This window comes from Faecalibacillus sp. H12, from assembly GCF_013361255.1.
GTDB classification, from domain to species: Bacteria; Bacillota_I; Bacilli_A; order Erysipelotrichales; family Coprobacillaceae; genus Faecalibacillus; species Faecalibacillus intestinalis.
Genome location: NZ_JABWDK010000006.1, coordinates 1 through 93,501, shown reverse-complemented (window position 1 = coordinate 93,501; position 93,501 = coordinate 1). Strand labels below are relative to the sequence as shown.

Here is a 93,501-nt window from a genome sequence, read left to right as displayed (position 1 = left end):
AAGCAAAACCAAATTAAGAAAAGAAAGAATTATAAAAGAAATCAAGAAAATCCATTGTTATCTGAAAAATATGAGGATTATCATGCAATTTGTGCATTTGCATATATTCTTGAAAGATATTTATGTAAAGAACAACTGTCAGAAAAAATATATTGTTTATCACAAAGAAATTTAGAATTATTAAAGAGAAATGAAAAAATATTTGATGAAATAGTTAAAAATTCATATAAAAATTGATAAGTCAAAAGAGTTACTTAAGACAAAATAGAGAAAGAAGAAATCCGAGAATAAACAGCTAAAATAGATATTGTATATTTTAGCTATTTCATTTATTATATTAGTACTATGTGTTTGGAGGTCTTATATGAAGATAACATTATTGTCAAAACCAGGTTTTTCAGGGAATATGCTGGTTCGTAAAATAGAAGAAGTAGCTAAAAGTCAATTAATGGATATTGAAGTGTTTTTAAATGAGCATTTACAAGAGGCCGATGTGGTTTTACTTACACCACAAAGATGTGAAGATTTAAAGGAAATTAAAAAGGTGGTTAAAGTGCCAGTAGGCGTAATTTCTTTAAAAGATTATGGTTTGTTAGATGGAAGTAGTATTATAAAATATGCAAAACAGTTGATTCAAAAATAGAGTCAACTGTTTTTTTATGACATTTGTCATATTTACATAGATGACAAAAATCATTAAAATTAAATAAAGGGAGAATAGGAGGAAAACGCATGTCTTTTTATAAAAATAAAGCTTTAAAAATAACATGTATTGTAAGCCTTATTATGATTTGTTTTGTCTATCACCATTATTTAAACACTGATACTAAACAAATAAAATTTGGAACAACTTATATGACAATGAATAATACCTTCTATAAAGCTGTAAACAATGAAATAGAAAATGTTGTTAATAATCATGGGGATGTTTTATATACCAGAGATCCAGCTTTGGATCCTAAAAAACAAAATGAACAAATCAAAGACCTTGTTTCTTTAGGAATCGATGTTTTAATTATTAATCCTGTTGAATCTTCGAGTATTAATAAAACATTAAAAGAAGTCAAAAAAGCAGGAATTAAAATTATTGTAGTCGATGCTCCTATTAGTGATGATCAAATTGCAGATTGTACAGTTGTTTCAGATAATTATGATGCAGGAGTACAGTGTGCTAAAGATATGATGCAACGCTTTGATCATGCACGTATTGCTTTACTTGAACATTCTAAAGCCTTATCAGCGGTTGATCGTATCAACGGCTTTAAAGATACAGTTGCTTTAAATGAGAATTATCAAATAGTAGGAAGTGAAGATTGTTTAGGACAAACGGAACTTGCTTTACCTGCTTTAAATAAAATTATTCAACAAGGAATTGATTTTGATGTTGTCTTTTGTTTGAATGATCCAACGGCTTTAGGAGCACTGGCTTCTATAAAAGAAAATGATTTAGGGCATGATGTTTTTATTTATGGAGTTGATGGTTCACCAAATATTAAGAAATTGGTGGCAGAAACGAAAGCAATTGTGGGGACATCTTCACAATCACCTACTTCTTTAGGAAAAGAAACAATCAAGGTTGCTTATAAGATGTTACATCATAAAAAGTATAAACGCTCAATTATTGTGCCAACAAAATTGATTACCAAAGAAAATATAGAAGAATATGATATAACGGGGTGGCAATAATGAATCATCTTACAAGAGAATATGTTACAAAGTTAAAAGATTCATTATTGTTTATTAATGCGGTTGTTATTATCTATAATGCTTCTTTATTTTTACTTTCTACCAAATATATTTCAGTGCATTATTATGCACGTGATTTCTTAAATAAAGTATCTTATATTACTAGAACACCACAAAATATCTTTTTTGAATCTATTTTTCTTTTTATCATTATTGTTTTATTAATGAAATTAAGAGAAAAAGATAATTTAAAAATGGCGAATGGTCTTGTTTATATCGAAATTATTCTTTCATTTTTATTAATTATTCGTTTAAATGGTTCCTATAATGGAATTTTACTCTTTGTTTTTGCTGATTTACTTTATAATATGAGAAATATTAAACATTTGGCTTTACTTTTATTAATTGCCTTTGGTTTATTACTGATTTCAGATTTTAATATTTTATCAAATATTATACATATGCCAAGTATTGAATCTTATTTATCATTTTATCCAAATTCAAGTCGTACATTTATGTTATTTGCTAAAAATATTTTAGCTTCATTAAATGTTGTTGTTTTTATTCTTTATCTTATTTGCCAAGTTTTAGTTCAACAAGAAGAAACAAAGAAAATCAGTAAAGAACTTCAACTTGCTTCAAAAGTCAATGATGAATTAAAAACGTATTCTGCTTTATCTGAAAAAATGGCAAAAGATAAAGAAAGAAAAAGAATTTCAAGAGAGATACATGATACTTTAGGGCATGCCTTAACAGGTATTTCGGCGGGAATTGATGCTTGTATTGCTTTGATTGATATTGATCCACAGAAGTCAAAAGAACAACTTTTGGTAATTAGTAATGTTGTTCGTGAAAGTATTAAAGATGTTCGCCGTTCTTTATATAAGTTAAGACCGGGAGCACTTGATCAAAGAACTTTAAAAGATGGTTTGATTAAAATGATTGAGGAATTTCAAAGTGTTTCTCATTTAAATGTTGACTTGTATTATGAATGGGAAAATGTTGATTTTGAAAATACGAAAGAAGATATTATTTTTAGAATTATTCAAGAAACGATGACAAACGCTTTAAGACATGGACATGCTTCTCATATTGAAATTCATCTTTTTGACGAAGAGGAAAAATATATGATTATTATGCAAGATAATGGAAGTGGCTGTAAGGAAATTCATTATGGATATGGCTTGAAACAAATGCATGAACGTGTTGCCATATTAAATGGAACGATATATTTTTATAGTGAAGAAGGATTTAGAACAGTTGTAGAAATACCAAAAATAGGAGGAAAAAAAGATGATTAAAGTGATGATTGCAGATGATCAAGAACTTATTAGACAGTCTTTACAAATTGTTTTATCAACACATGAAGATTTAAAAATCGTAGATGCTGTTGAAAATGGTTTTGCAGTTCTTGAGAGTATAAAAAAAGAAAGACCAGATGTCATTTTAATGGATATTCGTATGCCAGAAATGGACGGTGTTTATTGTACAAAGGCGGTCAAAGAAAAATATCCAGATATTAAAATCATTATCCTTACCACTTTTGATGATGATGAATTTGTCTTTAGTGCTTTAAAATATGGAGCAAGCGGTTATTTATTAAAAGGCGTCAGCATGGATGAACTTTATCATGCCATTTGTACAGTTTATAATGGTGGAGCGATGATCAATCCTGATATTGCGACAAAAGTATTTAAACTTTTTTCCAAGATGTCTATGAGTAATTATGCTATCCAAGTCGATGATTCTTTATCAAAAGATTTGACATAGGCTGAATTGAAAGTCATTCAACAAGTTGGTTTTGGTTTATCTAATAAAGAAATTGCTCAAAAACTTTATTTATCAGAAGGAACTGTGCGTAATTATGTTAGCATTGTTTTGTCAAAATTAGAATTACGTGATCGTACGCAACTTGCCATCTGGGCTGTTCAAACAGGAGTCACAATGCAAGAATTTGGTGACGATAATGACTAGAATAAAAAAGGGTATTCTTACATTAATAAGTCTTTCTTTAGTTCTTATTTATTGCTTGATCAATGATCCAAGTCGTGATATTACTCTTACTTTAGGACTTTATGCAGGAAGTAGTTGGGATGTGCCTAATGGGGAAAGTTATCAAGTTATTGATCAAGCAATCAAGAAATTTGAAAAGAAATACCCCAATGTTCATATTGAATATAAAAGTGGAATTATAAAAGATGATTATTCTTCGTGGCTTGCTAATGAAATTACCAAAGGAACAATACCTGATGTGTTTATGGTACTTCCTGATGATTTTAATACGTTATCTTCTATTGGTATTTTAAAGAATTTAGATCGGCTTATTAAAGAAGAACGAATAGATACTTCTCTTTTTTATCAAAGTGCTTTATTTGCTGGAAATAATGGAAGTCAATATGCACTTCCTTATGAAATCAATCCAACAATTATGTGTATCAATCATGATTTACTTACCAAAGAAGGTATTGCTATTCCTTCAAGTAATTGGACTATTGATGATTTTTATAATATTAGTAATCAAGTTACAAAGGATACAAATAATGATGGTGTCATCGATCAATATGGCTGTTATGGCTTTGATTGGCAAGATGTTCTTGATTGTTATGGGTTACAAGTTTTTAAAGAAGATAATTGTCATCTTGATAAAAAAGAAGTCAAGGAAGCGTTTTTATATTTGACAAAACTTAAAGCTTTATCAAATGGCTATCAAGTTTCATCAGAAGATTTTGATCAAGGGAAAGTCGCTTTTTGTCCTTTGACCTTTGCTCAATATCGTACCTACCAACCTTATCCTTATCGTATTAGTAAATATACATCTTTTAAATGGAGTTGTATTTCAATGCCGGGGACAAAATCAAATACGATTACAACACATTTAGACACTTCGTTAATAGGAATGTCTTCACAAACAAAGCATCAAGAAATAGCGTGGGAATTTTTAAAAATGTTGACGATGGATGAAGATATTCAACAATCTCTACTTGATAATTCGAAGGGAGCCTCTCCTTTAAAGAAGGTCATGTTATCAAAGAAAACAAAGGAAATCTTAGTAAAAGATACAGTCTCCTATGCTTCTTTAGATTCAGATGTTTTAAATAGAATTTTAGAAAACACGTTAGTAGAACCAAAGTTTAAAGAATATGAAAATATTCTAGAAAAAGCAGATTATTTGATTAATCAAAGTATTGATCAAGGAACGATTGATAATGATCTTAATAAGATACAGAAGAAATTAGAAAATGAATTGAAATAGATAGCTTTTGGCTATCTTTTTTATTTATGACAAATGTCATAGTAGGAATGATATTTGTCAATTTTTTTATGATTTTTGTCACTTAAAAGTCATGATTGAAGACATGTTGCAAGTGCTTTCATATTTGGTATTCTATAGGTGCAAGGAGGGAAGGACATGAAATATTTAGTATTGGTAAGTCATGGTGAATTTGCAGCTGGTTTAAAAACATCATTAATGATGTTGGCAGGACAAAGAGATGATGTGATTGCTTCAGGTTTACCTGATGGAAAGACAGCAGATGAATTTGCGGAAATCTTTAAAGAAAGTGTTAAGGACATTCATGAAGATGATGAAATTGTTTTATTAGCGGATATTGTAGGAGGGTCACCACTTACAACTGCTTTAAATGTTTTAGCTGAAAAAGGTTTAATGGAAAAGACAACAACAATTGGTGGGATGAATTTACCTTTAGCCCTTACTTCAGTATTAATGAAAGATACTTTACAAGGGGATTCCTTTGTACAAGCTGTCTTAAGTGAAGCAACAACAGCTTTACAAGAATTTAAAGTCGTAGAAGACGACGAAGATGATATTTAAGGAGGAAGAAAGATGTCAGTATCATTTATTAGAATTGATGATCGTATGATTCACGGTCAAACATGTACACGTTGGGCAAGAGAATACCCATGCGATGGTTTGGTGGCTGTAAACGATAAAGCAGCAAATAATTCAGTATTAAAAGCAGCTTACAAATCAGCCAGTGGAAAGAAAACATTTGTATGGACAATGGAAGCTTGGCAAAAGAAAAGTCAAAAGGTTTTAGATAGTCAAGATCAATATTTCTTAATTACTAAAAATCCTATTGATATGAAAAAAATTCTTGTTGATCAAGGTTTTGATTGTGGTATTAAAACAGTCATTGTTGGACCTTGTAATGATCGTGAAGGAGCAACAAAACTAGGAAACAACCAATCGATTACACAAGAAGAAGCAGAAGCTTTTGAAGCTTTAGCTAAAGCAGGTTATACAATCAAATTTGCTTTATTACCAGATGTTTCAATTGGAACATGGGATGATTTTAAAGGAAAATTTGGTTTTTAACAAATATATAAATAAAGGGGAAGAAAAATTATGACAATTAGTTGGTTACAAGCGGCATTACTTGGTTTATTTGCTTGTTTATCAAGTATGCCAGGATTAGGTGGTACTTCCTTTGGTAACTACACATTAGGTCGTCCTTTAATTGGGGGACTTGTTTGTGGGATTATCTTAGGAGATATCAAAACAGGTATTTTAGTAGGGGCAGCAATGCAAGTTGTCTACATTGCATTAGTTACTCCAGGTGGAACCGTTTCAGCAGACGTTCGTGCTGTAAGTTACATTGGGATTCCACTTGCTATGGTAGCGTTAAATAGTTATGGTTTATCTGCTGCCACAAAAGAAGGAGCAGCTCTTGCAACTTCATTTGGAACAATGGTTGGTACTTTAGGTACAGTATTATTCTATGGAACAGCAACAATCAACTTAGCATGGCAACATGTTGGATGGAAAGCTGTTGAAAAAGGGAATTATCACAAGTTATATATTGTAGATATGGTATTACCTTGGATTTCACATATTTTATGTTCATTTATTCCAGCCTTAATTATGTGTAAATTAGGGGCAGATGTTGTTGAACTTATTAAAACAACATTACCTATGGATGGTTTAGCTATGAAAACTTTATTTACAGTTGGATCATTATTACCATGTGTCGGAATTGCAATTTTATTAAAACAAATTGTTACAAAAGCAGTTGATTTCATTCCATTTTTCTTTGGATTTACTCTTGCTGCTTCAATGGGAATCAATTTAGTTGCAGCAACAGTGATCGCTGGTATGTTTGCTTTAATTAACTACAAATTAAAAATGTTACAAAATCAAAGAGTAGCTGCACCTGCAGGAGACTTTGATGATGAAGATGAGGAGGATATTTAAGATGGAAAAGAAACTATCTAAAAAAACATTAACTAAATCCTTCCACAATTGGTATTATGGAAACTTAACATGCTTCTCTCAAGAACATATGCAAACTTTTGGTTATCTATGCTCTATGTTACCAGTAGTAGAAGAACTTTATGATAAAAAAGAAGATCAAGCAAGATCAATGAAAACATATACTGCTTTCTTTAATACAGAACCTCAACTTGGTACTGTTATTGTTGGGATGACAGCTGGGTTAGAAGAAGCACGTGCCAACGGAACAGAAGATGTTGATGATGAAACAATCAACGGTTTAAGAGCTGGTTTGATGGGACCAATCGCCGGTATTGGGGATTCCCTAGTTGTCGGAACAGTTATTCCTATTTTACTTGGTATTGCTTTAGGTATGTCTACAGGAGGTTCTCCTCTTGGAGCTATCATGTACATCATTGTATGGAACTTATTTGCTTACTTTGGAATGAAATTCTTATATTTCAAAGGATATGAATTAGGTGGAAAAGCGGTTGATTTCTTAGTTGGTCCTCAAGGGGAAGCTTTAAGAGAATCAGTCACAATGTTAGGTGGTATTGTTATCGGTGCTGTATCAGCAACATGGATTTCAGTAACAACTTCATTTACGATGACCGCAGCTGGAGCTAAAAAACCTTTCATAGATTTACAAAAAACATTAGATGGTGTTTATCCAGGATTATTAACAGCTGTCTTTGTTGTTGGATGTTGGTATTTATTATCTAAAAAGAAAATGTCACCAATTAAAGTAATGTTATTATTAGTTGTTGTTGCCTTTATTGGTGTACTTGTTGGATTCTTCAATCCAGGATTATCTTATTAAAAGGAGAAAAAAGATGAATAGTCAAGAAAAACAAGGATATATAGATGAAATTAATTATCAAAAGAAAATGATTCATAATCTTATAAAATGGTTACGCAATTTGTTCTTCCTTTCCTCTCTGGGAGTCTTGTTGATGTATTATTTTTCAAATATCTTATTTGTAAAAATCTTTGCAATCATATTAATAATAATATCTATATTAGCGATTATCCTTGTTGGAAAGGCTATTTACAGTGGTAAGAAAAACATAAATAAAATTGTTGATCAGTTTTCCTTCAAATATAAAAACTCTCTATAACTCATACAAAAAACCGCTTAGGCGGTTTTTATGTTATACTTTATCTGGTGATATTATGATAACAAATAAAATCAATACAATTTTAAATAACAGTCAACAAGGTGATATCGATTATACGATCTGTAACTATATTAAAATGAATTTAAAAGAAGTTGCTTTTATGTCCATTGAAGAACTTGCAAGAAAAAGCTATGTTTCAAAAGCAAAGATCTCTAAATTTATCAAAAAATTAGGTTATGATAATTATATTGCCTTTAAAGATGATTGTTTATTAGAATTAGAAATTAGAAAACAAGTAACAAATACCAACTATTTTCTTACAAAGAAGCATCTTCATGATTCATTATCTTGGATTGAAAAGAATTTAATGAAGATTGAACAAAGTCAAATCGATTACTTTGTAAGAAAAATAAAAGAAGCTAAGCATATTTATCTTTATGGAGTTGCTTATTCACATTTACTTTGTCAATATGTTCAATACGAAGGAGATCTTTTTCAAAAAAATATTCTTGTTTTAGATGAAAATGAGGTAGCTATTGATCGGTTAAAAGAGGATGATTTATTGATTGTTATTGGTGTAGAAGAAGATGCTTTAAGTAAACAATCTTCACGTTGTTTACGAAAGCTTTTAAGAAATCAAGGAAATAAACTTTTGCTTTCAACCCAATTGATTGATCAAACAATGTTGAAATCTTTTGAAGGGATTTTGCTTGTATCTATCGATCATTTAGAAATGAAAGAAAGAAGACTTCTTTTTCGTTATTTAATAGATATGTTGGTATCACGTTACTTTGAGTTAGAATGTGCTTAAGGCACATTTTTTTCATCTTGTCAAGAAAGTTTATGAAATATAAAAAAGAAAAGAAATTTATTTATTTTAAAGTAAAGTAATCCATAAGGAGGGCTTATGGAAGAAAAATTAACTATTAAACAATTATTCGCTATTTTAGCCGCAGGTTTGTTTTCTTTTTGTGGTGTTTTGATTGAAACAGCGACAAATATTACTTTTCCTACATTGATGAATGAGTTTCATATTTCAACATCACTTGTTCAATGGATGACTACAGGAAATTTATTAATGATGGGAATTCTAATTCCTATTTCATCTTATTTAAAAAGAAGATTTCAAACAAAAAAATTATTTTTAGTAGCGGGATTTTTATTTTCAATAGGATTGATTGTTGATGTCTTTGCACAACAGTTTACTTTATTGCTTATAGGAAGATTTATACAAGGAGCGGGGGTAGGAATTGCACTTCCTATGATGTATAACATCATTTTAGGAGAATCACCGGAAAGACTTCTTGGTTTAATGATGGGATGTGGTTCTTTTGTGACGGCTGCAGCACCCGCTATTGGACCAACTTTTGGGGGAATTATGACACAATATTTTACTTGGCGCTATATTTTTATTTGCGTTTTACCAGTTATTGTTCTGGCAAGTTTTATAGGTTATTTTTGTATGAGTGAACAAATAATTAATAAACATGAAAAATTTGATCTTTTAAGTTTTATAGCGGTAGCGTTAGCTTTTGTTTCTTTAATTATGGGGTTTTCTAATTTAAATCAGATAGTTGATGATTTAGTATTTGTTTTGGGTTGCTTTATTATTGGAATAATCAGTTTATATTATTTTACTAAAAGACAACTGCATATTAAAAATTCCTTAATTCGTATAGAAATATTTAATCATAAAGGTTTTACGTTTCATACTTTAGCTATTATGTTTCTACAAATGACAACACTTGGATATGGTTTATTGTTACCGACATTTGTTCAAATTGTTTTAAAACACCCAGCAACAGATGCAGGGGTCGTTTTACTTCCAGGAGCCATTGTTGGTGCTGTGTTTGCGCCAATAGGTGGATTGATACTTGATCGACTTGGTGCTAAAAAGCCAATTGTTCTAGGGTTATGCTGTAGCTTTATTGCCACATTTTGTTTCTTGTTCTTTTTTAAAAATCTTACATACCAATCATGTATCTTATTCTATTTTATTTATAGTTTAGGCATTGGTTTAATTGTTGGTAATACCATGACATCTGCGATGTCTCATTTACCAAAAAATCTACAGGCAGATGGGAATGCTACGTTACAAACATTGATGCAACTTTCAGGGGGAATAGGAACATCCATTACAGCAACTATTTTAGCGTTTGTACAACAAGGAACAAACTTATATGATGGGACAAATAGAGGTGCATTGTTTGTTTTGATTTTTTTAATGTTTAATATTAATATTGTTATTTTAAGTCAATATTTTGCTTTTAAAGGAGGAAAGAAAAATGAATTTTAAAGATAAAGTGGTTGTAATTACCGGAGGAACAAGTGGTATTGGAAAGCAAGCAGCTATTGAGTTTTCAAGAAAAGGAGCCCATGTTGTTGCTTTTACTGTAGATAAAGAAGAAGTATGTAAGGAAGCTATTAAAGAAATAGGAAATGATGCATCTTATATTCATTGTGATGTTTCTAAAGAAGAAGATGTAAAAAAAGCTATTGAAGAAGTTGTTTTAAAATATGGACGTCTTGATTGTGCATTTAATAATGCGGGTATTGGACCAGATGGTGTACGTATGCCTTATGAATCATTAACAGAAATTTCTGAAAAAACATGGGATTTAGTAGTTGATGTGGATATGAAAGGTGTTTTTCTTTGTTTAAAATACGAATTATTACAAATGCAAAAACAAGGTTTTGGTACAATTGTTAATACGGCTTCTATTGGAGGGTATAAAATGGCACCTGGATTTGCTGCTTATGGTCCAGCTAAAGCAGCAGTTATTGCTTTAACAGAAATGGCAGCTTTAGAAAATGCGGCATTTGGTATTCGTGTCAATGCCATTTGTCCAGGTCCAACCATGGGAACAGAACTTACCAAAAATTCACTTTCAACTAATCCTCATGAAGAAGCAATGTTGAAAGAACATGTGATTCCTATGAAAAAACTAGCGACGACTCAAGAAGTCGTGAACGCTGTCTTATGGTTAAGTAGTGAAGAAGCAAGTCATACAACAGGACAAAAACTATTTATTGATGGTGGAATGCATATTGCATAGGAGGAAAAAAGATGATTAAACATGTGTCAGTATTTACTTTAAAAGATAAAATGGAAATAGATCATTTTATTACTTTATTAGAAGAAGTAGGAAATGATTGTTCACTTATTGTAAACAGTGAAGTTGGGTGCAATATCAGTAAACAACCAGCGATAGGACCTCATTTTGGGGATATTATTCAAATTATTGAATTTAAAGATGAAGCTGATTTGAAAGCTTATCCAACTTCTAAAGAACATCAAAGATTATTAAAAGAAGGTCCAGAGATGAAAACTGTTACTGCTATCGATTATTACATTTAAAAGCCTCGTTTAAGAGGCTTTTAAATGTTTATGATAAAGTAAACTACAAAGAAGTGCACCAATCGGAACGGTTAAAATAATACCTAATGTTCCTGTAATTCCTTGAGCTATTTCAATTGCAATAAAATCAGAATTCATTAATTGAGGATATTGAATTTGATAAGCAAAAAATGCAAGTAAAATTGTCATTGAACTTCCAGTAAAAGCTAGAATCAATGTATTACACATCGTTCCAATCATATCTTTTCCAATATTAATACCAGATTTAAATAATTGTGATTTAGTAATTTGTGGATTAAGTGCCTTAACTTCATATAAAGAAGAAGCGATTGACATACCTACATCCATGACTGCTCCTAATCCAGAAATTAAGATTCCAGAAAATAAAACTTCATTAATTTTTAGTCCTGTTTGTTGAGAAATAATAATCAAGGCTTCAGCTTGATCAGTATTAAATCCTGAAATATGAATAAGCTGACTTAATACTAAAAAAGAAAGTCCACTAATAATAACACCTAGCGATGTGGCGATTACAGCTACCCAAGTTTTTATAGAAGCTCCATTAAGCATGAATAATGAATATCCGGTTGTTAAAATAACAATAAAGATAGTTGAAATAATTGGTGAAAAGCCACTAAAAATCATTGGCAGCAATAAACCTACAATGGCATAGAGAGTAAAGGCTAAACTGATAATCGTTCGCATTCCTTTTGATTTGCCAATCATTAAAATAATGATTAAAAGTAAACCTACAAAACCATAAATATATGGAGTACGATAATAATTATAAGCTGTAATTAAAGTATTATCAGATTCGGGATTATCAATACAAGCAATAAATGTTTCTCCATTTTTAAGACGTACATTATGTGTTGTTGAAAGATAATTATCGATATAAACTTTTTTATTTTTATAAGATCCATCCAGTATCTCAACATATAAACTTTGTACACCATAATATCTATTTGTTGTTTCATCTTTTTTTGATTGATCATCAATTACACGCAGTACTTTAGCTTTACTATAACTTAAAGATGACGAATTTTGAATTGCAACAGGACTATAAACCTGACTATGAAAAAAATAGACACCAAGTGTAAAAATAAAAGTAATGATGAGAAGGATAAGATCACATTTATGAATTTTTTTTAACATGATATCTCCTTATGAAAGAACCTGTTTATGATAAACAGGTCCTGTTTTAATATATATTATTTTAAATAATTAGTTTTCTTTTTTCTTTGTTTTAATAACAATGATAGCTCCAGCAATAATGGACATTGTTGAGGCGATTTCTAAAGCAAGAAGTGGAGTATCATCACCAGTTTTTACTTTAGAAGATGTTGAGTTATCTTTTTTATTTGTAGATGAAGTATTATCTTTTTTATCAGTTGTCGAAGAAACAGATTGATTTGTTTCTTTTTTAACTAATTGATCTTTAGCTTCTTTTAAAGTGTTATAAGCTGTTTCAACATCTTGATTTGTAGCATCATTCTTATTAAGAACTGTTTTAGCAGCTACTAAAGCATCTTGTAATTTAGTAAATGATTCTTTTGTATAAGTTGAATCATCGATTTGACTACATTCATTAATTAATTTTCCTAATTCTGTTTTATCAACAGTTTCAGTTGATGTTTTATTGATTGTAAAATCATCAACAACAGATAAATCAGAAGTACGATAAGTTACAATCTTTAATTGATTATCTTTAACATCTAATTTTGTAATATTTGGTGTATGTTCTTGATTTTTAACAGCAATATAATCACCACTTAAATTAGAAGTAAATTCATAATATTTACTACCACTTGCTGAGTTAGCAGTAATATAAGTAAGACCTTTAGGATCAGTGACTTCATGAATTGGATTACCATTTTGATCAAATGATTCATCTTTTAAAGCAGTTGTACCATCCATTAACATACTACGTGTATAAACGTGGTCATGTCCCATTAAAACTAAATCAATACCATTTTGACTAAACATAGGAGCAAGAGTATCTCTTCTTGCTAAAATATCATTATCACTTGCATGAGATGCTGATGAATAAATTGAGTGATGGAAGACAACGATTTTCCATTTGATATCTTGATTATCTTTTGTTTTAGCAAGAGTATTTTTAATGAATTCTTCATGTTCAGCAGTACTTCTGTTATTTGAGTTTAAAACAAGCATTAATGCATTGTTATAAATATAATAGTAATCTCCTTGGGCATTTCCTTGACCACTGCTTCCTAAGTTGCTGACATTTGGTAAGTTAAAGTGATCATTATAAGCAGTACCTGCATAATCATGGTTTCCTACAGCATTTGCAAATGGTGTAGAGTAAACCACACTTCCTTGATAGTTAGATAGATAAGCATCGTATTGAGATTCATTTTTACCAGCTTCTACGTGGTCACCAGCATTTTGAATAAAGTGTACATCTTTAAATAATGGATTTGTATTGACTAAATCTAAAGTGTTTTTCCATCCATCTTTATCAGAGGCTAAATCACCAGAAGAACCTAATTGTGGATCTCCCGCAAATAAGAAACTAAAATCACCTTTAGATTTCGTTGTTGTTGTATAAGTATCTGACCAATGACCATTATTTCCAACACGATAAACATAAGCAGTATTTTCTTCTAAATCACTCATTGTTGCTTTATTAGCGTAATATCCATCAGCTTGTGCTTTTTCAATTTTAGAGTTTACTGTTTTCGCTTTAGCTTTAGGAAATTCATTTCCAGTCATATCTGCTTTTTTAGCAAATTGAATTTGTCCATTTGTACTATCTGTTGAAAACCAGTTTAAATTAAGTTCAGTTGGTGTACTTCCTACAGATAAAGAAATAGCTTTTAGACTTTCTCTTTCAGGTAATAAGCTTTCATCAGGATTGATTCCTAATTCATTAAGTTTAAAATATCCTTCACTGGTTTCATTACTTTTATGAATTTCAAAGGCAATAACATTTTTACCATTTGTAAGCATATCTTTAATATCTCTAAAATAGAGATCTGCAGTTTTTACACTTGAAGAAGTTTCTTTACTTCCATATCCCATGTTATCTTTATGATTACCATTTCCACCATCTTGGCTGCGGTAACCTTCATCAGGTACATTTAAGGCAGTTAATTGTTGACCGTTGATATAAACAATCACAGCATCTTTATAATTAAAACTTAAATGAATACCATTGACAGCACTTGCTTGATCAACATTAAAATAACCTCTAAAGAAATAAGCACGAGATGTTTTATTTAATGTTCCTTTTTCTGTAGAAAATTCTCCTGTTTGTTCTTTCCATTCATTGTCATTGTATTGACCATTTAAAGAAGCGTTATCGCCATCTTTATAAGTACGTGTCCATCCCGTATATTGTCCCCATTTATCTTTGGCTTGTGTGCCATCGGCTGGATCAGTGTTTGTATCTAAATATTTAATTGTTGTGTCTTGATTCATGACAACAGTTCCTTTGTTGACTGTTTGATCACCTTGAAGTGCTATAACATTTGAAAAACTGTTAATAGCTAATGGTGAAACGGATGTCAATGACATCGCTGATAATACAGATAATGCAATTAATTTGTTTTTTTTGTTCATAAATTTTCTCCTTTTTCTATCGAAATTATAGAGGAAATCAGAATAATCAAAAATCAAAATAGAGTAAAAGATTGTTTAAGAAAATGTAAATTAAATTATCATTCAGTCAAAATATATGACCAAACATTCAAAATATGATTGACATAATGAATGAACGGTCATATAATGAACACGTAAGAGGTGATCAGTATGGATAATCAGCGCCATCAAATTATTTTAAATGAATTAGATAAAAAAGGAAATGTGACTGTAGCTTCCCTTGTTGAACTTACAGGAGCGAGTGAATCAAGTATACGAAGAGATTTAGTAGAACTTGATCATCAAGGATTCTTAAAAAGAGTTCATGGGGGTGCAACCCTTATTCCTAAGGTAACACAAACGATTGAAGATCCATTAGGGAAAAGACAATTATTAAATGCTGATGAAAAGAAAAAAATTGCAAAGTATGCAGCAGGAATGATTGAAGCCAATGATGTGGTTTATTTAGATGCAGGTTCATCAACTTTAGAGTTGATTGAATATTTAGATCAAAAAGAAGCACACTATATTACTAATGGTTTAATGCAAGCTCAACAATTGACCCTTAAAGGATTTCATGTAGTATGTCTTGGTGGAGAAGTGAGAAATATTACAGGGGCATGTGTGGGTGCTAATACGATGAAGTCATTAAGTCGTTATCATTTTTCTAAAGGTTTCTTTGGAACAAATGGCATTGATTTAATGAATGGTTTTACGACACCAGATAGTGAAGAAGCTGCTATTAAGGAATTGGCTATGGAACGTTGTCAAATGAGTTATGTTTTATCGGATCATAGTAAATTTAATAAGGTATATCATGTGACCTTTGGTCAAATAAATGATGCGGTGATTATTACAGATCATTGTGAAAAAGAAATTAAAGAACAAGCGACAGTTGTGGAGGTTAGAGATTAATGATTTATACAATTACTTTTAATCCATCTTTGGATTATATTATGCATGTTGATTGTTTTGAAGAAGGGGAAACAAACCGTTCAAAGCAAGAAGAAATTTATCCTGGAGGAAAAGGATTCAATGTTTCAACAATTTTAAGTCGTTTGAATCTTGAAACAACAGCTTTAGGGTTTGTTGCAGGATTTACAGGTGAAGAAATTGTTAAAGAATTAAAAGAAAGAGGATTTACTTGTGATTTATGTCAGTTAGGAAATGGTCTTTCAAGAATTAATGTGAAGATGAAAGGGGCTAAAGAAACTGAAATTAATGGAAGTGGTCCAGATATTCCTCAAGAAAAACTAGATGAATTATTTGATAAATTAAATCAATTACAAGAAAATGATATTTTAGTTCTTGCTGGAAGTATTCCATCATCATTACCTAATGATATTTATGAACAAATTATGAAAAAACTCGATCAACAAGGAATTAAAATCATTGTTGATGCAACGAATGATTTATTAAAGAAAGTATTACCATACCATCCTTTCTTAATTAAACCAAATCATCGTGAACTAGAAGAATTGTTCAATGTCAGAATTGAAAATAAAGAAGATCTTATTCACTATGCTCGAAAACTTCAAAAACAAGGAGCAATCAATGTGCTTGTTTCTCTTGGAAAAGATGGTGCTATTTTAGTCAGTGAAGATGGTCATGTTTATTATTGTGCTGGTGCTAAAGGAAAATTATTAAATAGTGTTGGTAGTGGAGATAGTATGGTTGCTGGATTCATTGCTGGATATTTAAAAGATAAAAAATATGATGAAGCTTTAAAATTAGGAAGTGCTTGTGGTGGCGCTACTGCTTTTAGCGAAGATTTAGCGGAAGCTTCCATGATTCAAGAAGTCTATAAACAATTACAAGTGGAGGAACTATAAATGAAAATCTTAGATTTATTAAAAAATGTTTCGATTGATGTTAATGCTACATGTTCAAATAAAGATGAAGCCATTGATACATTAGTTTCATTAATGGCAAAACAAGGAAACTTAAATGATCAAGATGTTTATAAACAAGGAATTTATGCCCGTGAAGAATTAAGTACAACAGGAATTGGAGAAGGAATTGCGATTCCTCATGCTCAAAGTGAAGCTGTAAATGCCCCAGGACTTGCAGCCATGGTTGTTAAAGACGGTGTCGATTATCAATCTTTAGATAATCAACCAGCAAAACTTTTCTTTATGATTGCAGTTCCTAAAACAGGTGGAAACGAACATCTACAAATTCTTGCTATGTTATCACAAATGTTGATGGATACAGACTTTAAAGATTCTTTAATTAATGCACAAAGTGTAGAAGAATTTATGGATTTGATCAATCAAAAAGAAGCTGCACAAAAAGCTAAAGAAGAAGAAAAAGAAGAAGCGCAAAAAGAATTTACAGGAACTTATCGTTTGCTTGCAGTAACTGCTTGTCCAACAGGTATTGCACATACTTATATGGCAGCTGAAGCTTTAGAAGAAAAAGCAAAACAAATGGGAATTACAATCAAAGTCGAAACTGATGGTAGTGGCGGAACTAAAAATGCTCCAACTGCTAAAGAAATTGAAGAATGTGAAGCGATTATTGTAGCTGCTGATAAAAATGTTGAAATGGCTCGTTTTGATGGAAAACCTGTCATTCAAGTCAAAGTGGCAGATGGGATCAATAAAGCAGAAGAGTTAATTAATGAAGCTTTAAGTGGAAACACTCCAATCTATCATACAGATCATGCATCAACAACAGTTGAAAGTGAAAGTGATGAAAGTGTTGGTCGTCAAATCTATAAACATTTAATGAATGGTGTCAGTCATATGTTACCATTTGTTATTGGTGGAGGTATTTTAATTGCTTTAGCTTTCTTATTTGATGATTATACAATTGATCCAAGTAACTTTGGTAAAAATACACCATTAGCTGCTTTCTTTAAAACAACAGGAGATACAGCCTTTGGATTTATGTTACCAATCCTTGCAGGATATATTTCAATGTCAATTTCAGATCGTCCAGGTCTAGCTGTTGGATTTGTTGGTGGAGCCTTAGCAAGCCAAGGAAATTCAGGATTTTTAGGAGCACTTGTTGCTGGGTTTGCAGCTGGGTATTTAATGAAGGGGTTACGTAAATTATTTGATTATTTACCAGATGCTTTTGAAGGATTAAAACCAGTTCTTTTATATCCATTCTTTGGATTATTATTAATGGCATTACTTATGACATTTATTATCAATCCACCAGTTGCTGCTATCAATACAGCTCTTACAAATGCTTTAAATTCAATGGGTGGTTCAAGTAAAGTTATTTTAGGAATGTTACTTGGTGGTATGATGGCTATTGATATGGGTGGTCCAATCAATAAAGCAGCTTATGTTTTCGGAACTGCATCGATTGCTTCAGGAAACTATGATATCATGGCAGCTGTTATGATTGGTGGGATGGTTCCACCTCTAGCTATTGCGCTTGCAACATTCTTCTTTAAAAATCGTTTTACTAAAAAAGAACAACAAACAACACTTACAAATGTTATTATGGGATTATCATTTATTACTGAAGGAGCAATTCCATTTGCAGCCTCTGATCCATTACATATCTTACCTGCATGTGTCGCTGGTTCAGCAGTTGCTGGTGCTTTATCAATGTTCTTTAACTGTACATTAATGGCTCCTCATGGTGGTATCTTTGTAATCGGTGTTATCTCTAATCCTCTTGGATACTTATTTGCCTTAGCTGTTGGTTCAGTTGTTGGAATGTTTGGTTTAGCTTTATTGAAGAAACCTTTAAAATAATAATGAATTCTAGGTGAAAACCTAGAATTTTTTTTGTTAAAAGGGGAATCCTATTTTTGAAAGGAACATATATAATGAATAATGATACAATTTTATTACTTAAAGAATGTGATTCAGGATTAAAAATGGCAATTTCTTCTTTAGATGAGGTACTCGATGTGATAAAAAATCAAAAATTCAAAGAAATCTGTATTACTTCAAAAAATAAACATCAAACTTTAAAAAATGAAGTAGATCATTTATTAAAAGAACATCATCTTCAAGAAAAAGAACCTTCATTACTCGCAAAAAGCATGTCATGGTTAAAAATGAATTTTAAAATACAAATGAATGATGATGATCAAACAATTGCTTCACTTCTTTTTGAAGGATGTTCTATGGGAATAGAAACACTTTATAAATATTTGCATCAATATGAAAATGCTTCATCAAAAATAAAAGAAGTGACAGAAAAACTTATTGAAATTGAAAAAGAACTATCGCAAAATATACAAAATTATTTATAAATAACTACGAAACAAACTCGTTTCGTAATTTTTTTCTTAATAAACCATATGACACATCTTTTTAAATAAGATTTGAATTCATAAAATTTAAACCATAATTTTATAAGTAAAATTATGGCTTTTACATGTACAAAACTTTACACCTAATCACCAACTGTTTCAGATGGTCAATTAAGAATGTTAATAAAATGTAAGAAAAAAGTCGAAAAGTGTTGAAATCATCGGGGGGGGGGGTACTAAAATTAGAATGATGGATAATATATAAGGTGGGATAATTATGAATTTTCAGGAAAAAATAGAAATATATAAAGATATTATTGTTTCTTTAGATTATTGTGTAAATGATTATTTATATATTTTAGATGTTGAAAATGATGAATATTTTATTTCACCTCATGCTGCAGTAAGATTTAAAATGGATAATGCTTATTTTAAAAATCCTGTTAAAGAATTTAAAAAATTTGTTTATTATAAAGATTATGATTTAGTTGTAGAGGATCTAAATAAGATTTTATCTGGAGAAAAGACCTATCACAATATGCAGTATAGATGGCTAAATGATGAAAGTTTACCTGTTTGGATCAATTGTCGAGGACAGGCAATTATTGAAAATCATCAAGTAAAATATTTAATTGGGTGTATTAATGAGATTGGTAAAAAACAGTATGCTGATAATGTAAGTGGATTGTTAGGAGAAGAAAGTTTTAAAAATTTTATTTATCCAATTGATGATGATTTTGAAAAGGGTTTTGTTTTAAGACTAGGAATTGATAATTTTAAGAATATTAATGAAAATTATGGATTAAAGTTTGGAGACGAGATTCTTAAACGAGCAGGAAAGTATATCAAAGATCTTTTAAATGAGTATCAAAAACTTTATCATATTGTTTCTGATGAATTTATTATATTTGATTCAAATGGGACAGTTGATGATGCAATTTATCTTTATAAAAAGATTCAAGAAAGAACACTTGATTTTATTGAGTCTACAAACTATGAAATTTATTATACTTTTTCAGCAGGAATCCTAGATTTTTATAGTCATCCAACAGCTAGTTATATTGAAATTATGAAATGGACAGAATTCTCTTTAAATAATGCAAAAGAAAGTGGCAAAAATACATATGATATTTTTGATAACTGTGATTATCAAAAATTTCAAAGAGAATCAGCGATTATTAGATATTTACACCAATCTATTGATCATGATTACGAAGGATTTGATGTGTATTTTCAACCTATAGTCGATGTAAATAAAAAAGAAGTAACACATTTAGAAACATTACTACGTTTTAAATGCGATGAATTTGGAAGAATATCACCAATGGAGTTTATCCCATTACTTGAAAAAAGTGGTCTTATTATTCCTGTAGGTAAATGGGTTTTAGAAAAAGCAATTCAAGCATGTTTATCATTAAAAAAATATCAATCTCAATTAAAAGTAAATGTTAATATTTCATATGTGCAAGTTTTAAAATCAGCGATTTTAAATGATATTTTAAGTATAATGAAAAAATATAATGTTGATCGAAATAGATTAGTTATTGAACTTACAGAAAGTGGCTTTATAGAATCAGATCGCTCTTTTGTTAATTTTTGTAATCAATTAAAAGAAAATAGTATTCTTTTAGCTTTAGATGACTTTGGTACAGGGTATTCTAACTTTCATTATTTATATAATTTAAAACCAGATTGTATTAAAGTAGATCGTGGACTTATGAAGAATGCTTTAAGTAATGATTATGAAAATTTATTATTAAAGCATATGATCGACATGGCTCATAGTGTTGGGGTCAATATGTGTATTGAAGGAATTGAAACGGAAGAAGAACTTCATAAAGTATTAGAAATGGGAAGTGACTTTATTCAAGGGTTTTATTATAGTAAGCCACTGCCTTTTAATGAGATAACAGACTATTTGAAAAATTTTAAGAAGATCATCTAGGATGATCTTTTTTTATGGGCTATAATAAAAGAAGAAAAATTAAAGGAGAAGTTTATGGAACGATTAGTTGAAATATGTTGTGGAAGTTATGAAGATGCTTTAAATGCTTATTATGGAAGGGCAAAGCGTATTGAATTAAATAGTGCTCTTCATTTAGGTGGTTTAACGCCTTCAATAGCTTCTTTGAAATTAACAAAAAAGAATACAAATTTAAAAATTATTACAATGATAAGACCAAGAGGTGCAGGATTTTGTTATAACGATATTGAATTTGAAGTTATGAAAGAAGATGCACGTTGTATGCTTGAAAATAAGGCAGATGGGATTGCTTTTGGATGTTTAAATCAAGATGGTTCAATTAATGAAAAACAAACAAAAGAAATGATCGATATTATTAAAGAGTATCAAGGAGAGGTTGTTTTTCATCGAGCATTTGATTGTGTAGCTGATCCCTATGCTTCAATTGAATTATTGATTCATTTAGGTGTGGATCGTATTCTTACTAGTGGTTTAAAACCAAAGGCAATGGATGGAAAAGAATTAATTAAAGATTTACAAAATAAATATGGTAATCAAATTGAAATATTGGCTGGAAGTGGTATAAATGCAAGTAATGCTAGAAAGATGATGGAGGATACAGGAATCTATCAAGTACATAGTTCATGTAAAGATTGGATCAATGACCCAACAACTAAAACGCATGAAGTTTCATATGCCTATGCACCTTCGCCTCATGAAAATGATTATGATGTTGTTTCAAAAGAACTTGTTGAAAAAATTGTAGAAAGTATAAAATAGGTTTGTTATGAAAGTTAAAGATTATAGTTATGAAACTTTTCCACGATATACAGTCAACATAGATGGTGCTTTGGAATTAAAAGGAAATAAAGAAAATCTAAGATGTCGGATGAAAGATGTAGAATATCAAAAAGGTTGTATGATTCGTTTTTTATTTCCAAATACGATTTTAGATGAAGAAAGAAAATATCCATTAGTGATTCATGTACAAGGTTCTGGATGGTATAAACAAGATATGAATGATCATATTTTTGATTTTATGCCGATTGTCAAAGCAGGTTATGTGTATGCAATTATTGAATACCATGGTGCTCCTGAATATAAATATCCAACGCAAGTAGATGATGTTATAAAAGCGATTGAATATTTAAAAGAAAACTATCAAAATTATCCTATTGATTTTAAACATGTATTTTTAAGTGGGGATTCTTCAGGAGGGCATATTGCCTTACTTGTAGCTTTACAAGAAAGGTATAATTTTAAAGGAATCATTGATTTATATGGAGTCACAAACTTTATGACATTTAATAATTGGTATAGTAAATATGACTGGCATGAAGAAAGAAATGTGACTGATTTTTTAGGATCATTAGATATAGAACTTTTAATGAAAGCTTCACCAATGACCTATTTAAAAGAAAATATGTCTTTACCACCATTTCTCATTCTTCATGGAGATAAAGATCATGTTGTACCTATTACCCAAAGTATAGAACTATATGAAAAACTTAAAGAATATCACTATGATGTAATCTTTGGTAGAGTTCATGATGCAGATCATGGAAGAAGTATTTTTTATAATGAAGATGTTTATCAAACAATCATTGCTTTTTTAGATAAACATCAATAACTTAAAATAAAAGAGGTGATATCTATGGAATTACATATTAAAGAATTTGAATATCAAAATATAATCAAACAACAATTTTATAAACAATTAGTTGTTTTATCTTTATATGTCTTATTATTAGTTTTTGCTTTAGAAAGTATTTTATATGGTTTTGATTATGTATGGATTATTCTTTTTGTGGCTTCTATGGCAATTATTAATTTAAATTTTAGAAGAAAGAAAAAGATATTAGGTTATGATCTTGTTTATATTGATGAAAATCATCGTTTCTTTTATAACAATCTATTCATTGAAATGAAAGATCTAGAAAATTATGTTCTTTCAAAAGAAACAATAACTTTGAATTTTATAGATTATTCTATTGTGATAGAAAAAGATGAAAATCTTTATGATTATTTAAATCAATTTGTGAAGAATAAAAAACCAATTAATGGAAAAAAACAGAGATTATTTGTTAGCTGTTTTGCACTTCTTTTTGTATTTTTCTCATTAAGTTTAGGGAATCTTGTATTAGGGAGTATTTATAGTTATATAAATCATGTTGAAATGATTTCACTTTCAACGATTCTTATACCTATTATTCAAATAACAAGTATTATACTAGGAGTCGCTCTTATCTTTTTTGTAGCGAAGAAGTTTAAAAAAGGGATAGGTCTTTATGTGAGTTTATTATTGATTGTACTTTATATTGCCTTACCTTTTATTATGGGTAATGATATTCATCGTTTAGATAATGACATGGCTTATACACGACAAAATCAAAAGCTTACACTTTATAGTCATTATAAAAAAGGTTATGGAAAATTTGAAAGACAAATAACGAATGTTTCAAATAAGGCAGAAGTGGGAAATTATCAAAGTGTGCTCTATATTTTAGAAAATCAAAAAATAGAAGTGATTTCTTTAGAAAATGAAGCTAAAAATGATAAATTCGTTTCTAAAATTAAAAATCAAACTTATTTAGAAACGTATATTTCAACACACTATACTTTAACTATTGGAGATGATAAAGCTTATTTTGAAAAAAATAGTTCACCTAAAATAGTGAAATTGCATAGAATCAATAATCATATGCTTTATTTTAAATATAAAAAGGATTATTACTTTATTTATATTTTAGAAAAACAAAAAGATATCAGAGTCTATGAGCTTTCTAATGATAGAGATTTAAAATTTTACTTTGCTCCAGACCCTTTTGAAATGTCTAACTCTCAAACAAGTAATGAGGATACAAATGAAAGTGAGTCACAAAATCAAACAGAGGAAGCAAATCAAGAAACAACAGCACAAGAAAGTGATACTACTGATTTAGAAAACGATCCAGAAAGAGTTTATTTTGAAAAAGTGTATGACCTTTTAATAGCACAAAATAAATTAGACAATCCTTGTTTTGATTATCAATATGACGCTAAAGGTTATCCTTATGCAGTTGTAAGTACAAATGATGAATACACATTATCTCTTGTATTTAATAAATATAAAAATAATGATGAAGATTATGAAATTGTTTTAGAAAAGTATATCAAAAAAAGTAGCACGCAAAGTCTTGTTGATTTTTATTTAGTGAATACAAAAACTTTGGAAGTTACAGATCAACAACGAGATTATTGGTAGGGTCAAGAATTATCTTGATCCTTTTTATTTATGTTTTATTAATGTATATACAAAGTATCTTAACACTATCTTAATACCTCCCATTTTATAATAGAAATAATGAGGGGAGTATTATGGTAGATTTTATATTAGTGATTATTTTGATAATTGTTTTGTTTATGGTATATAAACAAATGAGTTGTTTTGATGAGCTTATAGAAAGTATAGAATACCCAACAATTCTTATCATTTATGATGATCAATATCAAATAGCAAAAAAATATGAAAATGATACAATCAAATGTATACCAAAACAAGAAATATATCACTTTGAACAAAGTTATCAATATGTCATTTTATGCTGTGAAGATGATTATTATAACTTATTAATGAATTATCGTATTCATAGAGATATGTTAGATGTCCAAGTTTATTCTTTAATTGGAAAACAAAAGTATGAAGAATTATATCAAGAAAATATTGAATTGTTACAAACAATAGAAGACATAGAAAGGTTAATAAAACATTTATATGATCAAAAGAAGAACAAATGTTGAAATCATTGCATTAGGATTTGCAATTGTTATTTTAGTTGGAACGTTTTTACTTTTGTTACCTGTTTCTAGTGATCACACGGATTTTTTAGATGTGCTTTTTACAGCGACAAGTGCCACTTGTGTAACAGGTTTAGTTGTTTATGATACGGCAACACATTGGACATTGTTTGGACAAATCGTGATTTTACTTTTAATTCAAATAGGTGGTTTAGGTTTTATTACGATTGGGGTTTTTCTAGCCACTTATCTTAAGAAAAAAATTAGTTTAAGACAGAGAGGCTTGATTGAAGAAAGTGTCAATTCTTTAAAATTAGCAGGTGGGGTCAAACTTGTTAAACATATTATAAAAGGAACTTTTTTATTTGAAGGAATTGGCGCAATTATTTTAAGTCTTGTTTTTATAGAAGATTTTGGTTTATTAAAAGGTATTTATTTAGGAATCTTTCATGCGATTTCTGCTTTTTGTAATGCAGGATTTGACATACTTGGAATAATAGAACCTTATGGTTCATTAACTCCTTATGCTTCTAATATAATTGTTAATATAACAATTATGGCATTGATTATTATAGGAGGTCTAGGATTTATTGTTTGGCAAGATATTTATGAAAAAGGGTTTAAGTTTAAAAAATATCTTTTACAAACAAAAATCGTTTTAATAATGACAATTATTTTAATTGTTGGCGGAGCCGTATTATTTTATTTATTTGAATGTCAAAATTCACTTTCTTCCTTGTCTCAAGAAGAAAAGATTTTAGCTTCATTTTTTCAATCTGTGACTTGTCGTACAGCTGGTTTTAATACAGTTGATGTTTCTCATTTAAAACCTTCAACAAGTTTATTAATGATGTTTTTAATGTTTGTTGGTGGTAGTCCTGGGTCAACAGCTGGAGGTATTAAAACCACGACTTTTGCAGTTTTGACTATTTTTGTATACGCTACAATGACCAATAAAAGTGAAGCCAATGCTTTTAATCGTCGTTTTGATAGTAAAACGATAAAAAAAGCATGTTCCGTTTTTTTAATAAATTTTATATTTATTTTTATAAGTGCAATTGCACTTTTTGACATGCAACCTCAACTTCCAATGCAAGATGTTTTTTTTGAAATCTTTTCAGCGCTTGGAACAGTAGGAATTTCAACAGGGATTACAAGACAACTGACAATGCTTTCTAAAATTGTGATTGTTTTATTAATGTATTGTGGTCGAGTAGGAAGTTTAACTTTAGCTTTAAGTCTTTCAAGAAAAAAGAAAATTTCAAATTGTAAAAATCCAGTAGAAAAAATAGCTATTGGGTAGGAGGAGTTATGAAAACAGTATTAATTATAGGAATGGGACGTTTTGGTCACCATCTAGCAAATAATATGATTTCACTTGGAAATGAAGTGATGATCGTAGATAAAGATGAATCTCGTTTAGAAGATCTAACAAAATTGATTTCGAATATTAAAATAGGGGACTGTACAAATGAAGATGTTTTGCAAAGTTTTGGTGTCGCTAATTTTGATATTTGTTTTGTTTGTATTGGAACAAATTTCCAAAGTAGTTTGGAAATTACAAGTTTGCTCAAAGAATTAGGAGCCAAGTATGTTATTTCTCAAGCAACAAGAGATATACACGCTAAATTTTTATTAAAAAATGGGGCGGATGAGGTTATTTATCCTAATCGTGACAGTGCTGAAAAATTAGCAGTGCGTGTAAGTAATGATAATTTGTATGATTATGTTGAATTGGATAATGAATATTCTATTTATGAAATTCCTGCATTACGTCAATGGTTAGGAAAAACAATTAAACAAATTAATATTCGAGCAGCTTTTCATATTTATATCATAGGAATCAAAAAAGATAATAAAACAGATTTTTTACCTTCGGTAGATTATGTTTTTAATATAGAAGATCATCTTTTAGTTATAGGAAAGAAAAAAGATGTTGATATGATTCTAAAATGTATGTCATGATGGTCTTGGTGATTTTATGAAAGAAAAATTAAGGTATTTAGTTTATTTTGGTATTATTATTTCGATTGAATTATTTTGTTCATTTACTTTAAATTCAATGGGAATTAGGAAAGAAAATATTTTAATGGTATTTATTGTAGGAGTTTTATTAATTGCTACATTTACTAAAGGATATTTTTATGGTTTATTAGCATCTATTATTAGTGTATTATGTTTTAACTTTTTATATATTGATCCTAACTATGATTTTCATATTAGTGATCCTAATGATTTTATGCTTATTCTTTTCTTTTTGATGACTTCTGTTATTGCCTGTAGTTTAACGGATCGTTTTCAAAAACAAATTATTATTTCTAAAAAGAATGAAAGTATTTCTAAACAATTATATAGCTTATCAGAAAGATTATTGAATGTTTCAGGTATCGAATATATTTTATTAAAAGGAAATCAATATATTGAAGAAAGTATTCAAATAAAAACAAATATTTCCTTGGAAATAAAAGAAGAAAGTAAAAATGTAATTCCTATTATAGGAATGAATCGAGTTTTAGGAAGTATTGAAATATTAAGTCATCAAGGACTCAATGAAGATCAAATGATTATCATTAAAGCAGCTGCTAACCAATTAGGAAATGCTTTAGAAAGAGAACTTACTTATTTAGAACAAGAAAAAATAAAGGTAGCGATGGAAAGAGAACATATGCTTAACAGTATGTTAAGAAGTATCTCACATGATTTAAGAACACCACTTACAGGAATCGTTGGAGCAAGTCAACTCATGATGAATCAAGATCATCTTACAAATGAGGATGTTTATTCACTTGCAAAAGACATACATGATCAAGCACATTGGCTTACTCAAATCGTTGAAAATATTTTAAACATGTCTAAAATAGAAAGTGGAAATTTAGTTTTACATAAAAACTTAGAAGTTGTAGATGATTTGATTTATGAAGCAATACAACATTTACCTGAATTAGAAAAAAGAAATGTGGTTGTAGATGTACCTCAAGATTTATTATTTATTAATGTAGATGGTAAATTAATGGTTCAAGTATTTATTAATATTTTAAATAATGCAATCAAGTATACAAAAGAAAAAGATCAAATTACGATTCATGTAAATAAATTAGAAGATGAAGTACAGTTTATGATTAAAGATACAGGATCTGAAATTTCTAAAAAAATTTTAGATCATATTTTTGAAGAATTTGTAACAGATACCAATGTTTCTAATGATAGTCAAAAAGGAATTGGTTTAGGGTTAGCTATTTGTAAAGCAATTGTTCAAGCTCATGGTGGAAAAATTTGGGCTAAGAATGAAAAAGATGGAGCATGTTTTATTTTTACTATTCCTAGTGATAAGGAGTTGAATGTATAATGAATGATTTAATTATGATTGTAGAAGATGATCCATATATTTCTCATTTTTTGCAAATGTCTTTTGAACAAGAAGGATATCGTATATTAATGACAACAAAGGGTCATGAAGCATTAAGTCTTTTTTATAGTCATCAACCTGATATCGTTATTTTAGATTTAGGTTTACCAGATATTGATGGTCTTGAAGTAATTCAAGAAATTAGGAAAATTTCTTCAAAACCTATTATTGTTGTTTCTGCACGATTAGAAGAACAAGAAAAAATCAAAGCACTTGATTTAGGAGCAAATGATTATGTTGTAAAACCATTTTATATGGGAGAGCTTTTAGCTAGAATTAGAGTTGCTAAAAGATTATCTAAAAAAGAAGATGAAGAAATAAAGAAATATCAAAAGGATTATTTAGAGGTTGATTTTATTTCTAGAAAGGTATTAATAGATCAAGAAGAAATTCATTTAACACCGATTGAATTTAATCTTTTAAAGCTTTTAATTGAACATCGTGGTAAAGTATTAACACATAATTATATTCAAAAAGAAATTTGGGGTTATCAAGATCATTCTAATCAAAATGCATTAAGAGTATTTATGGCTACTCTTCGTCGAAAAATAGAAAAAGATACGAATCATCCTCATTTTATTGTCACAGAAGTAGGCGTTGGTTATTATTTTAAAGATTAACAAGGGAAACCTTGTTTTTTATTATATTGACAAATATTTATCATAGCGATGTATGTTTATCAAGACTTTTGTTAGGGGACAAAAGTCGAAGTAAGGATGAAGGAGGAAAATTTATGGACAAGATGGCAGATGTTCTAGGCCGTGTGGGGGCATGGTGTGGACAAAATAAATATTTATCTGCAATTAAAAATGCATTTCAAAACTTTATACCACTTACAATTGGGGCTGTAGGTGTCTTATGGTGTAATGTTCTTGTAAATGCAGATACAGGACGTGGAATGCTTTTTAAACCAATTATGATTTTAGATTTTTTAAATCCAGCATTTCAAGCCATTAACTTTTGTACAATTAGTTGTATTACTGTAGGAATCACTTTAGGGATTGCTCAAGAAATAGGTGTTTGGAATATGACAGCTGAAAAAGCAGGGTATATTCCAGGGCTTGTAGGACTTGCAACATGGTTGTCAGTGACAAATACTTCTCATGTAGTTAAAGGCGCTAAAGAAGCTTTTACGGGAATGATTATTGGAATCTTATCTGTTGAATTATTTTGTTTCTTTGAAAAACAAGATGCTTTAAAAATTAAAATGCCAGATCAGGTACCACCTGGTGTTGCACGTGCATTTCAAGTTTTAATACCAGCAACACTTACACTTATTGTGACATCATGTATAGGATCTGCTTGTTATCATTTAACAGGGCTTTACTTAAATGATGTGATTAAAAATGGTATTCAAGGACCACTTGGTTCTATTGGTGCAACAATTCCTGGTGTTCTTGTTATCTATTTATTACTTGGTTTATTTTGGCTAGTAGAAATTCATGGTGCTAATATGTTGGCCGCTGTTAAAGAATCTTTATTTACGCCTTTAGCACTTGAAAATGTAGAAGCTTTTAGTAAAGGTCAAGCACCTAAAAATGTTATTAATATGTATTTTTTATAAATGTGTGGGGAATTCAGTGGTGCAGGAGCAACACGAGGACTTGTTATTGCGATATTGATTTTCTCAAAACGTGATGATAATAAAGCAATTGCTTCTTTATCACTAGTACCAGGATTATTCAATATTAATGAAACAGTTATTTTTGGTATTCACTTGTATTAAATCCAATTTTAGGTATTCCTTTTGTAATAACACCACTTATTAATATTGTACTTGGATATATACTGACTATTATAGGATTCTGTCCAGTAGCTTGTTTAACAGTTCCTTGGACAACACCACCAATTATCTTTGGTTTTCTAGCAACAGGAGCAAGTATTTTTGGTGCAATTACACAAGCTATCTTAATTGTGGTTTCTATTGTTATTTATACACCTTTTCTTATTTCTTATGAAAAGTATCAAAATAAACAAGCCGCAAATATTTAATGATAAAGTCATTTGACTTTATCTTTTTTTTAATTTTTGAAAGTGCTCATATTTCTTTTTTTTATTGTTTAAGATGTATATGCATCTTGAAAGGAAAAAATAAAATGAATATCAAAAGACAAAGAATATTAAAATTAATAGCAGGTTTTTTATGTTGTTTATGTTTAGGAGTGACTCTTGCCTGGAGTTTATTTGTGGTACCGATTGAAACATTAAATTGATGGGTAAGAAGTCAAACATCATTCGCGTTTACGATCAATACTTTATTTTTTTCTGTAGGTAGTATTCTTACAGGAATTTTAAGTAAGAAAATATCATTTTCTCATATTATCAAAATATCAGGAATATTAATTGGAATTGGTTTTTATTTAACAAGTATTTCTACAAATATTTATATATTGTATGCATCTTATGGAATCATTGTAGGAATGGGATATAATTGTGTTATTTCGGCTTGTCCTTTATGGATGCCAGAAAAAACAGTAACAGCAACCGGTTTATTATTAATGGGCTATGCATTATCGACTGCTGTTTTTGGACCAATGATTAGTTCAATTATTGAAAATCATGGAATCGTAATTGCTTTTAGAATGGTCGCTATGGTTTGTGGATGTGGTTTATTTTTACTTGGATTTTATGTAGGCGATCCAAATTTGAAAGAAATAGATTTATTGCCTCAAAGAAATCGTCATGAAGGAAAACAAGATTATAATGTCATTACAGCAGATATGGTCAAAATGCCATGTTTTGGATTTATTATCTTATCATTGTGATTCTTCCAGGAGTTGGTTTATGTATATTAAATCATAATGCTCCAATGATGACAGAAACAATTGGTGTGAGCACTGCTTTAGCAGCAACAGTTGTTTCTTTAGTATCATTTTGTAATGGTTTTGCAAGATTTATTTTTGGATTTTTCTTTGATAAATTAGGTGTTATTAAAAGTTTGATTCTTGTATCTGTAGAAACCCTTATGTCAACAATTTTTATTTTTATAGGATTATCTTCAAAAAATATAATTATTTATATTATTGGAGCAGCATTATTATTGATTTCATATGGATGCAATGCAACGTCTATTCCATCTGTGATGAGAGAATTATTTGGACATCGTACATTTTCTCTTAATTATTCAATATTAAGTACACAAGCAATATGGGCAGCTTTTTTCCCAGTAATTATTGGTAGTGTTCAAAGTCATACAAATACATATGTTATGCCTTCTATGTTATTAATAATTTTTTCGATAATAAGTATTATGATATTATTATTTTTATGAAATCTTATCGTAATGAAATGAAAAAGAAAAATGCACTTCAAAAATAATATCTTATTTCTTTATTGTTTATTAAACGATTATTCGCTATATTATAATAGTAAAAAGAATGAGGAATAATTATGAGTGAACAAATACATAAAAGAAGAAAAAGATATAAAGGGACACACCCTAGAAATTTTGAAGATAAATATAAAGAATTAAATCCAGAAAAATATCCAGAAACGATTGAAAAAGTTATTTCTAAAGGAAGTACACCAGCAGGAATGCATATTTCTATTATGGTTGATGAGATTCTAGATTTTTTAGATATTCAACCCGGACAAGTTGGTTTAGATTGTACATTAGGTTATGGTGGTCATACTTCTAAAATGTTAGAAAAATTAGAAGGTCAAGGTCACGTTTATGGATTAGATATTGATTCAATTGAAATTGAAAAAACAACACAAAGATTAAGAAATAAAGGATTTGATGAAAATATTTTTACATCGGTCTTAACGAATTTTAGAAATATCGATGAAGTAAGTGAAAAATATGGAAAGTTTGATTTTGTATTGGCTGATTTAGGTGTTTCATCCATGCAAATAGATAATCCTGAAAGAGGATTTTCTTATAAAAAAGAAGGACCATTAGATTTAAGATTAAATCCCAAAGCTGGAAGACCAGCTTCTGAAATCTTAAAAGAACTCTCTAAAGAAGAACTTGAAAATATTTTAGTAGAAAATTCAGATGAACCTTATGCAGATATTCTAGCTAGAAATATTTATTCATTTATTCGTTCAGGAATGGAAGTAGAAACAACAGGTCAACTTTATAAAATTATTGATAAGACATTAAATTTTATTGAAGATAAAAATAGAAAAGATATTGTTAATAAAACAGCAGCTCGAGTTTTTCAAGCTTTAAGAATAGAAGTCAATCAAGAATTTGAAGTTTTATATGAATTTGTTGAAAAACTACCTCATATTTTAAAACCAGGAGGAAGAGTAGCTATTTTAACTTTCCATTCAGGTGAAGATCGTATTGTTAAAAAGGCTTTTAAAGAAATGAAAAATAGTGGTGTTTATGAAGATGTATGTCGAAATGTAATACGACCTACTAAAGAAGAATGTCATCGAAATTCAAGAGCTAAATCAACAAAAATGCGTTGGGCAATTAAAGCTAAATAATAAAAGGAATAATGATTTTTGGTCATTATTCCTTTTTTTTAATAAGCTCAAATATTTCTTGATAGAGAGGAAGGAGTTTTTTGTCTTTATGCATAACAATATGATACGTTCTTTGTATTTGAAAATCATTATTTTTTAAATAAGTTATTTCTTTTGATTCTTTAACTAAAGAATAAGGAAGAATCGTAAAACCATCATTTTGTTTAACAAGTTCAATTAAAGCATGAGGATTTGTACATTCAATAGTTGGCACAATATCTAAATCATGACTTATAAAATAACTATGAACAAGTTCATAAATAGAACTTCCTTTTTCACGTGAATAATAATCAAAATGTTCTAATTCTTTTAAATCTTTTACTTTTAATAAAGGATGCTTTTGATGAACAACAATAACAAGTTCATCTTGATAGAAAGCAATTTTTTTTAATTGATGAAGCGGTGTTGTTTCAATTAAAGCAAAATCAAGTTCATTTTTTAAAAGTAAATTTTCTATATATTCAAGATTATTAACGATAATATGAAAATGAATAGTTGGATAAATCATTTTTAATTTTTTTAATAATTGAGGTAAAAAAACTTGTGCCATAGTGACACTACAACCAAAAGAAATATTTTCTACATGATCTTCATACATTTCATTTTCCATATTTTCAAGAGATGAAAGAATCTGTAATGAATGATTATATAAAAGATGAGCTTTTTTTGTAGGATAAATTTGACGGTTCATACGATCGAATAAGGGTGTTTGATATTTTTCTTCTAATTCTTTAATAGCTAATGAAACAGAAGGTTGGCTAATGTGTAATTCTTTGGATGCTTTAGTAATACTTTGATTTTGATAAACACTCATAAAGATTTCTAGATGTCTAAATGTCATAACGCCTCCTTATATAGGTAAATACCTATGTATAATATAATTATATAATATTTTACAGATGAATCAATGTGTATTAAGATGAAATAGGTGATAGAAATGAAGGGAAAAAGGAAATTATTAATGGAATTGTTTACCTCTACACTTTATTTATCAGCATTTACTTTTGGTGGAGGTTATGTGATTGTTTCTTTATTAAAAGAAAGATTTGTGGATCAACTTCATTATATTGATGAAAAAGAAATGTTGGATTTAGTAGCGATTGCACAAAGTGCTCCAGGAGCAATAGCTGTTAATGGAGCGATTGTTTTAGGATATAAAATGGCAGGAATTTTAGGGATTATTGTTTGTGTGATAGGGACAATTATTCCTCCTATTGTGATTATTAGTGTGATAGCTTATTTTTATAAAATATTTATTACGAATAAAATCATAAGTGCGATGTTACTTGGAATGCGTGCAGGAATTGGAGCAATTATTGTAAGTGTTGTTTATGATATGGCTTTAAGTGTCATGGATGAACATCAAGGTAGAAATATCTTAATTATGATTGTCTCATTTGTTTTGAATTATTTCTTTAATATTAATATTATGTACATTATTCTAGGATGTATTTTACTTGCTATTATTGATTTAGTGATGAGGAGGAAAAAAGCATGATCTATTTACAATTATTTTGGGCCTTTTTTCAAATAGGTTTATTAAGCTTTGGTGGAGGTTATGCAGCTTTACCACTTATTAGTCAACAAGTAATTTCTACATATCATTGGATCAGTCAAAATACATTTACAGATCTTATTACAATTTCTCAAATGACACCTGGTCCAATTGCAGTTAATTCTTCTACTTTCGTAGGACAATATGTTGCTCATTTACCAGGGGCATTGATTGCAACACTTGGATGTATTTTACCTTCATGTGTGATTGTTTCATTACTGGCTTATTTATATGTAAAATATAAAAATATGGAAGTAATGAAAACAATTTTAGCTTATTTAAGACCAGCAGTTGTTTCAATGATTGCAATTAGTGGTATAAGTATTTTAATTTCTTCATTTTTTAAAGAATCTATTATTGGGATATCTTATTTAAGATATCATGCAATGATTGTTTTTGTTATTTGTTTAATATTACTTAGAAAATATAAAATGAATCCAATCTTAGTTATGGTTCTTGCAGGAATCAGTGAGGTTGTTATTCAAATGATATAGGAGGAAAGAAAAATGTATATTTATTATCCAAGTTGTAATTTTGCTACAATGCATCTTCAAACAGCAAAAAAAGTAAGAGATTATTTTGAAAAACAAATGCCGATTGCAAGATGTTGTAAAATTGATAAAAGAGAATTTGAAAAAGGAGATATTGGTTTATATGTATGTCAAGCTTGTAGAAAGCAAATAGAGAATCAAGTAAAGACTATGTCTGTTTGGGAATATTTTGATCAATTAGATAATTTTGATTTTCCTGATTATCATGGACAAAAAATGTATTTACAGGATTGTTTTCGTGATAGAAATCATCCTGAAGTACATCAAGCTGTTAGAAGTCTTTTAAAGAAAATGAATATCGAAGTTATTGAAATGAAAAATAATAAAGACAATTCTATTTTTTGTGGAACACTCCATTATGAATCAAAAGCGTTAGACGATACACATTTATCACATTATCCTAAAGATGTACAAGAAAAATACATGCAAGAATATGTTCAACAATTTTATGATAAACAAATAATTTGTGTATGTAATCGCTGTTTAAAAGGAATTCTTTTAGGAAAAGGAAATGGTGTTCATTTATTAGAATTGTTATTTAATAAATAGATTAAATTAAAAACAGGCTTATTAGGGAATTCCCAAGCCTGTTTTTAGATTGAATTTTGATGAACATAATTTGTAATTTCACCAAGATTGATTTCTTTGAGTTTTTGTTTATATTGATTTTCAGCAGCATCTAAATGATTGATAATGATATCTTCTGTATGTTGAATATTTAATGCTGGATCAAAGACTTTATCAACTAAATGTGTAGTTTCAATAAATTTTTCTTTTCCTTCAATTGCTTCAAAAATATCTAAAAAAGAAATATCATTCATTTTTTTGTTTAAAATAAAACCACCTAGCTTACTTGCCTTAGAGGTAATAAGACCAGCTACTACAAGTTGTCTAGTTACTTTTTTTAAATATGAATCAGAAACATCTAACATTTTACTTAATTCATGACTTTTAAGTGGTCCTTCACTTGTACCAATAAGCAATAAAATACAAATTGCTTGTTCAAAACTTTTTCTAATTCTCATTGTAATCCCTTCCCTTTTTTTATTATAACTAATTTTTTATATTTTGTATGTAAGAATATTGACATTTATATTGAAAAAATTATAATACTCTATAGACATTATATATCTATAGATGTAAAATGTCTATAGAAGATAGAAAGAAGGATATTTATGATTAAGCAAGAGTGGAAAAACATTTTAAAAAATCATTGGATTCAAATCGTTTTAGTTGCTCTTATTCTTATTCCTAGTATTTACACAGTTGTCTTCCTTGGATCTATGTGGGATCCATATGGAAACAGTGGAGATCTTCCTGTCGCTGTCGTGAATAAAGATAAGGCAGTTGAATACAACGATAAGAAATTAGACGTTGGTGATCAATTAGTCAAAAAATTAAAAGACAACGATTCATTAGATTTCCATTTTGTAAATTCAAAAGAAGCAAATAAGGGACTAAAAAATGGTGACTATTATATGGTCATTACGATTCCAAGCAATTTCTCCAAAAATGCAACAACTTTGTTGGATAAAAATCCTAAAAAGATGGTTTTAAATTATACAACAAACCCAGGTACAAACTATGTTGCATCAAAAATGGATGATTCAGCAATCGCAAAAATTAAAGCTGAAGTTTCAGCTTCAGTAACAAAAACATATGCTGAAACAATCTTTACTTCAATTGGAACAATGTCAGATGGATTTGCTGAAGCCAGCGATGGTACTCAACAATTATCAGATGGTATGACTCAATTAGAAGATGGTAACAAAACTATTAGTGATAACTTAAAAGTATTAGCAAGTAGTTCTTTAACATTTAAAGATGGTACAAATACTTTAACTAAAGGTTTAAAAGATTACACAAATGGTGTTGTTACAGTAAATAATGGTATTTACCAATTAAAAACAGGTGTTGGTACTTTAGGTAGTGCTACTCCTACATTAGCTAGTGGTGTAAGTGATTTAAATACTGGCGCTCAAGCATTAAATAAAGGCGTTAGTGATTATACAGCAGGTGTAAGTCAAGCATTGGCTGGTGCAAATCAATTGGTTGAAAATAACACAGAATTAAATGCAGGTGTTAAAGCATTAGGTGAAGGTGCTGAAAAATTAGTTGCAGGAAATCAACAAGTAGTTGATGGTGTAAAAAAATTACAAGAAAATCTTGAAACTTCCAAAAAAACTATGGCAGCAAGTCAAGATTCATTGACTCAATTATCTGATGGAAAAACATCATTAGATAATTATGCTACATTAATTAAAACATTAAATGCAAGTGGTGATGCTAAAAAACAAGGAATTGCTAGTAAATTATTAACTAGTGGAATGTCAAGAGCAGAAATCGATGCTTATGGTTTAACAAATTATTTCCCTGTAGATAAATATAAAGACGGTGTAGCTTCATATATGGATTCGGTTGCTACTTATACAACAGGTGCATCTACAGCAATTAATACATTATCTAGTTCAACTAAATCAAGTTTAAATGATTTAGATGCAGCTCTTAATGGTGGAACTTTAACAGATGGTACAAAAGTTCCTACAGGATTAGTAAGTGGAACTCAAACAGTCCAAGCTGGATTAAATGAAGTGAATGCAAAAGTTAATGGTGGTAAATATGTAACTGTTGACAATGATGGAAATATTAAACAAGTAACTGTTGATTCTAAAGATGCTTTAGTTGCAGGTGTTCAAGCTTATACAGCTGGTGTGGATAGTTTACAAAAAGGTTTAACACAAATCGCTGATAACAATACAGCTTTAACAAGTGGTGCTACTGCTTTAGCTGATGGTACTTCAAAATTAAACAGTAATGTTCCTGAATTAACTAAAGGAATTACAGCTTTAACAAGTGGTGTTGATCAATTGGCTACAGGTACTTCAACATTAGTAAGCAATAATGCTACATTAATGAATGGTGCTAATCAATTATCTGATGGTGCTGGTCAAATTAGTGATGGTGCTAGTAAGTTGGCTGCTGGTTCTGATACTTTAGGTGATGGAATTAAGAGTGCAGCTGATGGTGTAACTACTTTAAATGATGCATTAAAATCTGGTGCAGAAGAAAGTAAGATTGATTCAACAGATAAAACTACTGATATGGTAGCTACTCCTGTTGAAACAAGTCATAAAGAAATTTCTAAAGTTGAAAATAACGGTCATGCAATGGCTCCTTATATGATGTCAGTTGGTTTATATGTAACATGCTTAGCATTTGCTTTAATGTATCCAATTAGACATGGTATTAAAAAAGCTGAAAATGCATGGAAATATTGGGCAAGTAAAGCAACTGTTATGTATACAGTTTCTACATTAGCAGCTATCGTAATGGTTACTGCTTTAAGATTAATTAATGGATTTGAACCTGTTAATTTAGGTTTAACATACTTACTTGCAATTCTCGTATCGGCGGCATTTATGTCACTTGTCATGTTATTAAGTTTAACAACTGGATTTATTGGTGACTTCTTATTACTTGTATTCATGATTGTTAACTTAGGTGGTTCTGCTGGTACGTATCCATTAGATACAGGTCCAGCTATCTACAAAGCTATTCATAAATTTGTACCATATACTTATAGTGTAGATGGATTTAGAAAAACAATTAGTATGACAGCTCCTTCAATTTCAGTTGAAATTGCAGTGTTTGCAGGAATCTTAATTGTATGTTCATTATTAACAGTTGTTTACTTCAAATATAAAAACAAAGAAGATAAACATGCAATTCCTCAAATGTTTGAAGAAGTAAATTCAACAAAAGCTGAATAGTATAAAGGAATCCTAGAAATAGGGTTCTTTTTTATATGTAGTTCAAACTAAAAGCGAAAATATCTTTTGTGAACATTTTAACAAAATGGTAAAATAAAGGTAGGAGGATGAATCTATGGAAATTAAAAATGTTGTTGTTATTGGTGGAGGCGTTTTAGGAAGTCAAATTGCTTATCAAGCAGCTTATTGTGGTTTTGATGTAACGATTTGGCTTAGAAGTGAAGGAAGTATAGGAAGATGTCAGCCTAAATTAGATCATTTAAAAGAGGTTTATCATGATACGATTACTTTAATGGATAGCGATAAAGGAAAGACACCTCAAAATTGGGCCATGGGTATTAGTGATTATGAAGATTTTGATAAAGAACAATGTTTAGAAAAAGCTAATAAGGCCTATGAAAATATTAAATTAGAATTAGATTTACAAAAAGCAGTCAGTGACGCCGATTTAATTATTGAATCAATGGCTGAAAATGTAGAACAAAAAATAGATATTTATAAAAAAATGGCAGATTTATTACCTGAAAAGACAGTTATCGTTACGAATTCATCTACATTATTACCATCGAAGTTCGCTAAATATACAAAACGTCCAGAAAAATATTTATCATTACATTTTGCAAATAGTATTTGGAAAAATAATATGACAGAAGTCATGGCACAAAAACAAACGGATCAAAAATATTTTGATTTGATTATGGATTTTGCTAAAGAAATAAGAATGATACCATTACCTGTTCGTAAAGAAAAATCAGGATATTTATTAAATTCAATGCTTGTTCCTTTATTATTTTCAGGTATGGATCTTTATGTTAATGGGGTTAGCGATCCTGAAAGTATAGATAAAGCTTGGACTTTAGGTACAGGTGCTCCTAAAGGACCTTTCCAAATTTTAGATACGGTAGGACTTACGACAGCTTATAATATTGTTTCAATGTATTTAAAAGTTCCTTCATTTTTAGCTCCTTATAATTTTAAAGGTATGGCTAAGATGTTAAAGAAATATATTGATGAAGGAAAATTAGGAATGTCTTCTGGAGAAGGCTTTTATAAATATTAGAAGAATCAATGATTCTTCTTTTTTTACTTTTTTCAAAATATGAAACGAGTAAATCTTGCATTTTGTAAGTGTTATAATACCTCCTAGATAAACGGAGGTAGAGAAAATGAGTTTTCCAAAAGATTTTTTATGGGGTGGCGCTATTGCTGCTAATCAATATGAAGGTGCTTGGTTGGAAGATGGGAAACAACCGAACGTTACAGATGTACTTGTAGGTATTATGTCTAAAGATCCTGGTATTCAATGGAATGAAGATAAGAAAAAATATGAAATGAAATTAAATCCAGATAAAGTTTATTTATCACATGATGCCGTAGATGGGTATCATCGTTACCGTGAAGATTTAAAATTAATGAAAGGTATGGGATTCAATAGTTTTAGAACTTCTATTGCTTGGGGAAGAATTTTCCCTAATGGGGATGAACTTGAACCAAATGAAGCAGGTCTTGCTTATTATGATGATATGTTTGCATACATGAATGAATTAGGAATGGAACCTGTCATTACTTTATCACATTATGAAACACCATTACATTTAATTACTGAATATGGTGGATGGTCTAATCCTCAATTAATTGATTTTTGGTTACGTTATGTAAAAACTGTTTTTACACGTTATAAAGGAAAAGTTAAGTTCTGGCTTACATTTAATGAAGTCAATGCGTTATTTAGAATGCCGCTTGTTGCTGGTGGGGTTCTTACAATCAAAGATCCTAAAGATCCTAGTGATCCAATTGGTTCAACAACAAAACAAGATCAATGGGATGCTTATCATAATATCTTAGTCGCAAATGCGAAAACAGTTCAATTAGGACATGAAATTAGTGAAGATTACCAAATTGGCTGTATGATGACAGCTTCATCAGTAGCTACTTATCCATATAACTGTGATCCTTTAAATGTTGTTGGAACTTTAGATGCTCAACGTATGAATATTTTCTTTATGGCAGATCCATTCTGCTTAGGTATTGTACCAACTTATTTAAAGAAAGTATGGAAAGAAGATCAAGTAAATGTAGAATTTAGTGATGAAGAATTAAAATTGATTAAAGAAAATACAGTTGATTTCTTATCATTTAGTTATTATCGTTCAACAACATTTGATCGTGATGTGAACTTAAAAGTAGATACAGGTGGACTTACATGCCGTGATAATCCATATCTTAAAGATAAAGCACCTCAACCTTGGGGATGGGCTGTTGATCCGGTAGGATTACGTTATACTTTAAATGTTTTATATGATCGTTATCATTTACCATTATTAATTGTAGAAAATGGTGTTGGTTTAGATGAAAATATTGATGAAAAAGGTGAAATTCATGATGATTTCAGAGTTCATTATATTGAAGAACATTTAAAGAATGTTAATGATGCTATTGAAGATGGTGTTGATTGTCGAGGGTATTTATATTGGGGTCCAATCGATGTTGTATCAGCTGGTACTGGTGAAATGAAAAAACGTTATGGTTTTGTTTATGTAGATCGTTTTAATGATGGACATGGTACGCTAGAAAGAAAATTAAAAGATTCTTATTATCGTTATAAAGAAATAATTGAATCTAATGGAGAAGTTTTATTAGAGGATGAATAAGGTGTGATTTTAAAAATCACATCTTTTTTTGAAATTTTTTTAGTGTAATCATATCTGATGATAAAGGGGGTAAGCAAGATGGATATCTATGTAGAATTAACTTATTGTATGAATGGTATCTTATTTATCATGACTTATGAAATGATTTCATTATTGCTTAATATTCATTGGTCTTTTATGAAAATCCTTTTCTTGAATTTTTTATAAGTAATATATCAGTTATTCTCATTTATATAGACTATTTGCCATATATAAGTTTTTTATACTGGTTTGTCCTTTTTTATTTTTTTTCTTAATTAACCATCTGACACATGTGCATAGTATGGTTTTGATAAATTGAGTACAGTAATAATTGCTTTTTTAGGACATGGATGTGATTTCAAAACATATTTCTGTATTTTATTCATGAAGTTCTTTCCAGTATATCTATGGTTGAAACGCCATTCTTGTTCATTCAAAAATAAAGGTAAGTCACGTTTAGTTACTCCATGACATATACCAGTAATATTATTTTTTATATCACCAATTAATACATTAAGCCAATACAATCTATGATTTTCTTCATCATAGAGTATTTTTTCTGATTTTAATGTTATTTTATCAGTTAATCCTAAAAAAGTTGTTTTTCCATCAGTGTTTAGTATTCTTTCTTTTGAAAGTATTGCTTTTTTTGAGATGAATCTAACAATATTATTTGTATTATCTACAGCTACTGGCATTAATTTTAAAAATTTTGGATATTTATTTCTTTATCTGTTGATAACATTACTAAAAAGGGTTGCTGTTTAGTAGCAACTCCTTGTTTATGTTCTTCTTTACTTTTTGATCCTATATAAGCAACGTCTGCTTCATAAAAAAAGCTATCCAGAATTTTTTCACTGTTACTTTGGGACATAAGAATCCTACATTTTCTACAAAGTAATAGCGCTGTTTTATAATTTATTTCTAATTCATTAGCTAATTCAATCGCAGAAAGACCTTTATTTGCCGTAAAAAAGAGATACATTCCTAAAATTAATTTATAAAGATCTAACTTATTATCTTGAAATATAGTATTAGAAAGTAGGTAATGTTGATGACCACATTCTTTACATTGAAAGACGTCACCTCTTTTAATAGAATAGTAATGTGTACATCCACATTTTTCACAGTAAAAGCCAACAGGCCATTTCATTTTGAAAAAGAATTTTACACATTCATTATGATTATTTGCATATTTTCTAGTTAAAGTAATTAAAGAATCCTTTTTTGGTTTTTGATTTTTAGCCATAGTAACATCTTTAAGACAAGTATATAATATTTTAAAGAAGTGATAGATGATACTCCTCAGTTTAAAGTGATAATAACGGTGTTAAATCAAAAGATGTGTCAGATAGTTAATTAAGTTTTTAACAATGTAATCGCTTTTATTTTTGCTTTTGATAAGAATAAATTGATTTTTATTTAAGAAAAAATATAATAAACATCATAGACAAATCATGAACAGGTTTTTCTTCCTTAAATAATTTTTTGACAATAACATTCTGAAATTTGTACAAGACTTGTAGAATTTATCTGAAGGCCATTTGGTCTTTTTTTTATCTTTTTTATAGGTTTGTGTTATAATTGATGAAAAGAGGTGAAAAAATGGAACACTCAATTAAAGCAGGACTTATGATTACAAGTGCCTCTGATTATAATATGGAAATATGTCGAGGAGCAAATGAAGCGTGTAAAGAACTGGGAATAGAACTTGTTATCTTTTTTGGTGGTTCAGTTGATCCAAATGTAAAGTTTGTACAATCTTCTGATTATCAAAAAGCAAATGTCTATGCTTTTGCAAATTATTTGGATTTAGATTTTTTAGTTATTCCCGCTTCAAGTATTTGTCGTACGGATCAAAAAACAAGAGAGGCTTTTCCAAAATATTTTCATATACCAGTTGTTACTTTAAATTCACAAATAAAAGATTATCCTTTTGTTGTCTATAATAACAAAAAAAGTGTTTATAATGCTGTAAGTTATATGATTGAAAAAAATCATTGTCAACATATTGGAATTATTACTGGTTATGATAGCGGGGTTACTGCCAAACAAAGACTTGCAGGTTATCAAGAAGCTTTATCAAGTCATGATATGCCTTTTGAAGAAAAATATATTTTATCAACACCGGGTTATAATATTGATTCAGGGAATTTAATGAATAAATGGCTTCAAGAAAATCCTGAATTAGATGGAATTATGTGCGTGACGGATGATATTGCTTATTATTTATATCGTGAATTAGAAAAAATAGGAAAACGTGTAGGTAAAGATATTATGGTGTCTGGTTTTGATGATAAACCAGAATCAACACATATGGTTCCACCACTTGCTTCTTGTCATGCGGATGCTTCTTTTATTGCTTATTTAGGAATAAAACAAGGCTATGATCTTTATAAAAATGGTTCTACACAAAATCAATACATTGATGCCCATTTTATTCCTCGTCTTTCTGTTGATTGTGAAAACCATGAAGAAATTGAAATTGGTGAATTTATTCGTTTTTGTAGAGCTGAAAAAGAAAGTAATGAATATATAGCTCAAGGAATGACACAATATGTTTTTGGTAATAAATTGGTTTATAGTTCCAATTATCAAAAAACTGTATGGAGTTTCTTTACTTATTTATTGGATCTTTCGGTAAAAGATTGTACGAAACATCGCGTTTATCAACAAATAGGAGATTATATTAATTTGATTTTTAATGAAGATGATATTCGTTATTTGGATTTAGAAAGACTCTTTTTATGTCTATCATTTTTAATAAATACTGAAAACTACCTCAACATGGAAGATAAAATAAAACTCCAATCTTTTAAACAATATATTTATTTACAAATGATTAGTAGTTATAATTATCTTCTTTTGTTAAAAGAAAAGCGCTATACAAGGAGAATGAGAAGTATTGGACAAGTGAATAAAGGGATGTTGTTTGAATCATTGAATGATGATATTTATGCTATTGCGGATAATATACCTTCTCTAGGTATTCATAATGCACAGCTTTATCTTTTTGAAACACCTGTTATGACTTATGAATTTAGACCATTTATCATGCCAAAAACAATGGAATTAATTATAAATGTAGAAAATGGTCAAAGACAGCCTATTAAAAATACACATGTGTTACTAAAAGATGTTTTAAATCTTGCAAAGCAACCTTATAAAATACTTACAAGCATTTACTCTAATGAAAATTTTTATGGCTTTTTGGTGACGGATTGTACATATTTTGATTTAGAAACACTTGAATATCTTTCTAATCAAATTGGGATATCTTTAAATGTCAATGCCATTGTTAGAGAACTAAATAGTATTTCTAATACAGATGAATTAACTCATATTTATAATCGACGAGGACTTATTCAAAATATTAAAGTTCTTTATAAAAAATATAAAGAACTTTCCAAAAATCTTTATTTCTTTATAGGGGATTTAGATAATTTAAAATATATTAATGATACATTTGGACATGACCAGGGAGATAAAGCAATTCAAACAGTATGTGAAATACTAAATGATATTTTTCAAACACATGCTGTTATTGGACGCTTAGGTGGCGATGAATTTGGTATTGCGTTTACTTGTAAAAATGAAGATTTTATTATTCAAATTGATTCATTAATTCAAGAAAGAACACAATACTTTAATAAAAAATATCATTTACCTTATTATGTTAGTTTATCCTATGGAATAAGTGTCTTTGACTATAATAGTCCTTTTGATTTAAATCATACCATTAGATTGGCAGATACATTAATGTATGAAAGAAAAAAGGAAAAACATATACAAAGAGGAAAAAAAGGATAAGGAGGAACTGTTTTGAAAAAAAATAAAATAAATCTTTCAAGAGAACAATTGGAAGAAGTTATTCAATTATTTAATCGAAGTATGGATGATTATTTATATCTTTTTGATATTCAAAATGATTATTATAGTATTTCAAAACATGCCGTAAATCGTTTTTGTTTGCCAAATTATCATTTTTGTGATGCAACAAAAGCCCATAATTATTTTGTTTATGAAGACGATCTCCCTTTATTATTTGATGAGTTCAATAAAATTAAATCGGGAGAAATTACGGAGCATAGTTTACATTATCGTTGGTTAGATCGACAACATAATCCAGTTTGGGTCAATTGTCGAGGTGATGTGATTTTAGATGAATTTAATAAACCTTTATACCTTATTGGTTGTGTTAATGAAATTGGAAAAAGACAAAAAGCAGATAATATTAGTGGACTTTTAAGAGAACCAAGTTTAGAGGAGTATGTTTCTTCTAAAAGTAATAATATTACAGGTTATTTTATGCAAATTGGTATTGATGATTTTGACGAAATCAATGGGCGTTTTGGTTTAAAGTGTGGAGATGAAATTTTAAAACAGTTTTCTATGTGTATGCAATCGTGTATCAATGAAAATCAAAAGATTTACGAATTGGGGAATGGTCGCTTTATAATTATGGACTTAGCAAATCACTCAAAAGAAGATATCTTAGAACTTTATGATGAATTAAAAAAATCAGTTGAGGTTGCTTTAGAAGAGAATGTATATCGCGTGGTTTATACGATTTCAGTAGGGATTGTTGAGATTGATAAAGAAATGAAAGATTATGATACACTTATTAAATATTCAGACTTTGCCTTAAACGAAGCTAAGAAAAAAGGAAAGAATAGTTGTTATTTCTTTACACAAGATAAATATAAACAATTCATTCGAAGAAGAGAAATTCGTGTTGAATTACAAAATGCAGTTGATCACAATTTTAAGAATTTTGATGTTTATTACCAACCAATTATTGATATACATACAAGAAATCTTATAGGCGCAGAAGCTTTAATGCGTTTTAAAATGAAAAGAAATGAACAAATTGAATTTATTTCACCAGCAGAATTTATTCCTATTTTAGAAGAATCTGGTTTAATTATTCCTGCTGGTCGTTGGATTTTAAGACAAGCGGTTGCTTGTTGTAAAAAGTGGCAAGAATTTATTCCTGAATTTAAGGTGAATGTTAATTTGTCCTATGTACAAATTATTAAAAGTAAGATCTTAGATGAAATTAAACAAGCTTTAAAAGATTTTAACTTAAAACCTGCTTTGTTAGGGATTGAGGTAACAGAATCAGGTTATTTAGAAAATACATATCATTATAAAAAACTTTGGTCATCATTGAAAGAAGAAGGAATTACGCTTATTTTGGATGATTATGGAACAGGTTATTCAAATGCATATCGTTTAAGTGATTTAACACCGCATTATATTAAAATAGATCGTGTTTTAACCCAAAAAGCACTTTCTTCAAATTATGAAAGAAGTATTTTGATTTATATTATTGAAATGGCACATTCTTTGAAATTGAATGTATGTATTGAAGGTGTTGAAACGGAAGAAGAACTTCAAGAAATCAAAAAATTAAATCCAGATTATATTCAAGGTTATCTTTTTGGAAAACCAACACCAGAAGATGAGTTTTATAATCGACAAATTAAGAAAAAATAATTCTTCTTTTTTTGAATTTTACATAAACTTGATAGATGGTAGATTGTTGAAAGTATAAAATGTTTTTATATTAAATAAGAAAGAGTGTATAAATTATACATTGGGGGAATAAAAATGAACGTATGCCGAGAAAATAGAGAGTTATCATGGCTTAAATTTAACGATCGTGTTTTAATGCAAGCAAAAGATCCACAAGTACCACTTGCGGAAAAGTTAAGCTTTATTTCAATTTATCAAACAAATTTAGATGAGTTTTTTATGGTACGTATAGGATCACTTTATGACCAAATGTTATTTTATCCAGATTCCAAAGACAATAAAACAGGAATGACGGGTTTAGAACAATTAAAAGCCTGTTTAAAAAAAGTCCATTATCTTAATAAAAAGAAAGATCGTATTTATGAAAATGTGATGTCAGAACTTGGACGATCAGGATGGTCAGTAATAAAATATAAAGATATTGAAAGCAAGGAAGACCGTCGTTATTTTGCTGATTATTTTGAAAGAGAATTACTACCACTTATCTCACCACAAGTTATTTCTAAAAGACAACCATTTCCATTTATCAACAATCGTGAAATGTATGTCGTTGTACGCCTTGAATCGAAAAAAGGTAAAAGAAAAATGGGAATTATTTCTTGTGCTAATGCGATGGATGAAAGACTGATTGCACTTCCAAGTCAACCACAAAAATTTATTTTAGTAGAAGATATTATTTTACATTTTGTTTCACGTATTTTTTCTAAATATACTGTAAAAGAAAAAGCACTTATTCGTGTAACAAGAAGTGCGGATATTGATGAAGATGATCATTCATTAGAAGGACATGAAGATTATCGAGAAATGATGGAAAACTTAATTAAACAAAGAAGAAAACTTTCACCAATGCGTTTAGAAATGACGCCAGGATTAGGCGAACTTGAAGTACTTATGTTGATGAATTTCTTGAATTTAAAGAAAAATCAAGTTTTCATTAATAATTCACCTCTTGATTTTGGTTTTGTGGGTGAATTAAGAGAGCGTTTAAGATATATTTGTCCAAGTATGTTCTATAAACGTTTAGAAGCAAGAAATAATGCATTCGTTGAAAATAGAGTACCAATGATTAAACAAATCTTAAAAAGAGATTTATTACTTTCTTATCCGTTTGAATCTATGTCACCATTTTTAAGACTTTTAGATGAAGCAAGTAATGATAAAAATGTGGTAAGTATTAAAATGACACTTTATCGTGTAGCAAAGAATTCTAAAATCGTAAAATCTTTAATTAAAGCAGCAGAAAATGGAAAAGAAGTTGTTGTTTTAGTTGAATTAAGAGCGCGTTTTGATGAAGAAAATAATATTGGTTGGTCGAAACGTTTAGAAGAGGCCGGATGTCGTGTGATTTATGGTTTAGATGGTTTAAAAGTGCATTCTAAATTATGTTTAATCACGTATAAAAATGAAAAAGGAATTCAATATATTAGCCAAATTGGTACGGGAAATTATAATGAAAAAACATCAAGACTTTATACAGATTTATCATTAATGACTTCTAAATATGAAATCGGAGAAGAAATTAATGGAGTATTTAATCATTTATGTTTAGGTGAAACCGAAAATCATACAGATTTACTCATGGTAGCACCACATTGTATGATCAGTCATATCTTTAAGTATATCGATGAACAAATCGAACTTGCTAAACAAGGAAAAGAAGCTTATATTGGCTTTAAATGTAATTCGGTAACAAGTAAAAAGATGATTGATAAGCTTATTGAAGCAAGTCAAGCAGGGGTTCAAATTGATATGGTTGTAAGGGGAATTTGTTGTATTATTCCTGGTGTTGAAGAAGCAACGGAAAATATCCGAGTTCTATCAATTGTTGGAAGATATTTGGAACATTCTAGAATTTATATTTTCGGTAAAAATAATCCAACTGTTTATATTTCTTCAGCTGATTTAATGACACGAAATCTTGAAAGACGTGTTGAAGTGGCAGCGCCTGTATTAGATGAAAAATTAAAACATAAGTTACTAACAATGTTTGATTGTATGCTTCGTGATAATGTAAAAGCATGTTCATTAGAAAATAATGGTAAATACAAACGTATAAAAAATAAAAATAGAGAAATGAATAGTCAAGAATACTTTTTTAAAAATGATGTGAAATAGGAGGAGTTTTATGAGAGTTGGAATTCTTACAAGTGGTGGTGATTGTCAAGCACTTAATGCAACAATGCGTGGTTTAGTAAAAGCACTTTACCAACAAAGAAAAGATATTGAAATTATTGGCTTTTTAAAAGGTTATCAAGGATTGATGTATGAAAAATATAAAAAGATGTCTTTAAGTGATTTTGAAGATATTTTAAATGTTGGTGGAACGATTTTAGGTTCTTCACGTTGTCCTTTTAAAAAAATGCGTGTTATTGAAGATGGTTTTGACAAAGTTGAAGCTATGAAAAAAACATACAAGAAATTGAAACTTGATTGTCTTGTGGTTTTAGGAGGAAATGGTTCTTTAAAATCGGCTAACATGTTAGCACAAGAAGGTTTAAATGTGATAGGGCTTCCTAAAACAATCGATAATGATACATGGGGTACAGATTATACTTTTGGTTTTCAAAGTGCGGTCGATATTGCAACAAACTATTTAAATGAAATTGAAACAACCGCTAAAAGTCATAGTCGAGTTTTCGTTGTAGAAATCATGGGACATAAAGTAGGACATATTTGCTTACAGGCAGGTATTGCAGCAGGAGTGGATGCGATTTTACTTCCAGAAATTCCTTATGATATTAAAGTGGTTGCGAAAAAAATTAAAGAAAATCAAAAAACAGGAAAAGAATATACAATCATTGCTTGTGCAGAAGGAGCGATTAGTGAAGAAGATAGTCTTTTATCGAAGAAAAAATACAAAGCAAAAGTTGCAAGTCGCCAAGGACGTTCGGTTGCTTATGAAGTCGCTGAACAATTACAAGAGTTGATTCCTAATGAAATTCGTGTGGCGTTAGCTGGACATATTCAAAGAGGAGGTAATCCTTGTGGTTATGATCGTTTTATGGCAACACGCTTTGGGGTATATGGGGCAAATCTTCTTTTAAACAAAGATTTTGGAAAACTTGTTGTTTTTGATAAAAATGAAATCAAAGCAGTTCCTTTAAGTGAAACAGCAGGTAAATTAAAATTTGTTGATCCTGAGTGTGAAGTTGTTTCGAGTGCTAAAAAAATGGGGATTACATTTGGCGAATAAATACCGTTTAACGGTGTTTTTTTGCATTAGTAAATAGTGTATAATAAGGCTATATTGATATGAATGAAGGTGTATTATGAGTAGTGAAATAATGAGTTTAGAAATGGATGTTTTTTGTTTATTGTTATTGATTCGAATTTTATATCAAATGTATATCAATCGTGAACAAAATGATCATTGGAACTATTTTTATTATACCATTGCTTGGGCTTGTGTTTATTTGTTTATGGATGCAATTTGGATCATGAATGTAAAACATTTTCTTACTTTTAGTAAGATTCAAAGTGGAATATTTAATAGCTTCTATTTTTGTTCACTAGCAATGCTTGTTTGTTCTTGGTATGTTTATGTCCAAAAAACACTTCATTCAGCTGTTTTGAAGCATAAAAAAATATTAGTGCTTACTTTTATTCCTCTCATCTTTTTTATAGGATCTTCTTTGCTTTCTTATTGGACACATGGATTATTTGTTATTGATCAAGCAGGAAACTATCATCGTGGCAAATTGTTACCATTCTATTTTTTAATTTTATTTGCTTATATCCTTTATCTTTCAATAAAAGCAGGATATTTATCTAAAAAAGCAAAGAATTACTTATATCAAAAGGAATATAAAGTGATTGTTCGTTTTTCTTTTCTTCCTTTTATTACTGCGTTAATTCAAATTACAGTGGATCATTTACTTATTTTTAATCTAGGACTCACATATTCAATTTTTATTGTTTATAATTATTTTCAACAAAACCTTATTTCATTAGACCCGCTTACCAAAATCAATAACCGAGAACAATTGGATATTTATTTAACAATGAAAATGAAGGAAAATCATCAAAAAAAAGATCTTTATTTATTTTTATTAGACATTGATCAATTTAAAAAGATAAATGATGAACTTGGGCATGTTGTTGGAGATCAAATCATTTTAAAAACAGCTGATATTTTAAAACAAATTGCATATTTACATAATTGTTTTATTTCACGTTATGGTGGAGATGAGTTTATCATGGTATGTGAAAGAGATAAAAATGAGGAAATAACTCCTGTATTTAATGATTTACAAAGATTATTTCAACAATCTTATGAAGGTTTACCAGATTTTAGTGTGAGTATTGGTTATGCTAAATATGATGAGTCATTAAATTATATTCCAAAATTTATTGAAAAAGCAGATCGCTATATGTATCTAAATAAAAATGTGAAAAAGTGATAAAAATGAGTCATGGAAGGAGTATGTGTATGCCAAAAAGAAAAGCAAAAATATTGATTGTTGATGATGCCCAGATTAATCGAATAATTTTATGCGAATTATTGAGGAATCAATATCAAATTTTAGAAGCAGAAGATGGGAAAAAAGCTTTAGAAATGATAAAAGAAGATAAATCGATTGATTTAGTCTTATTAGACATTGTAATGCCTAATATGGATGGTTATCAAGTTCTTGAAAAGATGAAGGAACAACGTTATTTAGAATATCTTCCTGTTATTATTATTTCTTCAGAAGGAGATTCGACTTCTATGGAAAAGGCTTATGAACTTGGAGCAACTGATTATATCAGGAGACCTTTTGAAAGTTATATTATTAACCGAAGAATTAAAAACACTTTAATGCTTTATGAAAAACAAAAGAAACTGGTTCATTTAGTAGAACAACAAATTCAAAAAAGAGTAAACAATAATACGACATTAATCAATGTCTTAGGACATATCGTTGAATTTAGAAATGGCGAAAGTGGTTTACATATACAACATATTCAAACAATTACAAAAATGCTTTTATTACAAATGGGTAAAAAATCGCACGAATATAAGTTAAGTGATGCGGATATCTTACTTATTAGTACAGCTTCATCTTTACATGATATTGGAAAAATTTCAATTGATGAAAAGATTTTAAATAAACCGGGACGACTTACAAAAGATGAATTTGAAATCGTAAAACAACACTCTTTGATTGGCGCAGAAATGTTGAAAACAGTTCCTAACTACAATAATAATGATTTATTGGAGTATGCTTATCAAATATGTCGTTGGCATCATGAAAGATATGATGGACATGGTTATCCTGATGGATTAGTTGGTGATCAAATTCCTATTTCAGCACAAGTTGTTTCAATTGCGGATGTTTATGATGCTCTTACGAGTGAACGTTGCTATAAAAAAGCATATAGTCATGGACAAGCTATGAAGATGATTATTGATGGTCAATGTGGGGTTTTTAATCCCCTGTTATTAGAATGTCTTTATGATATTAGTGAAGAAATGAAAGCTTCTTTATTTGAAAATGAAAATTATGCAGATCAAGCAGTTGTTTCAAAGATGACAGATGAGCTAGTTATTAAACAATTTAGAAGTGAAATGCCTAAAGAAAAAAATAATGAGTCTCAAAACAGAAAATTTTTTCAGGAAATGACATTTGAATACGATGCATTTAAAGATGCTGTTTATATTTCTTCACAGGCAGCTAAAGATCTAGGAATTGATGAAATAATTTATCACCCAAAAAATCATGAATTTTCTTTTTTTAATAAATCAACAATTAAATTACTTAAGGATAAACTCAAAGAAACAACACATTTAAATCCAGAGGTTGATTTAAAGATTTATGCACAAGTTGGAAAACAAAAACAATGGTATCATTTACAAGCAAGTACGCGATGGAATGGAAGTGTTTATAAAGGAGTTGTTGGAAAACTTGTTAAAGACAACAATATTCAAATTATGCATAATATTCAAGAAAATAGTTCTTTAAAATATACATATACCGAAATAAAAGATTTTATTGAACATTTAAAAGATGTTTTTATGGTTGTTCGTTTGATAGATTTTCAAAAACATCAATCCGCAAAAGCAGAGAATGATCAAATAGAAATTATTGAAGGCAATTGTTATGATTACTGGAAAAGAAAAGATGTTTGTGTCAATTGTATTTCTAAGCAAGCGTATATCAAAAAAGGGCAAGCTTTTAAATTAGAATTTGTTGATTATGACATTTATGCCATTATTGCGCAGTATGTAGAAGTGGATGAGCGTCCTTGGGTCTTAGAACTTGTTTATAAAACAAAAGAAGATATTATTTTAGGAGCTCATGGAAAAACACGATTCTTAGAAGATATCGTAACTTATAATAAAGAATACTATACAGATGTTTTGACTAATGCTTATAGTCGACGTTATTATGAAGAATACGTTCAATACATCAATGATGTATCAGCAGTAGCAATGATCGATGCCGATAATTTTAAGGCAATTAATGATCAATATGGTCATAATGCTGGCGATCAAGCAATCAAAGCTGTTTCTAAAGCTATTCAATCATGCATTCGAGCTGATGATATCTTTATACGTTATGGTGGGGATGAATTTTTACTTGTTTTCCAAGATATTCATTATGATACTTTTACAACTCGGTTGTATCAAATTAGTGAATGTGTAAAACAAACAAAAGTAGATGATTATGAAGATTTATCATTATCAATTACTGTTGGGGGTATTTATGGAAATTCAAAAGTCAATGATGCAATTAAAAAAGCCGATAAATTGATGTATGAAGGAAAGAAATCAAAGCGTTCGATCGTTGTAAAGAAAACAAGTGAGGTGGATTAAGGTTCACCTTTTGTGTTTGTCAAGTAATTTTACAATACTGAAAAAAGTAAGTGTTTTTTCAAAGGATAAGCTATAATGATTTTTGAAATTTTGTATATCAAAACAAGGAGGAAGAAAAATGAGTTTTCCAAAAGGATTTTATTGGGGTGGAGCAACAGCTGCAAACCAATTAGAAGGAGGCTGGCAAGAAGGTGGTAAAGGTATTTCTTGTCCAGATATTTGTACAGGAGGAACTGCTACAAAAAGTAAAAGAATTACACCAGTATTAGAAGAAGGGACATTCTATCCAAGTCATGATGCGATTGATCATTATCATCGCTTCAAAGAAGATATTGCGTTATTTGCGGAAATGGGATTTAAAATGTATCGTTTTTCTATTGCATGGACACGTATTTTCCCAAATGGTGATGAAGATAAACCTAATGAAGCAGGTTTAAAATTCTATGAAGAATTAATTGATGAATGTTTAAAATATGGTATTGAACCACTCATTACAATTTCTCACTATGAAGTACCATTTAACTTAACAAAAAAATGGAATTCATGGGTAGATCGTCGTATGATTGATTGTTACTTAAATTTCTGTAGAGCTATTTTTACTCGCTATAAGGGAAAAGTAAAATATTGGCTAACATTTAATGAAATCAATAGTGCAACAACAGCAATGGGAGCATTTTTAGGACAAGGTATTTTAAATGAGATTAAAGAAATGGAATTTATGGATCAAGTAGATGTTCCTCAAAACCGTTTCCAAGGATTACATCATCAATTTGTAGCAAGTGCTTTAGCAGTGAAAATGGCACATGAAATTGATCCAAACTATCAAGTAGGATGTATGCAAATCATGGCCACAAGTTATGGTCTTACATGTAATCCAGATGATCAAATTGAAAATCAACAAAAGAATCATTTAATGAACTGGTTCTGCAGTGATGTTCAATGTCGTGGTAAATATCCAAACTACATAAAGAGATATTTTAAAGAAAATAATATTGAAATTAAAATGGAAGAAGGAGATGAAGAAATTCTTGCAACTGGTCCAGTAGATTTCTATACATGTTCTTATTATATGTCAAACTGTCAAACTGCTGATAAAACAAAAGAAGGTGGAAAAGGAAATATCTTAGGTGGAGTTCCTAATCCATACTTAAAAGCATCTGACTGGGGATGGCAAATTGATCCAGTTGGTTTAAGATATTCACTAAATGAAATTTATGATCGTTATCAATTACCAATCTTTGTTGTAGAAAATGGGTTAGGGGCTTATGATACAATTGATGAAGATGGTAAAGTCAGAGATAGCTATCGTATTGATTATTTAAGAAGTCATATTGAACAAATGCATGAAGCTGTTTTAGATGGTGTTGATTTAAGAGGATATACACCTTGGGGATGTATTGATTTAGTTTCTGCTTCAACTGGAGAAATGGCAAAACGCTACGGATTTATCTTTGTAGAAAGATATGATGATGGTACAGGAGATTTTGCTAGAAGAAGAAAAGAATCTTTCTATTGGTATAAAAAAGTCATCGAAACAAATGGAGAAGATTTAAAATAATAGTAAAAGGGCTCAATTGAGCTCTTTTATTACTTTGTTATAAAATTAATACCACGTGCTTGCGTGTGGTAACTCTAGAGTTTTAGCGTTAAGCAAAAAGCCTCAAGTGATAAACTAAAAATAGCCTGATAGCTAGAAATAGAAATAAAGAAGATAATATTTAGATAGAATTACTCTTTTTAGTAACAAACAACCGTGTCATCTTTATCGAATTAATACCTTAATTTATTGGCGAAGATAGTTGTAATGCGTTAGAATCATTTTGGTTTTCATATACAAATTATATAACAAAAAAGAACAATGTTTCAGCTTTTGCTGTTTCATTGTTCTTTTTTCTATTTTTGACTGCTTATTTTGTTACACAGTAAAAGCAGTGTAACTGTCAGGCTTCGGTAAGTGAGGACTTTGGAAGTACATACCGCGTCTTTTAGGCGTGTTTATTACTATTGTGGTAAAGTATCTTTGTATTTAGGATAATCATTTTTTACAACATTAGCATAAGCTTTATAAGCCTCTTCAAGTGTATTGTATTGATCTTTTCCAGTTATGTATGATTTATATTGACTAGAATTGCCACTACCGGTTGGAGCAATCGCTATATATGGTTTATGAGTACTATCTTTTCGCTTTCGTGCAGTCGTTGATGATGAAATGTAGAATTTTCCATCAGCTGTACTAATAATGACAGGAATTTGTGTATTAGCATTGATTTTATCTGTATCAACTGAAGTCCAAAATAAATATCTTTCAGATTCTTTTCCTTTTTTTGCGTTTCCATAATAGGCCCATGTACCATAGTTTAATAAACTCTTATTTTCAATCTGTTTGTTTAATTCTGGAACCATTGTTGAACCATCACATTTCGAATCAATTTCAAAAAAATCTCTATTTTTAAGATCATTTTCTAATAAACCGCTATTATTTAATGCACTATGTAAATTCGATGAAAAATCAATAGTGGATTCTTCTGTTTTACTTTCTTTCCAATTAAAAACAACAGTATTCTTTTCTTTATTGTATGAGATTTCACAAACACCACCGGCTTTAGGAATTCCTTTCCAGTTATCAGTGTCACCATCTGATTTCTTGTGCGTAATACCAGCAATAGTTACAGAATCAAAAGCTTGCCAATCATCTTTCTTTTGTGTAAGTTCTACTTTTCTTACAATATCTGTTTTATATCCTGTTTTTCCCATCGCGATGATATCTGTACAAGCAGCACGAACGTTGATGAGGTCACGCGATTCGCGACTTTCTTCAAGGTATCCTTGACAAGCTGGAATAGCGATAGCTGCAAGAATGGCGATAATTAGAAGAACTACTATTATTTCTACAAGAGTAAATCCTTTATTTTTTCTTTTCATAGGCACCCCTTCTTTAATGAAGGGTTTATTTTACTTTATCATATTTTTATTAATTTGTGGGCATTTATGAGCTTTTTTTATTTCTTCTTCTAATACTTTTAAAAAATATTGTGCAGGTTTAGAAAGAACGCGATATTTTTTCCAAATAAAGGCAAGTGATGAGGTGATTTGCGGTTCAAGGGGTCTAAAACATAAAGAGTTTTCACTACTTGTATCAATGAGATTTTTTAAAGAAATCACGGCTCCATTACATTCCTTTGTTAAAATACTGGCATTATAAATTAAATTATAGGTTGCAATAATATGATACTTAGAAAAATAAGAATTGGCCCAATTTTCTATTTGTTTATATTTTAATTCTTGTGAGGAACAAAGAAGTGGAACATTCATTAAGTCTTGAGGGGCAATGGTTTCTTTTAAAGCAAGAGGATGATCCTTTTTTATATAGATTCCCCATAAGTCTTGATAAGGTAAAGATAAATGATTGTATTTATAAATATTAGCGGGTTCAATGATCATACCAAAATCAATCAGACCTTTTTCAAGACGATCTGTCACATCTTGTTCATTGCCACTAAATAAATGGAATTGGATACGTGGATAATTTTCTTGTACACGTTGAATGGCTTTACAAACGATTTCGATGCCTAACGTTTCACCACTACCAATACATACTTCACCACTTAAAGTTTCATCGAATAGCATAATTTCACTTTCTGTTTTTTCAACCAAACTGACAATTTCTTCAGCACGTTGGCGAAGTAAAATACCTTCTTCTGTTAAAGTGATTTTACGATTACCACGAATAAAAAGTTGTTTTCCTAAATGGTCTTCAAGCTCTTTCATTTGTCTTGATAAAGTGGGCTGAGTCACGTTTAAGCTTTCAGCCGCTTTTAAAATTGTTTCCTCTCTTGCAATCGCAGGAAAATATTGTAGAAGTCTAAATTCCATGATTTCACATCCTTTATGCTTATTTTAATCATCTTTATTATGCCTTGCAAGTATAGAAATGTATTTGTTATAGGTATTTGATAATATAGAGATAAAGAATTACAATAATAAAGGAAAGTGGTGAGAGCTTTGGGAAAAGAAGTAATTGAAGAATTAATTATGAATTTAAAAGATGCAGGATGTGATGAAGAACTTATTACAAAGTGTATTAAAAAATATAATAATGATGATTTGAAGATGTTGATAAAATCATTACAGTGTCATCGTTGTTGTTTATTAGATAAATTGCATGAGGAACAAAAGAAAATAGATTGTTTAGATTATTTAATATATACGTTAAAGAAACAAATGAAGGAGGATTAAGATGGAATTAGTTAAACAAGCTTATTTAAAAGGTGAAAGAGCTTTATTTAAAAGTCATGATTTAAAAGTAGAAGATAGTATTTTTGCAGATGGAGAATCGCCTTTAAAAGAAAGTGATCATATAGATATTAGTGGAAGTATTTTTAAGTGGAAATATCCACTATGGTATTGTAATCATATCAATGTAGAAAACAGTACCTTACTTGAAACTGCTAGATCAGGTATTTGGTATACTCATCATATTAATATTAAAGATAGCGTGATTGATGCGCCTAAAACATTTAGAAGAGGGACACATATTTCTTTAGAAAATGTTAATATGGTCAATGCTCAAGAAACCTTATGGAAATGTAGTGATATTAAGTTATATAATGTGATTGCTAAAGGTGATTACTTTGGAATGAATAGTGAAAATATTGAAATTGATGGCTTGAATTTATCAGGAAATTATTGCTTTGATGGTGGTAAGAATATTATTGTTAGAAATTCAAAACTTGTTTCAAAAGATGCTTTTTGGAATTGTGAAAATGTAACGGTTTATGATTCAGTAATTATTGGTGAATATCTTGCATGGAATACGAAAAATATTACTTTTGTGAATTGTACAATTGAAAGTTTACAAGGATTATGTTATATCGAAGGATTAAAGATGGTAAATTGTAAATTAATTAATACCACTCTAGCTTTTGAATTTTGCAAAGATATTGATGCACAAATTGTAAGTCATATTGATAGTATTACAAATCCTATTTCTGGTAAAATTAGTGCACAGAGTATTGGTGAAATGATTATTGATGATCAAATCATTGATCCAAGTCAAACAAAGATTCAATTAAAGGAGATGTAAAGATGTACGATTTTTCAAAGATGACCAATCGTTTTAATACAAATTCATATAAATGGGATGTTAAAGAAAATGAACTTCCTATGTGGGTAGCTGATATGGACTTTGAAACAGCTCCAGCTATTATAGATGCTTTACATAATAGGGTAGATCATAAAATCTTTGGTTATAATACGGTACCTGATGATTATTTTGAAGCTTATCAAAAGTGGTGGGAAAGAAGACATCATTTTCATATGGAAAAAGATTGGATGATGTTTGTTACAGGAGTTGTTCCTGCTATTTCTTCGGTAGTTAGAAAGGTGACAACAGTAGGTGAAAATGTTTTGATTATGTCACCAGTTTATAATATTTTTTATAATTCTATTTTAAATAATGGAAGACATGTTTTGTCAAGTGACCTTGTTTTTGATGGAAAAGAATATCATATTGATTTTGAAGATTTAGAAAGAAAACTTTCTTTAAGTCAAACAACATTAATGATTTTCTGTAATCCCCATAATCCAATAGGTAAAATTTGGGATAAAGAAACTTTACAAAGAATTGGTGATTTATGTGCAAAACATCATGTTATTGTTTTAAGTGATGAAATTCATTGTGATATTACCAATCCTCAAAAAGAATATATCCCTTTTGCTTCCGTTTCAAAAACAAATTTAGAAAATACAATTATGTGTATTGCACCAACCAAAGCCTTTAATATGGCAGGGATGCAAACAGCCTGTATTGTTGTACCAAATGAAGTATTAAGACATAAAGTCAATCGAGGAATTAATACGGATGAAGTGGCAGAACCAAATAGTTTTGCGATTTGTGCCACAAAGGCAGCTTTTAATCAAAGTGAAAATTGGCTTAATGAATTAAATCAATATATTCAAAATAATAAAGATTATGCGATTTCATTTATTCAAAAAGAAATCAAAGATGTTTATGTAGTGCCTACAGAAGCAACTTATCTTTTATGGATCGATTGTCATAAGGTATGTTTAGATAGTGTTGAACTCACTTCTTTTATAAGAAAGAAAACAGGTCTTTATGTAAGTGATGGTCTAGAATATGGTGAAAATGGAAAAGCTTTTATTCGTATGAATGTAGCTTGCCCATTTGAAAGATTAAAAGACGGTTTAAATCGTTTTAAAGAAGGAATTTATTTGTATCAAAACAAATAAATCCTTTTTTTTAAAGAAAAACGTATGAAAAAATACAATATAAATAATAGGAGGACCAAAAGATGAAAGAGAAGATAACCATACCATTTTATAATGACCTATTATTTAAGTATTTTGTTTATGATAATGAAGATGAAGGATGCCAGTATATTCTAAAAAAGATTATTGAAGAAATAACACCTATTCGCTGTAAAGAACTTTATGTTATTAATTCAGAGTTAATGACACATCACTATCGGGAAAAAAGATCTATTTTAGATGTTAGAGTAAAAACCCAAGAAGGAGAGTATATCAATATTGAAGTGCAATCAACGGGATTATTTGAAAGTTTGCATCGAAGATTTCAATATTATGCTTTTAAAAATATTGCTTCACAAGTAAAAAGTGGAGATGAATATCGAAAGTTACAACCGGTATATCAAATAATTCTTTATCATGAAGAAGATAAGGAATATCATGAATTAATAAGAAAATTTAGTATTATGGATAATAAATATCATGATGATAAAGGAAGTTTAATACATATTTATTATGTGTTTTTAAAAGAAATTGAAAAAATAGTTAAAGAAAAGGGAAAAGATCATTTAAATGAATTAGAAGAGCTTTGTTATGTCATTGAAAAAGGTAATGAATGTGATAGAATAAAGATGACAAGGGTGGGACAAATCATGAAAGAAAAATATGATAAGTTTATGGAAGATATGAATTTAAGAGAAGAAGCATGGGCTTATGAAAAGGCTGAATTTGATAAGATAGCTCATTATGTCGATGGAGAAGCTAAAGGCAAAGTAGAAAAGTCAAAATCGCATGTCATAAAATTCTATAAAATGAAATATCCAAATGAAGATATAAGTTGGTTAGAAAATCTCACAGAAAAACAATATGATGAAATCTTTGATATGTTATTAAATAATGAAGATTTAGAAGTAATAAAGAGAATAATAGGAAAGTAAAGTACGAGAAATCGTGCTTTTCTTTTGGACAATTCGTCCAATGAAAAAGAAAGTGGATTTTGTTATGATTTTTAAACGAGGAGGTTAAATGATGGATAGAGATGATAAATTTTGGCATGATTTAAATGAAAGAGAAGAAGCCTGGGCTTATGAAAAGGCTGAATTTGATAAGATAGCTCATTATGTCGATGGAGAAGCTAAAGGAAAGGCTGAAGGAAGAGCTGAAGGAAAAAAAGAAAAATCGAAATCGCATGTCATAAAGTTCTATAAAATGAAATATCCAAATGAAGATATAAGTTGGTTAGAAAATCTCACTGAAAAACAATATGATGAAATCTTTGATATGTTATTAAATAATGAAGATTTAGAAGTAATAAAGAGAATAATAGGAAAGTAAGGTACGAAAAATCGTACTTTTCTTTTGCTTTAATATTGAAAAATAAATTATATTTCTTTAATATATTTTTGAAGAAAAAGGGGAGAAGTGAATGATTAAATTAATAGCAACAGATATGGATGGAACTTTTTTAGATTCTTCTAAAAGATTTTCAATGGAATTTTTTGATATTTTTGCTGAACTTAGAAAAAAAGGAATTAAGTTTGTAATTGCTTCAGGAAATCAATATTTCCGTTTATATCAAAAATTTTTACCAATTTCTAATGAAATGTATTTTATTGGTGAAAATGGGAGTTATATAGCTAAAGGAGCAAAACTTATTTCAACTAATACTTTAAAAAAGGAACAAGTACAAGCGGTTATTCAATTAGTAGAAAAACATCCTGAATTGAATATGATTTTATGTGGTGTAAAAAGTGCGTATTGTTTAAGTGAATTTAAACATTTAGAATCAGTTGTTCGTACATATTATTGTAATTATCAATTTGTAGAAAGTTATGATGAAATTGATGACGAAATTATGAAAATAGCAATCTATGATCCTAGTCATCAAATTATCCGTTATGCTGATGATATTGCTAGAGGATTAGATAAAGGTGTTAAGGCAACAACTTCAGGTAATGAATGGATCGATATTCAAAATGAAGATATTAATAAAGGGGTAGCTATCAAGTTATTACAAAAAAAATTAAATATCAAACCGGAAGAATGTATGGCGTTTGGTGATCAAATGAATGATTATACTTTACTTAAAGCGGTAAAATATAGTTATGCTATGGCCAATGCTGTTCCACGTATTAAAGATATTGCTTATGGCATTGCTAAAAGTAATGATCATCAAGGTGTTTTAGAGGTGATCAAACAAGAAGTATTGAATGAATTATAGAGTGTAAACTCTTACATTGAAAAATAATTCTTGACATAAAAAATAAATAATGACAATTCAAATTATTATGATATAATGAGGAAGTTATCGAAGGGAGAGTAGCGTATGAATATTAGAAATATAGCGATTATTGCCCATGTAGACCATGGAAAAACAACATTAGTAGACCAATTATTAAAGCTATCTGGAACATTAGAAGACCGTGAACAAATTAGTGAACGTGCGATGGATAGCAATGCCCTTGAAAGAGAAAGAGGAATTACAATTCTTGCTAAAAATACAGCAATTAATTATAAAGATTATCGAATCAATATCATGGATACACCAGGCCATGCTGACTTTGGTGGAGAAGTAGAACGTATCATGAACATGGTAGATGGTGTTTTATTAGTAGTAGATGCTTATGAAGGAACAATGCCACAAACACGTTTCGTTTTAAAGAAAGCTTTAGCTGCTAAAGTAAAACCTATCGTAGTTATTAATAAAGTAGATAGACCTGTAACACGTATTGATGAAGTTATGGATGAAGTCTTAGAATTATTTATGGAATTAGGCGCAGATGATGACCAATTAGAATTCCCAACAATCTATACTTCAGCTTTACAAGGAACATCAAGTTTAGATCCTGATATTTCAACACAAGTACCAAATATGGATTGTTTATTTGATATGATTATCAAAGAAATTCCTGAACCATTAGTAGATGTTGATGGACCTTTACAATTCCAACCAGCTTTATTAGACTATAATGATTATGTAGGACGTATTGGAATCGGACGTATTCAAAGAGGTAAGATTCATGTTAATGAATCAGTCACTTGTGTAAGAGCTGATGGAAGCCATAGTCAATTTAGAATTCAAAAATTATATGGATTTATTGGATTACACCGTATTGAAATTGAAGAAGCAAGTGCAGGAGATATCGTTGCTATTGCTGGTCTTGCTGATATTGGTGTTGGTGAAACAGTATGTACAACTGGTCAAGAAGAAGCTTTACCATTATTACATGTTGATGAACCAACAATTCAAATGGTTTTTGGAACAAATACTTCACCATTTGCTGGTCAAGATGGTAAATTTGTGACTGCTAGACAAATTGAAGAAAGATTATTTAAAGAAACAAATAGAGACGTTTCATTAAAAATTGAAAGAATTCAAAATAGAGAAGAATGGATCGTTTCTGGACGTGGAGAATTACACTTATCTATTTTAATTGAAAATATGAGACGTGAAGGTTATGAATTACAAGTTTCTAAACCTAAAGCAATCATGAAAGAAATCGATGGTGTTTTATGTGAACCATATGAAGAAGTAACTATTGAAGCACCTGATGATTGTATTGGAGCGGTTATTGAATCACTTGGATATCGTCGAGGTGTCTTAGAAACAATGGATTCTCGTGATGGACAAACACGTGTTGTTTATACAATTCCATCAAGAGGTTTATTTGGATTTATGACAAACTTCTTAACAATGACAAAAGGATATGGAATTATCTCTCACTCATTTATTGATTACCGTCCAATGGAAGGTGAAACAGTTGGTAAGAGAAACTTAGGAGTTTTAATTTCAATTGATAGTGGACAAACTACAGCTTATTCACTTGGAAGTGTTGAAGATCGTGGAGTTATGTTCGTTGGTCCTGGTGTGGATGTTTATGAAGGTATGATTGTTGGTGAACACAGTAGAGATAATGATTTAACTGTTAATGTTACTAAAGGTAAACAAATGACAAATACACGTTCATCATCAAAAGATTCTACAGTTGTTTTAAAAAGACCTCGTCAATTTAATCTAGAATCTTGTTTAGATTATATTAATGAAGATGAACTTGTAGAAGTAACACCAAATAATATTCGTTTAAGAAAACGCTATTTAACTGAAAACGAAAGAAGACAACAATATAGAAAAAATAACGGATAAGAAAGAGCTCATTCGAGCTCTTTTTTAAATTTGACACTAATTTGTGTAATATAATTTTGTGGATTTGCTTCAGTAAGTTCATCAATTAAACTTTCATCATAAGCAATATCATCTAATACTAGATGATTTTTTTTAGCATAATCTAAAAAAAGATGATAGGATTGATAAGATGTTTCATAAGTTCCTTTATGATAAATAACTAAATAGTTACCAGAAGGTATAATATCATAATTTTCATCTTCTAGTTGATTATCTAAAATTGTGTAATAATATTGATAAAATGTTTTCTTTCTTTTTGACTTTAACATTTTTTTCCATTCAACCATTCCACTAATAGCATGTCCTAAGGAATGGTTTTGTTTTTTTCTATATTTAATATGTTCTCCTAAAATTTTATACTGATTGATTTCTTTACTATTAAAAGGAATATAATCACTTTTAATAATTTTAATCTCATCTCGATATTCGATATATACCATATCTGTCAATATTTGATTAGCTTTGGTAATAAGTTGACATTTTGTTTCCATCATATTGATCATTTTATGATAGGTAGTAATAATCTCTTTTAAAGTATTCATCTTATTAGAAAATAATTCATACGTACTTTGAGCATTACGATGTTCAATATAATCTTTGATTTCTTCTAAAGAAAGTCCTATCTTTTGAAGAGACTGTATAGTAGCTATAATGTCTAATTGGGACATTAAATAAAATCTATAGCCTTTTTCGTTTTTATATGCAGGTAAAAAGATACCTTTTTTTTCATAAAAAATTAAAGTTTGACGACTCACTCCTGAAATACTTGCAAATTCTGTTGGTGAAACATAAAAATTATCCATTTTTTAGCCAATCCTTTCCTAAATTAAAAAATTCACAAATAACACTTGATTGTATAGTTACAATATAGCATAAAATAAACGTAGAGTTAAGAAACAGGAGGAAAATATGTTAGAAGTCAATAATTTTTTTCATGGAACACGTATTGTAGAAGGATATGGTGTTTTAAATGAAACAGGGAATGAAGTAAAAACATTAGGATTTAAGAAAGTGTTGATTGTTACAGATGATTTTTTATCTAAATCAGCTCATTATCAAGTATTAAAAGAAAGTTTAGAAAAAGAAGGAATTGAATATTTATTAGAAACAAACGTAAAACCTAATCCAAGAGCAGAAGATTGTGATGCAATGGCAAAAGTTGCTATTGAAGAAAAGGTAGATGCCATCATTGCTTTAGGTGGAGGGTCAGCAATGGACCAAGCAAAAGCAGTTGCTGCAATTGTTACAAACGGAAAAACGACTGTTGAATGGGGAGATGTAGAATTAGAACATACAATTTTACCACTTATTTGTATTCCTTCAACTGCTGGAACAGGAAGTGAAGTTACATGGTGTGCAGTCATTACAGATACAGCAAGAATGTATAAAATGACAGTTGGGGATCCTATTCATATGATTCCAACACTTGCAATTTGTGATCCAACAATTACTTTAGATTTACCACAATCACTGACAGCATCTTGTGGAGTGGATGCTTTAACACATTGTATAGAAGCTTACACAGTTAAAGTTCATCAACCAATTACAGATGCGCTTGCTTTAAAAGGAATTTCATTAATTGCTCAAAATTTAGAAAAAGCTTATGTAAATGGTCATGATAAAGAAGCAAGAAGAAATATGATGATAGCAAGTACAATAGGAGGTATGTCATTTATTAGCTCTAATGTTGGTGCTGTTCATGCCTTTGCTGAAACAGTTGGTGCGTGGTTTGATACACCACATGGTGTCGCTAATTCTTTATTTTTACCATATATTATGGAATACAACATTCCTGCATGTTTAGATAGATTTGTAGATATTGGTGATGCTTTAGGTATTGAAAGAAATGGTATGAATGATCAAGAGTATGCATATAGTGCAGTTCAATATGTAAAAGATTTAAATAGAAGATTAAATATTCCTAAAATTAAAGAAATAAAAGGGATTACTGAAGATAAGTTTGATGCAATTGCTCAAAGATCAGCAGATAATGTTTTATCAAATGATAATGCAAGAGAAATTCATAAAGAAGATTACTTAGAATTATTAAAAAAAGCTTATAAAGATGAAGGAGAAAAAGAAAATGCATAAGATTAAAAAAATTGTTGATTTATCATGGGAATTTACAGCTGATACACCAATTTATCCAGGAGATCCTGAGCCATCAGTTACTGTAGCAACAACTTTAGAAAATGAAGGTTATAATTTATCAACATTAGTAATGGGAACACAAACAGGTTCACATGTAGATGCCCCTTATCATTTTTCTAATGAAGGAGCAACAATTGATCAAATGGAGTTAGATTTCTTTTTAGGAGATGCTATTGTTGTAAGAGTCACTGATAAAAAAGCTGAAGAAGCAATTACAATGGAAGATATTGAACCTTATAAAGAACAAATTACACCTGGTAAAATTGTTTTATTTAATACAAATTGGTATAAAAAAAGAGGAACAGAAGAATTTTTCCATCATCCTTATGTTAATGGAGAAGTTGCTCATTATTTAGTAGAACAAGGTGTTAGATTTATTGGAATTGATACAATTAATGCTGATCAAACAGGTGGAACAGAATTCCCAGTTCATGATTTATTTTCTGAAAAACGCTTAATGATTGGAGAAAACTGGGCTTATTTTGATCGAATTGATTTTGAAAATCCTTATATTATTGCTATTCCAATGAAAGTTGTAGGTTGTGATGGTTCACCAGTAAGAGCAATTGCTGTTGAGTGGGAGGATTAATGATGGATAAAAAGATTATTCTAGGATATACACGTAGATTACTTGCAATTATTCCTTCTATTTTCTTTTGTGCTCTAGGGGTCGCTTTACTTGTTTCACCAGAATGGGGAAGCGATCCTCTTACTACTTTTGAAATAGGACTATCTAATGTTTTTCATGTTCAATTAGGAACAGCAGCACTTGTTTTTGAAGGAATTGTTTTCTTTGTATTTTTAATTATTAGAAGAGATTTAGTACATTTAGGAACATTAGCTTGGTGCTTTTTAATAGGTCCATTTGAAAATGTTTGGTTAGATTTTTTAGCACCAATATTACCACCTGTAGATGCGATGTCATTTGGTTTAAAAGTAGGTTGCATTATTGCTGGATCTTTAATCATTATCCTTACTCTAGCCTACTATATTCCTATTGGTCTTGGATATCAATCAAGTGATATTTTTGCTTTTGCAATGGCTGATTTATTACATAAGAGTTATGGTATAGGTTTATCAGTTTCTTATTGTATTTTATTTGCCTTGGGAGTTTTTATGGGAGCTTCTTGGGGGATAGGAACACTGATTGCAGTTTTTGTTTATGGACCAGTTATTGATCAATTATTACCTTATTTTAAACCTTATACTTATAAGATAGCTGGGATGACAGATGAAAAAGATGACTAAAAAACAAATGTATTTGTATGGCTTACCTGGTCTTGCAACATTGTTTACATTTACAATGTTTACGACTTATGGTTTATATTTCTTTACAGATGTTGTAGGACTTTCAGGAAGTTTTGCAGGTTTTATTATGACTATTGGGACTGTTTGGGATGCCATTACAGATCCTCTAGTAGGAATGATTTCTGATGCAAGAGATCCTCAAAAAGGACGAAGAAGACCATTTTTAATTGCTTTTGCCATTCCTTTTGGAATTGTTACATGGCTTTTATTTACGTCATGGAATTTTGTAGAAACCACACAAAAGATTTATTTTATTGTTGTTGCCATTTTATTTTATACATTTCAAACATTAATAGATATTCCTTATACATCTTTAAGTGGTGAAGTTACAAATGATTATGATACTAGAAGTCGATTAGCCACTATTAGAACATTTTGGGCTATCGTAGGGGTTGCTTTAGGAAGTGGTATCATGGCATATACTTCTTTTTTAGCTCCTTTTGTAGGAAGTATAAAGAATGCTTGGTCTGTTTGTTTTGCTATTTTTGGTTTTATTTGTACAATCAGTATTTTAATTGGTTGGAAAGTTTCTAAAGGTTATGAAAATCAAGAAGTCATCATTAAAGAAAAAGTAACTTTTAAAGATTTATTAAATGGACCATTAAGAAATAAAGCTTTTTTACATTTAACAGCAGCATTTATTTTTGCTATTTTAGCACAAGCTGTATTTTTAGGCGTATTAGTTTATTACCTTACTTATAATTTACAATTAAATAATATGCAAGTGTCGATGGTCAATATTATTATGTGGATTGTTGCTTTGTTTTGGGTGTTTCCTATTAATAAATGGTCCATCAAATATTCTAAAGCTAAAGCTTGGTGTATTTCGATGGGGATTTGGTTTGTATGTATGATTGTATTTCCTCTATTTATCTTAAAACCAAAATCAGCTATTGGTCCTGTTATCATGACAAGTATTTTAGTAGTTGGACTTAATGCTTTATATCAAGTGATTTATGCAATGATTAGTGATTGCGTAGAAGTTGATTGTTTGATAAATAAGGTTAGAAAAGATGGTATTTTTTATTCAATGGCTACTGTTTCACAAAAAATAGCAGCAGCTATTGGGGTAAGTATCTTAGGAAACTGTATGGATAAAATTGGTTATAATGGTCAATTAGCAACCCAAAGTTTAGCAACACAACATGGAATTGCTCTTTTATTTATAGGTGTGACGTGTATGTGTTTACTTTTATCTATTATTTGTATGATGACAAATCCACTTACGAAAAAAAGATATCAAGATGTTTTAGAAGCTTTAAAGAAAAAAGAACAAGGTCAAGAAATTAATATTGAAGAATTTAAAGATTTGTTAATAATAAAGATGAAAAGATAGATTTTGAATAAAAATCTATCTTTTCTTTATAAAATAGAAAACATCAAGTATAATATGTTTGAAGAAAGTAGGGGATAAAATGATAGCAGGTATAGAAGTTAATCTATCATTAATTTTAAACATTATTCGTACAATTATTGATTTATTATTAGTGTGGTATATTTTATATTTAGGAATTAGTATGTTTAAACAAAATATGAGAACGATGCAGTTATTTAAAGGGGTTCTCATTATTTTGTTAATTAAATTAGTAACAAGTGTTTTAGGACTTTCAACAATGTCTTATTTAGTAGATACGGTTTTGACTTGGGGAATTATTGCGGTAATTGTAATCTTTCAACCAGAAATTCGTTCATTACTTGAAAAAATGGGACAAACTAAAAGAGATTATCATATGGAACGTTTATCAAATGATCAAAAGGAACATTTGTTAGATGAAATTGTTGATTCAGTGACAAAGTTATCAGAAACACAAACAGGGGCCTTGATTACTTTTGAAAGAGGACAATCTTTAATAGATTATATTAATACAGGAACTAAAATCAATGCCGATATTAAATCAGAATTATTTAATACGATCTTTTGGGAAGGAACACCTTTACATGATGGGGCAGTTATTATTAAAGATGACCGTGTTGTTTGTGCAGCTGCCTTTTTCCCACCAACTCAAAAGGATCTTTCACCTATTTATGGGGCAAGACATCGTGCTGCTTTAGGAATAAGTGAAATTACTGATTCATTAACAGTTGTAGTTTCTGAAGAAACAGGGACGATTTCTTTTGCTATCAAAGGAGAACTTATTAAAATTCCAAGAAAGGAATTAAGAGCAAGCTTAGTTAATGAACTAGGTTGGTTTAAATCAGAAGATGAAGAAGGTGATGAAGATGAGTAAAAATAATCAAGAACATCGTGATTCAACAACTGATTTTTTCTTAAATTTTATTTCAAAAGAAAAAGAAAAACCAAAAACAGAAGAAAAACATATCACTCCTCAATCTATTAATGATGAAATAGATTTAAGGGGAAGAGCTTTTGTAAATGGTGCTATTAAAGTGATGAATTTTATTAATTCTACTTTAGATAGAATGTTACAATCAGGATTATCTTTAAAAATATTATCATTTATTTTAGCAACGATTTTACTATTTACAGTTAATGGAGGTAATTTTGAAAATGTATTTTCAACACCTAATTCAGGAGATTATATTCAACAAGTCCCTGTGAAAATAGAAAATTTACAAGATGATTTTGTTGTTGCTGGAATGCCAGAGACTGTAAGTGTAGGCTTAGTTGGTCCTTCTATTGATATTTATAATGCTAAATTGATGAAAAATTATGAAATATATGCTGATTTTTCGGGAATAGGGGAAGGTGAACAGACAGTAGAATTGAAATCAAGAAATTTCTCTAATGATTTAGAAGTTCTCATTGTTCCTCAAACAGTAATGGTAACAGTTTCACAAAAGGTAACTAAAACGTTTAGTTTAGGATATCGTTTTAAAAATGAAGATAGCTTAAAGGATAAACATTCTGTTTCAGTAGATAGTATTGAACATAGTGAAGTAGAAGTAAGGGGTTCACAAGATAATATTGATAATGTTTATTCTGTTGAAGCAATTATTGATTTAAAGGGAGTGACAGATTCGTTTACTCAAGAATGTAAAGTAAAGGCTTTTGATCGAAGTGGAAAAGCTTTAAATGTAAGTGTTATTCCTTCAATTGTTAAAGTGGATTGTTCATTGTCTAATTATAGTAAGACAGTTCCACTTGTACCTGAATATACAGGAAATGTGGCTAATGGATATGCAATAGATCAAATGACTTTTTCAAAAGATAAAGTAAAGATTTATGGTGATGAAAGTAAATTAAAGGATATTAATAATATTAAAGTTAAAGTGGATGTAAGTGATTTGGAAGAAGGTCGTACATTTAAAGACTTAAAATTGTTAAGTGTTTCAGGAGTTAATAAGATGTCATTTACTAAAGTGGATGGAACAATTACGCTTGTTCCTTCTGAACAAAGACAATTTACGGATATACCAATTCAAATAAAAAATGGCAAAGAAAGCAATGTTTCTATGTCAAGTGATACATGCAATTTAACAGTTATTGGTACAAGTGATCGTATTAATGCTCTTACAAATGATGACATTAAGGTCTATGTAGATGTCGTTGGGTTAAAAAAGGGTCGACATAATGTGAAATTAGAAGTAGAATTAAGTGACGAAACTTTAACATATCGTTTAGATAGCGATGAACAGATTCGCGTAAATATAAAGAAATAGGAGAGATTTAAAATGGGAAAATATTTCGGAACAGATGGCTTTCGTGGGGAAGCTAATAAAGATTTAACAGTTGAACATGCTTATAAAGTAGGAAGATACATTGGGTGGTATTTTGGAAGAAATAAAGATCATGCTCAAGTTGTTATTGGGAAAGATACAAGAAGAAGTTCTTATATGTTAGAATATGCACTTGTTGCTGGACTTACAGCAAGTGGTGCAGATGTTTCTTTAATGCATGTAACAACAACACCAAGTGTTGCTTATATTACAAGAACAGATGGTTTTGATTGTGGAATTATGATTTCTGCTTCACATAATCCATATTATGATAATGGAATTAAAGTTTTAGATTGTAATGGTCATAAAATGGATGCGAAGGTTGAAAATTTAATTGAACAATACATTGATGGTGAAGTAGATGAAATTCCATTTGCTACAAAAGATGAAATTGGATGTGCAACAGATTATTCAGTAGGTAGAAATAGATATTTAGGATATTTAATGTCTATTCCTACACGTGCTTTTAAAAATATTCGTGTTGGTTTAGATTGTGCTAATGGTGCTAGTTCTAATCTTGCTAAAAGTGTTTTCGATGCTTTAGGAGCAAAAACTTATGTGATTCATAGTGAACCAGATGGTTTAAATATTAATACAAATTGTGGTTCTACACATATTGAATCATTACAAGAACTAGTAAAATCTAAAGGATTAGATATTGGTTTTGCTTATGATGGTGATGCTGATCGTTGTTTAGCTGTTGATGAGTTTGGAAGAGTTATTGATGGTGATTTAATTCTTTATGTTTGTGGTAAATATTTAAAAGAACATGGTGAATTATCTAATGATACAATTGTTACAACAGTTATGTCTAACTTAGGTTTATATAAAGCGTTAGATAAAGAAGGTATTAAATATGAAAAAACAGCTGTTGGAGATAAATATGTTAATGAAAACATGGTGAAAAATGGTCATTGTATTGGTGGAGAACAATCAGGACATATCATTTTCTCTAAACATGCCACAACAGGAGATGGTATTTTAACATCTTTAAAAATTATGGAAGCAGTTATTGAAAGCAAAAAAACATTAGCTCAATTAGTTGAACCTGTAACAATTTATCCTCAATTAATGAAAAATGTATATGTAAGAGATAAAAAAGAAGCTCAAAATGATGTTGAAGTACAAAAAGTCATTAAAGAAGTTGAAGATAAGTTAGGTGATGAAGGACGTGTTCTTGTTCGTGAATCAGGAACTGAACCGGTTGTACGTGTTATGGTTGAAGCGGATACAAATGAAAAATGTTTACAATCTGTAGATTATATCATTTCTAAAATGAAAGAACGCGGATTTGTTATTGAAAGATAAAATCACATATTATCACAAAATATTGCCATATATTATGGCAATATTTTAACTATAATAGGTCATAATAAAATAGGATACAAATGAGGTGAAGAAGATGTTATTTAAAATTAATATTATAGATGATGAAAAAAATCTAAATGATTTGGTAAGAACTTATTTAGAAAAAGAAGGCTATAGTGTTTGCTCATTTTATACGTATGATGAAGCTTTACTTCATAAAGATGATGATGTACATCTATGGCTTATAGATATTATGTTAGATAAGGCAAGTGGTTTTGAATTGTTTAATGAAATAAAGGCAAGTAAGCCTAAAATGCCAATTATATTTATGTCAGCTAGAGATCAAGAATTTGATCGCATTATTGGTTTAGAAAAAGGCTCAGATGACTATATTACAAAACCATTTAATATTAAAGAAGTTATTTTAAGAATTAATAATTTATTAAAACGTGCTTATGATAATCCATCTAAGATACAAATAGATGGTTATGATATTGATTTAGAAAAAAGAAGAGTCTTCTATAACAATAATGAAATCATTTTAACAACAAAAGAATATGATCTACTTGTTTACTTTTTAAATAACAAAGGATTAGCTATTTCAAGAGAACAAGTTTTATCAAAAGTATGGGACGAAAATTATTTTGGTAGTGATCGTGTCGTTGATGATACACTTCGAAGATTGCGTAAAAAAATGCCAGAAATTAATATTCGTACGATTTATGGATTTGGATATCGTTTAGATTAATGCTTACGAAATATTCTTTACAAAAACAACTTGTTATTATTTTTTCAATTATTGCGATAGGTGTTTTAGCAATTCTATTGCCTATTATTGATAACAACTTAACACATGTTATTGATAATGAAATGTATGATGTTTTGACACGCTCACAAAATGATTTTTACTCATATGATTTTTCTCCTGATTATGCAGGTTCAGATAAACAAATTTATCATTTTACTTATAACATTAATGAAGATACGCTTACAACAGCGCAAAATATTTCTGCTAAGAAATATCAAATATTAGATTATGTTTTTCAAAATGATCTTTATAAGATGGTTAAGAAAAATAAAAAGAAATTACAAGAAAAGGTTAAAATGCAAGACCAAACAGTATATTATCAAATTGTAAAAGCGGATGATTCTAATTATATTATTTCACTTGTTTATAGTGATTATTCTAAAACATTGATTAATAATCTAAAGGATCAAGTTATTGATATCTTTTATATTGCTTTTTTAATTATTGGACTTGCTTTGTTTGTTTGGGTTTCATCTTTAATAAAACCATTGAAACTTATTAAAAATTATATAGATGATATAAAAAATGATAAAGAAAGTGAATTGCATATTCAAAGAGAAGATGAGATAGGTGTTTTATCTTCTTCATTAATAGAAATGAAAGAAGAGATAGATCGACAAAATGAAATTAAAGAAGAAATGATTCATAACATTTCTCATGATTTAAAAACACCTATTGCTTTAATTCAAACATATGCTCAAAGTATTAAGGATGATATTTATCCTTATGGAGATAAAGATTCATCAGTGGATGTTATTTTAGAAAATACAGATCGGTTAGAAAAGAAAGTAAAAAGTTTACTATATTTAAATCGATTAGATTACATAAGTGGACAAATTGGAGATGAAACATGTTCAATGAAAGAATTGATTGAACATATTGTTTTCCAATTAACAGCTATGCATCCACAAATAGAAATTATTACAGATTTACAAGATTCATCTTTTAAAGGAAAAGATGATTATTGGCGTATTTGTATTGAAAATATTATAGAAAATGCTGCTCGTTATGTACACCATGAAATTAAAATTATTTTAAAAGATCAATATTTAGAAATATTTAATGATGGTGAACCTATAGATAATTCAAATCCTGAATCTTTATTTCAACCTTATGAAATAGGACATAAAGGACAATTTGGTTTAGGATTATCTATTGTTTATAAAACAGTAACAATGTATGGATATAAAGTTGAAGCTGTTAATAGAGTTGATGGTGTAAGTTTTATTATTCAAAATAAAGATTAGTCGAATGATTAATCTTTTTTTTAAAAAGTGTTGCTTTTTTTGATAAAGAGTGGCACTATTTTAGAGTTATCAATTCTCAAAAATAGAGAAAAAGAGTATAATAAACTTTAAGGAGTGAGTAAAGATGAAAGTTGTTGTTGCTGCTGGAGGAACAGGTGGACATTTATACCCTGCTCTTGCATTAGTTGAATATATAAAAAAACAAGATCCAAATTCAAAATTTTTATTTATTGGAACAAAGGATCGTTTGGAATCTCAAGTTGTTCCCCAACTTGGATATGATTATGTTGGTTTAAATGTTAAAGGATTAGCGGGTAATCCTTTAAAGAAAGCTCATGCAGCTTTGTTATTTGTTAAATCTATTGGAAAAGCAAAAAAAGTTATAAAAAAATTTAATCCTGATATTGTTGTTGGTTTTGGTGGATATCCAAGTGCTTCAGCTTTAGAAGCTGCTGCAAGTTTAAAAATTAAAACGATGATTCATGAACAAAACTCAATTATTGGTTTAACAAATAAAATTCTTATAAAAAAAGTAGATAAGATCATTTGTTGTTATCAAAAAGCGTATGAAGAATTTCCTCAAGAAAAAACTCTATTGCTTGGAAATCCTCGTGCAAGTGTTGTCAGCCATGAAGTTCCTAAAGATATTTATGATAAATATGGTTTAGATAGAAATAAAAAAGTTGTTACGATTGTTATGGGATCATTAGGATCACAGACAGTTAATCAAACGATGAAGGAATCGATGAATCAATTTGTTGGTAAAGAATATCAAGTACTTTATGTTACTGGAAAACCTTATTATGAATCAATGAAAGATTATGAAAATGAAAACGTAAAAATCATCCCTTATGTTGATGATATGCCTTCTTTAATGCATGCGACAGATCTTATTGTTTCGCGTGCAGGAGCCAGTACCCTTGCCGAATTAACAGCTTTAGGCGTACCAGCTATTTTGATTCCTAGTCCTTATGTAGCAGCAAATCATCAAGAATATAATGCACGTGAATTAGAAAATAATCATGCTGCTAAAATGATTCTTGAAAAAGATTTAACAGGAGAAAAATTGATTTCTACAATTGATAGTGTTATTAATGATCAAACTGCACTTCAAATTTTAACAGAAAACGCTAAAAAGTTAGGAAAGCCAAATGCAGTTGAAGATATGTATCAAGAAATTATTTCGATGTTAGGAGACTAATGATGAAGTTTGAAAAATATTATGAAGAACTTAAACAATTAGATGTTGGAACAGTTCTTAAAGATGAACCGTTATATAAACATACAACTTATCGTGTAGGTGGGCCAGCAAAATTATTTATAAAAGTTCAAAATGTCGATGAGTTGATTGAAGTGATAAAGTATTGTCGTAAGCATCGTATTCAACTTTTTGTTATTGGAAGAGGTTCAAATTTATTATTTTCAGATAAAAGTTTTGAAGGAATTATTATTTCCCTTGAAGATATGAATCAATACCATGTCAATGGGAGCGAAGTAACTGCCCAATGTGGTGTTACAATGATTAAACTTGCTTATGATTGTGCTAAAATTGGTTTGAGTGGTTTTGAATTTATGGGAGGAATTCCTGGAAATATCGGTGGTGGTATTTTTATGAATGCAGGGGCCTATAAATCATGTTTAAGTGAAGTTGTTAAATCAGTAAAAGTATTAGATGAATGTTTAAAAGTAGTTGAATTATCTAAAGATGAAATGGATTTTTCATATCGACATTCTATCATTCAAGACCATCCTAAATGGATTGTCTTGGAAGCTACTTTTGTTTTGGAAAATAAAAGTGTTGAAGAAATTAATGAAACTTTAGATAAAAGAAAAGAAAGAAGAATGGCTACGCAACCTTGGAATAAACCAAGTGCAGGAAGTGTTTTTAGAAATCCAGAAGGTGCAGCTGCATGGAAATATATTGATGATGCAGGTCTTAGAGGTTATGAAATTGGTGGAGCACAAGTTTCTCCAAAACATTCTAACTTTATTGTAAATAATGGTTATGCTTCTGCTAAGGATATTCATGATTTGATTTTTTATGTCCAAAAAACAGTTCAAGAAAAGTATGGTGTTTTATTAAAACCAGAAGTACGTTTTATTAATTGGGAGTCTTAGGATGACAACGTATGTGTATAATGAACATGATGAAAATCAAGTGCTAACAATGAGAAATAAATTAAAAAAGAAAAAAAGAAAAAGAAGAATTAATTTTGTACTTATTGTTTTGTTTTTGATATTTTTAGTGATTTTTTTATTTGGAGATATGTCTAAAGTAAAAAAAATAACTGTTTCAGGATGTCATTTGACTTCTGCTGAAGAGATTATTGAACGATTACCGGTTAAATCAAAACAAACTTATTTTTTTAAAGTAAATAAAAAACAGGTTGAAACAGAGGTTGAAAAAATGATCTTTGTTGAAAAAGCAACTGTAACGAAAGATTTGATAGGGAATATAAAGATAAGAATTAAAGAAAACAATGCTTCTTTATATGGCTATATTAATAATATTTTATATGTTGCAGATCAAAATGGAATTTTTGAACAAGATCAACAACAAAAATGGATTTCTTATGTACAACGTTGTCCACAAATGATGAATTTTGACGAAGAACATTTCCAATCATTTGTGAAAGCATATGTCAAATTACCATCAGTTGTTCAAAATCAAATCTCTAGTATTGTCTTTGAACCTGATGAAAGAGATCAAACCAAATGTAAGTTGGAACTTGATGATGGTAAGGTTTTTTATGTACGTATTGAAGACATGGAAAAACAACTTACATCAACAAATTATTACTTGGTTATTCAAAGTTATCCTGATTATAAATACTATGATTATTTAGGAAAAAATGTCTATGTATACAATTAAATAGTGTATGAAAAAAGCTACGTGTTTGAAACTAAAACCTTTAAATATCGTAGCTTTTATGATAATATAATGGTATATGTAGTAAGGGGAGATAGACATGAATGAAGTTTATGCAGTATTGGATATAGGTAGTGCTTCAATTGAATTGTTAGTTGGTGAAATTATCAATTCTAATTTACATGTTCTTTTTTCTAAAAAGGTCCCTAGTCATGGTGTAAAAAAAGGCATCATTGAAGATGAAAATTTATTAGTAAATGATATCAAAGGAGTTGTTCAAGAAGCTAATGATTTTCTAGATGGAGAAATCAAAGCAGTTGGTCTTACAATCCCTACTATTCGTTCTAAACTTTATCAAAGTAATAGTAGTGTATCACTTAGTGATCATGATAAGATTTCTAAGGATGATATTGTAAGAGGTTTGAAACTTTCTACTAAATTCAAAAAATCTCATGAAGAAGAGGTGGTTTGTGTAATACCAGTTCGCTTTAATGGTGATTTTGGAATTAGTCAAGTACCTCCTATAGGAGAAGCTTCAAGAAATTTAATTATTGATACATTGATTATTACTTCACAAAAACAGATTTTATATCCATATATTATGGCTGTTGAAAAGGCAGGTTTAGAAATTATGGATATTTGTATCAATGCCTTTGCGTGTGCAAAGGAAGCTTTTGATGCAGTTTATCTTCAAGAAGGTGCATTGATTATTGATATGGGATATAAAACGTCAACAATATCTTTCTACAAGGATGGATATTTAAAATATTTAACAGTATGTTCAGTTGGGGGTTATAATTTGACTCGAGCAATTGCTCAACATTTACAAATTTCTATGAATCAAGCTGAAACATATAAAGTCAAATATGGTTCTTTGGATTATACTGTTGGACAAGAGGATATTATTCATACAACTGAGCTTCCAGATGGTCGTAAAGATTATACACAAAAAGATTTTGCGGGTATTTTAGAAGAAGCTGCAGTTGATATGTTAAATGTTATTAAAGAAAAAATGGGTGTTATCGATAATGGACAACATTATGAAACACTGATTGTTGGTGGCGGAGGAGAACTTGAGCTACTAGATAAAGTTGCTGGTCGTGTTTTAGAAGGTCCAGTGAGAGTTTATCGTCCAGATATTATTGGCATTAGAGATATGGCATTTGTTTCTTCTGTAGGAATGATTTTTTATATGTCTGATCGTGCTAAATATCTTGGTCCTTATGAAACATCTGTTGTTTTACCGGATATTTCTAATACAATGGCTGTGAGATTTAAAGGACTTACGAAAGTAAAAGATACAAAAGAGAAAACTGGAAGATTTAGTAGATTACTAGATACTTTCTTTGGTGAAGAAGAATAGATAAAAGAGAGGGTAAATCATGAACGAAGAATTAGATTTTGAACAAGTTGCAAAAATAAAAGTAATCGGTGTTGGTGGCGGAGGAAACAACGCTGTTAACCGCATGGTTGAAGAAGGCGTTAGAGGAGTAGAATTCTTTGTCGCAAATACAGATGTACAAGTATTACGTCGTTCGCCTGTAGAAAATAAAATTGTTTTAGGAAAAGATTTAACAAAAGGTTTAGGAGCAGGAGGTAATCCAGAAGTAGGAAAGAAAGCTGCTTTAGAATCTGAAGGAGATATTAGAACTGCCCTTGAAGGTGCAGATATGGTTTTCATTGCTGCTGGTATGGGTGGTGGAACTGGTACTGGTGCAGCACCTGTTTTCGCTAAGATTGCTCGTGAATTAGGAGCATTAACAGTAGGTGTTATTACTAAACCATTTACTTTTGAAGGAATGAAACGTAAAAAACAAGCAATCGAAGGTATTGATGAATTACGTTCTAATGTAGATAGTATTATTGTGGTTTCAAATGACCGTTTATTACAACTAATTGGTGGACGTCCAATGCAAGAAGCATTTAGAGAAGCTGATAATGTATTAAGACAAGGTGTTCAAACAATTACTGATTTAATTGCTGTTCCTGCATTTATCAACCTTGACTTTGCAGATATCTGTGCAGTTATGAAAAATAGAGGAAATGCGTTAATTGGTATTGGCATGTCATCAGGAGATGATAAAGCAAAAGAAGCTGCAAAACGTGCAATTTCTTCACCTTTATTAGAAGTTTCCGTAGCAGGTGCTAAAGACGCTATTATTAACGTTACAGGTGGACCAAATATTTCATTATATGATGCTAATATTGCTCTTGAAACAATTACTCAAGAAGTTGGAGATGACATTAATACTTATTTAGGTATTGCTATTAATGAAAACTTAGATGATGAAATTATTGTTACTGTTATCGCAACAGGATTCGAGGAAGAAAAGGAAGAAGTAACTGTCCAACCTTCAGTAGCAAGACCTTTAGGTGAAGAACCTCAAACTTTTGAATCATATGATGATGACGAAGATGATGATGATGGTTTTCCACCAGCATTTATCAAAAATAGAAGAATTTAATAAGATGAGCTAACGATGTTAGCTCATTTTTATAAAGGGGGAAATTTAAATGAAAATTGGATTTATAGGATTAGGGAATATGGCCGGGACAATTTGCCAAGGTCTTATTAAAAGTGATTTTATTGATGGTAGTGAGGTATATGGATATGATATAAATAGTCAACAGCTGATGATGTTTGAACAAGATTTTGGTATTCATGTATGTTCAAGTGAACAAGACGTTGTTAAAAATTGTGATTATTTGGTGATGGGGGTCAAACCAAATGTCGTAGAAAGTGTTATTTCAAAAATAAAATCAGTCATTGATCAACAAGTGATCGTTTCAATTGTTGCTGGTTATGGAAATGATAAATATGAAGAATTATTACCGGGAACACATCACTTAACAATTATGCCAAACACACCAGCTAAGGTATTAGAAGGAACGACTTTATTTGAAAAAGACAATACTTTAACAGCTGAAGAATTAAATTATGTACAAACAATGTTTGAAAGCATCGGTGAGGTTTATCTTATTGAAAATTATCAAATGGTTGCCGGTGGTGCTTTAAGTGGTTGTGGACCAGCTTTTGTTTATATGTTTATTGAAGCTTTAGCAGATGGTGCAGTCTTAAATGGTTTGCCTCGTGATTTGGCTTATAAGCTTGCCAGCCAAACTGTTTTAGGAAGTGCAAAAATGGTTAAAGAGACGCAATTACATCCAGGTATTTTAAAAGATCAAGTTTGTTCTCCAGGTGGTATTACGATTCAAGGTGTTAAGGCTTTAGAAGAAAATAATTTTAGAAACGCTGTGATGGAAGCAATCGATCGTTCAAAAAAATAATGTGTAGAAAGTATGGATTTTTGTCCATACTTTTTTAAATGTCCAATCTTTTTTGACATCTTTTTTACTTGCCATCATATATGATGATAAAGGGGTAAGCAAGATGGAGGTCTATGTTGAATTAACTTATTGTATGAATGGTATCTTATTTATCATGACTTATGAAATGATTTCATTATTGCTTAATATTAATTGGTCATTTTTGAAAATCCTTTTCTTGAGTTTTTTAAGTAATATATCGATTGTTCTCATTTATATAGACTATTTACCATATATAAGTTTTTTATACTGGATTGTCCTTTTTTTATTTATTTTTAAAAAACAATTTTTCTTATATTTTCCAGTTTTTTTAATTGTTTATTTTTCAATACTATTCTTTATCAATACCCTAATAAAAGAATCATTTATATACAACGGAATCTTGATTACTCCCATAAATTATAAAGATATAGTTATTGTTGTTATGACATGTGTTTTTTTAATTATTGAAACAATTTATTTAATTTATGCAAAAAGAAAAATAAAACCAAAAGATGATCTATATGATGTAACACTTATTTTTAATAATAAGATTTATCATCTTTCAGGGTTTTTAGATAGTGGTAATCATGCAAACTATCTAGGTTATCCACTTATTTTTATTAAAAAAAGTAAAATTGATACTTATCAACAATTAGATACATTGATTATTGATGGCTTAAAAAAAAGAAAAATAGATATTATTTTAGTTGATCAAGTTTTAGTAAATAAGCAATCTTTAAGAAATGTTTATATAGGTGTATTGGATGAATTAGATTATGATTGTTTATTAAATAAAGAATTGATGGGAGGGATTATTTGATGTGGCAAATGATTAGACAGTTTTTAAATACAAAACAGTATCTTTATTATATAGGAAGACATGATATTTTACCGCCTCCTTTAAAAGGTCAACAAGAAAAGGAAATAATTGAAAAAGCAGTTTCTGGGGATCAAAAAGCAAGAGATTTATTGATTGAACATAATTTAAGATTGGTTGTTTATGTTGCTAAAAGATATGACAATAGCGCCAATTGTCCTTTGGAAGATTTAATTAGTATTGGCACAATTGGTTTAGTAAAAGCAATCAATACTTTTAAGGCAGATAAAAATATTAAACTTGCTACGTATGCTTCAAGGTGTATTGAAAATGAAATACTTATGTACTTAAGAAAAAATAATAAGATTCGTTATGAGATTTCTTTAGATGAACCTTTAAATATTGATTATGATGGTAATGAGTTATTATTAGGAGATATCGTAGGAACTGATGATGATCTTGTTGAACAAGAAATGTTGAAAAGTGATCAAAAGAAAATTTTTTATGAAGCTTTAAAAGAATTAAATGAAAGAGAAAAAGAAATATTGATTTTAAGATATGGTTTATCTAATAATGATGAATTGACACAAAAGGATGTTGCTGATTTATTAGGTATTTCACAATCTTATATTTCTAGATTAGAAAAAAAGATTATAAAAAAATTAAGAAGTCAATTAAATTATGATGAAGTGAAATAGTATATTTTTATCAAAAAAAGCCACACTAATTTTGGTGATTATTGTGGAAAAAGAAAGTTTTATGAGCACTATCCCTATTCAAAAAACACTTTCTAAAGAAGAATTATATACTTTGATTCAAAATTATCAAAAGAATCATGATCAAAAAAGTAAAGAAATGATTATTCTTTCTAATACAAAATTAGTGTTATCTCTAATGAAAAGATTTTACCAAAAATCAAATCATTATGAAGATCTGTTTCAAGTAGGCATCGTTGGTCTAATAAAAGCAGTCGATCATTTTGATACCAATTATCAATTACAGTTTTCAACGTATGCAGTTCCTTTGATCATTGGTGAAATGAAACGTTATTTAAGAGATAATACACAAGTTAAGATTTCTAGACCAATCAAGGATTTAGCTTATGCTATTTTAAAAGAAAAGGAAAAATATTTAAATCAATATCAAAGAGAACCAACGATTCAAGAATTATCACAAAATTTAAATATTGAAAAACAAAATATTATAGAAGCAATGCAATCTACTCAAAGCATTGCTTCTTTCCAAGATGCTGTAGGAAATGATGATCAAAATGAATTATCATTATCAGATATTATCTCACTAGATCCAGAAACATTGAAACATTATCATGATCACCTTGATTTAAAAAATGCCTTTGATTGTTTAAATCAAAGAGAAAAGAAAGTAATTCAAGAAAGATACTATCAGGGTTATTCGCAATGTGAAATAGCAGATGAGCTTTTTGTATCACAAGCGCAAATTTCTCGAATTGAAAAAAAAGCTTTAGAAAAATTACATAAAAAATTAGTCTAAAGCATATTTTATAGGGGTGATCGTATGAGATTTGTATCATTACAATCAAAAGATGTGATTAATGTTTATGATGGTAAAAAAATAGGGTATATTGCGGATATTGAATTAGATTGGTGTCAAAAATGTATACGTGCTTTAATTGTCGAAAAAATGAATTTTTTTCATTTTTTTTGTTTTTTTAAAGAGCCTCCTGTTTTAGTTATTCCGATTGAATGTGTGATTTCTTTAAAAGGCGATGTGATTTTAGTGAATATTGAACAGGTTTAGCTAGATTTCCTTGTTGATACCTTTGATAATCAATAAATGTATGGTATAATATTGAGGAAATAAAAGGAGGATGACTTCATGGGTTACGGTGAAAAAGTAAAAAAATGGTTTTTTGATGAAGATGGGGATGGAGAAGATATTGCTGAAGATTATGATGCTGTAGAGGTTGATACTGAACCTAAAACAAGCTTATTTGAACAAGCAAAATTTTCTAAAACAAGCGAAGCTGTGAAATCATTAAATATGAATAAAGATAGTCATTTAGTTTTATTTGAACCACGTTCATTTGGAGAAACTCAAGATATTGCAAATTATTTAAAAACAAAAAAAGCAACAGTTGTTAATTTACATCGTTTACAAAAAGATCAAGCTAAACGTGTTGTTGATTTCTTAAGTGGTGTTATTTACGCTATTGAAGGTGACATTCAAAGAATTGGACCAAAAATTTTCTTATGTACACCTCGTAATATTTCTGTTGCAGGAACAATTGATTTAGATGAAGATGAACAAGAAGATTAAAAAGTATGGTTTCCATACTTTTTTAAGTTATGTTGGAACATTTTAAAGGGGAAGAAGTCTTTGTAAAAAAGGTACTTGATTATTTGGATCAAGTACAATATAAACAAAGACTTATTTTAACGCAATTTTTAGATCCGTATCATCAATCAATTGTTAAAAGTGTTATTGGGCATCAAGATGAAGTTCAAGTTTTAGAAAATGGTGGTTTTATTCATAGTGAAAGTCAAAGAATGATTATTGCTCCTTATTTTTATGAAATAGAAAAGGAAGATTTTGAAATCGTTGTTTGTAAGATTATTTATGCAAAAAATTTTGAAAAATTAACACATCGAGACATTTTAGGTGCTTTAATGTCTTTAGGAATTAAAAGAGAGTTATTTGGAGATATTGTTGAAAAAGACAAAGATTTTTATTTAGCTGTTGATCGACATATTTATGAATATTTAAAAGATCATTTATCAATGATTAAAAGAAGTAAAGTAAAGTTTGTTGAATGGGATGAAGAAATAGAAGTAAAAAATGATTATTTAGTAAAATCATTTATTGTATCTTCATTTCGATTAGATAAGATCATTTCTTCTTTTTATAAAATTTCAAGACAAAAAGCAGCAGAATTTATTCGTGCTGGTCATGTAAAAGTTAATCATAAACCGGTTGAACAAATAAATTATTTATGTAATAATAAAGACATAATATCATTCAAAAAGCATGGTAGAGTGATGTTTGTTGATTGTAATAAACAAACACGCTCTGATAATTATGTGGTTGAAGGGTATTTTTATAAGTAGGGAGTGAACATGATGTCATTGAAAAAACAAGTATTTGGTTATAATAAGTCACAAGTTGATGAATTGATCAATGAAAAAGATAATGAAATAAAACAGTTGAATGATCAAATTAAAAAATTACAAGAAGATTATCAACAATTAGAACATCAAAAATCATTATTGCAGCATCGTGTAAACATCCAAGAACAAACAAATGAAGAAATTGCACGTCTTGCATTAAAAGAAGCAAGCGAACTTATTGACAAAGCGAAAAAGAATGCTAATATGATACTGAGCGAATCGCTAGAGTATGTTCGTTCGTTGTCTGGTGAGATGAGCGACTTTAAGGCGCAAGCTGTTAAATTTAGAGCTTCGGTAGAAAAAATGTCAAAAGATATCCTTGAGTCTATTGATCAATCTGAAGTTTACAATTTAATTAATGAAGATAAATACGATGAAGGAGACAGTTTATAATTAGAGTTTTAAGAGAGCTGATGGTTGGTGTAAATCAGTAACAAAGATTATAATGTATCACTCTGGAGTAGCCCTTTGAATTAAGTAGAAGGTGACGTTAATCGCGTTAAGATTTCAAGAGCGTATGAAAATACGAATTAAGGTGGTACCGCGATCACATCGTCCTTAGGATGATGTGTTTTTTTATTTTTAAAGAGAGGAAAGAAAAAATGAATTACAAAGACACATTATTAATGCCAAAAACTGACTTTGAAATGCGTGGAAACTTACCAAAAAAAGAACCTAAGTATGTAGAACGTTGGCAAGAAAACGACATGTATAACAAAGTTATCCAACAAAACGAAGGAAAAGACAGCTTTGTCTTCCATGATGGTCCTCCATATGCTAATGGAAATATGCACATGGGACATATGTTAAACAAAGTCATCAAAGATGTTATTTGTCGTTATAAAAATATGAATGGTTTCTATACACCATATATTCCTGGATGGGATACTCATGGTTTACCAATTGAAAATGCTATTCAAAAATTAGGTGTTAATCGTAAAGAAATGCCTACAGCTAAATTTAGAGAAAAATGTGATGCTTATGCTCATGAACAAGTAAATAAACAAATGGAACAATTGATCCGTATGGGAACATTTGCGGATTACAAACATCCTTATTTAACATTACAACATGAATTTGAAGCAAGACAAATTGAAGTGTTCGCTAAAATGGCGATGGATGGATTGATTTTCAAAGGATTAAAACCAGTATACTGGTCACCATCAAGTGAATCTGCTTTAGCTGAAGCTGAAGTTGAATATCATGATATCAAATCACCAACAATTTTTGTTAAATTCCAAGTTAAAGATGGTAAAGGAGTCTTAGATAATGATGTTAATTTCGTTATTTGGACAACTACTCCTTGGACAATTCCTGCTAACTTAGCAATCTGCTTAAATGCTTCTTATAACTATGCATTAGTAGAAACTGAAAAAGGAAAATTAATTGTCTTAGATACTTTAGTTGATGAATTAATGGCTAAATTTGAAATTACTGATTACAAAGTTGTTAATCATTATAAAGGATCTGAATTAGAATACATTACATGCCAACATCCGTTATATGATAGAGAATCATTAGTTATCTTAGGAGATCACGTAACAGCTGATTCTGGTACTGGATGTGTTCATACTGCACCTGGATTTGGGGCAGACGACTTCTTTGTAGGTCAAAAATATAACTTACCAGCTTATTGTAACGTTGATGAACATGGTTGTATGATGGAAGATTGTGGTGAATGGTTAGCTGGTCAATATGTTGATGACGCTAATAAAACAGTAACTATGAAATTAGATGAAATTGGAGCTTTATTAAAACTTGAATTCATCACACACAGTTACCCACATGATTGGCGTACTAAAAAACCTATTATCTTTAGAGCAACTGATCAATGGTTCTGTTCATTAGATAAAATTAGAGATAAATTATTGAGTGAAATTGATAATGTTAACTGGTTAAATGAATGGGGACACATCAGAATCTATAACATGATTAGAGATCGTGGAGACTGGTGTATTTCACGTCAACGTACTTGGGGTGTACCAATTCCTATTTTCTATTGTGAAGATGGAACTCCAATTATTGAACAAGAAGTATTTGATCATATTTCTGAATTATTTAGAGAACATGGTTCAAATGTTTGGTTTGAAAGAGATGAAAAAGATTTATTACCTGAAGGATATACAAATGAACATTCACCAAATGGTATTTTCAAAAAAGAAAAAGATATCATGGATGTATGGTTTGACTCAGGAAGTTCACATACAGGTGTGATGGTAGAAAGAGGATTTAATTATCCAGTAGATCTTTATTTTGAAGGTAGTGACCAATATCGTGGATGGTTCAACTCATCATTAATTATCGGTGTTGCTGCTCATGGTAAAGCTCCTTATAAAACTGTCTTATCACATGGTTTCGTATTAGATGGTAAAGGAAATAAAATGTCTAAGTCATTAGGAAATACAGTAGATCCTATTAAACTTGTTAACCAATATGGTGCTGATATCGTAAGATTATGGGCTACTTCTGTTGCTTATCAACAAGATGTTCGTATTTCTGATGAAATCATGAAACAAGTGGCTGAAGGATATCGTAAAATCCGTAATACCATGAGATTCGTTTTAGGTAACTTAAATGACTTCAAAGCAAGTGATTTAGTAGAAATCAAAGATTTACCTGGTGTTGATCAATATATGTTAGCTAAATTAAATGAATTAATGAAAGCTTATGATGAAGCTTATGCAAATTATGACTTTGCAACAGCCAACCAAGAAATCTTAAATTACTTTACAAATACTTTAAGTTCATTCTATATGGATTTCACAAAAGATATCTTATACATTGAAGATGCAAATTCTCCACGTAGAAGACAAGTTCAAACTGTCTTATATTATCATGCTAAAACAATGATGAAATTATTATCAACAGTACTTGTATTTACTGCTGAAGAATTACATGATCATTTCCATTGTGATGAAACTAAAGCAGAATCTATCTTCTTAGAACCAAAATATGAATTATTTGATATTGAAAATGAAGAAGAAGTTTTAGCTTATTTTTCTAAATTTATGGAAGTAAGAAAAGATGTTTTAAAATCTATGGAAGGTTTAAGAAATGAAAAATTAATTAAATCGAACATGGAAACAAAAGTAACATTATCTTTAAAAGATGAATATAAAGATATTGCTAACTTAAAAGATGATCTAAAACAATTATTTATTGTGGCTAAAGTTGAATTAGTTGATGATACAACTTTAGAAGAATATGAAACTAGCTACATTAAAGTTGAAAAATTCAACGGTGTACAATGTCCAAGATGTTGGAACTATTTCGATGAAGATGAAATGAATGGTGAATTATGTTCACGTTGTGCAAGTGTAGCTCATCGTGTAGCTGAATAGCAGATAACAGGATGTATCGAAAGATACATCCTTTTCTTTTTAAAAAACAATTTTGTAATGAAAAATAAAGCGAACTGTGTTATTATTTACGAGATTGTAGGTGAGGGAGTATATGAAAAAAGAAATATTAGGTAAATGTATGCTATTAATGTCTGATCTTATTTGGGGAAGTTCTTTTATCGTTATGAAAAATGCTGTGGATTTTATTTCTCCATTTACGCTATTATGTATACGTTTTGTGTTAAGTACAATTTTCATTTCTATTTTATTTTTTAATAAAATAAAAAAAATCAAAAAACAAGATCTATTAGGTGGTTTTTTAGCAGGTCTAGCCTTATTTAGTGCTTTTTCAATTCAAACATTTGGTTTGCAATTGACAACACCTGGTAAAAATGCTTTTTTAACAGCCGTTTATTGTACGATTGTTCCTTTATTAAGTTGGCTTTATTTTAAAAAGAAACCCGATAAAGCACAAATATTTGCGGCTATCCTTTGTTTTATTGGAGTTGGTTTTGTTTCTTTAGATAGTTCCTTAAAGGTGAATTTAGGTGATCTTTATACTTTGATTGGTGGTTTTTTATATGCTGTTCATATTATTGTGTGTGAAAAAGCAATGAAAAAGACATCTCCAATTATTATTACTGCCTTACAATTTGCATTTGCTTCTATTTTTTCATTTATAGCAGCCTCTTTATTTGAAGATATTTCAGTTGTTTTCCATATTGATTCAAGTATTTATCTTCAAATCTTATATCTGGCGTTTTTTGCAACTACATTATGTTATTTATTTCAAAATGTGGGACAAAAATTTGTTAATGAAAATATAGCAGCATTATTATTAAGCTTAGAATCTGTTTTTGGAGTTTTCTTTTCCATATTATTTGGACAAGAAATAATGACACTTCAAATTGGATTAGGATTTATGATTATTTTTATTTCGGTTTTGATATCAGAAACAAAGTTATCTTTTTTACATAGGGGAGGAAAACAATGATTAAAAAATTACTTACAATAACTTTATCATTGATGATGATTTTTACATCATTCGTACCAGTTTTCGCTGAAGGGGAAGAAGTCAATATTGTAGGACAATATGGAATTGTCATCGATAAAGATACCGGACAAGTTTTATACAATAAAAATGCCCATGATAAAATGTATCCAGCAAGTATTACAAAAATTTTAACATGTATTGTTGCTATTGAAATGTTAGATGATTTAGATAAAACAGCCACTATTACTCAAAGTGATATAGATACAGTTTGGGAAACAGGAGCTACTTCTGCAGACTTTACTGTCGGAGAAGTTGTCACTTATAGAGATATGTTGATGGGAGCAATGTTACCTTCAGGTGCAGATGCTTGTCGTGCTCTAGCTAATAATACGTGTGGTAGTCAAGAAAAGTTCGTTGAAAAAATGAATCAACTGGTAAACAAATTAGGATTAAAAGATTCTCATTTTGTAAATACAACAGGAATTCATGATGATGATCATTATACAACAGCTTATGATATGGCTAAAATTACCCAATATGCTTTAAAGAATAAAAAATTTGTTGAAGTCTTTGATAGATATCAATATACGTCAAGTGATGGTCAACATCAATGGGTCAAAAAAGTTATTTATAAAAGTAAAAGAGACCATATTGATACATCAATGATTGAAGGCTGTAAAAGCGGTTACACAAGTAAAGCGCAAAGTACTTTATCTAGTTTATTGAATATTGATGATCATCATTATGTTTGTGTTGTTGGCTTTTCTAAAAATAGTGATGGTTATAATCATTGTACAGTAAATGATACCCTTGCTTTAGGTAATTATGTAAAAGATCATTATTCAGTTGCGAATATTATTAAAAAAGATGCAAAAATGAATTCTGTTAAAATAAAAAATGGTCAAACAAATAAAGTTGATGTCATCACAGAAAAAGATATCGAAGCTGTTTTACCAAATAATTACAATCCATCTGATTTAAAATATAAATATCATTTAAAAGATTTAACAGCTCCTGTTAAAAAAGATCAAAAAGCAGGAACAATGGATGTTTATTATCGAGATACTAAATTAGAAACAATTTCACTTAATACAACACAAGCAGTAGATGAAAGTGGTTCTGTTGTTTTTATGAGAAAAATGAAAAATGTTGTTTTACCATGTGTAATGGCAGTTGTCATCATTCTTGTGGTTTTATTATTAGTAAGAAAAATCATGATTAAACAAAGACGTAAAAAAAGACGTCAACAAAGAAATCGTAGAAAGTAGGGAAACCTACTTTTTTTACTTATATATGCTTAATTATTATATGTATATATAAGTAAATATATTGACATATACTTATATATACGTATAATATAAGCGAGAGGTGAGTGATATGACTTATAAATGCGTATTTAGTGATATTGATGGAACATTATTGAATTCAAAACATCAAATAAGTGAAAAAACAAAAAAGAAAGTACAACAGTTAGCTATACAAAATATTCCTTTTGTTCTTGTTTCAGCGAGAATGCCTAAAGGAATGCATTATTTTTTAGATGAATTACAAATAAAGGCACCAATGGTAAGTTATAGTGGAGGTTTGATTTTAGATGAAAATCAAAAAGTTATCTATTCAAAAGGATTTTCAGTAGAAATGGCGAAAAGACTTTATAAATATATTAAATATTATTATCAAATTCCTGTTAGTTTTTATGTTGAGAATCATTGGATGGTCGATGAAATAGATGAAGGAATTGAAGAGGAAAGTATTATTACAGGGTTAAAACCTGAAAAATTGGATTTAAATGGAGTTAAAAAGGTTCATAAATTATTAGTGATTGCTGAAGCAGGAATTGTTGATCGTTTAGAAATGAGCTTAAAAGAAAAATTTAGAGGTTTAAAGATTTATAAATCAAAAGATACTTATTTAGAAATTATGGATGAATCGGTATCAAAATCCAATGCAATTCAATTTTTATGTGATAAAATGAAAATAGGTCTTCATCAAACAGTTTCTTTTGGAGATAACTATAATGATTTAGATATGCTTCTTTTAACAGGAAAAGGATTTGCGATGGCTAATGGAGCGCAAGGTGTTTTAGAAAGTATTCCAACACATACGCTTTCTAATGATGAAGATGGAATCGTTTATGCATTAGATAATTTAGTAGGTGAATAAGGTGTATCAAGAAGAAAGAATTTATAAAATATTAGAAATATTAAAAACTAAAAATACAATGACAAATCAAGAAATTATGGATCAATTTCATATTTCTAGAGATACAGCAAGAAGAGATATTGTTCGTCTTGTAAGTGAAAACTTAGCTGTTAGAACACATGGTGGTATTACTTTAAATGATGTACATCAAATTGGAAATTATCAAACAAGAAAACAAGAAAATGAAGAGATAAAAAATGAAATTGGCAAAACTGCTGTTTCTTTGATTGAAAATAACAAAGTGATCTTTTTTGATACTTCAACGACTGTTGCAGCTTTATGTCAATATGTAGAAAGTGATATAGAAGCTTATAGTCATTCTTTAGATAATATTGAAATATTATCGAATCATTGTTTATGTCAGATGATTGGTGGAACTTACTTTAAAAAGAATCGTTATATGTATGGAAGTCAAACGTTGAATATGATTGATCAAATTTATTTTGATTTAGCTTATGTAGCAGCAGCAGCTGTGATGGAAGATGGTATTTATGTTGAAGAATTTGAAGATGCTATGATTAAAAAAAAGGTAGCAAGTCGAAGTCAAAAAGTTTGCTTAGTTGTAGATCATAGTAAATTTAATAAAAAAAGTTCTTATAAAGCTTTAGCTTTTCAAGATATTGATGTTCTTGTTGCTGATTGGTTACCTGATACTTATCGAGAAAAGATAGAACAAGCAGGATGTCAAATAATATATACAAAAGAAAAGTAGATTCGTATGAATCTACTTTTTAGCAAGCATTTTATCAAAAAAATAACCGATTACTCTAAAAATCATGGCTAAACCAAAGATAGATAAAGCACCAATTGTTTCATATTTATGGAAAAGGAATGTACATAAAAAATATGTAATGATTCCTAATGCTGCTCCTAAACCTGTTAATAATGTCATGAAAACATCTTTTTGTTGTTGTTTCATAATTTCACCTCAAGAACTATTCTAACATAACAAAAACCAATAAACAATAAATAGAAGTTGTGCTATAATCTAGATAAAGTGAAAGGGGAAGTCTATGTATAATACGTTGATTTTTGATTTAGATGGAACACTTGTAGATTCAATAGAAGATTTAGCTTTATCTACAAATATATTAATGGAAGAAAATCATTTTCCTACCTATGATTTAGATACATATAAACAATTTGTAGGAAATGGTGTTGATAAATTAATAGAGCGTGCTTTACCTGAAAAATATAAAAAAGATGTGAGAAAATATCGTGCACGTTTTGATGAAATTTATAAAGAAAATTGTTTAAAACATACAAAACCTTATTCAGGAATGAAAGAATTAATTGATGAACTTTATCATCAAGGGTATAAATTAGCAGTTGTAACGAATAAGCCAAAAATAAATGCAGTAACAATTGTAAATCATTTATTTCCTGGTAAATTTATGTATGTTTTTGGAAATACAGTTTATCAACCAAAAAAACCACATCCTTGTTTAGTACAACTAGCTATGCAGTTAATGGAAAGTAATAAAAATGAAACATTGATGATTGGTGATAGTAATGTAGATATTGAAACAGCCATCAATGCTAAAATTAAATCTATAGGGTGTGAATGGGGCTTTAGAGGAAAAGAAGAACTTGTTCAAGCTGGAGCAACTTATACTGTTTCTAAACCAAGTGATATTAAGGACATTCTAAAATGATTGCAGTATCGAGATGTTTAATTGGTGAAAATTGTACATATGCTGGAAAGAATAATCTTTGTAAGGAAATAAAGGAACTTTATGATCAAGGTTTAGTGTTACCACTTTGTCCAGAAGTCTTAGGTGGTTTACCAATTCCTAGAACACCTTGTGAAGTTATTGGAGAAAAAGTGATTGATCAAAAAGGAATTGATCGTACAAAAGAATATACACAAGGTGCTAAAATTGCTTTAGATAAATGTTTAGAAAAAAATATTAAAATAGCTGTTTTAAAAGCTAAAAGTCCAAGCTGTGGAAAAAATCATATTTATGATGGAACATTTTCACATCAGCTTGTTGAAGGTGATGGTATTTTTGTACAGATGTTAAAAGAAAAAGGAATTGCAGTTTATAGTGAAAATGAAGTAACAGAGGTTTTAAAATTAATAAATGGAGGAAAGTAAAAATGGGACATATTTTATGGGTAGAACCTGTATTTAAAGAAATGATTTGGGGAGGAA

The 93,501-nt window shown here is 29.4% G+C and carries 89 protein-coding genes, 3 pseudogenes and 1 other annotated feature; of the genes and pseudogenes, 82 read left to right on the top strand and 10 right to left on the bottom strand.

Annotated elements, in window-relative coordinates; translation table 11 throughout:
* From HUU89_RS06760 to HUU89_RS06690, 15 genes and pseudogenes are all read left to right on the top strand, one after another.
* Positions 1-237 (top strand): hypothetical protein (locus HUU89_RS06760; RefSeq protein WP_175301340.1); only part of this gene is annotated, 237 nt, incomplete at its 5' end.
* Between the two features lie 127 nt (positions 238-364).
* Positions 365-643 (top strand): PTS sugar transporter subunit IIB, encoded by a 279-nt coding sequence (locus HUU89_RS06755; protein WP_147580338.1) that lies wholly within the window; start codon positions 365-367, stop codon positions 641-643.
* 89 nt (positions 644-732) lie between these two features.
* Complete coding sequence (locus tag HUU89_RS06750) at positions 733-1,686, top strand: sugar ABC transporter substrate-binding protein (protein WP_119363862.1); 954 nt, start codon at positions 733-735, stop codon at positions 1,684-1,686.
* Positions 1,686-2,987 (top strand): sensor histidine kinase, encoded by a 1,302-nt coding sequence (locus HUU89_RS06745; protein ID WP_175301339.1) that lies wholly within the window; start codon positions 1,686-1,688, stop codon positions 2,985-2,987. Before HUU89_RS06750 ends, HUU89_RS06745 begins: the two co-directional genes overlap by 1 nt.
* Positions 2,980-3,660: pseudogene (locus tag HUU89_RS06740) on the top strand (response regulator). Before HUU89_RS06745 ends, HUU89_RS06740 begins: the two are co-directional and overlap by 8 nt.
* Entirely contained in the window at positions 3,653-4,939 is a 1,287-nt protein-coding gene (locus HUU89_RS06735; RefSeq protein WP_175301338.1) for an ABC transporter substrate-binding protein, read from the top strand. Before HUU89_RS06740 ends, HUU89_RS06735 begins: the two are co-directional and overlap by 8 nt.
* A 156-nt stretch (positions 4,940-5,095) precedes the next feature.
* Positions 5,096-5,518, top strand: coding sequence for a PTS sugar transporter subunit IIA (locus HUU89_RS06730; protein ID WP_022001602.1), 423 nt, complete (start codon positions 5,096-5,098; stop codon positions 5,516-5,518).
* A gap of 12 nt (positions 5,519-5,530) precedes the next feature.
* A complete protein-coding gene (locus HUU89_RS06725; RefSeq protein ID WP_106987905.1) occupies positions 5,531-6,022 on the top strand; it encodes a PTS system mannose/fructose/N-acetylgalactosamine-transporter subunit IIB in 492 nt (163 codons plus the stop codon).
* A gap of 30 nt (positions 6,023-6,052) precedes the next feature.
* Positions 6,053-6,898, top strand: a complete 846-nt coding sequence (locus HUU89_RS06720) for a PTS mannose/fructose/sorbose/N-acetylgalactosamine transporter subunit IIC (RefSeq protein ID WP_032090713.1) — start codon at positions 6,053-6,055, stop codon at positions 6,896-6,898.
* 1 nt (position 6,899) lies between these two features.
* Positions 6,900-7,736 (top strand): PTS system mannose/fructose/sorbose family transporter subunit IID, encoded by an 837-nt coding sequence (locus HUU89_RS06715; protein ID WP_175301337.1) that lies wholly within the window; start codon positions 6,900-6,902, stop codon positions 7,734-7,736.
* Between the two features lie 13 nt (positions 7,737-7,749).
* The gene (locus HUU89_RS06710) at positions 7,750-8,034 is read left to right on the top strand and encodes a hypothetical protein (RefSeq protein WP_032090712.1); all 285 of its coding nucleotides are present in this window, start codon (positions 7,750-7,752) and stop codon (positions 8,032-8,034) included.
* A gap of 55 nt (positions 8,035-8,089) precedes the next feature.
* Positions 8,090-8,845 (top strand): MurR/RpiR family transcriptional regulator, encoded by a 756-nt coding sequence (locus HUU89_RS06705; protein ID WP_175301336.1) that lies wholly within the window; start codon positions 8,090-8,092, stop codon positions 8,843-8,845.
* Between the two features lie 96 nt (positions 8,846-8,941).
* Entirely contained in the window at positions 8,942-10,330 is a 1,389-nt protein-coding gene (locus HUU89_RS06700) for a DHA2 family efflux MFS transporter permease subunit (protein WP_175301335.1), read from the top strand.
* Positions 10,320-11,090 carry an SDR family NAD(P)-dependent oxidoreductase gene (locus HUU89_RS06695; RefSeq protein ID WP_175301334.1) on the top strand — a complete coding sequence of 257 codons (771 nt, stop codon included), beginning with the start codon at positions 10,320-10,322 and terminating at the stop codon, positions 11,088-11,090. The genes HUU89_RS06700 and HUU89_RS06695 overlap by 11 nt, the downstream gene beginning before the upstream one ends.
* An 11-nt stretch (positions 11,091-11,101) precedes the next feature.
* The gene (locus tag HUU89_RS06690; RefSeq protein ID WP_139939877.1) at positions 11,102-11,392 is read left to right on the top strand and encodes a Dabb family protein; all 291 of its coding nucleotides are present in this window, start codon (positions 11,102-11,104) and stop codon (positions 11,390-11,392) included.
* A gap of 9 nt (positions 11,393-11,401) precedes the next feature.
* On the opposite strand, the gene HUU89_RS06685 is transcribed toward HUU89_RS06690, so the two are convergent.
* Positions 11,402-12,547 carry a YibE/F family protein gene (locus tag HUU89_RS06685; RefSeq protein ID WP_147580330.1) on the bottom strand — a complete coding sequence of 382 codons (1,146 nt, stop codon included), beginning with the start codon at positions 12,545-12,547 and terminating at the stop codon, positions 11,402-11,404.
* Between the two features lie 69 nt (positions 12,548-12,616).
* Positions 12,617-14,977 carry a purple acid phosphatase family protein gene (locus HUU89_RS06680; RefSeq protein ID WP_175301333.1) on the bottom strand — a complete coding sequence of 787 codons (2,361 nt, stop codon included), beginning with the start codon at positions 14,975-14,977 and terminating at the stop codon, positions 12,617-12,619.
* A 189-nt stretch (positions 14,978-15,166) separates the two neighbouring features.
* Here HUU89_RS06680 and HUU89_RS06675 point away from each other — a divergent pair, with 189 nt between their 5' ends.
* The 17 genes and pseudogenes from HUU89_RS06675 (at position 15,167) to rsmH (ending at position 32,800) form a co-directional block, all read left to right on the top strand.
* Complete coding sequence (locus HUU89_RS06675; protein ID WP_118632794.1) at positions 15,167-15,910, top strand: DeoR/GlpR family DNA-binding transcription regulator; 744 nt, start codon at positions 15,167-15,169, stop codon at positions 15,908-15,910.
* Positions 15,910-16,827: a 1-phosphofructokinase gene (pfkB, locus tag HUU89_RS06670; protein ID WP_175301332.1), complete on the top strand. Its 918-nt coding sequence runs from the start codon at positions 15,910-15,912 to the stop codon at positions 16,825-16,827. Before HUU89_RS06675 ends, pfkB begins: the two co-directional genes overlap by 1 nt.
* Positions 16,828-18,711, top strand: coding sequence for a PTS fructose transporter subunit IIABC (locus HUU89_RS06665; RefSeq protein ID WP_175301331.1), 1,884 nt, complete (start codon positions 16,828-16,830; stop codon positions 18,709-18,711). It begins immediately after the preceding gene.
* 74 nt (positions 18,712-18,785) lie between these two features.
* On the top strand, positions 18,786-19,217 hold the full coding sequence (locus tag HUU89_RS06660; protein ID WP_175301330.1) for a hypothetical protein: 432 nt from the start codon (positions 18,786-18,788) through the stop codon (positions 19,215-19,217).
* Positions 19,218-19,494: 277 nt separating this feature from the next.
* The gene (locus tag HUU89_RS06655) at positions 19,495-21,162 is read left to right on the top strand and encodes an EAL domain-containing protein (protein ID WP_175301329.1); all 1,668 of its coding nucleotides are present in this window, start codon (positions 19,495-19,497) and stop codon (positions 21,160-21,162) included.
* A gap of 54 nt (positions 21,163-21,216) precedes the next feature.
* On the top strand, positions 21,217-21,960 hold the full coding sequence (locus HUU89_RS06650; protein ID WP_032090703.1) for a copper homeostasis protein CutC: 744 nt from the start codon (positions 21,217-21,219) through the stop codon (positions 21,958-21,960).
* 7 nt (positions 21,961-21,967) lie between these two features.
* Positions 21,968-22,810, top strand: a complete 843-nt coding sequence (locus HUU89_RS06645; RefSeq protein WP_147580325.1) for an alpha/beta hydrolase — start codon at positions 21,968-21,970, stop codon at positions 22,808-22,810.
* A 24-nt stretch (positions 22,811-22,834) separates the two neighbouring features.
* Positions 22,835-24,424: a hypothetical protein gene (locus HUU89_RS06640; RefSeq protein WP_175301328.1), complete on the top strand. Its 1,590-nt coding sequence runs from the start codon at positions 22,835-22,837 to the stop codon at positions 24,422-24,424.
* 113 nt (positions 24,425-24,537) lie between these two features.
* Positions 24,538-24,960: a hypothetical protein gene (locus HUU89_RS06635; protein ID WP_117783195.1), complete on the top strand. Its 423-nt coding sequence runs from the start codon at positions 24,538-24,540 to the stop codon at positions 24,958-24,960.
* Entirely contained in the window at positions 24,935-26,260 is a 1,326-nt protein-coding gene (locus HUU89_RS06630) for a TrkH family potassium uptake protein (protein WP_175301327.1), read from the top strand. Before HUU89_RS06635 ends, HUU89_RS06630 begins: the two co-directional genes overlap by 26 nt.
* Before the next feature lie 8 nt (positions 26,261-26,268).
* Positions 26,269-26,922, top strand: coding sequence for a potassium channel family protein (locus HUU89_RS06625; protein WP_175301326.1), 654 nt, complete (start codon positions 26,269-26,271; stop codon positions 26,920-26,922).
* A gap of 16 nt (positions 26,923-26,938) precedes the next feature.
* Entirely contained in the window at positions 26,939-28,303 is a 1,365-nt protein-coding gene (locus tag HUU89_RS06620) for an ATP-binding protein (protein WP_175301325.1), read from the top strand.
* Complete coding sequence (locus HUU89_RS06615) at positions 28,303-28,983, top strand: response regulator transcription factor (protein WP_147580321.1); 681 nt, start codon at positions 28,303-28,305, stop codon at positions 28,981-28,983. Before HUU89_RS06620 ends, HUU89_RS06615 begins: the two co-directional genes overlap by 1 nt.
* Before the next feature lie 113 nt (positions 28,984-29,096).
* Positions 29,097-30,089, top strand: a pseudogene (locus HUU89_RS06610) (PTS transporter subunit EIIC).
* A gap of 505 nt (positions 30,090-30,594) precedes the next feature.
* Positions 30,595-31,128, top strand: a pseudogene (locus HUU89_RS06605) (MFS transporter); the annotation flags it as partial.
* Complete coding sequence (locus HUU89_RS06600) at positions 31,098-31,634, top strand: hypothetical protein (protein ID WP_175301324.1); 537 nt, start codon at positions 31,098-31,100, stop codon at positions 31,632-31,634. The pseudogene HUU89_RS06605 and the gene HUU89_RS06600, both read left to right, overlap by 31 nt.
* Before the next feature lie 119 nt (positions 31,635-31,753).
* Positions 31,754-32,800: a 16S rRNA (cytosine(1402)-N(4))-methyltransferase RsmH gene (rsmH, locus tag HUU89_RS06595; protein WP_175301323.1), complete on the top strand. Its 1,047-nt coding sequence runs from the start codon at positions 31,754-31,756 to the stop codon at positions 32,798-32,800.
* A 25-nt stretch (positions 32,801-32,825) separates the two neighbouring features.
* Here the strand turns inward: rsmH and HUU89_RS06590 are convergent, their stop codons facing one another.
* Positions 32,826-33,680, bottom strand: coding sequence for a LysR family transcriptional regulator (locus HUU89_RS06590; RefSeq protein ID WP_147580316.1), 855 nt, complete (start codon positions 33,678-33,680; stop codon positions 32,826-32,828).
* Between the two features lie 96 nt (positions 33,681-33,776).
* On the opposite strand from HUU89_RS06590, the gene HUU89_RS06585 reads away from it, so the two are divergent.
* Genes HUU89_RS06585 through HUU89_RS06575 form a run of 3 tightly spaced genes read left to right on the top strand, consistent with a single transcriptional unit; the run spans position 33,777 to position 35,494 of the window.
* Positions 33,777-34,337 carry a chromate transporter gene (locus tag HUU89_RS06585; RefSeq protein WP_175301322.1) on the top strand — a complete coding sequence of 187 codons (561 nt, stop codon included), beginning with the start codon at positions 33,777-33,779 and terminating at the stop codon, positions 34,335-34,337.
* Positions 34,334-34,888: a chromate transporter gene (locus tag HUU89_RS06580; protein WP_175301321.1), complete on the top strand. Its 555-nt coding sequence runs from the start codon at positions 34,334-34,336 to the stop codon at positions 34,886-34,888. The genes HUU89_RS06585 and HUU89_RS06580 overlap by 4 nt, the downstream gene beginning before the upstream one ends.
* Positions 34,889-34,900: 12 nt before the next feature.
* Entirely contained in the window at positions 34,901-35,494 is a 594-nt protein-coding gene (locus HUU89_RS06575; RefSeq protein WP_175301320.1) for a hypothetical protein, read from the top strand.
* A 44-nt stretch (positions 35,495-35,538) separates the two neighbouring features.
* On the opposite strand, the gene HUU89_RS06570 is transcribed toward HUU89_RS06575, so the two are convergent.
* On the bottom strand, positions 35,539-35,970 hold the full coding sequence (locus HUU89_RS06570) for an Rrf2 family transcriptional regulator (protein ID WP_032090692.1): 432 nt from the start codon (positions 35,968-35,970) through the stop codon (positions 35,539-35,541).
* Between the two features lie 150 nt (positions 35,971-36,120).
* On the opposite strand from HUU89_RS06570, the gene HUU89_RS06565 reads away from it, so the two are divergent.
* The 4 genes from HUU89_RS06565 (at position 36,121) to HUU89_RS15290 (ending at position 41,573) form a co-directional block, all read left to right on the top strand.
* Positions 36,121-38,715 carry a YhgE/Pip domain-containing protein gene (locus HUU89_RS06565; RefSeq protein WP_175301319.1) on the top strand — a complete coding sequence of 865 codons (2,595 nt, stop codon included), beginning with the start codon at positions 36,121-36,123 and terminating at the stop codon, positions 38,713-38,715.
* A gap of 115 nt (positions 38,716-38,830) precedes the next feature.
* Positions 38,831-39,775, top strand: a complete 945-nt coding sequence (locus HUU89_RS06560; protein WP_175301318.1) for a 3-hydroxyacyl-CoA dehydrogenase — start codon at positions 38,831-38,833, stop codon at positions 39,773-39,775.
* 106 nt (positions 39,776-39,881) lie between these two features.
* Positions 39,882-41,366, top strand: a complete 1,485-nt coding sequence (locus tag HUU89_RS06555; RefSeq protein ID WP_032090689.1) for a glycoside hydrolase family 1 protein — start codon at positions 39,882-39,884, stop codon at positions 41,364-41,366.
* Positions 41,367-41,444: 78 nt separating this feature from the next.
* Entirely contained in the window at positions 41,445-41,573 is a 129-nt protein-coding gene (locus HUU89_RS15290; protein WP_317990973.1) for a hypothetical protein, read from the top strand.
* A gap of 89 nt (positions 41,574-41,662) precedes the next feature.
* Here HUU89_RS15290 and HUU89_RS06550 read toward each other — a convergent pair whose 3' ends face one another.
* Positions 41,663-42,085, bottom strand: a complete 423-nt coding sequence (locus tag HUU89_RS06550; protein ID WP_175301317.1) for a transposase — start codon at positions 42,083-42,085, stop codon at positions 41,663-41,665.
* Positions 42,086-42,090: 5 nt separating this feature from the next.
* Positions 42,091-42,636 carry a transposase gene (locus HUU89_RS06545; protein WP_254697712.1) on the bottom strand — a complete coding sequence of 182 codons (546 nt, stop codon included), beginning with the start codon at positions 42,634-42,636 and terminating at the stop codon, positions 42,091-42,093.
* A gap of 356 nt (positions 42,637-42,992) precedes the next feature.
* Here HUU89_RS06545 and HUU89_RS06540 point away from each other — a divergent pair, with 356 nt between their 5' ends.
* From HUU89_RS06540 to HUU89_RS06510, 7 genes are all read left to right on the top strand, one after another.
* Positions 42,993-45,197, top strand: coding sequence for a GGDEF domain-containing protein (locus HUU89_RS06540; RefSeq protein WP_175301316.1), 2,205 nt, complete (start codon positions 42,993-42,995; stop codon positions 45,195-45,197).
* A gap of 12 nt (positions 45,198-45,209) precedes the next feature.
* On the top strand, positions 45,210-46,886 hold the full coding sequence (locus HUU89_RS06535) for an EAL domain-containing protein (protein ID WP_175301315.1): 1,677 nt from the start codon (positions 45,210-45,212) through the stop codon (positions 46,884-46,886).
* A 114-nt stretch (positions 46,887-47,000) separates the two neighbouring features.
* Positions 47,001-49,040 (top strand): polyphosphate kinase 1, encoded by a 2,040-nt coding sequence (gene ppk1, locus HUU89_RS06530; RefSeq protein ID WP_147580303.1) that lies wholly within the window; start codon positions 47,001-47,003, stop codon positions 49,038-49,040.
* A 10-nt stretch (positions 49,041-49,050) separates the two neighbouring features.
* Positions 49,051-50,118: a 6-phosphofructokinase gene (locus HUU89_RS06525; protein WP_175301314.1), complete on the top strand. Its 1,068-nt coding sequence runs from the start codon at positions 49,051-49,053 to the stop codon at positions 50,116-50,118.
* Positions 50,119-50,194: 76 nt separating this feature from the next.
* Positions 50,195-51,325, top strand: coding sequence for a GGDEF domain-containing protein (locus HUU89_RS06520; RefSeq protein WP_175301313.1), 1,131 nt, complete (start codon positions 50,195-50,197; stop codon positions 51,323-51,325).
* A gap of 29 nt (positions 51,326-51,354) precedes the next feature.
* On the top strand, positions 51,355-53,721 hold the full coding sequence (locus HUU89_RS06515) for a diguanylate cyclase (protein ID WP_175301312.1): 2,367 nt from the start codon (positions 51,355-51,357) through the stop codon (positions 53,719-53,721).
* Between the two features lie 118 nt (positions 53,722-53,839).
* Positions 53,840-55,279 carry a glycoside hydrolase family 1 protein gene (locus HUU89_RS06510; protein WP_032090681.1) on the top strand — a complete coding sequence of 480 codons (1,440 nt, stop codon included), beginning with the start codon at positions 53,840-53,842 and terminating at the stop codon, positions 55,277-55,279.
* A gap of 443 nt (positions 55,280-55,722) precedes the next feature.
* On the opposite strand, the gene HUU89_RS06505 is transcribed toward HUU89_RS06510, so the two are convergent.
* Positions 55,723-56,643 (bottom strand): prepilin-type N-terminal cleavage/methylation domain-containing protein, encoded by a 921-nt coding sequence (locus HUU89_RS06505; RefSeq protein ID WP_175301311.1) that lies wholly within the window; start codon positions 56,641-56,643, stop codon positions 55,723-55,725.
* A gap of 30 nt (positions 56,644-56,673) precedes the next feature.
* Positions 56,674-57,594: a LysR family transcriptional regulator gene (locus HUU89_RS06500; protein WP_175301310.1), complete on the bottom strand. Its 921-nt coding sequence runs from the start codon at positions 57,592-57,594 to the stop codon at positions 56,674-56,676.
* 129 nt (positions 57,595-57,723) lie between these two features.
* Between HUU89_RS06500 and HUU89_RS06495 the strand changes: the two genes are divergently transcribed.
* The 7 genes from HUU89_RS06495 (at position 57,724) to typA (ending at position 64,129) form a co-directional block, all read left to right on the top strand.
* Positions 57,724-57,957, top strand: a complete 234-nt coding sequence (locus HUU89_RS06495; protein ID WP_199588461.1) for a hypothetical protein — start codon at positions 57,724-57,726, stop codon at positions 57,955-57,957.
* A gap of 1 nt (position 57,958) precedes the next feature.
* On the top strand, positions 57,959-58,804 hold the full coding sequence (locus HUU89_RS06490) for a DUF3737 family protein (protein ID WP_175301309.1): 846 nt from the start codon (positions 57,959-57,961) through the stop codon (positions 58,802-58,804).
* Positions 58,805-58,806: 2 nt separating this feature from the next.
* The gene (locus HUU89_RS06485) at positions 58,807-59,970 is read left to right on the top strand and encodes a MalY/PatB family protein (RefSeq protein ID WP_175301308.1); all 1,164 of its coding nucleotides are present in this window, start codon (positions 58,807-58,809) and stop codon (positions 59,968-59,970) included.
* 62 nt (positions 59,971-60,032) lie between these two features.
* Entirely contained in the window at positions 60,033-60,923 is an 891-nt protein-coding gene (locus HUU89_RS06480) for an Rpn family recombination-promoting nuclease/putative transposase (RefSeq protein WP_175301307.1), read from the top strand.
* An 88-nt stretch (positions 60,924-61,011) separates the two neighbouring features.
* A complete protein-coding gene (locus tag HUU89_RS06475) occupies positions 61,012-61,320 on the top strand; it encodes a hypothetical protein (RefSeq protein ID WP_143712312.1) in 309 nt (102 codons plus the stop codon).
* Positions 61,321-61,411: 91 nt separating this feature from the next.
* Complete coding sequence (locus tag HUU89_RS06470; protein ID WP_032090671.1) at positions 61,412-62,206, top strand: Cof-type HAD-IIB family hydrolase; 795 nt, start codon at positions 61,412-61,414, stop codon at positions 62,204-62,206.
* A gap of 105 nt (positions 62,207-62,311) precedes the next feature.
* The gene (gene typA / locus HUU89_RS06465; protein WP_119363816.1) at positions 62,312-64,129 is read left to right on the top strand and encodes a translational GTPase TypA; all 1,818 of its coding nucleotides are present in this window, start codon (positions 62,312-62,314) and stop codon (positions 64,127-64,129) included.
* Between the two features lie 8 nt (positions 64,130-64,137).
* Here the strand turns inward: typA and HUU89_RS06460 are convergent, their stop codons facing one another.
* Positions 64,138-64,971: a MerR family transcriptional regulator gene (locus HUU89_RS06460; protein ID WP_175301306.1), complete on the bottom strand. Its 834-nt coding sequence runs from the start codon at positions 64,969-64,971 to the stop codon at positions 64,138-64,140.
* A gap of 106 nt (positions 64,972-65,077) precedes the next feature.
* On the opposite strand from HUU89_RS06460, the gene HUU89_RS06455 reads away from it, so the two are divergent.
* The 27 genes from HUU89_RS06455 to HUU89_RS06325 all read left to right on the top strand — a co-directional run bounded on the left by HUU89_RS06455 (position 65,078) and on the right by HUU89_RS06325 (position 92,058).
* The gene (locus HUU89_RS06455) at positions 65,078-66,259 is read left to right on the top strand and encodes an iron-containing alcohol dehydrogenase (RefSeq protein WP_175301305.1); all 1,182 of its coding nucleotides are present in this window, start codon (positions 65,078-65,080) and stop codon (positions 66,257-66,259) included.
* Positions 66,252-66,908, top strand: coding sequence for a cyclase family protein (locus HUU89_RS06450; RefSeq protein ID WP_081918962.1), 657 nt, complete (start codon positions 66,252-66,254; stop codon positions 66,906-66,908). The genes HUU89_RS06455 and HUU89_RS06450 overlap by 8 nt, the downstream gene beginning before the upstream one ends.
* A gap of 2 nt (positions 66,909-66,910) precedes the next feature.
* Positions 66,911-67,567 (top strand): YczE/YyaS/YitT family protein, encoded by a 657-nt coding sequence (locus HUU89_RS06445; protein ID WP_032090667.1) that lies wholly within the window; start codon positions 66,911-66,913, stop codon positions 67,565-67,567.
* Positions 67,560-68,963: an MFS transporter gene (locus HUU89_RS06440; protein WP_217498444.1), complete on the top strand. Its 1,404-nt coding sequence runs from the start codon at positions 67,560-67,562 to the stop codon at positions 68,961-68,963. Before HUU89_RS06445 ends, HUU89_RS06440 begins: the two co-directional genes overlap by 8 nt.
* A gap of 79 nt (positions 68,964-69,042) precedes the next feature.
* Positions 69,043-69,855, top strand: a complete 813-nt coding sequence (cdaA, locus tag HUU89_RS06435; protein ID WP_032090665.1) for a diadenylate cyclase CdaA — start codon at positions 69,043-69,045, stop codon at positions 69,853-69,855.
* Positions 69,848-71,248 carry a YbbR-like domain-containing protein gene (locus tag HUU89_RS06430; RefSeq protein WP_175301304.1) on the top strand — a complete coding sequence of 467 codons (1,401 nt, stop codon included), beginning with the start codon at positions 69,848-69,850 and terminating at the stop codon, positions 71,246-71,248. Before cdaA ends, HUU89_RS06430 begins: the two co-directional genes overlap by 8 nt.
* A gap of 12 nt (positions 71,249-71,260) precedes the next feature.
* Positions 71,261-72,613, top strand: a complete 1,353-nt coding sequence (glmM, locus tag HUU89_RS06425; RefSeq protein WP_032090663.1) for a phosphoglucosamine mutase — start codon at positions 71,261-71,263, stop codon at positions 72,611-72,613.
* A gap of 94 nt (positions 72,614-72,707) precedes the next feature.
* Positions 72,708-73,361, top strand: coding sequence for a response regulator transcription factor (locus tag HUU89_RS06420; protein WP_022001805.1), 654 nt, complete (start codon positions 72,708-72,710; stop codon positions 73,359-73,361).
* Positions 73,361-74,668, top strand: coding sequence for a sensor histidine kinase (locus HUU89_RS06415; protein ID WP_175301303.1), 1,308 nt, complete (start codon positions 73,361-73,363; stop codon positions 74,666-74,668). The genes HUU89_RS06420 and HUU89_RS06415 overlap by 1 nt, the downstream gene beginning before the upstream one ends.
* Positions 74,669-74,792: 124 nt before the next feature.
* The gene (gene murG, locus HUU89_RS06410) at positions 74,793-75,869 is read left to right on the top strand and encodes an undecaprenyldiphospho-muramoylpentapeptide beta-N-acetylglucosaminyltransferase (protein ID WP_118347318.1); all 1,077 of its coding nucleotides are present in this window, start codon (positions 74,793-74,795) and stop codon (positions 75,867-75,869) included.
* Positions 75,870-75,871: 2 nt separating this feature from the next.
* Positions 75,872-76,786, top strand: coding sequence for a UDP-N-acetylmuramate dehydrogenase (gene murB, locus HUU89_RS06405; RefSeq protein WP_175301302.1), 915 nt, complete (start codon positions 75,872-75,874; stop codon positions 76,784-76,786).
* Position 76,787: 1 nt separating this feature from the next.
* On the top strand, positions 76,788-77,540 hold the full coding sequence (locus HUU89_RS06400; protein WP_175301301.1) for a cell division protein FtsQ/DivIB: 753 nt from the start codon (positions 76,788-76,790) through the stop codon (positions 77,538-77,540).
* 97 nt (positions 77,541-77,637) lie between these two features.
* Positions 77,638-78,900 carry a cell division FtsA domain-containing protein gene (locus HUU89_RS06395; protein ID WP_032090658.1) on the top strand — a complete coding sequence of 421 codons (1,263 nt, stop codon included), beginning with the start codon at positions 77,638-77,640 and terminating at the stop codon, positions 78,898-78,900.
* Between the two features lie 19 nt (positions 78,901-78,919).
* Positions 78,920-80,002 (top strand): cell division protein FtsZ, encoded by a 1,083-nt coding sequence (gene ftsZ / locus HUU89_RS06390; RefSeq protein ID WP_032090657.1) that lies wholly within the window; start codon positions 78,920-78,922, stop codon positions 80,000-80,002.
* A 49-nt stretch (positions 80,003-80,051) separates the two neighbouring features.
* Complete coding sequence (gene proC, locus HUU89_RS06385) at positions 80,052-80,825, top strand: pyrroline-5-carboxylate reductase (protein WP_107029559.1); 774 nt, start codon at positions 80,052-80,054, stop codon at positions 80,823-80,825.
* Positions 80,826-81,288: 463 nt separating this feature from the next.
* Entirely contained in the window at positions 81,289-81,666 is a 378-nt protein-coding gene (locus HUU89_RS14940; protein WP_254697711.1) for a sigma-E processing peptidase SpoIIGA, read from the top strand.
* The gene (locus tag HUU89_RS06375; RefSeq protein WP_022001796.1) at positions 81,666-82,361 is read left to right on the top strand and encodes a sigma-70 family RNA polymerase sigma factor; all 696 of its coding nucleotides are present in this window, start codon (positions 81,666-81,668) and stop codon (positions 82,359-82,361) included. Before HUU89_RS14940 ends, HUU89_RS06375 begins: the two co-directional genes overlap by 1 nt.
* A gap of 43 nt (positions 82,362-82,404) precedes the next feature.
* A complete protein-coding gene (locus HUU89_RS06370) occupies positions 82,405-83,175 on the top strand; it encodes a sigma-70 family RNA polymerase sigma factor (RefSeq protein ID WP_317989348.1) in 771 nt (256 codons plus the stop codon).
* A 24-nt stretch (positions 83,176-83,199) separates the two neighbouring features.
* The gene (locus HUU89_RS06365; RefSeq protein WP_022001794.1) at positions 83,200-83,442 is read left to right on the top strand and encodes a PRC-barrel domain-containing protein; all 243 of its coding nucleotides are present in this window, start codon (positions 83,200-83,202) and stop codon (positions 83,440-83,442) included.
* A 78-nt stretch (positions 83,443-83,520) separates the two neighbouring features.
* Positions 83,521-83,961 carry a cell division protein SepF gene (locus HUU89_RS06360; RefSeq protein WP_032090653.1) on the top strand — a complete coding sequence of 147 codons (441 nt, stop codon included), beginning with the start codon at positions 83,521-83,523 and terminating at the stop codon, positions 83,959-83,961.
* A gap of 29 nt (positions 83,962-83,990) precedes the next feature.
* Positions 83,991-84,749, top strand: coding sequence for an RNA-binding protein (locus HUU89_RS06355; protein WP_175301300.1), 759 nt, complete (start codon positions 83,991-83,993; stop codon positions 84,747-84,749).
* A gap of 9 nt (positions 84,750-84,758) precedes the next feature.
* Positions 84,759-85,202: a DivIVA domain-containing protein gene (locus HUU89_RS06350; protein WP_032090651.1), complete on the top strand. Its 444-nt coding sequence runs from the start codon at positions 84,759-84,761 to the stop codon at positions 85,200-85,202.
* Positions 85,174-85,372, top strand: a binding site (T-box leader). It overlaps the preceding gene by 29 nt.
* A gap of 39 nt (positions 85,373-85,411) precedes the next feature.
* On the top strand, positions 85,412-88,150 hold the full coding sequence (gene ileS, locus HUU89_RS06345) for an isoleucine--tRNA ligase (protein WP_175301299.1): 2,739 nt from the start codon (positions 85,412-85,414) through the stop codon (positions 88,148-88,150).
* Positions 88,151-88,262: 112 nt separating this feature from the next.
* On the top strand, positions 88,263-89,144 hold the full coding sequence (locus tag HUU89_RS06340; protein WP_175301298.1) for a DMT family transporter: 882 nt from the start codon (positions 88,263-88,265) through the stop codon (positions 89,142-89,144).
* Positions 89,141-90,412 (top strand): D-alanyl-D-alanine carboxypeptidase family protein, encoded by a 1,272-nt coding sequence (locus HUU89_RS06335; RefSeq protein ID WP_119363800.1) that lies wholly within the window; start codon positions 89,141-89,143, stop codon positions 90,410-90,412. Before HUU89_RS06340 ends, HUU89_RS06335 begins: the two co-directional genes overlap by 4 nt.
* Before the next feature lie 109 nt (positions 90,413-90,521).
* Complete coding sequence (locus HUU89_RS06330) at positions 90,522-91,307, top strand: Cof-type HAD-IIB family hydrolase (protein WP_175301297.1); 786 nt, start codon at positions 90,522-90,524, stop codon at positions 91,305-91,307.
* 1 nt (position 91,308) lies between these two features.
* Positions 91,309-92,058: a DeoR/GlpR family DNA-binding transcription regulator gene (locus tag HUU89_RS06325; protein ID WP_175301296.1), complete on the top strand. Its 750-nt coding sequence runs from the start codon at positions 91,309-91,311 to the stop codon at positions 92,056-92,058.
* Positions 92,059-92,070: 12 nt separating this feature from the next.
* On the opposite strand, the gene HUU89_RS06320 is transcribed toward HUU89_RS06325, so the two are convergent.
* Positions 92,071-92,265, bottom strand: a complete 195-nt coding sequence (locus HUU89_RS06320) for a hypothetical protein (protein WP_032090646.1) — start codon at positions 92,263-92,265, stop codon at positions 92,071-92,073.
* A 94-nt stretch (positions 92,266-92,359) separates the two neighbouring features.
* Between HUU89_RS06320 and HUU89_RS06315 the strand changes: the two genes are divergently transcribed.
* Both HUU89_RS06315 and HUU89_RS06310 read left to right on the top strand, forming a co-directional pair.
* Positions 92,360-93,001: an HAD family hydrolase gene (locus tag HUU89_RS06315; RefSeq protein ID WP_175301295.1), complete on the top strand. Its 642-nt coding sequence runs from the start codon at positions 92,360-92,362 to the stop codon at positions 92,999-93,001.
* The gene (locus tag HUU89_RS06310) at positions 92,998-93,444 is read left to right on the top strand and encodes a DUF523 domain-containing protein (RefSeq protein WP_175301294.1); all 447 of its coding nucleotides are present in this window, start codon (positions 92,998-93,000) and stop codon (positions 93,442-93,444) included. The genes HUU89_RS06315 and HUU89_RS06310 overlap by 4 nt, the downstream gene beginning before the upstream one ends.
* The last annotated feature ends 57 nt before the right edge of the window (positions 93,445-93,501 follow it).

What these genes read in the sequence shown, in the direction of transcription:
- HUU89_RS06755 (WP_147580338.1), top strand. Translation starts at nt 365, where the DNA reads ATGAAGATAACATTATTGTCAAAACCAGGTTTTTCAGGGAATATGCTG.
- HUU89_RS06750 (WP_119363862.1), top strand. Translation starts at nt 733, where the DNA reads ATGTCTTTTTATAAAAATAAAGCTTTAAAAATAACATGTATTGTAAGC.
- HUU89_RS06745 (WP_175301339.1), top strand. Translation starts at nt 1,686, where the DNA reads ATGAATCATCTTACAAGAGAATATGTTACAAAGTTAAAAGATTCATTA.
- HUU89_RS06735 (WP_175301338.1), top strand. Translation starts at nt 3,653, where the DNA reads ATGACTAGAATAAAAAAGGGTATTCTTACATTAATAAGTCTTTCTTTA.
- HUU89_RS06730 (WP_022001602.1), top strand. Translation starts at nt 5,096, where the DNA reads ATGAAATATTTAGTATTGGTAAGTCATGGTGAATTTGCAGCTGGTTTA.
- HUU89_RS06725 (WP_106987905.1), top strand. Translation starts at nt 5,531, where the DNA reads ATGTCAGTATCATTTATTAGAATTGATGATCGTATGATTCACGGTCAA.
- HUU89_RS06720 (WP_032090713.1), top strand. Translation starts at nt 6,053, where the DNA reads ATGACAATTAGTTGGTTACAAGCGGCATTACTTGGTTTATTTGCTTGT.
- HUU89_RS06715 (WP_175301337.1), top strand. Translation starts at nt 6,900, where the DNA reads ATGGAAAAGAAACTATCTAAAAAAACATTAACTAAATCCTTCCACAAT.
- HUU89_RS06710 (WP_032090712.1), top strand. Translation starts at nt 7,750, where the DNA reads ATGAATAGTCAAGAAAAACAAGGATATATAGATGAAATTAATTATCAA.
- HUU89_RS06705 (WP_175301336.1), top strand. Translation starts at nt 8,090, where the DNA reads ATGATAACAAATAAAATCAATACAATTTTAAATAACAGTCAACAAGGT.
- HUU89_RS06700 (WP_175301335.1), top strand. Translation starts at nt 8,942, where the DNA reads ATGGAAGAAAAATTAACTATTAAACAATTATTCGCTATTTTAGCCGCA.
- HUU89_RS06695 (WP_175301334.1), top strand. Translation starts at nt 10,320, where the DNA reads ATGAATTTTAAAGATAAAGTGGTTGTAATTACCGGAGGAACAAGTGGT.
- HUU89_RS06690 (WP_139939877.1), top strand. Translation starts at nt 11,102, where the DNA reads ATGATTAAACATGTGTCAGTATTTACTTTAAAAGATAAAATGGAAATA.
- HUU89_RS06685 (WP_147580330.1), bottom strand. Translation starts at nt 12,547, where the DNA reads ATGTTAAAAAAAATTCATAAATGTGATCTTATCCTTCTCATCATTACT.
- HUU89_RS06680 (WP_175301333.1), bottom strand. Translation starts at nt 14,977, where the DNA reads ATGAACAAAAAAAACAAATTAATTGCATTATCTGTATTATCAGCGATG.
- HUU89_RS06675 (WP_118632794.1), top strand. Translation starts at nt 15,167, where the DNA reads ATGGATAATCAGCGCCATCAAATTATTTTAAATGAATTAGATAAAAAA.
- pfkB (WP_175301332.1), top strand. Translation starts at nt 15,910, where the DNA reads ATGATTTATACAATTACTTTTAATCCATCTTTGGATTATATTATGCAT.
- HUU89_RS06665 (WP_175301331.1), top strand. Translation starts at nt 16,828, where the DNA reads ATGAAAATCTTAGATTTATTAAAAAATGTTTCGATTGATGTTAATGCT.
- HUU89_RS06660 (WP_175301330.1), top strand. Translation starts at nt 18,786, where the DNA reads ATGAATAATGATACAATTTTATTACTTAAAGAATGTGATTCAGGATTA.
- HUU89_RS06655 (WP_175301329.1), top strand. Translation starts at nt 19,495, where the DNA reads ATGAATTTTCAGGAAAAAATAGAAATATATAAAGATATTATTGTTTCT.
- HUU89_RS06650 (WP_032090703.1), top strand. Translation starts at nt 21,217, where the DNA reads ATGGAACGATTAGTTGAAATATGTTGTGGAAGTTATGAAGATGCTTTA.
- HUU89_RS06645 (WP_147580325.1), top strand. Translation starts at nt 21,968, where the DNA reads ATGAAAGTTAAAGATTATAGTTATGAAACTTTTCCACGATATACAGTC.
- HUU89_RS06640 (WP_175301328.1), top strand. Translation starts at nt 22,835, where the DNA reads ATGGAATTACATATTAAAGAATTTGAATATCAAAATATAATCAAACAA.
- HUU89_RS06635 (WP_117783195.1), top strand. Translation starts at nt 24,538, where the DNA reads ATGGTAGATTTTATATTAGTGATTATTTTGATAATTGTTTTGTTTATG.
- HUU89_RS06630 (WP_175301327.1), top strand. Translation starts at nt 24,935, where the DNA reads ATGATCAAAAGAAGAACAAATGTTGAAATCATTGCATTAGGATTTGCA.
- HUU89_RS06625 (WP_175301326.1), top strand. Translation starts at nt 26,269, where the DNA reads ATGAAAACAGTATTAATTATAGGAATGGGACGTTTTGGTCACCATCTA.
- HUU89_RS06620 (WP_175301325.1), top strand. Translation starts at nt 26,939, where the DNA reads ATGAAAGAAAAATTAAGGTATTTAGTTTATTTTGGTATTATTATTTCG.
- HUU89_RS06615 (WP_147580321.1), top strand. Translation starts at nt 28,303, where the DNA reads ATGAATGATTTAATTATGATTGTAGAAGATGATCCATATATTTCTCAT.
- HUU89_RS06600 (WP_175301324.1), top strand. Translation starts at nt 31,098, where the DNA reads ATGTTTTGGATTTATTATCTTATCATTGTGATTCTTCCAGGAGTTGGT.
- rsmH (WP_175301323.1), top strand. Translation starts at nt 31,754, where the DNA reads ATGAGTGAACAAATACATAAAAGAAGAAAAAGATATAAAGGGACACAC.
- HUU89_RS06590 (WP_147580316.1), bottom strand. Translation starts at nt 33,680, where the DNA reads ATGACATTTAGACATCTAGAAATCTTTATGAGTGTTTATCAAAATCAA.
- HUU89_RS06585 (WP_175301322.1), top strand. Translation starts at nt 33,777, where the DNA reads ATGAAGGGAAAAAGGAAATTATTAATGGAATTGTTTACCTCTACACTT.
- HUU89_RS06580 (WP_175301321.1), top strand. Translation starts at nt 34,334, where the DNA reads ATGATCTATTTACAATTATTTTGGGCCTTTTTTCAAATAGGTTTATTA.
- HUU89_RS06575 (WP_175301320.1), top strand. Translation starts at nt 34,901, where the DNA reads ATGTATATTTATTATCCAAGTTGTAATTTTGCTACAATGCATCTTCAA.
- HUU89_RS06570 (WP_032090692.1), bottom strand. Translation starts at nt 35,970, where the DNA reads ATGAGAATTAGAAAAAGTTTTGAACAAGCAATTTGTATTTTATTGCTT.
- HUU89_RS06565 (WP_175301319.1), top strand. Translation starts at nt 36,121, where the DNA reads ATGATTAAGCAAGAGTGGAAAAACATTTTAAAAAATCATTGGATTCAA.
- HUU89_RS06560 (WP_175301318.1), top strand. Translation starts at nt 38,831, where the DNA reads ATGGAAATTAAAAATGTTGTTGTTATTGGTGGAGGCGTTTTAGGAAGT.
- HUU89_RS06555 (WP_032090689.1), top strand. Translation starts at nt 39,882, where the DNA reads ATGAGTTTTCCAAAAGATTTTTTATGGGGTGGCGCTATTGCTGCTAAT.
- HUU89_RS15290 (WP_317990973.1), top strand. Translation starts at nt 41,445, where the DNA reads ATGGATATCTATGTAGAATTAACTTATTGTATGAATGGTATCTTATTT.
- HUU89_RS06550 (WP_175301317.1), bottom strand. Translation starts at nt 42,085, where the DNA reads ATGCCAGTAGCTGTAGATAATACAAATAATATTGTTAGATTCATCTCA.
- HUU89_RS06545 (WP_254697712.1), bottom strand. Translation starts at nt 42,636, where the DNA reads ATGGCTAAAAATCAAAAACCAAAAAAGGATTCTTTAATTACTTTAACT.
- HUU89_RS06540 (WP_175301316.1), top strand. Translation starts at nt 42,993, where the DNA reads ATGGAACACTCAATTAAAGCAGGACTTATGATTACAAGTGCCTCTGAT.
- ppk1 (WP_147580303.1), top strand. Translation starts at nt 47,001, where the DNA reads ATGAACGTATGCCGAGAAAATAGAGAGTTATCATGGCTTAAATTTAAC.
- HUU89_RS06525 (WP_175301314.1), top strand. Translation starts at nt 49,051, where the DNA reads ATGAGAGTTGGAATTCTTACAAGTGGTGGTGATTGTCAAGCACTTAAT.
- HUU89_RS06520 (WP_175301313.1), top strand. Translation starts at nt 50,195, where the DNA reads ATGAGTAGTGAAATAATGAGTTTAGAAATGGATGTTTTTTGTTTATTG.
- HUU89_RS06515 (WP_175301312.1), top strand. Translation starts at nt 51,355, where the DNA reads ATGCCAAAAAGAAAAGCAAAAATATTGATTGTTGATGATGCCCAGATT.
- HUU89_RS06510 (WP_032090681.1), top strand. Translation starts at nt 53,840, where the DNA reads ATGAGTTTTCCAAAAGGATTTTATTGGGGTGGAGCAACAGCTGCAAAC.
- HUU89_RS06505 (WP_175301311.1), bottom strand. Translation starts at nt 56,643, where the DNA reads ATGAAAAGAAAAAATAAAGGATTTACTCTTGTAGAAATAATAGTAGTT.
- HUU89_RS06500 (WP_175301310.1), bottom strand. Translation starts at nt 57,594, where the DNA reads ATGGAATTTAGACTTCTACAATATTTTCCTGCGATTGCAAGAGAGGAA.
- HUU89_RS06490 (WP_175301309.1), top strand. Translation starts at nt 57,959, where the DNA reads ATGGAATTAGTTAAACAAGCTTATTTAAAAGGTGAAAGAGCTTTATTT.
- HUU89_RS06485 (WP_175301308.1), top strand. Translation starts at nt 58,807, where the DNA reads ATGTACGATTTTTCAAAGATGACCAATCGTTTTAATACAAATTCATAT.
- HUU89_RS06480 (WP_175301307.1), top strand. Translation starts at nt 60,033, where the DNA reads ATGAAAGAGAAGATAACCATACCATTTTATAATGACCTATTATTTAAG.
- HUU89_RS06475 (WP_143712312.1), top strand. Translation starts at nt 61,012, where the DNA reads ATGATGGATAGAGATGATAAATTTTGGCATGATTTAAATGAAAGAGAA.
- HUU89_RS06470 (WP_032090671.1), top strand. Translation starts at nt 61,412, where the DNA reads ATGATTAAATTAATAGCAACAGATATGGATGGAACTTTTTTAGATTCT.
- typA (WP_119363816.1), top strand. Translation starts at nt 62,312, where the DNA reads ATGAATATTAGAAATATAGCGATTATTGCCCATGTAGACCATGGAAAA.
- HUU89_RS06460 (WP_175301306.1), bottom strand. Translation starts at nt 64,971, where the DNA reads ATGGATAATTTTTATGTTTCACCAACAGAATTTGCAAGTATTTCAGGA.
- HUU89_RS06455 (WP_175301305.1), top strand. Translation starts at nt 65,078, where the DNA reads ATGTTAGAAGTCAATAATTTTTTTCATGGAACACGTATTGTAGAAGGA.
- HUU89_RS06450 (WP_081918962.1), top strand. Translation starts at nt 66,252, where the DNA reads ATGCATAAGATTAAAAAAATTGTTGATTTATCATGGGAATTTACAGCT.
- HUU89_RS06445 (WP_032090667.1), top strand. Translation starts at nt 66,911, where the DNA reads ATGGATAAAAAGATTATTCTAGGATATACACGTAGATTACTTGCAATT.
- HUU89_RS06440 (WP_217498444.1), top strand. Translation starts at nt 67,560, where the DNA reads ATGACTAAAAAACAAATGTATTTGTATGGCTTACCTGGTCTTGCAACA.
- cdaA (WP_032090665.1), top strand. Translation starts at nt 69,043, where the DNA reads ATGATAGCAGGTATAGAAGTTAATCTATCATTAATTTTAAACATTATT.
- HUU89_RS06430 (WP_175301304.1), top strand. Translation starts at nt 69,848, where the DNA reads ATGAGTAAAAATAATCAAGAACATCGTGATTCAACAACTGATTTTTTC.
- glmM (WP_032090663.1), top strand. Translation starts at nt 71,261, where the DNA reads ATGGGAAAATATTTCGGAACAGATGGCTTTCGTGGGGAAGCTAATAAA.
- HUU89_RS06420 (WP_022001805.1), top strand. Translation starts at nt 72,708, where the DNA reads ATGTTATTTAAAATTAATATTATAGATGATGAAAAAAATCTAAATGAT.
- HUU89_RS06415 (WP_175301303.1), top strand. Translation starts at nt 73,361, where the DNA reads ATGCTTACGAAATATTCTTTACAAAAACAACTTGTTATTATTTTTTCA.
- murG (WP_118347318.1), top strand. Translation starts at nt 74,793, where the DNA reads ATGAAAGTTGTTGTTGCTGCTGGAGGAACAGGTGGACATTTATACCCT.
- murB (WP_175301302.1), top strand. Translation starts at nt 75,872, where the DNA reads ATGAAGTTTGAAAAATATTATGAAGAACTTAAACAATTAGATGTTGGA.
- HUU89_RS06400 (WP_175301301.1), top strand. Translation starts at nt 76,788, where the DNA reads ATGACAACGTATGTGTATAATGAACATGATGAAAATCAAGTGCTAACA.
- HUU89_RS06395 (WP_032090658.1), top strand. Translation starts at nt 77,638, where the DNA reads ATGAATGAAGTTTATGCAGTATTGGATATAGGTAGTGCTTCAATTGAA.
- ftsZ (WP_032090657.1), top strand. Translation starts at nt 78,920, where the DNA reads ATGAACGAAGAATTAGATTTTGAACAAGTTGCAAAAATAAAAGTAATC.
- proC (WP_107029559.1), top strand. Translation starts at nt 80,052, where the DNA reads ATGAAAATTGGATTTATAGGATTAGGGAATATGGCCGGGACAATTTGC.
- HUU89_RS14940 (WP_254697711.1), top strand. Translation starts at nt 81,289, where the DNA reads ATGACATGTGTTTTTTTAATTATTGAAACAATTTATTTAATTTATGCA.
- HUU89_RS06375 (WP_022001796.1), top strand. Translation starts at nt 81,666, where the DNA reads ATGTGGCAAATGATTAGACAGTTTTTAAATACAAAACAGTATCTTTAT.
- HUU89_RS06365 (WP_022001794.1), top strand. Translation starts at nt 83,200, where the DNA reads ATGAGATTTGTATCATTACAATCAAAAGATGTGATTAATGTTTATGAT.
- HUU89_RS06360 (WP_032090653.1), top strand. Translation starts at nt 83,521, where the DNA reads ATGGGTTACGGTGAAAAAGTAAAAAAATGGTTTTTTGATGAAGATGGG.
- HUU89_RS06355 (WP_175301300.1), top strand. Translation starts at nt 83,991, where the DNA reads ATGTTGGAACATTTTAAAGGGGAAGAAGTCTTTGTAAAAAAGGTACTT.
- HUU89_RS06350 (WP_032090651.1), top strand. Translation starts at nt 84,759, where the DNA reads ATGATGTCATTGAAAAAACAAGTATTTGGTTATAATAAGTCACAAGTT.
- ileS (WP_175301299.1), top strand. Translation starts at nt 85,412, where the DNA reads ATGAATTACAAAGACACATTATTAATGCCAAAAACTGACTTTGAAATG.
- HUU89_RS06340 (WP_175301298.1), top strand. Translation starts at nt 88,263, where the DNA reads ATGAAAAAAGAAATATTAGGTAAATGTATGCTATTAATGTCTGATCTT.
- HUU89_RS06335 (WP_119363800.1), top strand. Translation starts at nt 89,141, where the DNA reads ATGATTAAAAAATTACTTACAATAACTTTATCATTGATGATGATTTTT.
- HUU89_RS06330 (WP_175301297.1), top strand. Translation starts at nt 90,522, where the DNA reads ATGACTTATAAATGCGTATTTAGTGATATTGATGGAACATTATTGAAT.
- HUU89_RS06320 (WP_032090646.1), bottom strand. Translation starts at nt 92,265, where the DNA reads ATGAAACAACAACAAAAAGATGTTTTCATGACATTATTAACAGGTTTA.
- HUU89_RS06315 (WP_175301295.1), top strand. Translation starts at nt 92,360, where the DNA reads ATGTATAATACGTTGATTTTTGATTTAGATGGAACACTTGTAGATTCA.
- HUU89_RS06310 (WP_175301294.1), top strand. Translation starts at nt 92,998, where the DNA reads ATGATTGCAGTATCGAGATGTTTAATTGGTGAAAATTGTACATATGCT.